Genomic DNA, 114,057 nt, shown 5'->3' on the forward strand with positions numbered 1-114,057 from the left:
AACGTCTCGTAGGTGCCCTGAACGATGCCCTGGGTGCCGATGTAGATCCACGACCCGGCGGTCATCTGGCCGTACATGGCCAGGCCCTTCTTATCCAGCTCGTTGAAGTGGTCCCAGGTCGCCCAGTGCGGCACCAGGTTGGAGTTGGCGATCAGCACGCGCGGCGCGTCCTTGTGGGTGCGGAACACGCCGACCGGCTTGCCGGACTGAACGAGCAGCGTTTCGTCCTCGTTGAGGTCCTTCAGCGTCGCGACGATGCTGTCGAAGTCCGCCCAGGTGCGGGCGGCGCGGCCGATGCCGCCATAGACGACCAGTTCGTGCGGGTTTTCCGCGACATCAGGATCGAGGTTGTTCATCAGCATGCGCAGCGGCGCTTCGGTCATCCAGCTCTTGGCGTTGAGTTCGGGGCCCTGGGGCGCGCGGACATCGCGGATGTTGTGGCGTGGGTTGGTCATTGCGGTTCCCTTCGGGTCAGCGTTTCAGGCCAAGCGCGATCTGTTCGATCCGCTCGAGAATGGTCTTGAGATGAGTGCGCAGCCGGTCTGCCTTGGCGGCGTCATAGGCAAAGGGCGGGACTTCGGTGGCAAGATGACTGGACTGCGCCAGTTCCATCTGGATCGCATGCACGCCGGTTTCCGGCTTCCCGTAGTGGCGGGTCGTCCAGCCACCCTTGAAGCGGCCATTGAGGATGCTGACGTAGCCGTCGGCCTTCGCGCAGACCTCGGCTGTCGCCGCCTCGATCGCCGGATCGCAGGTCTTGCCCATGTCCGTGCCGATGTTGAAGTCCGGCAGCTTGCCTTCGAAGAGGAAGGGGATGTGCGAGCGGATCGAATGGCAGTCGTAGAGCACGGCAACGCCGTGGATCGCCTTCACCCGCTCGATCTCGGCGGCAAGCGCCGCATGATAGGGGGCATGAAAATCCCGCAGTCGCGTGGCGATGTCGTCGGCATCAGGGGCTTCGCCGTCCTTCCAGATCGGCGTGCCGTCGAAATCGGTCTCGGGCACGAGACCGGTGGTGTTCTGGCCGGGATAGAGGCTCCCCCCTTCCGGGTCGCGATTGGCGTCGATGACGTAACGGTGGAAAGTTGCCCGTACCGTCGTCACGTTGTCGAGCAGCCCGTCATAGAGCTCGAAGATGTGCCAGTCGGTATCGGCGAGGATGCGGCCGTTGTCGTTCAGCCGCGCCCGGATCGCATCGGGGACGATCGTCCCCGTATGCGGAAAGCCGAGGATGACCGGCGAGGTGCCCTGCCGGACTTCGAAGACGGTCATCGTCAGCCCTCCAGTGCCGGAAGGATGCCGGCGGAAATGGCGGCGTTCAGGGTGCCGGAGGCGACGAGATCGCTGGCGATCTTCAGGTCGTCGGCCATGTAGCGGTCTTCCTCGATCGACGGCGAGACGGCGCGAAGCGTCGCGACCGCCTTCTGCAGTTCCGGGCTGGTCGCCAGCGGGGCGCGGCACTCGACGCCCTGCACCGCGGTCAGCGCCTCGATGCCGATGATCGCAAAAAGGTTGTCGGTCATCTGCAGCAGGCGGCGGGCGCCATGGCAGGCCATCGAGACGTGGTCTTCCTGGTTGGCCGAGGTCGGCGTCGAATCGACCGAGGCCGGATGCGACAGCTGCTTGTTCTCGCTCATCAGCGCGGCGGAAGTGACTTCGGCGATCATCAGGCCGGAGTTGAGGCCCGGCTTCTTGGCGAGGAAGGCAGGCAGGCCGTAGGAAAGGGCCGGGTCGACGAGCAGCGCGATGCGGCGCTGGGCGATGGCGCCGATCTCGCAGATGGCAAGGGCGATCTGGTCGGCGGCGAACGCCACCGGCTCGGCATGAAAGTTGCCGCCGGAGACGACCGAATTGTCGGAGAGCACCAGCGGGTTGTCGGTGACCGCGTTGGCTTCGATCTCGAGCGTGCGGGCAACCGAGCGCAGCAGATCCAGGCAGGCGCCGTCGACCTGCGGCTGGCAGCGGATGCAATAGGGATCCTGCACGCGCTCGTCGCCCTCGATGTGGCTCTGGCGAATGGCCGAGCCTTCGAGCAGGGTGCGGAGTGCTGCGGCGGTGTCGATCTGGCCCTGGTGGCCGCGCAGTGTATGGATGTCCGGATGGAACGGCGCCGAGGAGCCCATCGCCGCGTCCGTCGAAAGGGCGCCGGTGATCAGCGCGGCCTGCGCGGCGCGGTGGGCGCGGAACAGCCCGGCGAGTGCCAGCGCAGTCGAGGTCTGGGTGCCGTTGATCAGCGCCAGGCCTTCCTTTGCGGCGAGCGTCACCGGGGAAAGGCCGGCCTTGTCGAGGGCGCGGGCGCCACTCATGCGCTCGCCGGCGAAGAAGGCTTCGCCATGGCCCATCATTACCGCCGACATGTGGGCGAGCGGTGCCAGGTCGCCGGAGGCGCCGACCGAACCCTTTTCCGGGATGACCGGGATGACGCCCTTTTCGAGCATCGCCTCGATCAGGCGGACGACTTCGATGCGGACACCCGAGGCGCCGCGGCCGAGCGAGACGAGCTTCAGCGCCATGATCAGGCGCACGACATTTTCGGCCAGAGGCGCGCCGACGCCGCAGCAATGCGACAGGATCAGGTTGCGCTGCAGGGTGGCGACGTCGGCGGCGTCGATCTTGATCGAGGCCAGTTTGCCGAAGCCGGTGTTGATGCCGTAGACCGGGGCATTGCCGGCAGCGATCTCGGCGATGCGGGCGGCGGCCTTCTTGATGCCGGTGTCGAACGACGGATCGAGGCGGGCCGGCTCGCCGGTCCAGTAGATGGTCTCAAGGTCCTTGAGGGGAACGGAGCCCGGATGAAGAATGATGGTCATGAGTTTGCCCTCTCTCCCTTGAAGACGCGATGGTGCAATGGGTTGAAGCCGATGCGGTAGACGAGCTCCGCAGGCTGATCGATGTTCCAGATGGCAAGGTCCGCAGACTTGCCGACTTCGAGCGTGCCGGTCTCGCCGATGAGGCCGAGGGCCCGGGCCGCTTCGCGGGTGGCGCCCGCCAGGCACTCCTCGACGGTCAGACCGAAGAGGGTGGCGGACATGTTCATGGTCAACAGCAATGAGGTCAGCGGCGAGGTGCCGGGGTTGCTGTCGGTGGAAATCGCGATCCGCGTGCCTGCCTCGCGCAGCGCGTTGACTGGCGGCAGCTGCTTTTCGCGCAGCGTGTAAAAGGCGCCCGGCAACAGCACGGCGACCGTGCCCGCTTCCGCCATGGCCTTCGCACCGTCGGCATCAAGATATTCGAGATGGTCAGCGGAGATCGCGCCATAGGAGGCTGCCAGCTTGGCGCCACCAAGATCGGAAAGCTGCTCGGCATGCAGCTTCACCGGCAATCCGAGCGCCTTGGCGCGCTCGAAGACGCGGGTGATTTCCGCGGTGGAAAACGCGATGCCCTCGCAGAAGCCGTCGACTGCGTCGACAAGGCCCTTGGCATGGGCGGCGTCGAGGCCCGGCAGGACAACTTCGGTGATGTAGTCGTCGTTGCGGCCCTTGTATTCCAACGGGGTGGCATGGGCGGCAAGATAGCTGGTGAGGATGCGCACCGGGCGCAGCGTTTCAAGCCGGCGGGCCGCTTCCAGCATCTTGATTTCGGCCTCGATGTTCAGACCGTAGCCGGACTTGATCTCGATGGTGGAGACGCCTTCCGACAGCAGCGTGTCGAGGCGGGGCAGGGCGGTGGCGACGAGTTCGTCCACCGTGCAGGCGTTCGTCGCCTTCACCGAGGAAACGATGCCGCCGCCGGCGCGGGCGATCTCTTCATAGCTCGCCCCATCGAGGCGCATCTCGAATTCGCGGGCGCGGTTGCCGCCATAGACGAGATGGGTGTGGCAGTCGACGAGCGCCGGGGTGATCCAGCGGCCTTCACAATCGATGACCTCCGCGCCGGCGAGGTCGGCCGGCAGGCCACCTTCCGGCCCGACATAGACGATGCGCGCGTCGCGTGCGGCGATCGCGCCATCTTCGACGATCCCGAGGCCGCCGAGCGCCTCGTTGAGCGTTGCCAGCCGTGCGTTGCGCCAGAGCGTGATCTGCCCGGCCTTCGCAGCGGTGCCTTCAGAAAAATTGTTCCCGACCATCAGCCTTGCGCCTTTCTTTCGTTGTGATAATGTATATACATAATAATCCGAGTGACAAGTGGAAAAATTTGCAATCCACTGGCGGACCCGAGAGGAGACCTTATGACAGTTATTCACGCAGGCGCGGCGTTGACGCCGGACGGTTGGCAGCGCGACGTGCGGCTGACCCTTTCGGGCGGGCGGGTCGAAAGGATCGAGGCAGGCAGCGCGCCGCAGGCCGGCGACGAGCGTCATCGGGTGGTCGTTGCGGCAATGCCGAACCTGCACAGCCATGCCTTCCAGCGCGCGATGGCGGGCCTCGCCGAAGTGCGCGGTCCGGCCTCCGACAGCTTCTGGAGCTGGCGGACGGTGATGTACAAATTCGCGCTGTCGATGACGCCCGAGCATGTCGAGGCGGTCGCCGCGCAGCTCTATATGGAAATGCTGGAAGCCGGTTTCTGCCGGGTCGGCGAATTCCACTATCTCCACCATGACAAGGACGGCAGCCCCTACGCTAACATCGCCGAAATGGCCGAGCGCATCGGTGCGGCGAGCTCCGAGACCGGCATCGGCCTGACGCTGCTTCCCGTCCTCTACGCCCATTCCGGATTCGGCGGCGCTGCGCCGATCGAGGGCCAGCGGCGCTTCATCAACACGGCCGATCGCTTCGAGGCGCTGATGGCCGGTTGCCGGACCGTGACCGATCGCCTTGACGGCGCAGTCCTTGGGGTCGCGCCGCACAGCCTGCGGGCCGTCACCCCGGAAGAGCTGAAGATCGCCGTGCGGCTGGCCGGCGAGGGACCGATCCACATCCACGTCGCCGAGCAGACCAAGGAAGTCGACGATTGCATCGCCTGGTCAGGCGCGCGTCCGGTGCAATGGCTGCTCGAGAATGCCGGGATCGACGGCCAGTGGTGCCTGATCCATGCCACCCACATGACCGATGACGAGACCCGGCGCATGGCGAAGAGCGGCGCGATCGCCGGCCTCTGCCCGGTGACCGAAGGCAATCTCGGCGACGGCATCTTCCCCGCGCCGGCCTTCCTCGAGGAGGGCGGACGCTTCGGTGTCGGGTCGGATTCGAACATCCTGATCTCTATTCCCGAGGAGCTGCGTCTGCTGGAATATTCGCAGCGGCTCGGCCTTCGCGCCCGCAACGTCATCGCCGAGACCGGCGGCTCGACCGGACGGTCGCTGTTCGACCGGGCGCTCGCCGGCGGCGGCGCGGCCTTGCAGTGCCGTCCGGAACTTGTCGTCGGTGCTGCCGCCGATCTCGTTTCGCTCGATGCGGCGGCCGTGCCCTATCTGGACGGCGACCAATTGCTCGACAGCTGGATCTTCGCCTCCGGCGTCAGCGTCGACTGCGTCTGGGCGCGGGGCAAGAAGGTCGTCGCCGGTGGCCGGCACACGAAGCGCGAGGCGATCGCCACGCGGTTCCGGGCCACCATGCAGGCCCTGCTGGCGAACTGACCATGTCAAAAAGCACGCAGGCCGGAGGGCGCTTCGGCTTGCGGCTCGCAGCCCGGTTCGACGCATCCTCACGAACTCGGCAGGCCCGAAGCAGATCGCGTGAAAAGGGATTCACGCGATCTTTTTCGTTCGTATGCATGCCTTCATGCCGAGGCCGCCCCCTATTGGGAGACAGGCAGTAGATCAGGCTGCCTCCGGCCGCGGGGCGGAAAGCAGTGCCTGCTTCTTCGATATCTGCACCAGCCATTTGTGGAATGCGGATCCGAACGGCTTTTCGAGGGCGGACCGGTCCCAGGCGAGAAAGTAGCTTTCCGGCAGCTTCATGCGGATATCGTAAGGGATGAGCAGGTTGCCCGAGGCGAGTTCGTCAGCGATCATCGACACCTGCGCCAGCACAAAGCCGCGACCGTTTACGGCGGCGTCGATCGCGGTGCTCGACAGCGTGAAGGAGAGGCTGGAAAGCCTTTGACCGCCGCTGGCGTTCACCATTCTTGCCCAGTCGCTCCATTGCGGCGGCGGTAGGTAGCCCGTTTCCCATTCGACGTTGAGCAGCGGGAATTTGAGGATATCGGCCGGACTTTCGAGTGTATGCTGCCACAGGAGACCAGGCGCGCAGACCGGCACCACCCAGTCGGTGAAGAGCTCGGTATAGTGCTCGTGAACTGCCGCCCGGCGACCGTAGGTGATGCGAAAGTCGACCTGGTCGAAGCCGATGCGGGGCTCGTCGTCCTTGCCGATGACGCGGATCGCGGCGTCCGGGTGGAGCGCCTGCCAGTCGAAGATCTTTCGGCTGATCCATTTGTTGATCACCGAGGTCAGGCCGCTCAAGACGATGCCGCTCTGGTTGCGGGCCCGCTCCAGCACCTCGGCGGCGTGGGCGAATTGCCGGAAGCCCTTGGCGATCTCCTCATAGTAGAGTCGGCCCCACGAGGTCAGCTCCACACGGCGGCCCTTGCGCTCGAGCAGGGTCAGGCCGAGGCTCTGCTCGACATTGCGCACCTGCTGGCTGATCGCGCCCGGCGACACGCCGAGGTCGCGTGCGGCAGCGCTGACCGTGCCGCAGCGGCCGATGGCTTCGAAAGCCTGCAGGCCGCGCAAGGTTGGCATCGACATCGGGAAATCTTTCAATCGTCAAGTTGCCCGCTTTTTAGATTATCTAAACAAAAACGCAATACCGGACAGCTTGTCGCAGGGGTTGGCCCGGCCGATACTGCCCCTAACTGCAATGATAATGAGGGTGAAATGTTTCTCAAGAACGCTTGGTATGTCGCCGCCTGGGATCACGAGGTCAGCCGCGAGCTGAAGCCCGTCACCATTCTCGGCGAGAACGTGGTTCTCTACCGCAAGCAGGACGGCACGCCGGCCGCGCTCGAAGATGCCTGTCCGCATCGTAAGCTGCCGCTTTCCATGGGGCGCATCAAGGGCGACGACGTCGAATGCGGTTACCATGGGCTCACCTTCGACTGTTCCGGCACCTGCACCCGGGTTCCCGGTGCAGAGCGCATCCCTCATGTCGCCAGGGTCCGTTCCTACCCGGTCCACGAGCGCTACGGCCTGTTGTGGATCTGGATGGGCGATGCCGCCAAGGCCGACCCCAAGGACATCTTCGAGGTCGAGCACTTCGACAACCCCGCCTGGGGCGTCAATCGCGGCGAATCAATGATGCTGAAGTGCAACTATCAGTACATGACCGACAACCTGCTCGATCCGTCGCACGTCGCCTGGGTGCACCAGTCGTCCTTCGCAAGCTCGGCCTGCGAGGAAACGCCGCTGGAAACGACGGTCAAGGATGATGGCGTCACCGTCTGGCGCTGGATGATCGACTCCGAGCCGGCTCCGTTCTATGCGCCGTTCCTGCAGTTCGAAGGCAACACCGACCGCAAGCAGCACTATGAAGTGCGCTATCCGAGCAACGCCATCATCAAGGCGATCTTCGCACCGGCCCATACCGGCGGCGAAGGCAAGGAGCTGCCGGCCAATACCTTCCTCATGGACAGCTACAACTTCATGACACCGGTCGATGAGAACCACACCAAGTACTACTGGTTCCAGATGCGCAACTTTGCGCCCGACGACGCCGAGGTTTCGGCAAGCTTCGCGAAATCCGTGCGCGGCGCCTTCGAGGAGGACCGCGTGGTTCTCGAAGCGGTTCACCAGGGCATGGCCAACAAACAGACCCCGAACCTCGACCTGAAGATCGACGTCGGACCGATGCGCTTCCGCCGCAGGCTGGCGCAGATGATCGCCGCCGAGGCCGAGGCCGCCGCGGCATCGACGCCGGCTGCTGCCGAATAAGGTTGAGGACAGATGTCGGACGCCCAGGCTTCGCGGTTCCGCCCCTTCGAGGTGGTGGCGAAAGTGCGCGAAAGCGCCACTATCACCTCGTTCCATCTGGCACCGCTCGAACGGCAGCACTGGCGGCCGTTCGAGGCCGGGCAGTTCCTGACAATCCGTGTTCCCGACCGGAACGGCGGCCATGTGCTGCGAAACTACACGGTCTCCTCCTCGCCGCGCGAGGAGGGGGTTTACCGGATCACCGTGAAGCGGGAGGCATCGCCCGCATCCGGAACTCCGGACGGGGTCAGTTCCTGCTGGCTGCATGACGAGATCGAGACCGGCGCGGTCGTCGACATCGACGGCCCGCGCGGCGCCTTCAAGCTCGACAGCGAAAGCAAGCGCCCGGTGGTGCTGCTGTCCGGCGGCGTCGGACTGACGCCGACCGTCTCGATGCTGAAGGTGCTGGCGACCGAAAGCGACCGGCCGGTGTGGTTCATCCACGCCTGCGACAGCGGCGCGGTGCATGCGCTCGAAAAGGAAGTGGAGGCACTGGCTGCCGTCGGGTCCGGCATCAAGGTGCATTACTGCTACCGATTCCCGAGTGACGACGACGTGCGTCAGGCGCGATGCCATTCGACCGGATTCATCTCACGGGAGACCATCCAGAGCCTGCTGCCGCTCGATGATTACGACGTCTACATGTGCGGCCCGCCGCCGTTCATGCAGGCGATGTACAAGCTGCTGCTCGGCCTCGGGGTGAAGAAGGAAAACATCGCCTACGAATTCTTCGGGCCGGCAAGCCTGTTGTCTGACTCCGAACAGCAGGCGGCGAAGGCCGCGGCTGTCGCGGAGGCACCGCCGGTCGCCAACGACGACGGCGACGGCATCCGCATCGTGCTGGAAAAATCCGGCTGCAGCTTTGCCTGGAACGAAGCCAGCGAGTCGATCCTGGCGTTTCTCGAGACGCAGGGCGTCGAGCCGGAGTTTTCGTGCCGGGCGGGGGTCTGCGGCAGCTGCGTGCAGGGCCTGGTGTCGGGCGAGGTCGACTATACCGAGGAGCCGCTCGACGAGGTGCCGGCAAATCGCGTGCTGCTCTGCTGCTCGAAGCCGAAATCGTCCGTCGTGCTCGACCTCTGACCACAGCATTCTTGAATATCAATGCCCGAGGAGGGGCTCGTGAACGAAATGACCAATGCCGGTATCCGGCTCAATCCGCATGTCGCCGCCCTTCCGCCCTATAATGCCGGAATGAACATCGCAGTTGCCCGCAAGCTGAGCGGCCGCGACGAGATCGCAGCCCTTGCCAGCAACGAGAATCCGCATGGCTGTTCGCCGAAGGTGAGGGCGGCGCTCGCCGGGCTCGATCCGTCGCGCTACGCCGACCCGGCCTGTGTCGCGCTGCGCGCAGCGCTTGGCGCCAAGCTCGACGTTGCGCCCGAGCGCATCGTCGTCGGCAATGGCTCGGAGGAGATGATCGCCGCGATCTGCCGCGCCGTGCTGCAGCCGGGGGCGACGGTCGTCACCGTCTCGCCTGGCTTCGGACTGCACGAGATCGAGGCGCTCGCCAATGGCGCAAGCGTCGTCAAGGTCGCAATGGCCGAGGATCTCGGCTTCGATATCGACGCGATCGTCGCGGCGATGGCCGAGAAGCCGGCGATCGTCTTCCTGTCGTCGCCCTCCAACCCGGTCGGCCCGGCGCTCGATCATGCGGGGCTGTCCCGCATGCTGGCAGCCGTGCCCAAGGAAACGCTGTTCGTCCTCGACGAAGCCTATTTCGAGTTCACCGACGGCGACACCCCGGACGGCCTCAAGGTGTTACGCGACACGGCGCTCGCGCATGTGGTGCTGCGCACCTTCTCGAAGGCCTATGGCCTTGCGGGGCTGCGTGTCGGCTACGCCGTCGTTTCCGACGAGCGCCTGGCGCGGACGATGACATCGGCCAAAACGCCGTTCAACGTCAATGCAGCGGCCCAGATCGCAGCGGTCGCGGCATTGGAGGACGAAGAGTGGATGCACCGCTCAGTGGCCGCAGTGAAGGCGGAGCGCGAGCGGATGGCGGCGGCGGTCGCGGCCATGGGCCTGTTCGCGCCGAAATCGCAGACGAACTTCCTCTTTCTTGACGTCCGCCGCGACAGCCAGGCGGCGATGGACCACTTCCTGTCGGAAGGGATCATCGTCAAGCCGTGGAAGGAAAAGGGTTTTGAGACCTTCGTCCGGGTCACGGTCGGCAGCTCCGCCGAAAATGACCGGTTCCTGGCCGCGCTCGGACGCTGGCTTACGGCATGAGGCGGATCGTCAAACCCTCGCCTGTGGCGAGAACTGCGCGACCAGCGCATGCCGGTCACCGGGATAGGTCAGCCGCACATGGGTGATCAGCCCGCTGTCGTTCCAGGTGCGCCGCTCGACGACAAGGCAGGCGGTGCCGGAGGCGATATCCAGCGCTTTGGCCTGCTCTTCGTCCGCAGCCACCGCCTTGATCAGGTGTTCGGCCGTGCTCCAGGGAACCTGGTTGATCAGCCAGGGACCCGGCGCGATGCCGGTGAAATCAACGTCGGCGGCCTCCGGTACGGCATCGAGGTTGAGAATGCGGTCCTCCTGGCAGAAGGGCTTGCGGCCGGCGAGGTGGATGCAGTGCAGCTCGAGGATCGAGGCGGACGGCGGCAGCGCCAGCCGCCCGGCGTCGGTGGCTCGGAACTTTCTCTGGACGCGGCGCACGAGCCGGTAGTCGTAGGAGAGATTCAGGCTCCTGACCTCCGACTCGATGTCGTGGATCTCGAGCACCGCCGATTGCGCAACCGGACGCGTGACCACCGTGCCCGATCGCCGGCGCCGCTCGAGCAGGCCCGCCGAGGCCAGCCGGGTCAGCACCTTGTTGACGGTCATGCGCGAGCAGCCGTACTGCGCGGCAAGGTCGACCTCGAAGGGAATGCGATACCCCGGCGGCCAATCGCCGGAAACGATGCGACCTTCGATCTCCTCCTGGATGCGACGGTCGAGCGTTTCGTCTTTCGTCACGTTTTCCCCCCAATGAACAGCCGATGTGAATGTCGTCGCGACGGCAATCGGTCTTTGCTCCATATATGAAATAGATTCTTTTACGACTGCTACCCTAGGTGAAACTTGACTAAATGAAACCTCAATGAGCCTTGAATGGCTGCGCGGTCTGGTTCGCGCATCCCGATCGACTTTCGCCACCTCGGCGGCGCCAACGGTGATGCAGGTTAAATCCTTTAACCGCGCTTTTGAAATCCGGAGCGATTGTTCAGCCCCTTGTGTGATCGATGCTCGACGATAGGCATGATCTGACGCCGCGCCGCGCCGTAGGACCGAAGCTCGGCGTCGCAGTGGGTCTCGCCTGGACGATCTTGCCTCAAACGATCCCACCACCACCGCCGGCGATGGCCGGGCGTTCCGCGGCGACCATCGCGCGGTATCCCGCCGCGCGATAACAGCTGACCGGGTCGATTGCCCCGCCGTTTTCATAGCGCGCCATGGCGAGAACCGGCTCGACATTGGTGCGGAAGGCGGCCTTCAGCGTTTCCGAGGCCATCAATGCGTCGTTGCCTTCCTGATAGCCGGTGAGCGCCGCTCGGTCGACGATCAGGCCCTGCGCATAGGCACGGCAAACTTCGGTGGCACTGCGCATCAGGCTTTCGATCGGGTCGGTGACGTTGTGGCTCTGGTCCAGCATGTGGGCCGGGGCAAAGCCTTCGGCCTTGCGCTCCTCGGCGTTCACCAGTTCGTTGAAGACGAGGAACAGGCGGTAGGGATCGATCGAGCCCGTATCCAGATCGTCGTCGCCATATTTGGAATCGTTGAAATGGAAGCCGCCGAGCTTGCCGAACTGGGTCAGCCGGGCGACGATCATCTCGATATTGACGTTCGGTGCGTGGTGGCCGAGGTCGACGAGGCAATAGGCCTTTTCGCCCAGTTCCTTGGCGACCAGGTAGTTGGTGCCCCAGTCCTGCACGACCGTCGAATAGAAGGCCGGCTCGTACATCTTGTGCTCGGTGAACATGCGCCAGTCGTCCGGCAAGTACCGGTAGATCGCCTTCATCGCCTCGAGATAGCGCTCGAAGCTTCTGGTGAAATCGGCCTGTCCCGGAAAGTTTGTGCCGTCGCCGATCCACACCGTCAGCGCCTTCGAGCCGAGTTTTCGGCCGATCTCGATGCATTCGATATTGTGCTCGACCGCCTGCTGGCGCGTCGCGGCATTGGCGTGCGAAAGCGAGCCGAATTTGTAGGAATGCTCCTGGCCTGGTGTGTCGGAGAAGGTATTGGAGTTCATGGCGTCGAAGCCAAGGCCCAGCGCTTCGCCCTTTTCCTTCAGCGCCCCGAGGTCGGCAACCTTATCCCACGGGATGTGCAGCGAGACGGTTGGCGTCGCGCGCGTCAACTCGTGTATGACGGCGCAGTCCTCCAGCTTGTCGAAGATGTCGCGCGGCTCGCCCTCTCCGGGGAAGCGGGCAAAGCGCGTGCCGCCGGTTCCGACTCCCCAGGAGGGGACGGCGACCGCGTAAGCCGCAACCTTCTTCTTGACGGCGTCGATATCGACGCCGCGGCGGGCAAGCTGTTCTCCGAGATGGGCATAGTCGCTCTTCAGATCGGTTGCGCGCTTCGCGTTCTCGGCCGCGATCACGTCCTTCGAGATCATGTTCATGTTGGTTCCTCCCAAACCCCGGCTTGACCTTATCTCGTGAACGACTGGGCGTTGCCAGCGTCGACGTTGATGATGTTGCCGGTCGATTTCGCCGACATGTCTGAGGCGAGGAAGTAGATCGCTTCGGCAATGTCTTCGGGGAAGACCGAGAGCTTCAGCATGGAACGCTCGCGGTAGTGCGCCTCCAGATCGTCGGTCTTGTAGGTGGCGGCGCGCTGTTCCTTCCACTCGCCCGTCCAGATCTTCGAGCCGCGCAGAACGGCATCCGGGTTCACCACGTTGACGCGGATCTGCTCGGATGCGCCTTCAAGGGCCAGGCAGCGGGCGAGGTGGATCTCGGCGGCCTTCGCCGTGCAATAGGCGGATGCACCTGGAGAGGCAGCAAGACCGTTCTTCGACGCGACGAAGACGACGTTGCCGCCGCACCTCTGCTTCCGGAAGATCTTGAAGGCTTCGCGCGAGACGAGGAAATAGCCGGTCGCGAGAATGTCGATGTTCTTGTTCCACAGCGAGAGCGTCGTCTCCTCGATCGGTGCCGACGAGGCGAGGCCGGCATTGGAAACGAGGATGTCGAGGCCGCCGAATTCGGAGAGCGTGTCGGCGAAACTCTTTTCGACCAGCGTCTCATCGATGACGTTCATCGCGACGGAGCGCACGAAATCCTTGCCGTAGCGGCCGGCAAGTTCGGCCTGTGCCGCAGCCAGCGCTTCCACGTCGATGTCTGCAAGAACGACGCAGGCGCCCTCCGCCATCAGCCGGTTGGCGGTCGCCTTGCCGATGCCGCCGGCGCCGCCGGTGACGAGTGCGATGCGGCCGGCAAGGCTCTTCGGCTTCGGCATGCGCTGCAGCTTCGCTTCCTCCAGCAGCCAGTATTCGATGTCGAAGGCTTCCTGTTCCGGCAGGCCGACATAGGTCGAGACGCCAGACGCGCCGCGCATAACGTTGATGGCGTTGACGTAGAACTCCGCCGAAATGCGTGCCGTCGCCTTGTCCTTGGCAAAGGTGATCATGCCGACGCCGGGAACGAGGTAGACGACCGCATTGGGATCGCGCATCGCCGGGCTGTCGGCGCGCTTGCAGCGCTCGTAATAGGCCGCATAGTCGGCGCGATAGGCGGCGACCGCGTTGCCGAGGCCGGCAAGCGTCGCGTCCACGTCGGGCTTGGCCGGATCGAAGGAAACGACCAGCGGCCGGATCTTGGTGCGCAGGAAATGGTCCGGGCAGCTCGTGCCAAGGGCTGCGAGCGCGTCCAGGTTCTTCGAGGTGACGAAGTCGAGAACCGCCTGGCTGTCGTCGAAATGGCCGACCTTCTTCTCGTCGGTGCTGATCATGCCGCGGATGACCGGCATCAGCTTCCGGGCAACCGCGCGCCGCTCGGCAGCGGCAAGCACCGGCTTCACCGCGCCGCCGAAGGCAGGGGCGGTGTTGTTCGCCTCGAACCAGGCGATCGCCTTGTTGATGATTTCTACGGTCGTCTCGTAGCATTCCCTGGCCGTGTCAGCCCAGGTGAAGAGACCGTGGCTTTCGAGCACGACGCCGCGCGCCGTCGGGTTTTCCTTGCAGAACCTTTCCAGCCACCGGCCCAGTTCGTAGCCGGGGCGCTTCCATGGCAGCCAGCCGATGTCGTCGCCGAAGATCTTCTGCGTCAGTTCGCGGCTGTTCTTCGCAGCGGCGATCGCGATGATCGCATCCGGATGCATGTGGTCGACATGCTTGCGAGGCACGTAGGCGTGCAGCGGCGTGTCGATGGAGGCCGCGCGCGGGTTGAGGTTGAAGGTGCAGTGGGGGAGGTAGCCCACCATCTCGTCCTCATGCTCGACGCCGCGGTAGAGGCCCTTCAGGGCTTCGAGCTTGTCCATATAAAGCGTGGCGAAGCCGTCCATCTTGATTGTGCCGACGTCGCCGCCCGAGCCCTTGACCCACAGGACCTCGACCATCCCGCCGTCGAGCGGGTCCTTCTCAATGACCTTCGCCGAGGTGTTGCCGCCGCCGTAATTGGTGATGCGCTTGTCGGAGCCGAGCAGGTTGGAGCGATAGAGAAGACGCTCGGATTCGCTCATCGAAGCGGCCTTCGCCTCGTCCCAGAGATTGGCAAGGCGCGACCCTTGTTGCTTGTCCAACATCGGCAATTCCTCCCGGTCGTTTGTCGTGCGACCCTGGCGGTCGCCTGTCGAATTTGATGGAGTAAAATTTCACGGATATCGCGACAATGTCAATCATAAACGATCAAATTCAGTCATACTGCGCTGCACAATGAAAAAATATGATTGATCCTGATTGACATTGCCCGGTCGTGATGGAAGCATGAAGGCAATCAGGAGGAGCCATGCACGAGAAGGAACGACATCGGGTCATTCTGTCGGCCGTCCAGGACAAGCCCGTTGTCACGGTGCAGGACCTGGTGGAGATGACGGACAGTTCCGAGGCAACGATCCGGCGCGATATTGCGGCCCTGCACCTGCAGAAGCGCCTTCGACGCGTGCGCGGCGGTGCGGAGGCGATCAATCCGCCGCAGTTTCCCGGGCTCGCCGGTCGCCCCTTCCACGTCAACGAGGTGCTGCATGCCAAGCAGAAGCAGGCGATCGCCAAGGAAGCGGTCGCGCTCTGCGAGGATGGCGAGCCGATCATCATCAATGGCGGCACGACGACGTTCCAAATGGTGCATTTCCTGGCGAACCGCCGCATGCAGGTGTTCACCAACTCGTTTCCGATCGCCGAACACCTTTTGAAGCATTCCAAGAACACGGTGATGCTGTCGGGTGGCACGATCTACCGCGAGCAGAACATCATCCTCAGCCCCTTCGACAACGACGTGACGCGCAACTTCTATGCGCGGCGCATGTTCATGGGGGCGCAGGGCCTTGGGCCACTTGGGCTGATGGAGGCCGATCCGCTGCTCATTCAGGCCGAGCAGAAGCTGATCGACCAGGCGGACGATCTCGTCGTGCTGGTCGACTCCTCGAAATTCCGGAAGCGCTCCAGCCTGATCCTGTGCGGGCTGAAGCGCATTGCCACGGTGATCACGGATTCGGGCATCGAGGACCGGGAAGCCTCGATGCTGGAAAATGCCGGCGTCAACCTGATCGTCGCTGACGTTCGGGCGGCGGTGCAGGTGGAGAATGCTCCCTCGCAGGCATAGGGCCGGCAGGGGAGGGGAACGAACCAGTCAGGGAGGACTTGGACATGAAGATCTGGAAAGCATTGCTGATGGCAGCAGCCGTTTCGACGGCGCTTGCCGGAACCGCCAACGCAGCCGACAAGAAGATCGCCCTCGTCGTCAAGGCACTCGGCATCGGCTTCTTCGAAGCCGCCAACAAGGGTGCGCAGGAAGCCGCCAAGGAACTCGGCGACGTCGAAGTGATCTACACCGGCCCGACGACGACCACCGCCGAGGCGCAGATCGAGGTAATCAACTCGCTGATCGCCCAGAAGGTCGACGCGATCGCTGTTTCCGCCAACGACACCGACGCGCTTGTTCCGGCGCTGAAGAAGGCGATGGATCGCGGCATCAAGGTCATCTCCTGGGATTCCGGCGTGGCCCCCGAAGGCCGCCTGATGCACCTGAACCCGTCGTCCAACGCCTTGATCGGCAACATGTGCGTCAAGATGGCCGCCGACAACCTGCCGGAGGGCAAGGGTGACGTGGCGATCCTGTCGGCTTCCGCCACCGCGACCAACCAGAACACCTGGATCGAGGAGATGAAGAAGGTCCTGCCGAACTATGCGGGCGTGAACATCGTGACGACCGTCTATGGCGATGACCTGGCCGACAAGTCCTATCGCGAGACGCAAGGCCTCATCCAGTCCTACCCGAACCTGAAGGCGATCATCGCGCCGACCTCCGTCGGTATCGTGGCCGCAGCCCAGGCCGTCGAGGACGCGGGCAAGACCGGCCAGATCAACGTCACCGGCCTCGGCCTTCCTTCCGAAATGGCAGGTCACGTGAAGGCCGGCTCGTCCAAGTCGTTCGCAATCTGGAACCCGATCGACCTCGGTTATTCGGCAACCATGATCGCCAACGACCTGATCGGTGGCGCGGAAGCCAAGCCTGGCGCCGAACTGAACATGGGCCGCATGGGCAAGGTCAAGCTCGACGACAAGAACGAAGGCGCAATGGCCGACCCGTTTGTCTACGACGCCTCGAACGTCGAGGAATTCGCCAAGATCTTCTGATCTGGCGACGGCCGCGCCGTAGCAACGCCGCCCGAAGTCGGATGCCCCTCATCCGGCCTGCCGGCCTCTTCTCCCCCGTGAACGGGGAGAAGGAGATACGCGGCGACCTGACCGTCCCCTCTCCCTGCAAGCGGGGAGAGGGCCAGGGTGAGGGGCAAATCTGCGCAGACATGAACCTGCGTTGCGACGATTGATGGCCCCGACGCACAAGAACCAACCTGGCGGATGAAGCTTTGTTGCAGGACACCACCACATCGCGGATGAAGCCGGCGATCGCGCTGGAGGGGATCTCGAAGACCTTCCCCGGCGTACGCGCGCTCTCCGAGGTTTCACTGTCGCTCTATCCTGGTTCCGTCACGGCCTTGGTCGGCGAGAACGGTGCAGGAAAATCGACGCTCGTGAAAATCCTCACCGGCATCTATCAGCCGGACGCCGGCACGATCCGCGTCGACGGCACGGAGAGCCATTTCCCGACCGCAAGCGCCGCCGCGAAGGCCGGTGTCACCGCGATCCACCAGGAAACCGTCCTGTTCGACGAACTCTCCGTCGCCGAAAACATCTTCCTCGGTCATGCGCCGCGCACGCGGCTTGGCCTCATCGACTGGGCGAGGCTGAACGCCGATGCCCGCAAGCTGCTTCAGCGCGTCGGCGCAGATCTCGATCCGACGATCCGCCTGCGCGACCTCGGCATCGCCAGCAAGCATCTGGTGGCGATCGCCCGCGCGCTTTCGATCGATGCACGCGTCGTAATCATGGATGAGCCGACCGCTGCTCTTTCCTACAAGGAGATCCATGAGCTTTACGAACTGATCGACCGCCTGAAGGCAGACGGCAAGGCGATCCTCTTCATCAGCCACAAGTTCGACGAGATCTTTCGCATTGCCGACCGCTACACCGTCTTCCGCGATGGCCGCATGGTCGGCGAGGGGCTGATCGCCGGCACGCGCCAGGATGATCTCGTGCGCATGATGGTCGGCCGCGACGTCGGCCAGGTCTTCCCCAAGCAGGAGGTTCAGATCGGCGAGCCGGTGCTGACCGTCTCCGGCTACCGCCATCCGACCGAATTCGAGGATATCAGTTTCGAACTGCGCCGCGGCGAGATCCTCGGCTTCTACGGCCTCGTCGGGGCCGGGCGCTCCGAGTTCATGCAGTCGCTCATCGGCATCACCCGGCCGTCCGCGGGCGCGGTGCGTCTGGACGGGCAGGTGCTGGTCATCCGCTCGCCGGCCGAAGCGATCGAAGCCGGCATCGTGTATGTGCCGGAGGAGCGCGGCCGGCAGGGCGCCATCATCGGCCTGCCGATCTTCCAGAACGTCACGCTGCCGTCGCTCACCCGCACGTCGCGTTCCGGCTTCCTGCGCATGGCCGAGGAATTCAGGCTGGCGCGCGAATACACCTCCCGGCTCGATCTGCGTGCCGCCGCGCTCGACCAGGATGTCGGCACGCTTTCCGGCGGCAACCAGCAGAAGGTGGTGATTGCCAAGTGGCTGGCGACGAAGCCCAAGGTCATCATTCTCGACGAACCGACCAAAGGGATCGACATCGGCTCCAAGGCCGCCGTGCACGCCTTCATGAGCGAGCTTGCGGCCCAGGGGCTCAGCGTCATCATGGTGTCATCGGAAATCCCCGAGATCATGGGCATGTCCGACCGCGTCATCGTCATGCGCGAGGGGCGGATGGCAGGTGAGTTCAACCGTGCCGAACTCACCGCGGAAAAACTGGTGCGCGCCGCCGCAGGCATTTCGGAGACCGCGCAATGAGCATGCTTCTCAAGAACCGCGAAGCCCTCCTGGTCGTGGCGATCCTGGCGCTGGTCGCGCTGATCGCACTGCGCTTCCCGGGCTTCGTCCAGCCGGGCAATCTCGGCCGCGTCTACAATGACACCTCGATCCTGATCATCCTCGCGCTCGGCCAGATGGCGGTGATCCTCACGCGCTGCATCGACCTGTCGATGGCGGCGAATCTCGCGCTGTGCGGCATGGTCGCCGGCCTGATCAACCTGGCGCATCCCGGCCTGCCGATTCCGCTGATCATTCTCGCGGCCATGGCGCTCGGCGCGCTCCTCGGTTCGATCAACGGCCTCCTGGTCTGGAAGCTCGACATTCCGCCGATCGTCGTGACGCTCGGCACACTGACGATCTATCGCGGCACCATCTTCCTCCTGACCAGCGGCCAGTGGATCAACGCCCACCAGATGAGTGCGGCCTTCAAAGGGCTGCCACGGGCCGACCTCCTCGGCATCCCGACGCTCTCGTGGTTCTCCATCGTCATCATCGCCATCATGCTCGTCGTCATGACCCGGACAGCGCTCGGCCGCGCCTTCTATGCGGTTGGCGGCAATCCGCATGCGGCGATCTATACCGGCATCGATGTCGGCCGCACCCGCTTTCTTGCCTATTGCCTGTCCGGTACGCTGGCGGGACTTGCCGGCTATCTCTGGGTGTCGCGCTATGCGGTCGCCTATGTGGACATCGCACTCGGCTTCGAACTCGACATCATCGCCGCCTGCGTGATTGGCGGCATTTCGATCGCCGGCGGCATCGGTTCGGTACCCGGCGCCGTCCTCGGAGCCCTGTTTCTCGGCGTCATCAAGAATGCGCTTCCGGTCATCAACATCTCGCCCTTCGCCCAGATGGCGATTTCCGGCACGGTCATCATCATCGCGGTTGCCGTCAACGCCCGCGCCGAGCGCCGCAAGGGCAGGGTCATTCTGAAGAAGGCGGAGGCGCACTGATGTCCGAGGCGAATATCCAGACGCGCCACATTCCCGACCGACTGCAGGGCCGCGGCGCCCGCTTCCTGAAGAGCTGGGAAAGCCTGCTCGTGGTCGTGGCGATCCTGATCTTCATCGCCAATTCGCTGGCGTCCCCCTACTTCCTCGATCCGTGGAACCTGTCCGACGCGACATTCAACTTCACCGAAAAGGCGATGATCGCCTTTGCCATGGCGCTGGTCATCATTGCCGGCGAGATCGACCTGTCGGTCGCGGCGGTGGTCGCACTGACCTCAACGGCCATGGGCTACGCGGCGACACAGGGCTTCGATACGCCGGCGCTTGTCGTGGTCGGACTTGCAGTCGGGCTTGCCTGCGGCGCGATCAATGGTCTTCTCGTCACCCGCCTCGGCCTGCCCTCGATCGTCGTCACCATCGGCACGATGAGCCTCTTTCGCGGCACCGCCTTCATCATTCTCGGCGACAAGGCGTTTACCGAGTATCCGGCGAGCTTCTCCTTCTTCGGGCAAGGCTATGTCTGGTGGGTGTTCTCCTTCGAGTTCTGCCTGTTCCTGGGTTTTGCGGTCTTGTACGCGGTGCTGTTGCACATGACGAACCTCGGCCGTGCCGTGTATGCGATCGGCAACAACCAGACGGCGGCGCTCTTCTCCGGTGTCCGGGTGGCGCGGGTCAAGTTCGCACTCTTCCTGCTGACCGGTCTGATGTCGGCCATCGCCTCGATCTGCCTGACCTCGCGCCTGGGTTCGACTCGGCCCTCCATCGCGCTCGGCTGGGAGCTCGAGATCGTGACGATGGTGGTTCTCGGTGGCGTCAGCATTCTCGGCGGATCGGGCACGATCGGCGGCGTGGTGCTGGCGGCGCTGATCATGGGCATGGTCACCTTCGGCTTCGGCCTGCTGAACGTGCCGGGCATCGTCATGTCAATCTTCATCGGCCTGCTTCTGATCTCTGTCATCGCGCTGCCCATCCTGTACGGCCGCTTCAAGCGTCGCTTCAGCCACTGAGGACCGGTATGGAAAAATATGCCTTCCGCATGCGTCTGAACCCTGGCATGGCCGAGGAATACAAGGCGCGCCACGACGCGATCTGGCCGGAGCTATCCGAATTGCTGAAAGAGGCCGGCGTCTCAGACTACTCGATCCACCTCGACGAGGAGACGAACCTTCTGTTCGGCGTCCTGTGGCGGCGCGACGACCACGCCATGGACCGGCTGCCGCAACATCCGGTGATGAAACGCTGGTGGGCTCACATGGCCGACATCATGGAAACGAAACCGGACAACGAACCGGTCGCCGTTCCGCTCCGCACCGTCTTCCAGATGGAATGAGCCGGAGAATGGCAAGGACGATCGCTGTCATCGATATCGGCAAGACGAATGCCAAGGTGGTGCTCGTCGACGGGGAGACTCTTGGCGAGGTCGCCGTGCGCACGACGCCTAACGGCGTCGTCGATGCGCTGCCCTATCCGCATTTCGACACGGAACGGCTCTGGACCTTCATTCTGGAGAGCCTGAAGGAACTCAATGCCGAACGGCGGATCGACCGCATCTCGGTCACGACACACGGGGCGACCGCCGTGCTGGTCGATGCGGACGGCGATTTGTCCCTGCCGGTGCTCGATTACGAATATGCCGGGCCGCAGGATCTGCGCGACGAATATGAGGCGGTTCGGCCTGCTTTTTCCGAAACCGGCACACCAAAGCTTCCGGTCGGGCTCAATGCCGGGATGCAGCTCTACTGGCAGCAGCGCCGCTTTTCCGAGGCATTCGCAAACGCTGCTGCCATTCTCATGTATGCCCAGTATTGGTCCCTGCGGCTGACGGGCGTTGCAAGCAGCGAAGTGACGTCGCTAGGTTGCCATGCCGATCTGTGGGAACCCGAGAACCGCCGCTTTTCGACACTGGTCGAAAGGCAAGGTTGGACCCGCCTCATGCCGCCGCTGCACAAGGCGTCCGACATACTCGGCCCCATCAAGCGGGAGGTCGCGGCGGCGACCGGCCTTGCCGCCGACACGCCCGTCCATTGCGGCATTCACGATTCCAATGCCTCGCTGCTTCCCTACGTCCTGACGATGCCCTCGCCCTATGCGGTCGTCTCGACCGGTACCTGGGTCGTGTCGATGGCGATGGGAGCAAAGCCGAAAGCGCTCAACGAGCAGCGCGACACGCTGGTCAACGTCAATGCGCTCGGTGATCCGGTGCCTTCGGCCCGCTTCATGGGGGGCCGGGCGTTCTCACTGCTCGGCGGGACGAACGCTCCGGTCGGCGCGGCAGCGATTGCATCGGTTCTCGCGCGCCGGGCAATGTTGCTCCCATCCATCCCCGGCGATTCCGGCCCCTATCCCGGGCGCGAGGCAAGATGGACCGTCGATCGCGGCGCATTGAGCGACGACGAGCTCCAGGTCGTGATCGCCTTCCATCTGGCCCTGATGACTGCCACGTGCCTGTCGCTGATTGGCGCGGACGGACCCGTCATCGTCGAAGGACCCTTCGCGGCGAATGGTCCTTACCTTGCGATGCTGAAGACGGCAACCGGCCGCGATGTGCTGGTCGGCGAAAGCGCGACCGGCACCAGCGTCGGTGCGGCGTGCCTCGCAGTTGAAAGGGTCATGAAGCCGCGGTTGCGACGGGTCGTGACGTCGCTCCCGAAGGCAGCGGCGGTCTATGTCGCAGAATGGCGCAGCCTCGCAGGCGATTGAAGCCGGCAACGAAGGACTTCAATCGTTGGCTGACGAATGCTCGATCAAAAAATGGCAAGAGCCTGTCGCAAGCTTTTCAGGGCGCGCGACAACCCTATAAAGGCGGCTGCATGTTCTCGGAATGAGGGGAACTCTCCGCGCCGTAAGCCGCGAAAATCGTGGTTGTGAGCTAGCTTTTCTCACCGCTGGTCTGCAGTTCGATTCCGTTCAAGGCGAGCGGATCGACGAACCCTTGCCCATTTCAAAAAGTTCGCTATAAACGAATAAAGTTCATTTATAGGCGAGGGCGACCCTTTTGCAAACTGCACGGTTCCAAGACATAATAAGCGATCCGTATTGGTGGCAGGTCCGCGAGTCCAGCCCTCCAACCGATATGGAACCCGTCCCAGGCGCCTGTGACGTTGCCATCATAGGATCCGGCTACACAGGGCTTTCTGCTGCCCATCGACTGGCGTCGGGTGGCCTCTCCGTTGTTGTCATCGACGCGGACGACCTCGGCTTCGGCGCCAGCACCCGCAATGGCGGCATGGTGTCCGGCACGCTGAAGTTGTCGCACAAGGAGCTTTGCGCTGCTTATGACCGCGACACGGCCAACGCGCTGTTTCAGGAGGCGCAGGATTCCGTCCTGTTCCTCGAGCAGTCGATCGCAGAAAAGGGCATCGCCTGCGACTACGAGCGCATGGGGATGTATTTTGCCGCCTATGCGCCCAAGCACTACGACGGATTGGCGCGCGAGGCCGAGGAATTGGCGGCCCTGGGTGTAGAGACGAAGATGGTGCCGGCGACCGAGCAACACAGAGAACTTGCCTCCGGCATCTATTATGGCGGACGCACGACGACGATGGCGGGCGGGCTGCATCCCGCCAAGTATCACGCAGGGCTCGTGGCTGCGTGCCGCGCTGCGGGCGTTTCTTTCCGCAGCCGCTGCCGTGTGCGGCGGACATATCGGCAAGGTGCCGGCTACACGGTCGATACCGATCGCGGCAGTGTGCAGGCCGGGCAGGTGGTGGTGGCGACGAACGCTTATACCGATCCGGGCATGCCTTGGTTCCGGCGCCGGGTGATCCCGATCGGCAGCTACATCATCGCCACCGAACAGATGGATCCGGCCGAACTGCGCGCCCTGATCCCGGCCGCGCGGATGATCCAGGATACCAAGCGCAACCTGTTCTATTACCGCCTGTCGCCGGACGGCACGCGCATGATCTTCGGCGGACGCACCAGCTTCCGTCCGATCAGCACGAACGAAAGCGCGGCACGCCTGCATGCGGCGATGTCCACGGTGTTCCCCTCGCTGGCCAAGGCGCGGGTGGCGCACAGCTGGACCGGAAGCGTGGCCTTCACCTTCCAGAAGGTGCCGCATGTCGGCCAGCATGAAGGCATTCATTTCGCGCTCGGTTGCTGCGGCCAGGGCGTCGCGCTGATGAGCTATTTCGGCGACCGTATCGGCCGGCGCATCCTCGGGCAGGGCGGCGATACCGCCTTTGCCCGCACCCGCTTCACCACCATACCCGGATACCAGGGCCATCCCTGGTTCCTGCCGGTCGTCGGCGAGTTCTATCGCCTGCTGGACTGGCTGGAGCGACCCAAATCCTGAACCGCACGAAAGGAAAATGAACCTATGGCAGATTTTCGCAATCCCGCTGGCGTGCCCGTGCCGCCGAGCCGCTATTCGCAGTCGGTGCGCGTCGAGCGCAATGCCGAGTACCTCTTCCTGTCCGGTCAGGTGGGTCTCGAGGCCGACGGCAGCATTCCCGCCGATTTTGACCGCCAGGCCGAACTGACCTGGGACTACATCGAGCGGCTGCTCGCCGACCACGGCATGACGATGGCCAATCTTGTTAAGGTGCAAGGCTTCCTCACGAGCGCCGAACATGTCGGCGGCTACAAGAAATGGCGTGATCTGCGCATGCCGGAACCGCCGCCTGCCTCGACCGTCGTCATTGTCTCGGGGTTTGTCGCTCCCGGCCTGCTGATCGAGATCGATGCGGTCGCCGCCCGCGAACCCTGATGCCGTCGGCTTGGGGTCGCCACAGGCGGCCCCAAGCCCCAGTGCCTTTACCGGGGTCTTGGCGTCATGACAAAGATCGCGGCGGTCGGCTCGGTCTCGGAAGGGTTGTAGAAGGTATGCGGGCGTCGAGGGTCGAAGGTCATGGCGTCGCCTTCGCGCAGGATGAACGTCTCGTCTTCCAGCTTCAGGGCCAGCTCTCCTGACAGGACGATGATGAACTCCTCTTCCGCCCGCAGCGCATAGAGCTGCTCGCCGCCGGTGCCTTTCGGTTCGATCTCACTCCAGATCGCCTGCAGCCGCATGCTCCCGCTGGGGGTCAGCAGATGGTCGGAGACGCCAGTCCCGCCAAACTTGATGGGTGTTCGTTCTTCGGCCTTCACGACAGCCGACTCGGGGGAATTGAACAGATCGCCGACCGGCAGGCCCAGCACTTCGCAAAGCTTCACCAGCGATGCGACCGACGGCGATGTCTTGTCGCGCTCGATGTCGCTCAGAAAGCCCTTTGTCAGGGATGTGGCTTCGGCCACGGCCTCGAGCGTCATGTCCAACTGGCGCCGTCTTTCGCGCAAGACATGACCGATGCGCGGCGGCGGCTTTGCGCCGGCTTTGGAGGTTGGGGTGTCTGCCATGGAACTACCTTAAATGAGTCTCTTCCGACTGCGAAGATACCAGCGAACCCCAAGCCAGCGCAATAGAAGTTCGCCAATAAAGAACTTAGTTGACATATAGCGTACTTTATGAGAGCCCTATATCCAACCCGAACAGGTCGGGCTTTACGACTTTGCCAAAGGGGAGGAAACCAGTGGCTCACGCAACCAAAATTTCGTGCATCGCGCTTGCGGCATTGGCCGCGTCGGCGGCCGTATCGTTGGCAGCCGAAGAAATCCGTCCGAGCTTCATCGACAAGGGTGAATTTGTCGTCTGCACGGATGCGACTTTCCCGCCGATGGAATTCTTCGAGGCGGCCGGCGATCAGAAGCCGGTCGGTTACGACATTGATGTGGCGGAGGCGCTGGCTGCGCACTGGGGCGTCGAGCCGCGGATCGTCGTGTCGGAGTTCACCGGCCTTCTTCCAGGCCTCGAGGCGCAGCGCTGCAACGCCGTCATCAGCGGCATCCTCGTCACCGAGGAGCGCACCAAGACCTACGACGCTGCGTCCTACCTCGGAACCGCCCTCGTCGCCTTCACGTCTGCCAAGAGCGATCTGGCCATCGCCGATCCGGCTGACCTTGCCGGCAAGGTCGTCGCCGTGCAGTCGGGAACGCACTATGTCGAGGAGCTTGAGAAGGTCAGCGCCAAGCTGAAGGCCGACGGCAAGGCGGAAATCAGCATCCAGACCTATCCGAAGCAGACGGACGTCATCCAGCAGGTTCTGGTGGGCCGTGCCGCCGCCGCCGTTTCGCAGGACACCGAGCTTGCCTATCGCGAGCTGCAGCAACCCGGGCAGCTGAAGATTGTCTATACGTTCCCGGGTCAGGACCGGTTCGGCGTCTACCTGCGTCGCAACGGCGACGACAAGCAGGCCGTCGAGGCAGCGCTCGCCGCTCTTGCGGAGAACGGGACGCTGAAGACGATCACCGAGAAATGGCAGCTGTCGCCGGAGGCGATCGCCGTCGCCAAGTAGATTTCGGCGTAGTTGCGCGCGGGATGGCTCCAGCCGTCTTCGCGCCTTTCATGGCCGGCCCGCGCAGTGCGCGGGCCGTGTCCTGGTTCCGCATCGGTCCCGAGAAAACCAAGGCCAGTTCACATGACTTTCGATTTTTCAGCCTTTTGGGGTGCGCTCACGTCGGAGGCGTTCTTCCGCGGCGCTTGCATCACCGTCATCCTGTCGGTCCTGTCGCATGGCGTCGGCATCCTGATCTCGATTCCTGTGGCGGTGACCATCAACCGCGGGGGCGGCTTTCTGCCGAAAACGTTGAAGGGACTGGTGGGCGTTCTGCGCGGTGCGCCGACGCTGCTGCAACTGCTGTTCGTCTGGAACGCGCTGCCGCAGTTCTTCCCTATTTTCCGCGAGCCGTGGTTCACGCCGTTTCTCGCGGCCTGGATCGCACTGAGCCTGAACGAGGCGGCCTATCAGGTCGAGATCAACCGGGCGGCGCTGAAGGCGGTCGATCCGGGTCAGGAAGATGCCGGCAAGGCGCTGGGCCTCAGCCGCTTCCAGATATTCCGTTATGTGACGCTGCCCCAGGCCATGCGGGTGGCGATCCCGCCGACCGCCAACGAGTTCATCACATTGCTGAAGATCACATCGCTCGCCTCGGTGATCTCGCTGCAGGAACTGATGAGCGCCGCTTCGCGCGCGGTTTCCACCACGTTCCAGTTTTCTGAGTATTACGCTGCAGCGCTCGTCTACTACCTGATCATGGTCTACACGCTGGTCTTCCTGCAGGGCAAGCTCGAGCGCAAATACAGCTGGGATCGCTCCCGAGTCGAGGCCGCCGGCGACGCCGGCGCCGTTCAGAAAGCCATGGCGCTGATGCGCCGCGCCTGAGGCCATAGGAACAAGGAGACATTCATGAGCGAGATCATTCGGCTGACCAATGTCGGCAAGAACTACGGTGCTTTCCAGGTCCTCCAGGGGATCAACCTGTCGGTGAGCAAGGGCGAGAAAATTGTCATATGCGGGCCGTCCGGTTCCGGCAAATCCACCCTTATCCGTTGCATCAACCATCTGTCGCCGCATGATGTCGGCACGATCCACGTCAACAATGTCGAACTCGACGGCAACACCAAGAATGTCGGCACGATCCGTTGCGAGGTCGGCATGGTGTTTCAGGGCTTCAATCTTTTCCCGCATCTATCGGTGCTGGAGAATTGCGTTCTCGCGCCAATGAAAGTGCGCGGCAAGTCGCGCGCCGAAGCCGAGGAGACCGCGATCCGGTTGCTGGGGCGGGTCCATATCGCCAACCAGGCCCACAAGATGCCGAGCCAGCTTTCCGGCGGCCAACAGCAGCGCGTGGCGATCGCCCGCGCTCTCTGCATGGAGCCGGAAGTCATGTTGTTCGACGAGCCGACCTCGGCGCTCGATCCGGAGATGGTGGGGGAAGTGCTGGACGTGATGGTCGAGCTGGCAGGCGGCGGCATGACGATGCTGTGCGTCACCCACGAGATGGGATTTGCTCGCAAGGTGGCAGATCGGATCATCTTCATGGACGCCGGGCAGGTGGTCGAGGTGGCGCCGCCTGACGAGTTCTTCGACGCCCCGAAGTCGGATCGGGCACGCAATTTCCTCTCGCAGCTGCTGCACTGACAGCAATCACTGCATCCCCGAAAAATTGAAGGACGAGGCCATGCCGACTTGTGCAGGGATGACCATCCGTTTGCTGGAGGCCTATGGGGTCGAGGTGATCTTCGGCATTCCCGGGGTTCACAATGTGGAGCTCTATCGCGGCCTGGCGGGCTCGACGATCCGCCATATTACGCCCCGCCATGAACAAGGGGCAGGGTTCATGGCGGACGGATATGCACGCGCCACCGGCAAGGTCGGCGCCTGCTTCACTGTGAGCGGGCCGGGCTTGACGAACATCCTCACGGCCATGGGGCAGGCCTACGCGGATTCGGTGCCGATGCTGGTCATATCGACGGTCTGTCCGCGCGACCAGCTCGGATCGCCGGTCGGCGCGTTGCACGAGCTGCGGGCGCAACGCAACCTCGCAGCCGAGGTTTCCGCCTTCAGCCAGACCATCCTCACCCCGGCACAGCTTCCCGAGGCAATGGCGCGGGCCATGGCAGTGTTTTCCGGCAGTCGTCCCCGGCCGGTCTACCTGGAAATCCCGGTCGACGTGCTGGCGGCATCGATCGACGACGGCCCGCTTGCCGTTTCGCCGTTGCCGGCCCGACCAGCGCCGGCACCGGCTGCGCTCGATGCGGCGGCCGAGATGTTGCGACGGGCGCGCACGCCGCTGGTCGTCCTCGGGGGTGGCGCAGTGGCGGCAGCGGCCGAGGCGCGCCGGCTGGTCGAGGTTCTCGACGCGCCGACAATCCTGACGGTCAACGGTCGCGGCATCCTGCCGCCGGGCCATCCGCTGCTGGCGGGGGAAAATCTGGGGGCATCGCCGATGCTCGAGGCCCTGCGGTGCGCGGACGTCGTACTTGCCGTCGGCACGGAACTCGGCGAGACCGAGATGTATCCGCTTCCGGTCGAGCCGGTTGTTTCCGGCCAGCTGATCCGGATCGACATCGATTCCGAGCAATTGACGCGCCGGCCCTTTGCTGACCTGCCTCTCCTCGGAGACGCGGCTGCCGCACTCCAAGGCCTGGCGGATCGTGCAACGCCACGTGAACAGGGCGAGGGTGTGCGGCGCGCCTCCGCGCTCCGCGCCGCGGGCGCCGAAGCGCTTCCTCCGGGCATCGAGCCCCATCGCCGCCTGATGGAGGCCGTCGACGCAGCGCTGCCCGATGCCGTTTACGCCGGTGACTCCACCCAGACCGTCTATGCCGCAAACCAGTTCTTCCGCCCAGGCCGGCCAAGGTCGTTCTTCAACGCGAGCACCGGTTACGGGACGCTCGGATATGGTCTTCCGGCCGCCATCGGCGCTTCGATTGGCGTCGGCGGCAGCCGTCCCGTCATTGCGCTGGTGGGCGACGGCGGCGTGCTCTTTTCGATCGGTGAACTCGCGGCCGCAGTCGAGGCGCAGCAGCCCGTCATCGTGCTGCTATGGAACAACGACGGCTACGGCGAAATTCGTAACTGCATGGCCGCCGATGGAATAGCGCCACTGGGAGTAGACCTTGTCGTTCCCGACTTTGTGACGATCGCACGCGGTTTCGGATGCCACGGCGCGCACATCGAGAGTTTCGATCAGTTGCGGGCAGAGCTGGCCGCAGCCGCAACCCGTATCGTGCCGAGCGTGCTGGAGATCCGGGAAGGTGCCGCCTTCCTGACCGGAAAGCCCTAGTCAAACGCGAAGCGCAATCAATTTCACACCGGCGGAACCGGCGGGAAAAACAGGAGAAGGAGTAGACGATGTCCGAGTACGATGTTGAAACGGCGAAGAAGGAGATGGAGCGCTGGTATTGGTGGGGCATCCCGACCTTCTACCGCTGCCCATGGCAGGAAGATCCGGCAGAGAGCGATATCGCGCTGATCGGTGTGCCGCACAGTTCCGGCAACGGCTCGACCGAACGCGACCAGCACCTCGGACCCCGCGCGGTCCGGAACGTGTCGGCGCTGTATCGTCGCGGCCATGGCCGTTTCAACTTCATTCCGTGGGATGTCTGCCGCATCAACGATGCCGGCGACGTGCCGTTGCCGGAGGCGATGGTCAACGACATCTGCGTCGAACACATCGAGGCCTTTGCCAAGCGCTTCGACAAGGTGGGCACCCGTCTGGTGTCGATGGGCGGTGACCATGCGATCACCGGGCCGCTGGTCAAGGCGGTTGCGGGCAAGCATTCCCGGCTGACCAAGGGCGAAAAGGTGGCGCTCGTCCACTTCGATTCGCACACCGACAGCTACAACCACCTGCCGCACTGGCTTGGCAACCGTCGCTCCGCCGCACACTGGGCGAGCTATCTCGTCGAGGAGGGCCACGTCGACGCCCATCGCTCGACCCAGGTCGGCATCCGCCCCAATGTCGGCACGCCCGGCTCGCGCAACACCAGCGAGGAACTCGGCTACCGGATCGTCGGCATGGACGAATTCGAGGAGATCGGCCCCCGCGGCGTGATCGATATCCTGCGCGAGCGCATCGGCGACGCGCCGGTCTACGTCACCTTCGATCTCGATTCCCTTGACCCTGCCGACGCCCCCGGCGTGTCGAACATCGAGCCGGGCTATCCCGGCATCCGCATCGGCGAGGCCGTGCGCATGCTGCAGGGCTTGCGCGGTCTCAACATCGTGGGCGCCGACGTCGTCTGCCTGATGCCGACCAAGGACAGCCCGAACCAGATCACGGCCATGAATGCGATGGTGGTGATGTTCGAATTGATGTCGCTGATGGCGGACTATATCGCCACCAATGGCAAATAGGCATCGCACCGTACTGGAAGCGCGGTCGCAACTGCGCTTCCAGTCCCGCGGAAGCGGGCGCAAAGCTGCTAGCCGTGCTTCTGATGAAGGTTCAATCGCTCCTGCGCGTTGACCAGGTGATGGCGAGCGGCGCGTCTTGCTTCCTCCGCGTCGCCAGCGGCAATCGCCTCGAATATCCTGACGTGCTCATCGAGTACCTTTTCCGCCAACCCGGAATGGCGCGCTGAGTTGCCGCGTGCGACCTTGATCGCCTCCCCCAACATCGCAGCGAGGAATTCCTGGAACCGCAGAATGGCCGAGTTTTTTGACAATTGCGCGATTAAGCGATGGAACGTGATGTCGGCATCGACGCCACCGTCGAAATTCTTGGCGGATGCGAGAGCCTTCAACGCCCTTTCCAGCAATGTGAGATCCGTTTTCGTGCGCCGTACCGCCGCCAGCGCGGCCGCTTCGCTTTCCACCCCGATGCGCAGTTCGTAGATTTCACGGATCGATGTCTTCTGTTCGCTGTCTTCCACACCGAGCCGAAACGAGCGGGCGACCTCGGTTGGATCTGCGACGTAGATGCCGGATCCCTGCTTGGCGAGCACCAGCCCATCGGTCTGCAGGCGCGATATCGCCTCTCGGATGACCGTTCGGCTGACGTTGAAACTTTCAGTAAGCTCCTTTTCGGTGGGCAGGCGCGAGCCCGGAGCGCTGCGGCCAGACTCAATGTCATTGCGCAGCGACTCAATAACCTGGTCGGATAGGCGTACCGGGCGAACGATCGGCCGCGCTCGAATCTTCACAGCCGCAGCGCGTCTGCTTAACGTGCGAGGCTTAGCACTTTTCCTGGGTTCATCATCCATGTGGGATCAATTGCATCCTTGATGGTTCGCATTAGTTCCAGCTCGACAGGCGCGCGATACTTCTCAAGCGATTCTACCCGTAGCTGGCCGATTCCATGCTCCGCGCTGAATGTGCCGCCGGCTTCTATGGCAGCTTGTTCGACATAGGCCGTAACACGCTTCCCTTGAGAGTAGAAACTAGAAAGCGAAGTGCCGGCGGGCGGTGCAATATTTACGTGAAGATTCCCGTCGCCGAGATGGCCGAAAACATTGAGCTTGCATGATGGGAGAATGCCATGCAGCCATTGCGAAATTTTGTCAATTACATCAGGAATTCCTGAAATGGGTACGGCGATGTCATGCTTGATTGCGCCGCCGGCAGCCCTCTCGGCTTCGGAAATTCCCTCCCTCAGCTTCCAGAGCGCCAGGCGCTGCACTTCGCTCTGGGCAACAACCATGTCGGCAATCGTTCCTGTTTCCAGCAGTTCGGCCAGAACGGGCTCTAGGCGGCCAAAGAAATCCGTAGAACTGTCGAGCGATGTGACCTCAAGCAGAACATAGGCTGGATGCCTTTCCCGAAATGGCGCCGTGCTATCGGGCAAGTGATCTAGCACCATTTCAAGTCCACCGGCGGTGAAATACTCGCAGGACGTCAAGTCGGCACCGCAGAGGTTTTGTATTTTGGTGAATGCCTTCAATGCTTGCCCGGCCGAATCGATTGCCGCAAGCATCGTCAAAGCGCTCTTCGGACGCGGCAGCAGGCGGACGGTCGCGGCGGTTATGATCCCGAACATGCCTTCCGAGCCGATGAAGAGCTGCTTTAGATCCAGACCGGTATTGTCCTTGCGCAGACCGCGAAGTCCGTTCCAAATTTGACCGTCGGGCAGGACAACCTCAAGACCCAGCACTTGTTGGCGCATGGAGCCATAGGACAAAACCTGTATTCCGCCGGCATTCGTGGCGATCGTTCCGCCGATGTGACAGGAGCCCTCCGAGGCAAGGCTCAACGGAAACAGCCGGTCGATGGCCGCCGCAGCTTCCTGTGCGACTTGTAGAATCACGCCACCGTCGATCTCCATCGTGTTGTTGATCGGATCGATGCTGCGGATCTTATTCATTCTTTGCGTGCTGACAATAACCTGCGGTACCGCGCCGACTGGCACGGCGCCTGCCACCAGGCCGGTACGTCCTCCCTGCGGAACGATGGCTATCCCAAACTCACGGCAGAGCTTCACCATGGCAGCGACTTCGGCCGTGGATGCGGGCAGAAGAACCGCTACCGCGGGGCGGTCGACGAGGCCGCGCCAATCAGCTTCGTAAGGCCGTCGCTCCTGCCCCTCGATGACGTAGGTCGCAGACGGGAACGTCTGAACGAGCACATCAATAAATTTTTCAGTCCGATCCATCGTAGGCGCTTCCATCTGAAATACCTGCATTTTCGTTATGCAAGTTGTATGATGAATTACATATTATGATCTTGACAAGATTAGAAGAGCATAACTAGGATCGAGCATCAAATAATTTTTCTACCCGGGGGTGCATGACATTATGAGCAAGGGAATCAGGTTGACGGCAGGGCAGGCGGTTGCCCGTTTTCTTGCGGCTCAGTGGACGGAGCGCGACGGTATCGAGCGACCACTGATCGGTGGGGCTTGCGGAATTTTCGGGCACGGCAATCTTTCCGGCCTCGGGCAGGGCTTTGCAGAGTGCGGTGGCAGCATTCCCTTCTATCAGCCGTTCCACGAGCAGAGCATGCTGCACACCGCGATCGCCTATGCCCGTGTTCAGCGTCGTCTTTCGACGTACGCCTGCACCGCCTCGATCGGTCCTGGTACGGCGAACATGTACACCGGCGCGGCAAGCGCTACGGTTCAGCGCGTGCCGGTGCTGGTTCTGGCATCGGATCACTATGCGAACCGCCGCCAGGGCATCGTCCTCCAGCAGCTCGAAAGCCCGCAATATGATCTGTCGGTTGCGGATGGTCTGCGCGCGGTCAGCGTATTCTTTGATAAGATCACTCGTCCGGAACAGCTCATTCCGTCGCTGATGGAGGCTGCGCGCGTATTGACCTCGCCCTCGGAGGCCGGCGCCGTGACGCTTTCTATCTGTCAGGATGTGCAGGGCGAGGCCGGCTATTTCCCGGAAGAGCTGTTTGAAAAGCGGGTCTGGCATGTCGAGCGCCGCCCGGCGGAGGCAGGTCAGGTCGCTCGCGTCGCCGAGCTTCTCAAAGCTTCGCGCAAGCCGCTGATCATCAGTGGCGGCGGCGTCTACTACTCCGAAGCCGAACGTGAGTTGCAGGCCTTCGCCGAGCAATTCGGTATCCCTGTGGTCGAGACCGTTGCCGGTCGCAGCACCATGCGTGGCGAATCCGACTTCGCACTGGGGGCCGTTGGCATAGCCGGCAATCTCGCCGCCAATGAACTTGCGACCAAGGCTGACCTGGTGCTCGCAATCGGAACGCGCCTCACCGACGTCGTGACCTGCTCGCAGACGTTGTTCCAGAACCCCGACGTCAAGTTCGCGAGCATCAACATCACCGGCCGAGACACCACCAAGCTCGGTGCGGAACCGATCGTTGCGGATGCTCGCCAGGGACTGTCGGCGCTCGCGCGTGCCGCGACCGAGGCAGGGGTCGGCCAGCAGGCGGAATGGCGCGGCGAAATGAGAAAGGCCATCGAAAGCTGGACGTCGCTTGCCGCACCCACCCTCGTAGCCAAGCCGAAGGAGGTCATGAGCCAGGCGCAGGCGCTCGCGATCGTCAACCGTGCCGTGCGGCCTGATTCCTATGTCATCGGTGCAGCAGGAAGTTTGCCGGGCGATGTCGCCAAGCTGTGGGATACCCGGGACAACAAACGAATCCATCTCGAATTCGGCTTTTCCTGCATGACCTACGAGATTCCGGCCGGCATCGGCCTCGTTCTCGGCGGCGAGAAGAACGTGTACGTCGTAATTGGTGACGGCACCTATCTGATGAATCCCAGCGATCTTCTGGTGGCTGCGCGTGAGCGTCTCAAGCTGACGGTGTGCGTCTTCGTCAACCACGGCTACCAGATCATCCGCGACCTCCAGGTCCTGACGACCGGGTCGAGCTTCTCGACCGAGTTTCGCGGGCGGGACAACGCCGGAAAGCTCAACGGCGCATACCTCGACATCGATATCGCGAAGAACGCTGCCAGCCTCGGCGCGCGCGTCCACAGCGCAGCGACACCGGAGGATCTGGAGGCGGCCCTTGCTGCCGCCGATGCGGATCCCGGGCTCAACGTGGTCGTGATCGAAGTCGATCCCCACAAGATGTCAGTCGGCACCAAGCACAGCTTCTGGGATATCGCCCCGCCGGAAGTGGCCCAGGATGCCACGGCCCGCGAGCTTAGAAGCAAGTACGAAGGTCGTCGCGACGAATTGCAGCGGCACTACCTCTGACATCCATTCCCCTAATCATCGAAGATTTGAACGAGAACATCCATGTCTGAAGTTACCGACAACCCCGTCACCAAATCGCCGACCGTTTCATCGGTCATCAAGCCAATGGGCCACTACGACCTGCGTATCGTTCGCGGTCAAGGCGTGCGCTTCTGGGATGAGGAGGGGACAGAGTATCTCGATGCGGTGTCCGGGGAATGGGTGGTGAACCTTGGCTATCGCCACCCGAAGGTCATCGAGGCGATCAAGTCCCAGTTGGACCAGATCGAGTATGTGACGCCGGTCTTTGAAAACGAACAACGCTCGAAGCTTGCCGCGAAGGTGCTTTCGCACGCGCCGAAGAACATGCGCAGCGTACTCTTTGCGCTGAGCGGCGCTGATGCCGTGGAGGGCGCCATGCATCTCGCGATGCGCGCCACCGGTGGATCCGAATTCGTTTCGCTCTACAGCGCGTTCCACGGAACAACCTTCAGCACGCTGGCGCTGAGCTACTCCTATCCGAAGATGCTGGAGGGATCCAAGGAGGGGCTGGACCGCTACCTTACGCGGCAGATCCGGGTCCCCAACTACAACTGCTACCGCTGCCCCTTCGGCCTCAAGCCCGGCTCTTGCGACCTGTTGTGCGCGCGGTTTATGGAAACGGCGATCAAGCACCAGCCGGATGCCAAGGTGGCCGGCGTGATCATTGAGCTGTTCCAGTCGAACGGCGGCATGATCCCCATGCCGGAAGGCTACATCGAAACGGTGCGTGAGATCTGCACGCGCAACGGCGTGGCGCTGATTGCCGATGAAGTGCAGACGGCATTCTGCCGTTGCGGCGACGTGTTCGCCTCCAATGTCCTCGGCGTCGAACCTGACCTCATCATCATGGGCAAGGCCTTCGGAGCCGGGCTGCCGCTGTCGGGCGTGGTTGCCGGTGAAGGCTTCACTTCGCTGCGTGGCTGGGAGGCCGGTTTCACGCTGATGGCAACGCCCGCCGTCTGCGCCGGCAGCATCGCGATGCTGGAAGTCATGGAAGACGAAGAACTCGGTCGCAACTCGGCCGAAATCGGAGCCCATTTCATGGACCGCCTCAACCAGATGAAAGATTGCTATTCGATTATCGGTGACGTTCGCGGCCTGGGTCTGATGATCGGCGTCGAACTCGTTCTCGATCGCGAGTCCAAGGAGCCGGCCGACGAACTGACGGGCTTCGTCTGGAAGCATGCGCTCGATGTCGAGCGGCTGCTGATCGGCAAGAGCGGTCCGGTCTTTGGCGATTTCGGGAACGTCCTCAAGCTCAAGCCAGCGGTCAACACCACGCGCGACGAAGCCGATGAAATGCTTGACCGCTTCGAGCGCTGCATCGCCGCTGCGCAGGTCCGTTTGGAGACCATGCACTAATGGGCGCGCAAGGCAGTGATTTCAGGCGTTGGGGCTTTCTTGCCTGCCTAGACTATGAGAGCTGGCCGGCGGAGAAGGTGGCCGAAACCCTGGCCGAACAGGGGTACGGTGCCGTCGAGTGGACGCTGGCGCATTTTGATCCGCGTCGGATGAGCGATGACGACCTTGCGGGCGTCATTTCCATGAGCCGTGGGAAGGGGCTCGAGGTGTCCGAGATTGCTGTTCAACAGGATCTCGTGTGCCTGGATGCAGATGAGCTGAAGGCGCGCATCGATCTGACGGTACGCACCGCGACGGCCGCGGCCGCATCAGGCGTCAAGCTCATCAACGTCCTGACCGGGCCGAACCGCTGGGAAGCGGGGCATGTGGATGTCGGTTCCGCCCTCAGTGAGGGGAGGGCATGGAGCATCATGCTCGACGCCTACGAGCGGATGCTCGATGGTGTTGCCGCTGCAGGCGCCCAGGCGGCACTCGAACCCTGCTGGGGCACGCTGGCACATGACTTCCACAGCACCGGCGTGTTGTTGCGCCGGTTTGCGAACCATCCCGCATTCGCCATCAATTTCGACCCGAGCCATTTCGCGCTGGCACGTGACGACATGGGCTGGATCATCGGCGAACTGGCGCCTTTCATCCGCCATGTCCACATCAAGGATGTCGCCGGGATGCCTGGGCGCGAGGGACGGGAGTTCATCTTCCCGCTCATCGGCGAGGGGCGGGTCGACTGGAGCGAGATGTTCGACGCCCTCGACAGGGCCGGATATCGCGGTTTCATGTCCGTCGAGTTCGAAGCCTATCAGTACTACCGCACAATCTTGAAGGGCGACCCGAAACGCGCGTCCGAACTCAGCATGCAGCAGTTGCGTGCCATCGAAGAATTCATGCCGGAAGGTCTGCGTAAATGACGAGGGAATTGAAAGTTGGCGTCATCGGTCTCGGCGAGGTCGGCCGCCACCAGGTAAATGGTGTACTGGCGGCGAGCGGCGCAAAGCTGTTCGCAGTAGCGGATTTCAATGCCGAACTCGTCAAGGCCACTGTCGAACAGACGGATGCGCGCGGCTACGGCACGGCCGAAGAGCTGATCGCCGATCCCGATGTGGAGGCGGTTGTCGTCTGCGTGCCGCATAAGTTCCATGCCGGCCTTTGCCTGAAGGCGCTCGAGGCAGGCAAGCATGTGTTCGTCGAAAAGCCAGCCACGGTTACGGCGGCCGAATGCGACATCCTCATCGCGGCAGCCGACAAGGCGGGGAAGCTCTTCGGAGCGAGCCACAACCAGCTCTTCTATCCACCGCATCGTTGGCTTCGCGATGAGATTGCCGCTGGTCGCCTTTCCCGACCAACGATCCTCAGGCTTCGACTGTCCATCGGTGGCAAGCTTGGCGGCTGGCGGGCGGACCCGGACCTGACAGGCGGCGGCATACTGTTCGATGCGGGTTTCCACCGCCTCTACGTCGCCCGCTCGATCATGGGGGAGGTCAGCGCGGTCAGCGCTTCGCTCGACACCGACAACCCGCGCGGGGTCGGCGAAGACGTGGGCATCGTCACGCTCGAGTTCCGCGATGGTGGTCGTGCGGTCATCGAAGCCGGTTATCACGCGCCGAAGGGCGTTTTTGACGATCAGATCGAGGCGGTCACCCGCGACGCGCTCATCCGTGTTCCGGGGCTGGAAGCACATTTCGAGAAGTTCAGCGACGAGCCGCACCTGCTGAAATGGTCAGAGGGTGGGTGGCATAGCATCGAGATTGCCAAAGCGGAGTGGCCGGACACCGTGGGCATTGCGGTCGCCAACTTCATCGATGCCGTCAACGGCAAGTCTTCACTCGCTGTCGACGGGCGTGAGGCTCGCCGGATCGTTGAAATCGCCGAGGCAATTTACCGCTCAGCAGTCGAAGGGCGCCGCATCGAACTTTAACTCCAAGCCAAAAATGAAAAGGGGATCACATGAAAGTATTGAAGCTTACCGCAGCCTTGGTGATCGGCACCCTGGCCGCTTTTACGGCTGAAGCCGCTGATCGTCCGAAGATCGGCATGCCAATGACGACGCTGAACGATGCGTTCTGGGTGGACTACGTCAACTTTGCCAAGAGCGCAGCGGAGGCCTACGGCTACGAGCTTGTGGTGACCGACGCCCAGTCCCGCGAAGACAAGCAGCTTTCCGACATCGAGACACTCATCAACGCGGGCGTGAAAGGCGTCATCCTGACGCCGCTGAGCGAGCCGCTCGGCATCCAAGCCATCGATCTGCTCGACAAGGCCGGGGTTCCGGTCGTTGTGACAGATACCTATCCCGGTGTCGAAGTGGGTGCCAAGCCGAACTACCTCTCCTTCATCAAGCTCGACGACGAAACAGCCGGCTACAATGTCGCCAAGCACCTGATCGAAAAGGATGGCGTCAAGAATCTCGTGTCGATCGGCGGCGTGCCGGGGATCTCGACCTCCGAAGCGCGTAACGACGGCATGAAAAAGGCAGTCGCCGAACACACCGACGTCAAGCTTCTCGACGTGCAGTATACCGACTGGACGCTCGCCAAGGGTCAGACCGTGATGGAGGATTTCCTCACCCGTTTTGACAACATCGATGGTGTCTGGGGCGCCGGGTCCGATCCGCTGCTGGGTGCAATCGTTTCGATCGAGAACGCGGGGCGGTCGGGGACAATGAAGCTCGCCGGCATAGACATTACCGCGGCCGCGCTTGATGCCCTCGACGAGGGCAAGCTCTCGATGCTGGCCGGTGGCCATTGGGTGATGGGCGGTTACGGCGTCACGATCATTCATGACCACCTGAACGGCCATCCCACAGACAAGCCCGTCTACGAGATGAGCCTCTACTACCTCACCAAGGACGGCATTGGCGACTACCGCTCCAAAATCATCGAGCCGCTTGCCGAAGGCAAGGCCTTGGTCGACTGGGCTTCTATCAGCAAGACCACGAATCCATCCGTCAATCATGCGGATGTTTTCAAGGTCATCACTCCCTGACAGATATGGAATTGCCAACACATGTTAGTCGACACAGCGACATCAAGCAGGGTCGATGGCGGCTTCTCCCCTCTGCAGCCAGTTCTTCTGGCTGCAGAGGGTTTGCGGAAGAGCTATGGTCCCGTCCAGGCGGTCAAGGAACTCAACCTATATCTTCGTGCCGGTGAAGCACTTGCGCTTTGCGGCGAAAACGGCGCGGGCAAGTCGACGATATTCAAGATTTTGGCAGGTGAAGTCGTGCCGGACGCCGGCAGGATGACTGTTGCCGGCGGCGAATACCGGCCGGTATCGGCTTCCTCCGCCGTCGCAAGCGGCGTGTCGATGGTACATCAGGAGTTCAATATCCTGCCGCACGTTTCCGTGGCCGAGAACGTGTTTCTCGGGCGCATGCAGGAATTCAGCCGGTTCGGCAAGATCGACTGGACCCGGCTTTACAGCGCCGCCGAAACACTGCTCAAGCGGCTCGGGATCAACGCCGATCCCCGTTCGGAGATGCGCCGGCTATCTCCGTCGACCCAGAAGATGATCGAGCTGGCACGCGCGCTGTCCACCAATCCAAGGGTACTCCTGCTTGACGAGATCACCGCATCGCTCGACCATGACGATGCCGAAACTCTGCATCGCCTGATGGATGAGCTGCGCGCCCAGGGCGTCGGCATCATCTATGTCTCTCACCGCTTGCAGGAGATCTTTCGCAGCTGCACCACCGTCGAAGTCATGAAGGATGGGGCCTACGTTACGACCCGTCCGGCCGCCGAACTCGACGAGGATCAACTATCGGCACTCATGGTCGGCCGTGATCTCGCCGATTGGAAGCGCCCGGAACGGGTCGTACCGACATCGCCGATGCTCGAGGTGAGGGGGCTCTGCGGGCCGGGCTTCAACGATGTTTCGTTGTCCGTGCGCAAAGGCCAGATCGTGGCACTTGCGGGCCTTGCTGGTTCCGGCGCCGATGAAATTATCGAGGCATTGTTCGGCGCACGGGCGGTGACATCAGGCGAAATCCTTCTCGAAGGAAAGGCATTTTCAGGCGCTTCCATAGCCGACGCCATTGCCGCTGGCATCGCGATGGTGCCGAAGGAACGTGCCGTCGAAGGCCTGATCGATACCCAGTCGATCCGCTTCAATATCGCGCTTGCGTGTCTGCCCAAAAATGCCCGCGGACCGTTTGTCGACGGTGGCTGCGAGGCCGAGCAGGCCAAACTTGGCATGGACATGTTCCGCATCAAGGCGCGCAGTTCGGCCGACCTGGTTCGTTCGCTCAGTGGCGGCAACAAACAAAAGGTGCTGCTGGCCAAGTGGTTCCTGACCGATCCCCGGCTCATGCTGCTCAACAACCCGACCCGCGGCGTCGATATCGGGGTCAAGTTCGAGATTTACGATCTGATGCTGAAGCTGAGCGGCGAGAAGAACCTCGCCATCCTGATGGCATCCGAAGACATGGCCGAAGTCATCCGCCTGAGCGATACCGTGGTGACCATCCGCCACGGGCGCGTTTCGGGCGTGTTCGAAGGCGACGCCATCACCGAAACCAATCTGATTAATGCGATGCTTTGAAGGACGGCGCCATGAGCCAAAATACCACCACATCCGGAGCCACGCCCGCGGCACTGTCCATTGAGAGCCTGCGGACCTATTTCCCCCTGCTGGTTCTTGTCATCGTCTGCATCGGGTTTGCCATATTCTCGGACCAGTTCTTCTCGATTCGTAACCTCGAAACGGTCTTGCGCCAGACGGCGGTGCTTTCGATCGCGGCGATGGGCGCCACATTCGTCATTCTCATGGCGTCGATCGATCTTTCCGTCGGCGCCGTAGTCGGTCTCTCGGCCGTCATCGTCGCCTATTTCATGCAAAGCATCGGCATTGTCGCTGTCCCGTCCGGGCTACTGGTCGGTGCGGTGCTGGGTACTGTGGTCGGCACGGTCTATGCAAAGCTTAAAGTCCCTTCGTTCATCGCGACACTCGGCCTCATGGTTGCCGGTCACGGGCTCATGCTGCACATCACGCAGGGTCGGCCGATCATGATCCGCGACGAAACGATGCGATGGATCGGATCCGGCACGATCGCGGGCATCCCGGCGATCGTGCTCATTGCACTCGTTGCCTTCGCCATCGCCTACTTTGTCCAGCATCACACCGTTCTCGGCCGCAGCATCGTCGCTGTTGGTGGCGGCGAGGTTGTCGCCCAGCGTTCCGGAATCAAGGTCGAGCGGATCAAGATCACCACATTTGCTCTTGCCGGTCTGTACTCCGGCCTCGGGGGCATCGTCCTGGCCTCACGAATGGGAGCCGGTAGTCCAACGGCGGGCTCGGGGCTCGAACTGGATGTCATCGCGGCAGTCGTGATTGGCGGCACGCCACTCACTGGCGGGATGGGAGGTGTGGCCGGAACGATGATCGGTGCCCTGATTATCGCGATCCTGTCCAATGGTCTCAACCTCGCAGGCGTCTCTTCCTATTCGCAGTTGATCATCAAGGGTCTTGTATTGATCGCGGCGGTGATCATTTCGATTGATCGCAAGAAGATCGGCATCATCAAATGACCAGTTTTCCGACCGACGCGCTTGTTTGTGAAGAGGCGCTCAAAGCGGCCGAGGACTACGTCCTCGGCGTCGCGACGCAGGACCGCGAGCGACTAACCACCCTCTTCGCCGAGACTGCCCATATTGTCGGGGTCGATGAAGGCAAGGCGATCAGCATACCGCGTGACCGCTGGATCAACGCGATGTGCGCCCCCGAGCGGGCTGGTCAGGGCTCCAGGAAATATCAGGTCGTGGCCGTCCATTTGGCAGGGGATGTAGGAGTGATCATCGTTCACACGTCCAATGGCCGCTTCGACTACTGCGACGTGCTGGCGCTGCTGAAATATGATGGAACGACAAGGATCACTCAAAAGAGCTTCCACCAATGCGAGCGGCAGGCCTGACCGGCCGTTGCGGCTGATTGAACCACACCCTTCACTACTTCAAACCTGTCGTCATGGTCGTGCCAACATATCGCGACGCTTGCGACGCGCAGGTCGCTGCTGGGGGATATCTGCGCGACCTGGGGCGAAACGCGGCGCGCGGTGAATTTTCGCTCGGGCGGGAATCCGCCGGAAGCGCCAGCCTTCCCAAGCGATGCGGCCCCGTTGCCGGTCGCGACGGCAACAGCAGCGAATACGGCGGCCTCATGCCGAACCATACTTCGGGCCGCGTCAGACCTTGCATCCCCACCGCAGCCGGTTCAGCGGGCAATGCCCAGTGGCAGGGTGAAGGCCCAGCTCGACCTTCCGGCCTGCGGCGGGATCGGCGGGAAGGGGGCCGCCCGCCGCACCACGGCAAGGGCAGCCTCGTCCAGTTCCGGCGAGCCGGAACCGCGGATGATGCTGATACCGCCGACGCCCCCGTTGGCATCGACGACGAACGACACCCGCACGTCGTTGCGTGCCTTGGCCCGCGCCAGGCTCGAAATACCACGCACCGCACGCCGCAGCCGGGCGGCCACCTTGCCGGGATAGTTGGAGACCGCGGCGTTGCCGGCGGCCGATGCTGCCCCGCCTTTCGATGCGCTGACGGTCGTGCCGGCGGCCTCGCCCTGGGCGGCGCCGCGCCGCGCGTCGGCCTCGCTGTTGCCGCCGGAACCGGCTTTTGGCCTTTGCGAAGTTGCCTTCGCCCCCGCCGTTTCGGCTTTTCTGTCGGGCTTTTTGGCGGGTTTCTTGCGGGACTGTTCCGCCTTTGCCACCGTCTTTTTCTCGACCGGTATCGGCCTGTCCGCTTCAGCCACGACGCGCTCGCTAGTCGCAGCCTCCTTGGTCTCCACGTTTTCATCCGGCCCTGCTGTGCCGGGCGACTTCGGCTGCTCCGCGACCTGCCTGGCAGGTTCGGGTGCCGCGGTCTTGTCCTCATCAGGCTGGAGCGTGGTCAGGATTTCGGGGGCGGGATTGGCAACGGCCGCAGACGGCGTCGCGGCGGGCTCGGTCGTTGCCTGCTCGACCACTGGCGTGGACTGTTCCGGCTCGGCCGCGACCACTTCCGCGGTCGGCGCGAGCGGCGTTTCCGCGGTCGTCGCTTCCGCCACCTCCGTCTCGACCGGCTCCGCCGCCTCCGCCACCGGCACCGCAGCGGCGGCGACCGTCTGGACCGGCTTGGGCTCCAGCATGGTCACCAGCGTAACCTGGGCGGCCGGCAATTCTGAGGGCGTGCCCGCCGCGCTCTGGTCCTCCGGGGCGTTTCCGAGCAGCATCACGCCGGACTCCTCGGCGCCCGCGATCATCACCGCCTCGTGGTTCTCCGCCAGCAGGAAGGCGGCGGTGGCAAGATGCAGCAGGCAGGAGGCGGCCATTGCCGCCTTCCACTTGCGCCGGCGCACCGTCGGCCGGGTGGCGTCGAGCGGCTCGCCCGGAGCGACGCGAAGCTCGGCGTTCGCCGGCGCCAGCCGCGTGCGTTCGGGCAAGTCGCCGCTGCTCCATGGCCGCGTCGCGGCGCGAATGAGAATGCCGGCATCGTCCGGTTCCGCTGGCATGGCGCGGAACCTGTCCAGCGACCAGGCCGGGCCTTGTGTGGAAAAGGCGGGGTCCAGAGATGCCATGATGCCCCGTGCCCCCGCTCAGACGCCGAAAGAGATGCCGGTCTTGCTGCTGGTCTTAAGCTTGCGCATGCAGGCCGAAGGCTCCACGCCGGAACCGGTGCATTCGGTCGCGCTGTTGACCAGCACGCGGCTGGTCTTGCCGCAATCCGCGCCGGCAAGGTCGAAGCGCACGACCTTGGTCTTGCCCGCCGGCAGGTCCTTGAAGTCGAGCACGGTCAGCCGGTCGACCACGCTGGTCTCGTTGAACAGGGCGATCTCGAATGCCGCCTTGGACAGGTCGGCGCCGAGGTCGTTCTTCACCACGAAGGTGAGGCGGCAGCCCTTGTCGGAAGGCTGCGCGCCGTTGAGTTCGAGGATCAGGGCGGAGGCGTCGTTTGTCGACGCCTCCTGTGCGGTTGCACCCCCGGGAATTGCTGTCGCCACGGCTGCCGTAAGAAGAAGGGTTGCCGTCCTCATGCTGCATCAGCCTCCAAATCGCATGGTCGCCGCCAGCTTCACGGTCATGCCCGGCTCGAAGACCGTGGTCGTGGCCGTGGCGTTCAGCGGATTGACGTAATTGACGTCGAAGAGGTTATCGATGCGGAAGTCGAGCTTCAGGTTGTCGCTGGCCTGGTAGCTGGCGAAGGTGTTGACGAGCGTGAAGTCCTCGGCGATCGGGTTGCCCTTCGGCTTGCCGTTGTACTGCACCTCGCCGCCGACCGTCAGCCGGTCGTCGAGGAACCGGAAGCCGAGCTGGGCCGTGACCTGCGAGGAGGGAATGGTCGCCAGGTCCGCGCGCACGCCAGCAAAGGAGACGGTGTAGCCCTCGATGAGCGAGGCCGACAGGCCGGCAAAGCCCCAGCCGGCATCGTAGACGCTCTCGAATTCGAAGCCGCGGATCTTCGCATTGGCGAAGTTCTGGTACTGGAAGCAGGCGGGGACGTAAAAGCCGCCGGGCACGAAGACCGGTGGCAGGCCCGGCAGGAACGGGCATCCCGGCTGGCCGGCGCTGAGCGTGGCGCCGTCGATGTAGTCGTCGACGTCGTTGTTGAAGTAGGCGGCCTTGAGGCGCAGCGCATCGTCGTCCGCAATTACGCCGTCGGCCTTGTAGTTGACGCCGAATTCCCAGGTCTTGCCCGTTTCCGGCCGCAGAGCCGGATTGGGCAGGAAGGGGAACACCACGCCCGCCGGATGCAGGCCGCTGATCAGCGTCTCGCTCAGCGAGGGCGAGCGATAGCCTTCCGCATAGGTGCTGTAGAACTGCAGCCCTTCCAGGGCGGGGCCTTGGAACGGCGAGACGCCGAGGCTGATGCGCGGCGACAGCCGGTCGCCCGAGGTATTGGTGTCGTCGCCCCTAAGGCTGTAGCTGTCGTAGCGCAGCCCGGCGATGACCTCCAGCCACTCCCAGGAGAGCTTGTCCTGGATGTAGGCTCCAGAAACACGACGCTTGCCCGACGGCGTGTAGAAGTTGTCGCCGCCCGCCGCGCCGGTGGTGTCGACGTCGTCGCTCACCCAGTCGCCGCCATAGGTCAGCTCGTGCGCGACCTGGCCGGTGTCGAAGCGCGACGTGTTCCAGATGTCGAATCCGCTGGTGCCGACGTCGTAATTGGCTTTCGTACCGATCGGCAGCACCACCGGAAGCCCGGTCGCCGGATCGAAGCGGCCGCCGACCGGCACGAGGCTGGTCTGCTCGAGCCTGGTGCCGTTGAACGATCCGTTGATGTGCAGGTCGAGCCAGCTGCGGTCGTCGTCGGTGATGTTGTAGCGGGCGGTGAAGGTGTTCTGCTCCAGATTGATGTCGTAAGCCGGGCTGCCGCCGCTGAACTGGTTCCACTGGTCGTTGGCGCCGACCCAGCCGAGCTTCAGTTCGCTGTTGTCGGTCGGCAGGATGGTGGTCTTGAGCAGGCCGCCCAGCACCTCGAAGCCGCTGCCATCGACCCGGTTGCCGTCGCCATCCTTGTACGCGCCGTAGTCGCGGTAGACGATGTTGCCCAGCGCATCGACGCTGTCGTTGAAGCGGTAGGCGCCGGTGGCGCTGGTGGTCCAGCCGTGGCCGTTGCTCTCGTAGCCCTGGGTCAGTGAACCGGCCCAGGTCTCGTCAGGCTTGAGGAAGTCGGCTGCGTCCTTGGTCTCGAAGAAGACGACACCGCCGATGGCGCCGGAGCCGTAGGTGTTGGCGACCGGGCCGCGGATCACGTCCACCGACTTCACCAACTCGGGATCGAGGTAGAACGACGACTGGGTGCCATGGCCGGAGCGCTGGAAATCCTGACGAGCGCCGTCGACGATCACGGCTACACGGCCGAAATCCTGCAGGCCGCGGATATTGGCGGAGGAGGCCGCCCGCTGGGAATCGGCCTGGATCGTCACGCCCGGAACGCCGAACAGCATCTCGTTCGGGGTGGCTGCCATGCGCCGGTCGAGCTGCTCCTGGTCGACGTGGCTGGAGGACGAAAGGCTCTCGATCGCCGTTTCGCCGGTGCGGCTGGCCAGCATCATCTTGTCGAGCAGCGTGGCGCCGGATTCCGTCTTGCGCGCTTCGGCCTGCCCGACCTGTTCGTCTTGTTGCTCGCCGGGCTGTACCGCCTGCTGCGCGTGCGCCGATGCCGCTATCAATGCGGTCGCCGCCACGCCTGCCAGTAGCGCGGCCAGCCCGCTCGCCGCCCTACGGCTCTCCGGCCCGGATGCACCGGCCCGTCCCCAATTCGCCAACCCCATTGCAGTCCAACTCCAAAATCGTCGTTGCATGCTGGCTGGCCATGGCTTGCTCGCATTCTTGATTAAATCCGGTAACTTAAATCTTGACTCAGTTAGTCCGGTATTGCAGTGACTAGTAAACATGATTATTGAAGTCAACAAATGATTTGGATTTTCGCGGGCACCTTTCCACAGCCCGCTTCATCCACGCAGGAGCCCGATCCGAATGGACACGCACGATCCAGACGATTCCCGCCCCCGGGATAGTCGCTTCGAAACACACGCGCCGATGCGCGCCGAACGCATCCCGCTTTCGGTCAGGACCCTGTCGTCGGACACCCTTTTCCAGGGCGAGCATGAGATCGGCATCGAGCACCATGGCGCCCTCTACCGGCTCAAGATCACCCGACAGGGCAAGCTCATTCTCAACAAGTAAGGTGTAGACATGGACCAGCGCGCAAAACCGGCCCCCGACGCAATCAGGCGGGCACGGACAGAAAATCCGAAGATGCGCGAGCGCGATCTCGCAACCCAGCTCGGCATCACCGAGGCAGAGCTGCTTGCAGCTCATTGCGGCGACGGCGTCGTCCGCCTGGAAGCGCGCGCCAACGACCTGCTGACCGGCCTGGAAGCCGTCGGCGAAGTCATGGCGCTGACCCGCAACGACAGTGCCGTGCATGAGAAGATCGGCATCTACGACAAGGTGGTCACCGGCGAGCATGCCGCGCTGGCGCTTGGCGAGAACATCGACCTGCGCATCTTTCCAAAGATATGGCAGCACGGCTTTGCGGTGGAGAAGCGCGACGGCGACGACATCCGGCGCAGCCTGCAGTTCTTCGATGTGGCGGGCGATGCCGTGCACAAGGTGCATCTGCGCCCGTCTTCCGATCTCTCCGCCTACCAGACGCTGGTTGCCAGCCTGCAATCCGTTGACCAGTTACCGGCGATCGCCGTGGAGCCGCCGCCGGCCGACATCGACGCCGAGGTCGCCGACACGCCGACCGATGCCACGGCGCTGCGCGAGGGCTGGAGCAAGCTCACCGACGTGCACCAGTTCTTCGGCATGCTGCGCAAGATGAAGCTCGGCCGCCGGCAAGCGGTGCGCATGGTCGGGGCTGAGTATGCCTCGCAGCTCGAAGCCGGCGTTGCCTCGATGATGTTCGAGCAGGTCGTGGCGGCCGAATTGCCGATCATGTGCTTCGTCGGCAACCGCGGTTGCATCCAGATCCATTCCGGTCCGGTCAGGAACGTCAAGCCGATGGGGCCGTGGCTTAACGTGATGGATGAGACCTTCCACCTGCACTTGCGCACCGACCACATCGCCGAAACATGGCTGGTGCGCAAGCCGACCAAGGATGGCCACGTGACATCGCTCGAACTCTATGACGCGAGCGGGCGGATGATCATCCAGTTCTTCGGTCAGCGCCATGAAGGCGAGGGCGAGCGGGCGGACTGGCGTGCCCTGGCCGAGAGCCTGCCGCGCCTTGCCGCGCCGGTTGCGGCATAGGAGATTTGCGATGAAAACTCTGCATGGGCTGGCGCTGGCGGGCGCCCTCGGCATTTCCGCCCTCGCGGCGGGCGGCGCCCGGGCCGCCGATGATGCGCCGCGGTTCGCCGACACCGCGCGCATCGCTGCGATCGGCGGCTCCGTCACCGAGATCGTCTTCGCGCTGGGCGAGGAGAGCCATCTCGTCGCCCGGGATGCGACCAGCCTCTATCCGGAGGCGGCGCTCAAGCTGCCCGATCTCGGGTACATGCGCCAGCTTTCGCCCGAAGGCGTGCTTTCGGTGAACCCGACCGGCATCCTGGCCCTGCAGGGCAGCGGCCCGCCGCGGGCCATCGAAGTGCTGAAGACGGCGAGCGTGCCCTACGTCGAGGTGCCCGAGACCTTCGACCATGAAGGCATCCTCACGCGCATCCGCGTCGTCGGCAAGGCGCTCGGCGTCGAGGCCAAGGCCGAGACGCTCGCAGCCGAGGTGGACGCCAAGCTGAAGGCCGCCGAAAGCCGCACCGCCGACATCAAGGAGCGCAAGCGGGTGCTGTTCGTGCTGTCGCTGGCCGGCGGCAAGGTGCTGGCGTCAGGGGCCGGCACGGCCGCGGACGGCATGATCCGGCTGGCCGGCGGCGTCAATGCCGTCGAGGGCTACGACGGCTACAAGCAGCTTTCCGATGAGGCGATCGTCACTACCCGGCCGGACCTGGTGCTGGTGGTCGATCATGCCGGGCCCGGCATCGCCGATGCCGACCTTTACGCCCATCCCGCCATCGCCCAGACGCCGGCCGGCGCCGCCCGCAGGCTGGTGCGCATGGACGGCAGCTATCTGCTGGGCTTCGGCCCGCGCACGGCCGATGCCGTCAACGACCTGGCCGCCGCGCTCTACGGCGACCAAGTCAATCGTTGAGCGCGCGGGCAAGATGGCAAACCCGTCCCTCGCCGGCCCGGCCGGCATGATCACACGCCCGGCCGGCGACCGTTCCGGCCGCGCCCTTCTGGCGCTTACAGCACTGGCAGCAGGGCTCGTCGTGGTCGCACTTTTCAGCCTCACGTCCGGCGCCTCCGATGCTTCACCGCTCGGCGTGCTGCGGCACTGGCTCGCGGGCGCGCCCACGGATGCGCTGAGCGGCCGCGACCGCCTCATCATCCACGACATCCGCCTGCCGCGCGTCATCATGGGTATGCTGGTCGGCGCGGCGCTGGCCGTCTCGGGCGCGGTCATGCAGGGCCTGTTCCGCAACCCGCTGGCCGACCCCGGCCTTGTCGGTGTCTCCGCCGGCGCCGGGCTCGGCGCGGTGTCGGTGATCGTGCTCGGCACCACGTCGCTCGCCCCGCTCACGGCCCTGCTCGGTCCGGCGGCGCTGCCGCTGGCCGCCTTCTGCGGCGGCCTTGCCGCCACCTTGATCCTCTACCGCGTCGCCACCCGCCAGGGGCGCACCTCGGTTGCCACCATGCTGCTGGCCGGCATTGCGCTGGCCGCACTCGCCATGGCGCTGACCGGGCTGCTGGTGTTTATCGCCGATGACCGGCAGTTGCGCGACCTGACCTTCTGGCAACTCGGCTCGCTGGCCGGCGCCACCTGGCAGAAGCTGGCGGCGGCCGCCGCCGTCATCCTGCCGGCGCTGGCGGCCATGCCCTTCCTGGCCCGCGGCCTCAACGCCCTGGCACTGGGCGAGGCGACCGCCGCCCATCTCGGCGTGCCGGTGCAGCGGCTGAAGTATGCCGCCATCGTCACCGTCTCCGCCGCCGTTGGGGCGGCCGTGGCGGTCAGCGGCGGCATCGGCTTCGTCGGCATCGTCGTGCCGCATGTGCTGCGCCTCGCCATCGGCCCGGACAACCGCTACCTGCTGCCCGGTTCGGCGCTCTTGGGCGCTGCCCTGTTGCTGCTCGCCGATGCGTTCTCGCGCACGGTGGTGGCGCCGGCCGAACTGCCGATCGGCATCGTCACGGCGGCGATCGGCGGGCCGTTCTTCCTGTGGATCCTGCTGCGCCGGCGCGGCATCATCGACCTATGAGGAGCCCGCGATGATCGAGCTGCATGATGTATCGGTGGCGATCGGCGCCAGGCGCATCGTTTGCGGCGTCAATCTGCAAGCGCGGCCGGGCGAGGTGGCGGCCATCGTCGGGCCGAACGGGTCGGGCAAGTCGACGCTGCTGAAGGCGCTCTCGGGCGACCTTGCCTGTGGCGGCCGTATTGCCATCAACGGCGGCGACGTGGCGTCCATGAAACCGGCCGAAGCCGCAAGCCTTCGGGCCGTGCTGCCGCAGGCCGCGACGCTCGCCTTTCCGTTCACAGTGCACGAGGTGGTCAGACTCGGGCTCGCCAGCGGCCGGTCCGGCGCGCCTGCCAGTGAGGCGGGGCGGCTGCCGGAACAGGCGCTGGCCCGGGTCGACCTCGCCGGCTATGCCGGCCGCTTCTACCAGGAACTGTCCGGCGGCGAGCAGCAGCGCGTGCAGCTTGCCCGCGTGCTGTGCCAGGTCTGGGCGCCGATGCTGGACGGCCGGCCGCGCTACCTGCTGCTGGACGAGCCGGTCTCCAGCCTCGACATCCGCCACCAGCTGATGGTGATGGACGTGGCGAGCGACTTCGCGGCCAGCGGCGGCGGCGTCGTCGCCATCCTGCACGACCTGAACCTTGCCGCCATGTATGCCGACCGCATCCACGTCATGCACGACGGCCGGCTGGCCGCCGCGGGCACGCCCGCCGAGGTGCTGAACGACGGGCTGATCGAGACGGTCTTCGGTTGCCGTCTCAAGGTGGGCGCCGTGCCGGCCAGCGGCACGCCCTTCGTGCTGCCGCAATCGATCGCATTGCGCTGACACAGCGGAGGGCAGGGTGGGCAGATCCATAGGGATCGGCTTCGGGAGCCTGACCAGCGTCCTGGCTGGACGCGATGATGGAATACTTCGAGGGCAACCGCGATCTGTTCGATGCCGGTGTCTACGCCTTGCCGGGCGTCTCCTTGATGCGGCTCGACGGCACCTATCTGGAAAGCGGCGCCCGGCGAGTTTTCGCATCGGGCCGATGCTGATGGCCTTGCTGCGGTTGAACTGAAAGCCGGTGCAGAGTACGGGCTGATCGGCGGCAGTTTGCTTGGTTGGCACTCGGGGTAGGCGAGGAGAGAATGACGGGAATGACGGCTCAGTTTGACATGTTTGCGGATGATGCGCCGATCGTGGTCAGGCGAACAGGTCCGGATGGACGCGCGACGCCGCCCATGAACGAGGACGACATGGTCCGGCATCTGCAGGCTACGGGCCGCTATCGGATCCTGTCAAAGCTCCAGCCTCGACCGGTTGTCCGGTTGCCAGATTCGGCCTTTCCGTTGCGCGGCGTCATCATCGACACCGAGACGACCGGTCTCAGTTCGCGCAAGGACGAGATCATCGAGATCGGCGCTGTTGCCTTCAGCTTCGATGAGACCGGCACGATCGGTGCGGTGACCGCCGTCTACGGCGGACTGCGGCAACCGAGCGGCCCCATCCCCGCTGACATCACCCGGCTCACCGGCATTACCGACGCGATGGTCGCGGGACAAATGATCGACCTCGATCGGCTGGAGGCGCTGATAAAGCCGGCCGACCTGATCATTGCCCATAATGCCGGCTTCGATCGGCCGTTCTGCGAGGCGCTGTCACCGGTCTTTACCGACAAGCCCTGGGCCTGCTCGGTGTCGGAGGTGGATTGGCGGGCGCGTGGCTTTGAGGGAACGAAGCTTGGCTATCTGGTCGGCCAGGCCGGCTATTTTCATGACGGGCATCGGGCTGTCGACGATTGCTTTGCGCTTCTGGAAGTCCTCGATGGCAATGGCGAATGCCACGCCGGATCTGCGTTCGCCGAGCTGTACGAACGAAGTCAGCGTTCGCGTGTCCGGATCTTTGCGGAAAATTCTCCCTTCGACCTCAAGGATCATCTGAAGGGGAGGGGGTATCGCTGGTCCGACGGCAGCGACGGTCGCCCCAAGGCCTGGTGGACCGAGGTTTCCGACGCTGATCTCGACGACGAGCTTTGCTGGCTGCGAACCGAAATCTACCGCTACGATGCCAGCCCGCCGATGAAGCGGCTGACGGCGTTCGATCGCTTCAAGGGCTGAGACCGACGGAAGGTGAGGCCTCCAGCGAGCGCGCGTCGCAAGTTGGTACGCGAGAGGCGTCTGCTGCCGAGTTTTTGGCGATCCGCAACGTCAGCGAAACGCTCACGGATTGATGATGGTCATGTCGGGTTCCGCGAAATCGGCGACATTGCAGGTCGCCAGCGCGCAGACCGCAGGCGGTGGTTCGATTACGCGAAAACCCGAAAAGCAAGCGCGCCAGAGTGAAAGTGGAACCATCGATCCCGCCAAACATCGGAGGAGGGTTTCTAGAAATTGATAAAAGATAAGTAATCGTATCCTCGTTTCCGAGGAAGATGGCCCAGAATTCTTCGATATCGTTGCTGCCACAGATATCCGGGAATTGGGAAGCACGGGAAATGGACCCGCACAACAGAGCCATTGATCCAATCGAACTGCGGCGGGCCTTCGGCACATTCGTCACCGGCGTGACGATAGTCACGACGCGTGACGAAGACGGCAATCCGCGGGGGATGACGGCAAATTCGTTTACCTCGGTGTCACTCGATCCACCGCTGCTCCTGGTTTGCATCGGCAAGTCCGCGTCGAGCTTTCCGGTTTTCGTGGCGACGGATTCCTTCGCCGTCAACCTGCTTCACGAGGATCAGGTCGAGGTTTCCGCGATCTTCGCCTCCAAATCCCCCGATAAGTTCAATGCTGTCAATGTCGACAGCGTGCACACCGGCGCACCGGTCCTGACGGACAGCCTGACCTGGTTCGACTGTACGGTTCATGACCGGGTGGATGCCGGCGACCATATCATCCTCATCGGGCATGTCCGGGCGTTCGGCACCAGTCCGGCAACGCCGCTCGGCTTTTGCCGGGGACGCTATGTCAGCGTCAATGATCCCCTACCAACCGATTGGTCGGCCTCGCAGAGCATGGTCGTCGGCTATCTGATCGAGGGCGCCGACAGCATCCTGTTGCGATGCGACGGCAAGGGGGATTTGTCGCTGCCCACCGCAAAGACGCGCCGGGCAGACAGCGAGGTTGTGCTGGCGAGCGGCCAGGCCGTGTCCGTCGAGCCTGAAAGGACCTTCCTCTATTCGGTGTTCGACGTGGCCGACAGCGCCCCTGGCTACCTCATCTACCGGGCCTCGCTTGCCGCCGATGCGGCGCGGGACCTGCCGGAGAGTCTCCAGTTCTTCGCCATCGACGACCTGCCCTACGAGCGGGTGCCGAGCCGCGAAATGAAGGCGGTGCTCAGGCGGTATGTGCGCGAGCGCAAGGGGCAGCGTTTCGGGATCTACATGGACAGCCGCAATGGCGGCCGCGTCGCAATGATCGAAAGCGAAGGCCTTTACGGCGCCTGATTTGAAATATTCGCGAGGATAGCATGAAAACGACTGTAACGACGCTCGAGGGTTCCCGTCAGAAACTGCTGATCGCCGGTCGACCGGTCGAGCCGAAGAGCGGCAACTACCTGAAGAGCTTTGACCCGACGACCGGGGAACCCTGGTACGAATTCGCCGATGCGGGCGCGGAGGACGTGGACGCGGCCGTGGTGGCGGCAAGGCAGGCATTCGTCGATCCGGCGTGGCGTCGCATGACCCAGACCAACCGGGGCAAGCTGGTTCGCAGACTTGCCGAACTCATGCTGGAGCATGCCGACCAGCTTGCGGAAATCGAGACGCGCGACAACGGCAAGCTCATCAAGGAGATGCGTGCGCAGATGCGCGCCCTGCCGGACTCGTACACCTACTTCGCCGGCATGGCCGACAAGCTCCAAGGCGATACCATCCCCGTCAACAAGCTCGACATGATCAATTTCACCATGCGGGAGCCGATCGGCGTCGTCGGCATGATCACGCCGTGGAACTCGCCCTTGATGCTGCTGACGGGTACGCTGGCGCCTTGCCTGGCGATCGGCAATACCGTCGTCATCAAGCCGTCGGAGCATGCAACGGCCTCGACGCTGGCGCTGATGGAGCTGATCGAGGCCGCCGGCTTCCCGCCGGGTGTCGTCAATGTCGTGACCGGAGCAGGACGCACGGCGGGCGATGCGCTCGCCAATCATCCCGGCCTGGCAAAGATCGTCTTCACCGGCAGCACCCAGACCGGGCGCACGATCGCCCAAAATGCAGCCGGCAATCTCATCCCCTGCCAGATGGAACTGGGCGGCAAGTCGCCACATGTCGTCTTCGGCGACGTCGATATCGAGCGCACGGTCAACGGGGTTGTCGCCGGCGTTTTCGCAGCGGCCGGGCAGACCTGCGTCGCCGGCTCCCGCTGCTTTGTCGAAGCCAGCATCTATGACCGGTTCGTCGAAGCGCTGATCGAGCGCACCGGCAGGATCACCGTCGGCCATCCGATGCTGGAAACGTCCGACATCGGCCCACTCGCCCTTCTCGATCAGGTGACGAAGGTCGAGGCCTATGTGGCGTCCGGCGTTCGGGAGGGGGCTAGGGTCGCCGCCGGCGGCAAGCGGCCGCAACGCGAGGATCTGGCGAAGGGCTGGTACTACGAGCCGACGGTCATGCTCGATGCGCGCAACGACATGGGCTTCATGCGCGACGAGCTCTTCGGCCCGGTCGTCGGCGTGATGCCGTTTTCCAGCGAGGCTGAGATGATCGCGCTGGCCAACGACACGCGCTACGGACTGGCATCCGGCATCTGGACCAAGGACATCGACCGGGCGATGCGCTTTACGACGCAGGTCGATGCCGGAACCGTCTGGATCAATACTTATCGCTCTGCAGCCTACATGTCGTCGATGGGCGGTTTCAAGGAGAGCGGCTACGGCCGGCGTGGCGGGTTCGACGTGATGCGTGAATTCTCGCGCGTCAAGAATGTCGTGCTCGACTACTCCGGCGCCATGCAGGACCCCTTCGTCATCCGTCTGCGATGACCACCCATTCCCGTCATTTTTGAAAGTCACAACCCCGAAAGGGAACACCATGAAGTTCGCACTTTCCCTCCATCTGGAACGCTCGTCCCCGGACACGCCGATGACCGAGGTCAACCGGAACATGCTGGAACTGGCACAGATCGCCGACCGCGGCGGTTTCGAGACGCTGTGGACGGCAGAACACCACACCATCGAGTTCACGATCGCTCCCAATCCATTTTTGGTGCTGACATGGCTGGCCCAGCACACCGACCGCATCCGGCTCGGCACGGCGACGGTCGTGGCGCCCTATTGGAGCCCGATTCGACTGGCCGGAGAGGCCGCGCTCTGTGATCACCTCACCGGCGGCCGACTGGAGTTCGGCATTGCCCGCGGCGCCTACCAGTACGAATTCGACCGCATGGCCGGCGGCATACCGCAGCAGCAGGGCGTCGCCTACATGAAGGAAATCGTGCCCGCGGTGAAGAATCTGTGGGAAGGCGACTATGCCCATGACGGCGAAATCTGGAAGTTTCCGACGGCGACCTCCGTTCCGAAGCCATTGCAGAAGCCGCATCCGCGTATCTGGGTCGCGGCGCGCGATCCGGGCAGCTTCGACTGGGCGGTCGGGATGGGCGCAAGCATCATGTCCACGCCGCTTTCCCAGCCCATGGCGGAGGTCGCGAACCTTGCCTCGAAGTTCAACAAGGCCGTCGCCGACCACCCGGAGGTCCCGCGGCCGCTGTTCATGATGCAACGCCGCGCCGGCGTGTTCGACAAGGCCAGCGACTGGGAGAAATTCGTCAGATACAGCATGGATTATGGTCGCTATTTCGAGAACCTCTTCCAGAATATCGGTACCGTGACGAACGGATTCCCCGAGGCGGTCTCCTACGAAGCGGTGGCGGGCCGCGAAAACTACAATCCGGAGAACATCCGCGCCAACATGCTGTTCGGAACGCCGGACGAAGTGATCGAAAAGCTGGAAGCCTACGAGGCGGCAGGCGTCGACCAGCTCTGCCTCGGCTTGAACTATAACCTGCCGTTCGACCTGCAGAAGCGCACGCTCGAACTTTTCGCGGAAGAGATCATCCCGGTCTTCGCCAAGCGGGAGCACGCCGGCAAGGCGCTTGAGGCCGCGCAATGAACCGTGATCGCCTGTTCACGGTTGGCGATGTTACCCTCACCTACCGCCTGACGGGTAGCGGGCCGGAGCCGCTCGTCTGCGTCCACGGGGTGGGCGCGTCGCTGGAGGCCTGGGAGGGCATCGCCAAGCGGCTCGATCGCGATTACACGATACTGACCTTCGACCTTCGGGGGCACGGCAAGTCCTCCAAGATTAACGGCCGCTACGAGATCGACGATTTCGTCGGCGATACGCTTGCGCTGGTGGAGGAGGTGGGCTTCGATACATTCCACCTGGCCGGTTTCTCGCTCGGCGGGCTGATTGCCCAGCGTATCGCCCTCACGCATCTCCATCGCCTGCGCCGCCTCGTTCTCCTGTCCACCGTGGCGGGACGAACGGATGAGGAGCGCCAGCGCGTGCTTTCCCGGCTGGAGGCCCTGCGCAGCGGCGAGCGCGGATCCCATTACGACGCCTCCGTGTCGCGCTGGTTTTCCGAAACTTTCCAGGCGGAAAATCCAGGCCTCATGGCGGAACTTCGACGCAGGAACGCCGAGAACGATCCGGATTGCTATGCGTCCGCCTATCGCGTCCTTGCGGAAACGGACTTCGGCGGGTTGCTCGACCGGATCCGCTGCCCGACGCTGATTGCGACGGGCGAGGACGATATCGGCTCCAATCCACGCATGGCGCGCTTCATGCATGAGAACATCCCCGGCTCCAAGCTGAAAATCCTGCCGGGCCTTCGCCATTCGATCCTGCAAGAGGCGCCCGACCAGGTCGCCAAGATGATCGACGATTTTCTGGCGCAGAAGGAGAAAGCGGATGGATAGAGATCTTCAGCAGGCCGGCGAGAGGATTCGCCGCCGCGTGCTCGGCAATGATTATGTCGATCGGGCGATAAGCAATGCCGACGCGTTCGGTGCACCGTTCCAGGCGATGCTCAATGAATATTGCTGGGGCGCCTGCTGGTCGGACGAGGCGCTGGATCTCAAGCAGCGCAGCCTTCTCAATCTGGGGATGCTGGCTGCGCTCGGTCGCATGCACGAATTCGCCATTCATTTTCGCGGTGCGATCCGCAACGGTCTGAGCGAAGCCGAGTTGCAGGCGGCGCTGGTGCAGATCGCCGTTTATTGCGGCGTTCCGGCAGGTGTCGAAGCGTTCCGCGTTGCGAAGCAGGTCCGCGACGAGATGGCACAAGGCGAGGACAAGCCATGATTGTCGAGGAGCGTATCTATCGGATCCGTTCGGGCCGGCTGAAAGAGTATCTGGCGTTGGTGCGCGAGGAAGGGCTGGCGATCCAGCAGCCCATTCTCGGCAACCTGATCGCCTATTTCGTCAGCGAGATCGGGCCTCTGAACCATGTGGTGCACATGTGGGGCTACGAGGACTTTGCCGATCGCACGCGGCGACGGCAGGAACTGGCCGAGGATTCGCGATGGCAGGCTTTCACGCCGCGGCTGTCGGCCTGTATCGAGACGATGGAAAACCGGATTCTCCTGCCAACCGACTTTTCGCCGTTGAAATAGGCGAGACGGACCGCGGGAATGTGAACATGAACGTGAGGGCGTACGGTCTTGAGCGAACGGCTTAAAGTTGAAGGACTATACAAGATCTTTGGCGAAGCGCCGCAAAAGGCGGTGGCCATGCTGGAAGGCGGTGCGGACAAGGACCGCGTGCTGAGCGAACTCGGCATGGTCGTGGGTCTCAGCGATGTGTCGCTTTCGGTTCCCTCGGGCGCGATCTACATGATCATGGGCCTGTCGGGATCGGGAAAGTCCACCCTGGCGCGCTGCATCAATCGCCTCAACGAGCCCAGCGCCGGACGCATCCTGCTCGATGGCCGCGACCTCGTGCCGCTTGGCGAAGCTGAACTGCGCGAGGTTCGCCGCACGCGCATTTCCATGGTGTTCCAGCATTTCGCGCTGCTGCCCAACAAGAGCGTGATCGCCAATGTGGAATTCGGCCTGAAGCTGCGCGGCGTGCCGGCTGCCGAGCGTCGCAGGCGCGCCGAGGAGGTGCTGGCCGTGGTCGGATTGGCGCGCTGGGCCTATCACCAGCCACACGAGCTGAGCGGCGGCATGCGCCAGCGCGTCGGGCTGGCGCGCGCGCTGGCGACGGATGCCGACGTTCTGATCATGGACGAGGCCTTCAGCGCGCTTGATCCGCTGATCCGGTCGGAGATGCAGGATGAGCTCCTGCGCCTGCAAAGCACTTTGCAGAAGACGATCCTGTTCATCACCCACGATTTCCAGGAGGCGCTGAAGCTCGGCAACCGCATCGCCATCATGGCTGATGGCAAGGTGGTGCGCGAGGGCGCACCGGAGGAAATCGTGCTCGACCCTGGCAGCGACTACGTCGCCTCGTTCACCCGCGAAGTGGACCGGGCCCGGCTTTTCGATGCGCGCATGGCCATGACGGCGGCGGAAGAGGTCGTCGAGATCGGCCAACTGCGCCTGGTGCCGGACGCGAGGACGGCGGATCTGATCGTCGTCGATGCGCAGATGCAGGTGCTGGGCGCGATCCGGGCCGGGGACGTGGAACGGATTCGCGCCGGCGCCGCGCCGGAGGACCTCGTCTCCGCCGATGTGGTTTCCGTGTCGGCGGATACCAAGCTCATCGATGCGGCCCGTCTCTATCGCAGCGGTCGACCGTTGGTCGTCGTCGATGAAGGACGGCGTCTGGTCGGGCGTCTCACTCCCGAACGGATGCTTGCGGAGATCGCCGCGCTTTCTTCCCAACCTCATGCGAATTCCACGGGAGCGCCCCATGCTTGACGCCGATGATCTGAACGTTTTCCCGGTCGACGCGTGGATCCAGGACGGTGTCGAGTGGCTGGCCTATAATTTCCGGCCGCTGTTCGTCGCGATCAAATGGCCGGTCGAAAGCCTGTTGAGATTCAATGAAACCGTGTTGCAGGCAACGCCCTTCCCGCTGTTCGTGGTGTTGGTCTTTCTGCTCGCCTATCGGTTGGCGAGCCTTTCGGTCGCCTGCTTCAGTGCCGTTGCGCTGATCGTGGTTGCCGCGCTCGGCGTCTGGGCCGATGCGATGACGACGTTGTCGCTCATCACCACGGCGATCCTGATCTGCACCGTGATTGGCATTCCGATCGGTGTCTGGTCGGCCCGCAACGATCGTGTCTGGGGCGTCGTTCGGCCCATTCTCGACATCATGCAGACGACGCCGACCTTCGTCTATCTGGTGCCGGTCGTCATGCTTTTCGGGGTGGGAACGGTTCCGGGTGGCGTGGCTGTCATTGTCGCGGCCGCGCCGCCACTGATCCGCTTCACCAATCTCGGCATCCGCATGGTGGACAAGGAACTGGTCGAAGCCGGCCACGCCTTCGGTGCGGACCGGCGCCAGCTTCTGTGGGAAATCCAGCTTCCGCTCGCCGTGCCGACCATTCTCGGCGGACTCAACCAGACGGTCCTGACCGCGATGGTCATGTCGGTGGTTGTCGCCATGATCGGAGCGGAAGGCCTCGGCCTCGTCGTTTTGCAGGGGCTGGGAAGGCTCGACGTCGGCCGTGCCGCCGTCGGCGGCATCGCCATCGTGCTCCTGGCCATGGTGCTCGATCGCATCACGCAGGCGCTCGCTTCGCGTAAACCAAATGCCAAGCGCAAGGCACCCTTTGCCTCGCGCTTCATGCGCACGCTGTTCTTCTCGCGGGATCGGGAGGAGATCAAGTCGGAGGAACCCGCCGCCCGGTCGGTCTGACCGGGATTGCGGATAATGGGACGTCATTCAACTGGGAGCATGACAATGAAACTGACGGGAAAGCATAAAATTTTCGCGGCCGCTGCCATTTTCGCGATGGCCGGCCAGCCGGTGCTGGCGCAGGACATGCCGGGCGAGGGCAAGACACTCAGGTTCGCCCGCAGCGACAGCCTCGGAGCCAACTATGTTCAGGACGTGATCCTGATCGAAGGGCTGAAGAAGCTCGGATATGACGTCCAGATGAGTACGCTCGGTTCGACCGCTTCTATGCTGGCCGCCTCGCAGGGCGATATGGATTTCGTCTCCGACATCAACATGCCGCAGCAGGAAGCCTCCTTCGTCAAGGTGAAGGACAAGCTGGATCTCATCGGCGAGGGCTCGATCATCGGCGGCGGTACCAATGGCTACTACGTCGACAAGAAGACCGCCGAGGCCCATAACATCACCAATATCGAGCAGCTCAAGGATCCGAAGATCGCGGCGCTGTTCGACACCAATGGCGACGGAAAGGCCGACATGGTCAATTGCGATCCCGGCTGGCGCTGCGGCGACGTCGTCGACTATCAGGTCGAGAAATTCGGGTTGAATGATACGGTGCAGACCGTGCGCGCCAAATATGAGGTGCTTCTGGCCGAGACCTTCGCCCGCTTCAAGCGCGGCGAGCCGGTGCTGCTCTACACCTGGACGCCTTCCTGGGTCACCGATACGCTGAAGCCGGGCGTCGATGCCGTTTGGCTGCCCATCCCCTTCGATGCGCTGCCGGAAAACGTCACTTCCGCCAATGGCCATCTGGTGGAGGGCATCGTCGGCTGCGCCGGGGGACAGGATCCTTGCCGGATGACGACGGGCTCCTGGAACTGGATGATGGCGGTCAACAAGGACTTCATCAACGCCAACCCCGCCGTCAAGAAATTCGTCGAGGTGATGCGCTGGCCGACCGCCACCTGGGCGCAGTGGGAAACGGAACTGAACAAGGACAGTTCGGACCGCTCCCTGCGCAAGCTCGGCGAAGCATGGATTGCCGAGAACCAGGCGACTTTCGACGGCTGGGTTGTCGAGGCTGCCAAGGCGGTCTCGCAGTAAGGCGCGCCGATATCCGCCAATGAGCGAGGGGCCGGTGTCGCGCAAGCGGCCGGCCCCGTTTTCATGCCATCCAAGGGAGCCCAAGACCCATGCTTGAAAATCTGAAGCGGCCGGCGCTTCTCGTTATCGACATGCAGAACGATTTCGTTCGCCGCGATGCGCCGCTCGAAGTGCCGTCGGCGCGGGATACGATCCCGGTCATCCGCGACCTGATCGGGAAATTTCGTCGAGCGAGCCTGCCGGTCGTCTATACGCGCTATGTCGCCGACGACCTGTACAAGCCCCTGGCGGCGCGTTTCGGCTGGATCGACCGCTTGCAACCGCCAATCAATGCCTGCGTTCCCGGTTTTCGCCGCCATTTTGCCGATCTTGGCGACGAGCGCGGCGTCATCGATGTCATCGACGAACTTCTGCCGCAGCCGGGCGAGGATGTGGTCGACAAAATCTATTACAGCGCCTTCCACCGCACCGATCTGGAGGAGAGGCTGCGCGCGCATGGGGTGGACGGCGTGGCAATTGTTGGCACGATCACCGAAATGTGCGTCGAGGACACCGCGCGACATGCCGTGCACTACGGCTATCCGACCATCCTCGTGGCCGACGGCCTGTCCTCCAATACGCCGCAGCAGCACGAGGCGACGCTCGCCGCCTTCGAACGCAACTACGGCTGGGTGTTGCCCGCGGACGAACTCGGCGCAGTGCTGAAACTGACCTGAGAGCCGCGCGCGAAAAAAAAGCGGCGGCGCATGGGCTGCGCCGCCGTGGATCTGCATTGCATCAGGGGCGATCAGGGCTGGCGGATGCCCATGTCCTCCATGTCCTGGAAGCGGTCGCCGATGCGGGCATGCGGCCGCCCGCCGTCGGACGCGCCGATGGCGATCAGGATCTCGTCGGCGCGGGGCGCATCTGCGATCTGGAAATTGAGCGTGATAAAATGGGAGCGGGTGCCGGTCGTCGTCTTGTGCGTCATCGGCAGCGACAACAGACTCCCGGCGGAGTTGCGGGTGTTGGTGAAGCTCAGATAGGCGGTCCCGCCTGCGGCCTCGCGAAACAGGTTTCCGAACCGCAAGGTGTGGATCAGGGCAGAGCCGTGCTCGATCTCGCCGTCAAGGCCGACGGCGGCGCATTTTCCATAGGCCTCGATGCGTTCCGGCTGCATCAGGCCCGTCAGCCGATCGGTCATTATCTTGCCGAGGACGGGCGCGTATTCGTTGATGATCGGCCGCAGGTCGTCGGTGAAGCCGCGACCCGCCCAGGGGTTCGTCAGGACGGCCGCGACCGCCACGGCGGTGACCGGGCGATCCGCCGGCTTGCTGCCCTCTACGAGCACTTCTTCGATGACGGTGAAGATCTTTCGGATTGTAAGTGTCATTGGCTGGTCGTGTCCTCCAGGGTTTTGCAGGCCCACAAAATCCTATTGACAGACGTCAAATTCATCCCTGTTTTATAGGATGAAACTCGGGTTTTATTCTTTGTTTCGAGGATGCGGTAAAATATTCATGGATATCAATTCGCTCATCACCGCGCTCGGCGATGTCGCCGACCTCATCAACAGCGGCAGCGATACGGATGCGACATTGCGGCAATTGGTGGTCGCGGCCTGCCGGCATGGCGACTGGCTGCGCGGCTCTATCATGAGCATAGACCTTGCCAGCGGCTATGGCTATGTCACCGTGCGGCATGACCCGACCTTGCAACTCGAGCGCCCGGAGGACCAATGGGTGCTGGCCACCAGCCCGTCGCTCGTCGCGCTGCGCGGTAACCAGCCGGTATTCATCCCGGACGCACAGGCATCGGACGAGTTTCCGGGGTTTCGCAAGGAGTCCCGCGAGCGAGGCTATTGCAGCGTCCTGGTGATGCCCATGCGCTGCACGGACCTGCTTGGTCGGCCAATGGTGCTGACGGTGAACTCCGAGCGAGTCAAGGATATCGGCCCGACGGACCTTGCCCTGATGAAGCTGATCGTCCAGCTCGGATCGATTGCGGTCGAGAAGCAGAAGGCGATCGCCGAGCAAAAGGACTCCGCCCTGCAGCGCGAGATGGTGTTGTCCACCCATACTCGATTGATGCAGCAAGCGATCTCGGACGATTCGGTCCAGAAGCTTTCCGACGCGATCCATCCGATCCTTCAGAGGCCGGTCCTGATCGTCGATTTGACGACCAATGCCATCCTGGCCGGCGCCTCCCCAAAGCCGAGGCTGTTCGATGACGGGGAATGGCATGAGATCGTCGAAACCCAGTTGCGCCCCCGCATCCGGCGGCTGCCCTTCGACACGATGCGGGAGGACGGCGTCACGCTGATCGAGTTTCCCATCACCCTGGAGCGCCACGGCTTCGGCTTGGCGGCCAGCGTCTACCCGCTGCGCATCGACGGGACGAGCGTCGGTGCTCTGATGGTTCTCGGTGACGACGGGCTGACCGAGTATGATCAGCTTCTGATCGGCAGCATCCGGCTGGCGGTCAGCGTCCAGCTAATGCGCAATCTGATCCGCTTCCAGTTCGAAAGGCGCAGCCTGGATGAGCTGTTCAGCGAAATCATCGACGGCAAATGGAAAAATGAGAACGACCTGGCCCAACGGGCGCTGAAGTTCGGGATCCGGCTCAATCGCCCCCATCGGATGATCGTTGTGTCCTTTGCCGAGAGTGACAACCTGGCAGCCGCGACGCTCGGCAATGTGCAGCAGGGCATCGCGTTGCTCTTCGACCGGGGCGGCTCCACTCCGGTGGTGGTCGGCCATGCGGATTGCATGATCATTCTCGTGCCGGCCACGAACAATCTGACGGACGAATATCTTCGCGAACTGATGATGAAGGTGATGCGCGAGATCCGCCTATACACCCCCATTGAGCCGGTATCGGTGTTGAGCGCTCTTTGTACCAGCCTGCAAGACTATCAGGGGCACTGGAAGAGCTGTCGCAACATTCTCGACATCGCCCAGGTCTTTGGGAAGCGGGGCATCCTTTCGGCCGAAGATTTAGGCCCTCTGCCGATACTGCTTTCAACCGCCAATGCGGATTATGTCCAGGAATTCGTCCGCCGCACCCTGGGAACGGTTCTGGATCACGATGAGGCGAATGAGACCCAGTTTCTTGCCACGTTGAAAGCCTACGTCAACACCGGATGCCGAAATCAGCAGTGCGCGGACGAACTGGGCATCCATGTCACGACGTTACGATATCGGCTTGCCAAATCAGCAGAACTGTTTGGGCTCAACCTCGATTCCCCGGCGAAACGATTCGATTTGGAGTTGGCGATACGCTTGTACGATCTTTGCCAGCAGTGAGTTATCGCGTCGCGGGATGTGACGACGCCCTTTCGGGCGGCGGGCGAAGGAAAATTGACGCAGATTCGGTCGATCGCAAGTTGACGTTTCGCTGCCTCAGCAGCTAGGCAGCGCCTGCACAAGGCGAACGTCAGAAGGCGATCTACACCGTTCCACCCCAGCCTCACAGCAGCATCGTCACCCAGCTGAAGGTGTCCTCGGCGTGGCGGATCATGGCCTCGCGGCCGGCGTTGCCGTTGCCGTGTGAAATCGCCTCGATGATTGGGTCGTGCGTATAGGCTGTCAGGCGTCTGCTGCCGATCGGTTTATCGATCGCGAGGATCACATCGGTCAGAGCGAGCTGGATCTCGGTTTCAGCCCGCAACAGGGCGGCGGAGCCTGATACTTCCGCAATCAGGCTGTGAAAGCGGGCGTCGGCAAACCGCAGATCGGGGAACTGGTGCAGGAGCCGGTCGAAATCCTTGCCGGCTTCTCGAATTTTGGTCAATGCCTCGGGACCAGCCCGTTCCGCTGCGAGAAAACAGGCTTCACCGGAAATGGCTCTGCGCCAGTCGGTGAGGTCGCGTAGCTCCGCTCGGCTTAGCGGCGCCCGCCGCGCCGCTTCCGCCAGGCGCAGGCCAACGTCGGCGGCGACGAAGTTTCCGCCGTTGCGACCGCGGACGGTTGTCAGCAGTCCCATGTCCCGCAATGCGCCAAGGGCAACTCGAACCGTCATGAGTGCGATCCCGAAGCCCTGCGCTAGCTCGATCTCCGGTGGCAGCCGGTCACCCGGTCGCAATTCGCCGGTAGCGATGGCCTCATGCAGGCGCCGCGCGACCAGGTTCGGCGTCGACTTCGAGGCATCACTTAACGAGGAAAGAAATTTCATTTGACCTCTAGAATATAGATGTTAAATGTATAGCAGTTAAATACCTGGAAGACCATGCCCAACACAACCTTTTCTGCCAAGCCGTCTCCGCCCGAAAACGAAGTCGTACACATCCTCGTCGTGGGCTCGCTGACGCCCCCCGATGTCAGCGACTATCTGAAAGGCGTTTTGCGCGAATTCTCCGACAGCGCGCTCTCGTCGCTTCGCCGCGGCAGCGGCGAGGTTCATTTCGTCGAGGCGTCGGCGCCGGACCGCGCGGCGGATGTGGCGCTCGACGGAATGGATGCGTTGCTGGTTCTCGGTGGTGCTGATGCGGATCCAGCCTGTTACGGCCAGCCGCGGGAGGCCGATACGATGTACGGTATCAACGCCGACGCTGACCGCTTCGAGCTTGCCTTGCTTCGTGATGCAGCAGCGCGTGACGTTCCTGCGCTCGGCATCTGCCGCGGTATGCAGCTCATCAATATCCTGCACGGTGGCGATCTTGTTCAGGAGATCGGTCCTGGCACCGTTCATAACGGCACGGCCGACAACTCGATCATGGTTTCGCATCCCGTCACGCTGGAACCCGGCTCGCGGCTCGATGCTATCTATGGTGGACGCGCGCTGTCGGTCCGGTCAGGCCATCATCAGGCGGTCGCGCGCGTGGGTGAGGGGCTTGCGGTCACCGCCCGCGCCGAGGACGGAATCGTCGAGGCTGTCGAGGCCGAGGGGTCGCACTGGATGGTGGGTGTGCAATGGCACCCCGAAGATCCCAAGGCACCGTCCGCCGATCTCGACCTGCTGATGACCGGCTTCATCGATGCGGCGCGGCAGCGCAAGCGCGCCCACATGAAACCGAACTTGTTTTTCGGCGCACTGGCGCTTGCCGCACTTCTGGCAGGGCCGGCACTGGCTGACGGCGTTGCGCCGAACTATGGCAATTGCGCACCCACTGGCGAAGCAGGCTCGATTAGCCTGAGCACCGTCGAACCCGATACGCTGATCGTCGCCACCGTTCTCCCCAATCCGGGTTGGTACAACGGCGTTTCTCCGGTGGCTGTCCAGGATGGCTACGAATACTGCATGGCGGCCCAGATCGCCCATCGCGCCGGTTTGGCCAATCTCAAGCTGATGAACCTGGCCTGGGATCAGTACATCTCCGGCACGGCCAAGGGATACGACATCGCCATCGCCTCGACCACGATTACCGATGCGCGCAAGCAGGTTTTTGATTTCAGCCGTCCCTATTTTGGCTCGAATCTCGGTGTTGCGGTCAAGGCCGGCACGGAATTGAGCGCGCAGACGCTGCGCAGCAAGCGCATCGGCGTTCTGCAGGGGAACATGGGGTCGGACTGGGTGGTCAACACCCTGAAGCCCGAGACCCAGCCAGCCCTCTACCAGTCGCAGCCCGACATGGTCACGGCGCTGATGGCCGGCCAGGTGGACGCGATCATTTCCGACACCACGCTCGTTCTTTCCGCCACCTCGGGCACCAATGGTGCGATCAAGGTGATCGGCCAGTTCGAGCTGAACCACGGCTACGGTGTAATCACGCCGAAAGGTTCGGAAAACAGCACGGTCGTCGATGCCGCAGTAGGAGCGATGATCGAGGACGGAACGCTGGCGGATCTTTCGAGCCGTTATCTTACGCCGATGTTCGGCGCCGATCCCAATAGCATTCCGGTCTGGCAACAGCCCTGATTTGGATCGGTGAAGGAGAGCGCATGACAATGCTGAGCCCCGCTCCGCGCAGTATGGGCCTTGCCGTGACCGCGACGGTCACGGCAGTTCTGCTGCTGTTTTTCATTGGCGTCCTGGGCGGGACGGTGCGAAGCGGCATCACCTCTGCCGGCTTGAGCACCTTTAGCCTGGGCACCATCGTGGCGGGGCTTGTCGCCGGAACATTGGCGCTGATGGCGGCACTTTCGGCGTTGCGGCTCTCACTTCGTGCTGCCGGGAGAACCGCCGCCGGCAAGGTGCTGGAAGCCCGCGCGGCGGCGGCGCAATCCCGGCAAAGCGCCTTTGTTACCTTCGGCCTCGCGCTGGCGGTCATGGTGGGTTTCGCCCTCATCCAGCTTCTGCTGATGAACGACGGAAACATCCAGCGAACCTTCCTGCAATGGGAACTGATGCAGGCCAGCGCCTGGGATGTGGCCATGGCCTTCCTGGTCAATATCAAGCTGGCGCTGATCTCGCAGGCGATCGTTCTCGCCTTCGGGCTGGTCCTGGCGGTGGCGCGGATGGCACCTGGCAGAGCCGGCGCGCCTTTGCGCGTCATGGCGGTGGCCTATATCGACCTGATGCGCGCCGTTCCCGCGATCATCGTGCTCTACCTGATCGGCTTCGGTCTGCCGCTGACCAATCTACCAGTAATTTCACGGCTATCGCCCGACTGGTTCGCGGTCATGGCGCTTTCGTTGACTTACAGCGCCTATGTTGCCGAGATCTATCGCTCGGGCATCGCCTCGATCCATCCCTCGCAATGGTCGGCAAGCCGGTCGCTCGGCTTCAGTTATCTCCAGACGTTGCGCTATTTTATCCTGCCGCAGGCGATCCGACTGGTGATCCCGCCGCTGCTCAGCACCTTTATCGCTCTGCAGAAGGATACCTCCCTGGTTAATGTCATCGGCACGCTCGATGCCTTCAACCAGGCCAAATTCTACGCCTCGTCCAGTTTCAATCTCTCCTCGGTGACGGTTGTGGCGATCCTGTTCGTGGTCATCACCATTCCGCAGACGCGCTATGTCGACTGGATGCTGGCGCGAGCGACCAAGCGCATGAGAGGTTGACCCCATGGCATTCATCGAAATCGACGGCCTGCGGAAAAACTACCATCTGCATGAGGTGCTGAAGGGCATCAATCTGCAGGTGGACCGCCATCAGGTGGTGACGCTGATCGGCGCCTCCGGTTCCGGCAAGTCGACGCTGCTGCGTTGCCTGAATGCGCTGGAAAGCATAGACGGCGGCACGATCCGGGTGGCCGGGGACGTGGTCTCCGGCCCCGGCGTCGACCTGAACCGGCTGCGCCGCAAGGTGGGCATGGTGTTCCAGTCCTTCAACCTGTTCCCACACATGACGGTGGAAGAGAACATCGCCATCGGCCCGGTCAAGCTGCTGACGAAAGCCGTGGCGCGGCACTAAAGCGCGCCCGCGACCTGCTGGAGCGCGTCAATCTCGGACACCGGGCGCAATACTACCCCGATCAGCTTTCCGGCGGCCAGCAGCAGCGTGTCGCCATCGTCCGCGCCATTGCCATGCAGCCTGAGGCGCTGCTTCTCGATGAAATCACCTCTGCACTTGACCCGGAGCTGGTGGCCGAAGTGTTGAACATCGTGCGCGACCTGGCGCGGGATGGAATGACGATGATCCTTGCCACCCACGAAATGCAGTTTGCTCGCGAGGTCTCGGATCTGGTTGTGTTTCTCGAGCAGGGAAAACTGCTGGAGGCGGGACCGCCGTCGCAGATATTCGGCAACCCGAAAGAAGAACGCACGCGTGAGTTCCTCCGGCAAATCATTGAGGCGGGGCGGTTGTGATGCGGAACTGGTCGGTGCTGCCATGTTTGGCAGCCCGCTCGGAACGCGCGCCGGTCGCCCACGCCGAGTAGGCCTCCGGCAAGGCGCCCGGCCAACTTGGGGCTCCGGCAGCGTCCATCGTCGTCGCCGATCGTGGGCGCAACGGCTGGCGGCACCTGATCGACTTGGTTCGACAGCGCGGCAGCGCGGTTTACGTCCCGACCCAATCTGAAATGACCGCGACGAACGACACTGCGATCTTACCGAAACCTATATGTGATAGGTCTCGGTGTGTCCGTCGATCGCTATGGCTTGCCCGCTGATCATACTTGCAGCAGGCGAGGATAAGAACAGGCACAAGTCCGCTATTTCTTTCGGCTCGACAAATCGCTTGATGGATTGGCCGCTGGTGTATTCGCGCCTGATTTCTTCCGGCGATGTCGATCGCATGGAGGCTTCGGCGGCGATGACGCGGTTCATGCGATCACCGGAGACAGATCCTGGGCAGATTGCGTTGACGCGGATGTTCCAGTCGCCGAGTTCGATGGCCATCGATTTGGTGAGGCCAACGACGGCCCATTTTGCCGCTGCGTAGGGCGTTCGCAGTCCATAGCCGAATAGCCCGGCCGTGGAAGACAGGTTGATGATGCTGCCGCTCCGTTTCTCCTTCATCAGCGGAATGGCGCAGCGGCTCGTCAGGAATTGGCTGTTCAGGCACACGTCGATGCAGTTGTGCCAGCTTTCAACCCCAATGTTCTCAAGCCTCTCCGTTGGGCCGGCAATCCCGGCATTGTTGATGAGAATATCGACGCCGCCTGCCTCGGCCTTCACCTTGGCAAACCACGCTTCGATTTCCGTCGACGAGGTAACGTCGACCCGGCTTGCCACGATCTCTGGGCTCCTTGCCGACATCTCGTCGATTGCCTTGGCATCGGTATCGGAGACGAAGACACGATGGCCTGCGGCCGCAAATGCTTCGGCGACCGTCCGGCCGATTCCCGACGCCGCCGCGGTTATCATAACGATCAACGGAACGGTCATCGCGCTCCTACCTCCAAAATCAAGCAAACTGACATGTCATGATGTGATTGCTGCGAGCGGCGTCATCCTCAGCCGCTCGCGCAACGAACCGGATGTTACGTGTTCGTCAGCCAACATTTGACCGGCGCCAGCGCGTTCATCAGCGGGGCGTTCGGATCATCGGTCCAGCCGCCGACATTCTGACCCACGGCGTCGATGAAATTGCTGAACATCGGCACGATAGTCCCGCCTTCGTCCCGAACCATCAGAGCGAGCTTGCCGTAAAGGGCGGCGCGCTTCTCGGCGTCGAGCTCGCCGCGGGCGAGAACGACCGTGCGGTCGAATTCGGGGTTTGAATAGGCCGATTCATTCCACGCGGCCCCTGTCGTATAGATCGTCGAATAGACCATGTCCTGGGTTGGCCGCCCGTTCCAGTAGGAGGCGCAGAACGGCTTCTTGTTCCACACGTCCGACCAGTAACCGTCGCCCGGGATGCGCTTGATCTCGAGGGGTATTCCTGCCGCTGCGGCGCTCTGCTGAAAGAGCTGGCAGGCGTCGACAGCGCCGGGGAAGGCCACTTCGGACGTCTCGATCACGACAGGACCCTGGTGACCCGATTTTTTGAAATGAAAGCTCGCCTTATCGGGATCGTAGACGCGCTGCTCCAGATCATTAGCGAAGAACGAATAGAGGTTGTTGATCGGAACGTCGTTGCCCAGTGTGCCGTGGCCCAGCAGTACCTTATCCAGCAGAGACTGGCGGTCGACCGCATATTTCAAGGCAAGGCGCAGGTCGTTGTTGTCGAAAGGCTGCGCGTTGGTCCGCATGACCAGAACGTAGTGGCCGCGGCTCGGTACCGATTTGACGGCGACGGTTTTCATGCCCGCCAAAAGTGCCGCGACCTTCGGCGCAACGCGATTGATCATGTCCACCTGACCCGCTTGAACGGCGGCGACGCGGGCGGTGTCGTCATTGATGATCGTCACATCCAGCGTGTTGGCGTGACCTCGGGAGTCATCCCAGTAGTCGGCATACTTCTCGAAAACGTACCGCACGCCAGGCTGTTGGCTAACGACTTTATACGGTCCCGCGGCGATCCCGTCGGCCGGGTTCGCGCGGCCGCCCTCTGGCTGGATGACCAGATGGTAATCCGCCATTATGTAGGGGAAGTCGGCGTTCGGATCCTGCAGCTCGGCAATGAACTCGTTACCGGAGGCGGTCATCTTGGTGATGCCTGCCATGAGGCCAAGGGCGGCCGAATTGCTCTTGCTGTCGGCGTGGCGCTTCATCGTCTCGACGACGTCGTTGGCGGTCACGGGCTTGCCATTGTGGAAGGTCACGCCTTCGCGGATCTTGAACGTCCAGGTCTTGGCGTCCTTCGAGGAGCCGAACTCCGTAGCCAGACGCGGCACGATATCTCCCTTTGCGTCGACTTCGAACAGCTTCTCGCCGAATTGCGCGATGAGGGTATTCGGCCCTTCTGCGGACGCCAGTGCCGGATCGAGTGTGTCCGTCGACTGGCCGCCGCCGAGGCCTACGCGCATCGTGCCACCCTTGACCGGACCCTCGGCGCGGGCTGCATGTGCAAGAAGGCCGGGTGCCAATGCGGCTGCGCCCAGCATGGCCGCGCGCCCCAAGAAGGACCGCCTGTCCATTTTTCCACGGGCGACCAAAGCCGCCAGGTACTTCAACTCGTCAGTCATTAGAACCTCCTCCCAACTTGGTTCTGGACATCATCTGCCAACCACCATTTGCCGTTGGCACCCTGGTGGTTCACACCAAGCCAGCTTCAAAGGCTCGCACGTTTGCGGCTGGCTATATGACTATTTCGGACAGTAATTTGAGATTTTTGGACATCGGGACGCCGCGCCGGGGACATGCTGACAGGCCATCGTTTTACCGCCATGCAACGGGTCCGCACTCGTTGCTGGTCGGCAAATTTGCGAGCGTTTGTATGGCTTTCAGATTGAATGGCCGCTGCGTCCGGTGAGGGTCTCGAACGGCAGGGTGATCTACCTCATATAGCTTGGATCAACACCATCGAGCAGCGCTTTCAGCTCTGAAAAGTGAGCCACGTGGAAGTCGCCGATATCCTCCCATTGTCGTGCCGTCTTCTCTGCAACCTCGTGATCGAGAATGCTCAACTGACGTTGCGTGGAGTACGCAAGCACAAGAGTTTTGCAGGCCTTCTCAAAGTAGTAGAGACGATCGAAAGCCTCCGAGATCGACGATCCTATTACCATCACTCCGTGATTGCCCATGATCATTGCTTTATGGTCGCCGAGAACGGTCGCAATTCGATCTGCTTCTTCTGTCGCATCGGCAAAGCCTCCATAGGCTCGGTCGATGGCAACTCGCTGATAGAACCGGCAGGTGTTCTGATCGATGGGCTTGATCTCGGGGTCCTCGAGGCAGGCCAGTGCCGTGGCGTAATCCGAGTGGACGTGCAAGATGACGCGGGCTGAGGGGTTTACCGCGTGAAGGCGGCTATGGATCGCCCAAGCCGTTTCGTCCGGTGCATCTGGTCGGGACATCGTCTCGCTGTCGGTCGCGTCGAGCAGGAGGAGTTCGGAGGCGCGGATCCGTGAGAAATGTCGCCACTTCGGATTGATAAGGAACTTCGAGCCGTCGTCGGAAACCGTAACGCTGAAGTGATTGGCGACGCTCTCATGCCAATTGAACATTGCTGCCAGGCGAAATGAGGCGGCAAGATCCTGGCGAAGGCCGATGTTGTCGACATTGGATCCAAATGAAAATGCGTCTGTCGCTGTCATGGTCATGTTCGTTCTCCTCCACCCTTGGAGCGAGCATAGGAACGAAGATTCAAGTCGGGAAATGACGTCTTGTTGTAACTCTCATGACAAACTATCATGACGCATGCCGTCACAGATACCTGACATCCGTCAATTGCAGGCCTTCCTGGCCGTTGCGTCCGAACTAAGCTTTACCGGTGCCGGTGCAAAGCTCAATCAGACACAATCGGCGATCAGCCATCAGATCCGCAAGCTGGAGTCACAGCTGGGAACTGCGCTGTTCAATCGGAATACGAACCAGGTCGAAATTACGGAAGCCGGCGCGGCGCTCCACCTGAAGCTCAGGCCTATAATTAAGCAACTTGATGTTCTCTTTGATACGAGGGTCGCTCCGAACGACCGTACTGTTCTGGAGATTGAACTGGAAACAGGGTTTGCCACGTTCTGGCTTACCCCACGACTGGCGGACTTTACCGAGCGCTTTCCTGAAATCGATATCACCATAAATGTTTCCCATCGTCGGCTTGAATTTGTCGGCAACACCGAACTTGCCATCAAATGGGGCGACGAAGATTGGCGCGGGTTTTCTTCTGAGCGCCTCATGGAACTTCGACTTACTCCAATGTGTGCTCCCGCTTTGGCGCGCAAACTCAAGAAGCCGGAAGACATTCTCGGGCAAGTGCTGTTGCACGAAAAAGACTACGCTCTGTGGAGCCAGTGGTCGTCCGTAGCAGGGCTTGCCGGGACTTCTGTGGAATCGGGACACGTATTCCAGGACACCGCGATGCTACATCACGCAGCCGTTCGCGGCCACGGAGTGGCGTTATTCGCGGTTGAACTAGCCGCGGAGGCGACAGCGAAAATGGAGTTGGTCGCGCCATTTTCCGATATGGTTTTGTCGACGACCCATGCCTACTATCTGGTCACGCGAACGAGACGCCTTACCGCAGCGGGAAAAAGCTTCGCGCAATGGGTCAAGGGTCAGGTCGCAATGGATATGGCGTTGAATTACGCTGGTTAAGTGATGTACGGCACGAGCTTACGGCTGATCGCCAAAGTATAGATTTATACCTATCTGGACCATGACGAACATAGACCGCCCCCCTGTTCAAATACTCATCCTGGTCACGCCGAACTTCAATCTGGCTGCGACAACATCGTTCATCGACCCGTTTCGGGCAGCAAACTATCTGGAAGGGGACACCAGATTCCGCTGGGTTCTGGCATCTGCACCTGGTGGCCGGTGCCAGGCAAGTAACGGTCTCGTAGTCGAGACGGAGAAGCTCGCCGAGTTCCAGAACGAGGCGTTCGACATCGTCGTCATGTCAGCGAGCTGGACGCCGGAGGCCGGAAGAACGCCACAGCTTCTCGCCTCCTTGCGGAAATGGGCGCGGGCGGGAAGCATCATCGGCGCCCTCGATACGGGCGCCTTCATCGTGGCGGACGCCGGTTTGCTGCGTGGCCATCGGGCGACCGTGCACTATGAGCATATCGATGCCTTCAAGGAACTGCACGGTGACGTTGACGTGTCCGAAGACATCTTCGTTCGCGACGGAAAGCGTTTCACCTGCTCGGGTGGTATCGCCTCGTCGGACATCGCGCTCCAAATCATTCGAGCAAGCTCCGGGGATGCGCTCGCCAATGCATCGGCCCGCTACGTCTTCCACCCGTCGCTGCGACCGGCGGGCACGTCGCAGAACCCGGCGAATGCCGAGCCAATCGGAACGTATATCCCCGGCATGATCCGACAAGCTATCGTCGTCATGGAGCAGCATCTCGAAAACGCCCTCTCTATTCCCGAAATCGCGGACCGGGTTAAAATCTCCCATCGGCAACTCAATCGGCTATTCATGCGATACGTGGGGAAGTCGCCTGCCACCTATTATCGCGATATCCGGCTCGACCGTGCGAGAGGGCTGGTCACGCAAACCGACATGCCGATGTCCGAAATCGCCATCGCATCGGGGTTTGCCAGCCAGGTGCACTTCAGCAGGGCCTATCGCGAGCGGTTCGGCCTATCGCCGCGGACGGATCGTGTCGAGGGCAGGGTTCCCTTCGAGTTCCGGGCCTGGCCGATGCATCGCAAGTCCGGCGTCAGGTCCTAAGCGAGCAAGACTGCGACGAAAAAAGATAAACCAGCGGCGTACGGCGCACAGAAAGAGCATTCGACTGGCGGGAAGTTAGAACGTCCGCGACGATATCGCAAATTCTAGTGAACTGTCTGGCGAGCGACGAAGCCAAGCACGCGACCTGACAACGATGGGTTCTGGGTGGCGGCCTTTCGGCCCAAGTTCAACAAATGAGGCTCTGACGTGTCGAAATCCGTTATCATTACCTGCGCGCCGACCGGCGGCATCCACACGCCCACCATGTCGGAGCATCTTCCAATCACGCCCTCGCAGATCGCTGAGGCGAGCATCGAAGCGGCGGAAGCGGGGGCCGCGATCATCCACCTCCACGCCCGCAACCCCGATAACGGCAGGCCGGATCCGAACCCTGACCTGTTCATGGAATTCCTCCCGCGCATCAAGCAGTCGTGCAACGCGGTTCTCAACGTCTCCACGGGCGGCGGACTCGGCATGACGCGCGAGGAGCGTCTGCGCGCCGCAACCCGGGCGAGCCCGGAAATGGCATCCCTGAACGTCGGCTCGATGAACTTCGGCATCTTCCCGATGCTCCAGAAGTATTCCAACTGGAAGCACTCCTGGGAACCCGAATTTCTGGAGATGACGCGGGACTTCATATTCCGGAACACCTTCGGCGACATCGAATACACGGTGAAGGAACTCGGCGATGGCCACGGGACAAAATTCGAGTTTGAATGCTACGATCTCGGCCATCTCTACAACCTTGCTTGGATCATCGATCAGGGCTGGGTGAAGCCGCCGTTCTTCGTGCAGATGGTGTTCGGAATCCTCGGGGGTGTTGGGCCGGACCTCGACAACCTCATGCACATGCACACAATTGCTAACAAGCTGTTCGGCAACGATTACGAATGGTCGGTGCTGGCCGCCGGTCGTCATCAGATGCCGTTCACAACGCAGTCTTCACTCCTCGGCGGCAACGTTCGCGTGGGCATGGAGGACAGTCTCTATATCGGTCCCGGTGAAAAGGCGATCTCGAGCGCCCAGCAAGTGCGCAAGATCCGGACCATCGTCGAAAATCTCGGCCTCAGGGTCGCGACGGCCGAGGAGGCGCGCGCGCGGCTCGGCCTCAAGGGCGCCGACAAGGTGGCGTTCTGATGCGAGGCAGCCTTGGGCAGGTGGACGCCGCGGTTAGGGATTTGGACGCCACCGCGCTCGCAAGCGACCCCAGAAAGTCTGGAGCGGTTCTATCGTCCGCGATCCGGCCCAACGGTTCCGAAAACCGGAGGACGCGGCGAACTCCGTGTTTGGCAGATTTCGCCGCGAAGTCCCGTTCGCGACCGGCCATTGTGGTCGCTGGCGGGCTGACCGCCCCATCCCCCTTTAACCTGGATTATTTTGATGAGCGAATTCAAGCAAACTGCAGTACTGGGCGCTGGTGTTATCGGTGCGAGTTGGACGGCTCTCTTCCTCGCTTCCGGACGGGACGTGGCGGTTCACGACATTTCTCCAACAACCGAGAAGACCGTCAGAGACTATGTAAGTCGCGCCTGGCCTACCCTTGAAGATCTCGGTTTGGTGAAGGGCGGCAGCCCCGACCGCGTTCGCTTCTGCAAATCGGCCGCTGAAGCCGTCGAGGGTGCGTCGTTCATTCAGGAGAATGTCCCGGAGCGCATCGAGATCAAGCGCGCGCTCTATGCAGAAATCGAATCTTTACTCAGCGCCGATGCCATCGTGGCCACTTCCGCCTCCGGGCTCACGCTGAGCGAGATGCAGACAGGCTGGAAGGACCCCGGCAGGTTTGTGCTGGGCCATCCCTTCAACCCGCCGCACCTAATCCCGCTGGTCGAAGTTATGGGGAACGAGCGAACTGCGGATGGGGTCGTGGAGGCGGCCGAGCGCTTCTACGATGCGGTGGGCAAGGTTACGATCCGCGTCAACCGCGAGGTGCCCGGCCACGTGGCAAACCGTCTCCAGGCGGCAGTTTGGCGCGAAGCCATCCATCTCGTGAAATCCGGCGTCGCCAGCGTCGAGGACGTCGATAAGGCGATGTGGGCCGGACCGGGCTTGCGCTGGGCCGCGATGGGGCCGACCATGCTTTTCCACCTCGGTGCGGGCGAGGGCGGCCTTGCCGCTTTCTGCGAGCGCTATACGGACAGTTTCAATCGCTGGTGGGACGATCTCGGCGTCCTTCATCTCGACGCTGCGATTGCAGAGACGCTCGTTGCCGGCGTGACCCAGGAAGCCAACGGCCAGTCGCCGGCGGACCTTTCCGCGCAGCGGGATGCACTGATCGCGAGCATCCAGAAGGCGATGGCTCCGCTTCGCGCGAACTAAAAGCGGGATCACATCAAGCGGCCAACCGCTGCCGCTGTCACTTGAGGAGGCCGAGTGCCCGCTGGTGCCGGAATAGAAGGAGGCCGTCGCGCTTTGCGAACGCATGGCCCATTCGAACGCCGATCAGTCGCTCACCGTTCTGGGCGCCTATGTTTTCTATGATCGCGCGCTGACTCTCTTCCTGCTTCCGCCCGCGGAACAATGCCGAGGAAACGCGCATCTGTCGTTGCAGGCGACCCTGCGTCAGCGCCGCAGGAACGCGTTCCGCGGTGTGCTCGACCCCTCGGGCCGGGCGAGCGAAGTCCTGTTCGGGGCGCGATTCGGCCGTTCGCATCCCCCGATGAAATTCCTGAACGCCGTCCGTCCGCTTCGCTGACGCAGCCACGTTCGGAACGCGCCGCCAAGCCAGTCCCAGACGCCGTCGTCGAGGTTGAGCTTAAAGCGGACATCGTATTGGCGGGAGTTTCGTCGCCTTCGCGCCAACATCGGTCATTGCCAGGCACCTCACCTATAGCCCACGGCACGACGGCCAGCTTGCGTGCGCAATTCCGCATCACTTTGATGCGGTAGCGCCGACACACGTCGGTTTCAAAGCACATTTTCGTTGCGCTGCCCGTTTCCAGCTTGTTTTCATCGCCCACCAAGGCTCGACTGCTGCGCATTGGCGACAAGCGGCATCGGGGCATCAACGCCGCAGGGATGGAAATGAAGACACCACCACTGACCACCACTGGTTCCGATGGCCTGATGATCGACTGGATCGATGAGGAAGGCCGTGTCTATGCCGTCAGCCCCCATGAAGCCAGAGAACTTGAAGTCGACGTCGAGAAGGGCGGGACGATCGCGCTCGAGCGCATCTACAGCAGCACGTCCGCGCAGATGCTCAAGGCGATAGCCAGGGGCGAAACGCCCCCCGATCCCTCATTTCCCGTCTGGGTGAACTCGCCCTCCTACAGCGAAATCCCGATGGTGGCGACCGTTGTTCGCAACCCGGGCCAGGGTATCGCCGTGGTGAAGCAGGCGCTGTCCGCCTCCTTGCTGGGCATCGGAATCGAGCTTTCGGAACGGATGGAGATCCTTTCCCAGATGATCGGGGCTGCGACCGACGCATGCTGGTGCATCGAATTCCTGGAGCCCGTGGACATATCGCTATCGGAAGAGGAGATCGTCGACAGCATTTTCAAGAAACAGAGCCGGTGGCGGGCCTGCAACGATGCGATGGCTCGGCTCTACAGGGTGCCACCGGAACTGGACTTCAACATGCAGCCCGTGGCTCGCTATTTTCCGGACACCGAAGTCAACCGCGAAATGGTGAGAGAACTGGTCAGGGCGAACTATCGGCTAGACCGAGCCGCTGCCATCGACCGACGGCACGACGGCAGCGAAATGTTCGTCGAAAACGACTTCCGCGCCGCCATCCGGGACGGCCTTCTGATCCGCCTTTGGGGCACGACGCGCGACATCAGCCCTTTCAAGGAGCGGGAGCAGCGGTTGAACGACCGAGCGGACACGATGCAGGACATCCTGAGCGCAACGCCCGATCCGATTCTCGTGATCTCGGAAGAGGGAACAATCCTTGCTGCAAATCCCGCGACACAGACCGCCTGGGCGCACGAGGCGGAGGACATTCTCGGGCGTCCCATTCAGCGTTTCGTGGAGACCAGGAACGCAGCAGAGAAACTTCGTTCGGCGGCCTCAGAGAACGAAGACGGCGAATGCGATCTCGCGGTCATCTCGGCGGACCGCACCAAGGACATCTGGAGGTTTCATGCCTCCCGCCTGGAGGGCGAAGTGCGCAGGTATGTCGTGACCGCGCGCCGCAAGACCAAACGCCGCCCGCGTGTCCTCACCGAGGAGGCGTTCTGATGAAGTTCTATTCCAACGACATAACCAACCTTTCGTCCCGCCGGCTCCGCCCCGGATTCATCGACGATCCCCAATTCGCATCTTTCCTCGAGGCGCTCCCGGACGGGGCCGCACTTCTCGACACCGACGGGCGCATCAAGCTGGTCAATGCCAAGATCGAAATGCTGTTGAACCTGGGACGACGCGACCTGGTTGGCACGGACCTGGCAAAGCATGCGAAGACCGCAGGTCCAGTGGTGGCAAAGCTCTGGACCGGCCTCCAGCAATTGAAGCGAACAGAGGTCACCGGTGCTCTCAATTCGCAGCGCCAGGTGGTGGCCGCCATTACAATCCTCAGGACGCAGGATGGGGGCGCTTATGGGGCGCTCTTGACCATGCGCGAGGCCAACCGGGCCTCCCGACCGGTCGATGGGTCGGAGAACTTCCGGTTCGACGAGACGTCAACCCGGACGAAGACCTCGTTCCTCTCAACCCCGCATTCCGTGGCCTTGTCGACACGTGCGGAAGCGGCCCTGGCACGTGGCGCGAGCGTCCTGCTCACAGGCGAAACGGGAACCGGAAAGACGGAGATGGCCCGGCTCATCGGAAGGGCAAACGATGCAGGCGCGCCGCCATTCGTCCATGTCCGCTGCGGATTGATTTCCGATGGGCAGTTCGAGGCCGAGATGTTCGGCATCGAGCCGGGCTCGCGGCTCGACACCTCGACGCGTGGGAAACTCGGCTACGTGGAAGCTGCCGACGGCGGCATCCTCTTTCTCGACCAGATCACCGACCTCGGCCCGTCCGCGCAGGCAATGCTCGTGGCCTTCCTCGAGACGCAGACATTCAGCCGGGTCGGGTCGGCGCAACGACGTCACGCGAAACTGCAGATCATAGCGGCAACGAACGCCGACATGGACGAGCTGATGGGAGAAGGCTTGTTCAGAAGAGACCTCTATTACCGCGTGGCGGTAATGACCTTCGACCTCCCCCCTCTCCGCGGCGACACGGCGGTCATCGACACGCTTCTTGACCACCACCTCGCCGCACTCAACGTGGGCAGGAAGCCAGTCTTGCGGCTCTCCAGTGAGTTCCGTGAGCTGGCGCACGCCCATCAGTACCCCGGCAACATCCGGGAGCTGATCAATATCCTGGAGCGCGCCGGGGCGTCGGCGAGCGAGCTTGCGTCAGCGGAACACTTCATCGGACCGAGTGCGGGGTCCGCCCGGCCAGCGTCGCCGGTCAATCAGGCTCCGCCCCACCCAATCGGCAGCCGCGCAGGAAACTTCAAGGACCTGGTCCAGGAGTTCGAGACGTGGGTGCTGGAAAAGTCCATCGCAGAGAATGGAAGCAAACGAAGCGCCGCCAAGGCGCTCGGCATCGATATTGCGACGCTCGTCCGAAAGACGAAGCGGAGATCATAGACGTCAATCAAAAAAGGGGAATGACAATGAGCAATTTGAGGAGAATTCTGGTCGCGACCGTTGCCGCGATTTCCGCGTTCGGACAGACGGCTGCGGCGACGGCTGCGGAGCTGAACATCCTGACCTGGGAGGGCTATACCGCCGAAAAGTTCATCTCCAAGTTCGAAGCTGAATCCGGCTGCAAGGTGACGGCTTCCTTCGTCGGCTCCAACGACGACTTCGCCGCAAAGCTGGCCGCCGGCGGCGGCGTGTACGACATCATAACTCCCTCCCTCGACACCGTGCCGATGATGAGGCTCGCCGAGTTCGTGTCTCCGATCGACACCGCCAAGGTGACCGGGCATGACGGTATCTACCCCGAATTCGCGAAGCATTCCGACATTGCCGTAGACGCGGAAACCTGGGCCGTCCCGCTGATCTGGGGCTCTGTCTCGTTGATCTACCGTCCCGACAAGTTCGCCAGCACGCCCGACTCGATCGGCGTCCTGTTCGATCCTGCAAACAAGGGCAAGATCGCCATGTGGGACGACAAGTCGGCAATCTACTGGACCGCTCGCTACCTCGGCTACATGGATGCCTTCGATCTCACCGACGAACAACTGGAAGCCGTGAAGGCGAAGCTGATCGAACAGAAGCCGCTGGTGCGCAAGTACTGGACCTCGGCCGGAGAGCTGACAGAGCTGATGGCGAACCAGGAGGTCTTCGTTTCCAACGCCTGGACCGGTCTGACCTCGAAGGACGTCAACAACCTCAAGAAGGGGTTTGAAGTCACGGAATTCACGCCCAAGGAAAAGGCCGAGGGCTGGATGGATTCGATGATGCTGGTCAAGGACACCCCGAACGAAGAGTGCGCCTACAAGTTTATGTCCTTCATGCAGTCGGCCGAAGGTCAGTGCGGCCTCGCGGAGTCCACCGGGTACTTCCCAGTCAATCCGGTCGCCGTAGGCGGCTGCATGGACGACGAGATGAAGAAAGACCGCCAGGTCGGCAACATCGAGTTCGTGAAGAGCCTAGTGATGTGGGAGCAGCCCAAGCGGCTCGACAAGTACCTCGAGATTTGGAACGCAGTAAAAGCTGCGCCATAATCCCTTTCCGCGGGTGGAGGCGATCCGCCTAAGCCCGCGGAATACAAAACCTAAAAAATACTCGGGGAACACATGATTTCGAAACCGATCGTGTCGCTTGAAGGCGTCACGAAGACCTATGGCAATTTCACCGCGTTGCACGCCACCGACCTGTCGGTGGGCGAAGGCGAGTTCGTCACCCTCCTCGGCCCGTCGGGCTGCGGCAAAACGACGACGTTGCGGCTCGTCGGTGGCTTCGAAAGGGCGAGTGCGGGCCGCGTCGTCATATCCGGCGAGGACGTGACATCGAGGCCGCCCTACCTGCGCCCTGTCAACACCGTGTTCCAGGACTACGCCCTCTTCCCCCACATGAGCGTTTCCCAGAACATCGCCTATGGCCTATCCGTAAAGTCCAACAATGTGCCCAGAGCCGAGCAGGCGGCACGCGTGGCCGAAGCCTTGGAACTGGTCGGTCTCGAAGGAATGGCTGACCGCCGGCCGGAAGAACTGTCCGGCGGCCAGCGTCAGCGCGTCGCCATGGCGCGCGCCGTCGTACGGCGTCCTCGCGTCCTCTTGCTCGACGAGCCGCTATCGGCGCTCGATGTGAAGCTTCGCGAAGGCATGCAGGTCGAGCTCAAGCGCCTCCACCGGGAACTCGGGATCACCTTCATCATGGTCACCCACGACCAGACGGAGGCACTCGCGCTGTCGGATCGCATCGTGGTGATGAACAAGGGGCGCATCGCCCAGATCGGCTCGCCGACGGAACTTTACGACAATCCTTCCACGCCTTACGTCGCCGACTTCATCGGCGCAGCCAACCTGCTCGATGCGGCACCGGCCGGGCCGGACGGCGGTTTCACCATGTATCGCCTGGGCGACACCCTCATTCGCTCGGCCCAAAAGCCGTCGTTGGCACTCGCGAGCGGGGCGATGCTGGGCATCCGGCCAGAACGGCTGCTCGTATCCGGGTCGGAAGTCGCCAACCGGCTATCCTTCACGATCAAGGAAGTGCTGTTTCATGGTGACCGGCTGAAACTGGAACTCATGATGCGAGGGGTCGACAAGCCGATCTTTGCCGAGTTGGCTCGGACCGTCCTCGCCTCAAGTCAGACGGAAACCGGCAGCCACCTTGATCTCTATGTCGAGCCTTCGGACATCCTCGTCTTTACCGGAGGGCATGCTGGATGACGGTAGACAGACGCTCCCTTCCTGGTTTCGCCGCGCTCTTTTCCCTGCCGCTAGCCTGGGTAATCCTGCTCCTGATCGTGCCCTACGGCATCATGATCTCGGTCAGCTTCTGGACCCGGCAGTTTCCGCTCTTCTATCCGGACTTCCAGTTCGGCAACTTCGCCCAGCTCTTCTCGGACCCCCAATATACGACCGTCATCCTGAGGACGCTGAAGATCGCGGCTCTCGTGACCGCAGGCTCGCTGCTCCTCGGCTATCCACTGGCCTATTTTCTCGCCTTTACGGTCAGGCCCGGATCGCTCAGGAACCTGCTCTACATGTCCGTCATCGTTCCGCTCTGGGTGTCCTATCTGCTCCGCGCCTACACCTGGAAGATCATCCTCGGGACCGACGGGGCACTGAACTCGCTTCTCGTGTCGCTCGGCATCATCCACGCGCCCCTCGACATCTTCCTCTACAACCAGACCGCCATGGTCATCACGCTCGTCTATATCTTCGTGCCGTTCATGGTGATGCCGCTTTACACGGTGCTCGACAACATTCCGAAACGGCTGATTGAAGCCTCGGAAGACCTTGGCGTCGGGCCGTTCATGACATTCATCCAGGTCATTTTGCCGCTCTCGCTTGGTGGCGTCATCGCAGGATCGACCATGACCTTCTGTCTGGCTTTCGGCGATTTCGTCGCCCCGGTCTTGGTCGGAGGTCCCGATGGCACCATGGTCGCCAACCTGCTGCAGACGCAGTTCGGCGCGGCGCTCAACTGGCCGCTCGGTTCGGCGCTCGCCACGCTGGTACTGATCCTGGTTCTCGTTCTCCTGCAGATTTCCAGCCGCCTCGACCGGGCAGGCCGGATCAACATGACCTGAGGAGCCTGAGATGCAGTCCTTGAGATGGTGGCAGAAGGGATTGGTGGGCGTCAGCCTCGGCGTGCTCGCGTTCCTCTACCTGCCAATCGCTATGCTCATCCTGTTCTCGTTCAACGACAGCAAGGTGACGTCCTTTCCGCTTTCCGGCTTCACGCTCCACTGGTACGAGGCATTCCTTGCCAATGAGGGCATGCTGCGAGCGCTGTGGAACAGTCTTGTGGTGGCGGTCTGCGCAACGCTCGTCAGCCTCGTCGTCGGCGTGACCGCGGCCCTCGCCCTCGATCGCTACGACTTCCCCGGAAAGAGGCTGTTCCAGAATGCGATCCTGCTTCCGCTGAGCCTGCCCGGCCTCGTCACCGGCATTGCGATGCTGAACTTCTACAAGCAGATCGGCATTCCGCAGAGCCTGACAGCCGTCGTCATCGGTCACGCGACCGCGTTGCTCGGCGTCGTCGTTTCGCAGGTCATGGCTCGGCTTGCCAAACTCAACCGTCGCCAGCTCGAAGCCTCCGCGGACCTTGGGGCAACGCCGGTCGAGACCTTCCGGCGGGTCACCCTGCCGTCAATCCGCAGCTCCGTCATCGGCTCGGCATTGCTCTGCTTCACGCTGTCCTTCGACGAAATCCCGGTGACCTATTTCCTGACGGGCCGCGAGGTGACCCTGCCGATCTACATCTATTCCACCTTGAGACGGGGCATCACGCCCGAGATCAACGCGGTCGGCTCACTTATCGTCGCCGCCTCCTTCATCCTCATCATCCTCTCGGTCACGCTTCTGCGTGACCGCCGTTAGCCGCAGACCAACAGGGAGAACACCATGGACGCCTCAACCTATACCCACGACTTCTGGCGCTCGAAGGCGTCGTCATTGAAGTTCCGCACGCAGCACTTTATTGATGGCCAGTACGTCGCCTCGGCCGACGGCCGCACCTTCCCCTCGATCAATCCCGCCACGGGCAGCACGATCACCGAAGTGGCGCGCGGCGGGCAGGCCGAAATCAACCGGGCTGTGGCCGTCGCCCGCAAGGCGTTCAAGTCCGGCTCCTGGTCGCGGATGGACCCGCGCTCACGCATGGCCGTCCTCGAAAAATTCTCGGCGCTCGTGGAAAGCAATGCCGAGGAATTCGCGGTGCTCGATAGCCTCGACATGGGCAAGCCCGTCATGGACATGATGAACATCGATATCCCCGGCTCGGTGATGTCGCTGAAGTTCTTCGCCGAGACGATCGACAAGATCGAGGGAGCCGTGACCTCCACTGCGTCCAGCGCGCTGCACTATATCTTGCGGCAGCCTCTTGGCGTCGTCGGCCTGATCGTCCCGTGGAACTACCCGTTGATGATGGCCGCCTGGAAGCTGGGACCTGCGCTCGCAACCGGAAACTCGGTCGTTCTCAAGCCCGCCGAGCAATCCCCGCTCTCGGCCAACCTCCTTGCGGAGCTCTTCATCGAGGCGGGTGGCCCTCCCGGTGTCTTCAATGTCGTGCATGGCCTCGGCGAGGAGGCCGGCAAGGCGCTCGCGCTCCACAATGACGTCGACAAGATCGGCTTCACCGGCTCGACCGAGGTCGGCAAGCTGCTGATGATCTACGCCGGACAGTCGAACATGAAGCGCGTATCGACCGAGTGCGGCGGCAAGACGCCCCAGATCATTCTCGAGGACTACGACGATCTCGACACCGCCGTGACCTATGCGGTCAACGGCATCTACGGCAACCAGGGCGAGGTCTGCAACGCCGGCTCGCGCATTCTCGTCCAGAAGAGCATCCACGACGATTTCGTCGATCGTTTCGTTGCCCGGACGCAGCAGAATTTCGTACTCGGCGACCCGCTCGATCCGTCGACGACGATCGGGCCGCTGGTGACCTCCTCGCACCAGAAGCGAGTGCTGAACTATATCGACATCGGCCGCAAGGAAGGCGCGTCGCTCAAGTTCGGCGGCGGCACTTTCGCCGGCGCACCATCGGGAGCCTATGTCGAGCCGACCCTGTTCACGGGGGTCAACAACACGATGCAGATCGCGCGCGAGGAAATCTTCGGGCCGGTTGCCGCCGTCATCCCCGTTGATGGCGTCGACCAGGCAATCGAGATCGCCAATGACTCGATTTACGGCCTCGCCGCTTCGATCTGGACCCGTGACATCGCCAAGGCTCACAACTTCGCCCGCGACATCGAAGCGGGCGTCGTCTGGGTCAACTGCTTCGACCACGGCGACATGACGTCCATCTGGGGCGGCTTCAAGCAAACCGGCAACGGCCGCGACAAATGCCTCGAGGCGTTGACGCAATACACCCAGACAAAATCTGTCTGGGTAAACCTGGCCTGAGAATGACGGCCCGACGGTCGAACGGCACTGTCGGGCCACCCTTCGGGGCCTATTTGCCAAGTCCGCAATGCTTCGAACTCAGACCTCGTCGGTGAGAACTGCGATGTCCGCTTTCCCTCTTGTGCGTCGTGGCGGCGGACGGTCAGCAATCGGCCCCCAACGTCTGTGAACCCATCGCGTACGCGTTTTCCTTGAGGCCAATGGTGGCCGGAGGAGAAAGCAAATGGGTATTGCACAATATGTTTCCTGCCGCGTTGGGCCGACATCGCCAACGCTTACTCGGACGGCGAGGCCATTGCGACCGTGTCGATGTGACAGGACGAGTTCCAACCATCGCCCTAAGCCGACACGAGCGGTCGCCAATATGGGTGACAGCAAGTCCTTGACGACGCATGTCAGGTGGGCATATCTGAGCGTGACGGTTCCCCAACGATGACTCTGAGGGGATTAATAGGGAACACGGTAAGGACGACCCAAGAGGGACCAAGACCGTGGCTGCCCCCGCAACTGTAGGCGGATTGCCGGTAATCCTCGGGCCATTTGGCCATGCCACTGCGACGTTTCGCGGGAAGGCAGATCACCGACAAACATCCGTGAGCCAGGAGACCTGCCGTCAATCACGATCCAATCAGCCGGGCGGGGATGCTCGGAAAGGAGCAGATATGATTGACCTGAAGCTTCGTCGTTTTCCGACTTTCATCCGCCTTGATTGGGCCTTCCGCCGCTAGCGTCTGCGTACCTGTGTCTTCATCCGCTCGCGAGTTGCGCGGCGATGGAGTTGCTAGCTGTTTTTCCTCCTGATCGAGATATTTCATGCGCCAGTTTCTCACCAGTATGACGTTCGCATTCGGCCTGCTAGGCCTTGCCGCACCGAGCCTCGCTGCGACCCAATATCCATTGACCGTCAACAACTGCGGCCGGCCGGTGACGTTCGAAAAAGCGCCCGCAAAGATCGTCTCCATCGGCCAAGGCATGACCGAAATCCTCTATTCGCTTGGCCTCGCCGACAAGATCGCCGGGACGGCTGTCTGGGTTGGTCCCGTGTTGCCGCAATACGCCGAGGTCAACGCCAAGATCAAACGTCTGTCGGATAACGACCCGAGCTTCGAGTCGGTCGTCGGCGAGGAGCCGGACATGGTTGCAGCCGAATTCGAGTGGCATGTCGGCGCGCAGGGCTCTGTGGGCAGCCGCGACCAGTTCGCCGAACTCGGGATCAACACCTATATCGCGCCCGCGGATTGCGTTGCCAAGGTCAACACCGACGGTGGTGATGGTGTTCGCAAGGAACTGTTCACGATGGACCTGATCTATCAGGAAATCGCGGAGCTCTCGGAGATTTTCAACGTGAAAGAGCGCGGTGACGCGCTTGTCGCCGACCTCAAACAGCGTGAAGCCGCCGCCGTCGCTTCCGTTGCCGGAGCATCGGCAAAGGCGCTGCCGGTCGTCTTCTGGTTCTCCAGCAAGGAGGTGAGCGGAGACGCCTTCATCGCCGGCAAGAACAGCGCACCGGCCTACATCCTGAAGTCACTTGGGGCACAGAACGTCGTGACGACAGCGGAGGAATGGCCGCTCGTCGGCTGGGAGACGATTGCTGACGCGAATCCCGTCGTCATCGTCATCGCCACCATGGATCGGCGGCGCTACGCGGCCGATGACCCGAAGGTCAAGCTCGAGTTCCTGGAAAATGACGCGGTCACCGGTCAGCTGGACGCGGTGAAGAACAAGCGTTTCGTGATGATGGACGCGCAGTCGATGAATCCGACGATCCGGACGATCGAGGGGATCGAGACATTGGCGAACGGCATCAAGTCCTTCGGTCTGACGCAGTGAGGGGTGCATCTGCATTGTCGCAAAAGGGGTGGGCGCTCTCGGCGCTCACCGCCAGCGCGATCGTGCTCTTGGGCCTGATAATCAGCCTTGCCGTTTCGATCGGGGAAATATCCATCCCGATCGAAACGGCGGCGAAAGCCGTGTCGAACCGCGTCTTTGGTACAGGCTTCGAGCTTAGCCGCATCCACCAGGGCGTGGTCTGGGATTATCGACTGAGCCGTGCGCTCGTTGCAGCAAGTGCTGGCGCATCGCTTGCACTCTGCGGCGCAATCCTCCAGGCCTTGCTCCGCAATCCGCTGGCTGAACCCTATGTTCTGGGTATCTCCGCCGGAGCCTCGACCGGAGCGGTATGCGTCATGATCCTTGGCTTCGGCTACGGCGTCCTCAGCCTTTCCAGCGGTGCCTTCATCGGCGCGGTCGTGGCATTCCTGCTCGTCGGGGTGCTTGCTGCCGGTGCCGGCGGCACCAGCGAACGTATCATTCTGTGCGGTGTTGCCGGGTCGCAGCTTTTCAATGCGCTGACGTCGTACATCGTGACGACGTCGGCGAATGCGGAGCAGGCAAGAGGCGTGTTGTTCTGGCTTCTCGGCTCTCTCAGTGGTGTCCGCTGGCCGGACGTCTATCTTTCGGTTCCGGTGGCAATCGCCGGTTTCGTCTTGTGCATGGCCCACGCCCGGTCGTTGGACGCATTTGCGTTCGGTACGGATTCAGCCGCTTCGCTGGGCATTGCTGTCAGGCGGGTGCAGATCGTTCTCCTCGGAGCGACCGCTGTAATGACGGCGACGGTCGTCAGCATGGTCGGGTCGGTCGGCTTCGTCGGTCTGGTCATACCGCACGCGGCGCGCTTTCTGGTCGGTCCGGCGCATCATCGACTGCTTCCCGCGTCCGCTCTCGGCGGGGCGATCTTCATGGTCGCCGCGGATATCGTTTCCAGGATCATCATACCCCAACAGATTCTCCCCATCGGCGTGGTCACGGCCCTATTTGGTGCGCCAGCCTTTGCGGTCATTCTCTATCGCGCTCGGAGGAGTGCATGAGCATCAGCATCGACAAGGTCAATTATGCCGCCGGCGAGGCAGTTATCATCGACGGCGTCACCCTCACGATTGAAAAGGGAAAGGTCCTCGGCTTGCTCGGGCCGAACGGCTCCGGCAAGTCCAGTCTTCTGCGGCTGATTGCCCGGCTGAGAAAGGTCCAGAGCGGCGTCATCCGGCTCGGCAATGACGACGTTTCAACGATTTCAAGACATGAACTCGCGCGCCGCGTCGCCTTCGTAGAGCAGCAGTCGACAACCGAAACCCAGTTGACGGTGAGGGACGTCGTCCGCCTCGGAAGGACACCCCATCTCAGTGCGTGGTCGTCCTGGAACGTCCAAGATGACGCAGCCGTCCAACGGGCGCTTTCCAGCGTCGGAATGCAGGACCGGGCGGGGCAACTTTGGCAGACGCTTTCCGGTGGCGAGCGTCAGCGCGCTCATATCGCCAGGGCTCTGGCGCAATCGCCGAGCGAGCTTCTACTCGATGAGCCGACCAACCACCTCGATATCCAGCACCAACTGGAAATACTGTCCCTCGTCTCCAAGCTCGATCTGACCTGCGTCGTTGCGCTTCACGATCTCAATCTGGCGGCCATGTTCTGTGACAGTCTGGCCGTGCTTCAACACGGGAAGGTCGTGGCAAGCGGTGCACCCGAAGACGTTTTGACCGAGGAACTGGTCGGTAAGGTGTTCGGCGTCCGTGCTCATGTCGCTAAATCCGCGGTCCATGACCGTTTTCATATCCAGTACCTTGTGAGGTAGGCATGGATGGTAGCAACTTCGATCTCAAGGAAGAGATCAGGGACTATTGGTCCAAACGATCGGAAACGTTTGACCTTGCCTTTGGTCACCGGATTGCGCCGGGGCCGGAAGCGAAGGCCTGGCAGCAACCGATCCGGTCTGTACTCGGTGATGAGCCGCTTCGGGTGCTGGAGCTTGCCTGCGGCACCGGCGAGGTGACCCGGTTGATCCATGAACTCGGCCACGATGTCACCGCGCTTGATTTCTCCGAGGCGATGCTTGCCGTCGCCCGTCGGAAGCATGCGGGAAAGTCTCGGCTCCGTTTCGTACTGGCGGATGCAGAAAACACAATGGAGCCAAAAGAAACCTACGACGCCATCGTGTGCCGACACCTGGTGTGGACATTGACCCGGCCGGAGCAGGCGATCCAGGAGTGGTTCCGTGTGCTGCGACCCGGCGGCCACCTGTTGGTGTTCGATGGCGATTGGGCCGTGCCGAAGCCTGCTGGGCGTGTCGCTTCCCTGGCCATCGAGTTAATTGACCGGCTCGTGGGCGCTGACCGGAACTATGATGGCGCGCTCAGTGATCGCCATGGGCGTATCATGAAGGCCCTTCCGTTCGGGCAGGGCTTGCAACCGGATATGCTGGTTCCGATCCTGGCAGCCGCAGGGTTTGCTAACATCGAACTGCAGTCTCATGCTCCCATAGCTCGCGCTCAACGACGGAATGCAAACTTCAGAAACAAGCTCCGCACTGTCGTGTATCGTCGCTTCATCTTGAGTTGCGTGCGACCGTGATGGCGCGTGGCGGCGAACTGATCCTACGACCCGTCCAACCTATTCCCCGAGGAAGTTTGCGATAGAGCATGTTCCAACGAAGGTCACAGTGATAAATAAGCTGCGATTGGAGCAATCGATGTTGCAGCATCTGCGGACTGAAAGGGGCATCTGGCTGGCGCTAGTCGCGGCGTGCATCCTTGTTCTGCAGTTTGCCGCAGGAGCCAATGCGGCATTCAGCCAACTCCCATTGGATGCTTTCGGCAATCCCTTGTGCGTGTCTGGTTCTGACCACGGCGCGAAAGAGACCGCTCCCCCCAGCCATCACTCGGGAAAGCCAGAATGCTGCACACTTGCTTGTGGCGCGTCGGCAACCGCCGCTCTCACAGGCAAACTGATCTATGCCGTTGACCGACCATTTCCTGTTCTTGGAGAACAGGTCAATGCGGAGTGTGATGTTGCCCGTCGCCAACTGCTCGACGAGTTCCAGGGAAGCCCGAGAGCGCCTCCGTACTGAGCTAAGTCCATTCGCGACTGCTCGACGATCCCCACTACCCATCCGGAATGCACGCCTGGCCCGTATCGGGCGGAGATGCCGGGATTCTATCAGGCCTTGCGCCAACAATTCATCGCCGCGCAACTAGCAGGCGAGATGGAGAAACAAATGTTCAAGAAGCTTATCGCCACCGCAACCATCCTGGCGCTCGGAACCAGCGCGGCCCTGGCCCACGTCACCTTGCAGGTCAAGGAAGCACCCGTCGGCTCGACCTACAAGGCAATCCTGCAAGTGCCGCACGGTTGCGAAGGCCAGCCGACGACGACGGTCCGCATTCAGATTCCGGATGGCGCAATTGCCATCAAGCCGCAACCGAAACACGGCTGGAAACTGGAGAAGGTAAAGGGTTCCTATGGCAAGACCTACGACTACTATGGCACCCCGACGAGCGAAGGGGTGAAGGAAGTGATCTGGAGTGGCGGGAGCCTTGCCGACGACGAATACGACGAGTTCGCGTTTCGGGTGTTTCTGACGCCCGATCTAAAAGCAGGGGAAACACTGTATTTTCCCGTCGTGCAGGAGTGCCCGGATGGTATGGCCGAGCGTTGGATTGAGATACCTGCGGCCGGTCAGTCTTCCGATGACCTCGAACTGCCCGCTCCGGGGCTGAAGCTGCAAGAGAAGGTCTCCGGACATTGAACCGATAGCCGGCGCTTTGCGCCGGCTCTTCCTCCTTCAGATCGGAACCAGCAGTGAGCAAGGTCAGCATCATCACATCTGCTCTCATCGGTCGAGCAGCCATGGCTGTTTTGACCTTGCTCTTCCTGGTGACCACGGCCTTGGCCCACGCCTCGCTGACGGCAACAGAACCGCCCGACGGTGCCGTCGTCGATGTCGCTCCGGCAAAACTTGCGCTGTCGTTCAGCGAGCCGGTTTCGCCGCTGACATTGAGGCTGATCCAGCCGGACGGTTCCCCAATAGAGCTCACGCGGTTCGTCCTTCGGGACCGGACCGTAGAGATCGCAACACCACCTGGTCTGCCTTCAGGGACGCACGTGCTTTCCTGGCGCGTCGTATCCGAAGACGGTCATCCGGTAGGCGGCTCTATCATCTTCTCGATTGGGTCGCCGAGCTTGTCCGCGCCGGTCGCAGAAACGAACGATTGGCGGGTTCGTGCCGCGATCTGGTCCGGCCGCATCGCCATGTACGTCGGCCTGTTCTTTGGCATTGGCGGCGTCTTTGCCGTCAACTGGCTGCTCCGGAGCGCATTGGTGGCGCGCCGGTTCAACGCGGTAATGCTGGCAATAGGTTTCTTGGGGGTCGGGCTGTCTGCCGGATTGCAAGGCTTGGACGCGCTTGGCAGACCGCTGTCAGCCTTCTTGGAGCCTCTGGTTTGGTCAACCGGTCTGGCAACAAGCTTCGGCAGGACCGTGCTTGCAATGGCTGCAGCATTGGTCTTTGGCGCGCTCGCACTTCATCCACGCCTCAAACGGGTGGGATCCCTCATCGCCCTCGTTACCGGATCGCTGGCCCTGTCGCTCAGCGGTCACGCCAGTGCCGCCGAACCGCAATGGCTTATGCGGCCGACTGTTTTCCTGCATGCCTTGACCGTTGCGCTTTGGGTGGGAGCATTGTTGCCGCTTGCAAAGGTGCTTAAAGGCGATCCTGTGAACGGTATACAGGCCCTGCACCGATTTTCCGTGCTTGCCCCCTTCGTCGTTGCCGTCCTCGTCGGAACCGGCATGGCGCTCGCAGTCGTTCAGCTTGAGAGCCCTTCAGCGCTGGTAGACACGGCTTACGGCAACGTGTTTGTTGTCAAGCTCGCGCTCGTCTCGCTTCTTTTCGCCCTGGCGGCGTTCAACCGATGGATGCTCACCGCTCGCACTGAGGCAGGTGACAAACGCGCGGCCAGAACTCTGGTACGGACAGTTGTTATTGAAGCGCTGGTAGTCCTGACGATATTCAGCGTTGCAGCCGTGTGGCGATTTACCCCGCCTCCACGAACCTTGGCCGTTGCAGCCGCACAGCCAGCTTCAGTCCATCTCCACGGAAAAAAGGTAATGGCGGAAGTAACGATTGCCCCCGGCAAAGTCGGGGCTGTCGACGCTTCGGCCTTCATCATGGATGCCGACTTTTCCCCGCTGGATGCGAAGGAAGTGACGTTCGTTCTTGCCAATCCTTCAGCCGGCGTGGAGCAAATCAAGCGCAAGGCAGGCAAGCAGACAGATGGAACGTGGCGGGTTTCGGACCTTGTGCTACCACTCCCCGGCGTCTGGAAAGTTCGCCTGGATGTGTTCATCAGCGATTTTGAGATCGAGCGGATCGCAGGGGAAATTCAGATCAAGCCGTAGGCCTACCATCGTCCGCTTTGGGGCGCGGTCACGACCTCTTCAGTTGGGCAGGCCATGAATCAGGCAATGGTTGCCTGCTCACGCATATGCCCTGCCCGAAAGTCGACATCGAGCGCGCAACGAAGGTCAGGCCCTACAAAAAACGTCGTAAGTGAACTCACTTCGCATCGCCAGGCGTCTTGTTGAAAAGGCCGAGCAGGTCGATCGGCAGCGGAAACACCACCGTCGACGAGCGTTCTCCGGAGATGTCGTGCAGCGCCTCGAAATAGCGCAACTGCATCGCCTGCGGCTCCTTGGCCAGCATCTTGCCGGCCTCGACCAGCTTTTGCGCCGCCTGCTGTTCGCCGTCGGCATTGATCACCTTGGCGCGGCGCAGACGCTCGGCCTCGGCCTGCTTGGCAATCGCCCGGATCATGCTCTCGTTGAGGTCGACATGTTTGATCTCGACATTGGTCACCTTGATCCCCCAGGCGTCGGTCTGCTGGTCGAGAATCTCTTGGATGGCCGCGTTGAGCCTGTCGCGTTCGGCCAGCATCTCGTCGAGTTCATGCTTGCCGAGCACCGAACGCACCGTCGTCTGCGCCAGCTGGCTGGTCGCGGCCATGTAGTCCTCGACCCGGATGATCGCCCGTTCGGGATCGACGATGCGGAAATAGAGCACCGCATTGACCTTCACCGACACGTTGTCGCGCGAAATCACATCCTGCGGCGGCACGTCCTGCACCACCACGCGGAGATCGACCCTTACCATCTGCTGGACAAAGGGAATGAGGATGACGAGGCCCGGCCCTTTAATCCCGGTGAAGCGGCCGAGTGTGAAAACGACGCCACGCTCGTATTCCCTCAGGATGCGAATGGCGGCGGAGAGAAACAGGACGATGGCGACCGCGAGTATAAGATATGTGATATAGCCGATGATCATTGCCGTTCTCCATCGTTTGGCTTCTCTGCTTTTCGCCGCCGAACAGTCAGCACCAGGTCCTTGATCCCGGTCACCTCGGCGCTGTCGCCAATTGCGAGTGGCTCATCGGCCCGTGCTCGCCAGCGCTCGCCCTGGGCAAAGACGTGGCCTTCGTTTCCCGACCAGTCGATGATCTCGACCGGCAGGCCGTTCATCGCCTTTGCACCGACGCGTGAGGGCCTGTGGCGCGCCGCCCAAACATAGCTGCCGGTCAAGAGCGCCAGACCAAGCGTCAATGCGGCCGCAGTGCCGATCAGCATCCACGATATTTCGAAGCCGGGACCCTGCACCTTGAGCAGCATCGCCGATCCCAGAAGAAAGGCGACAACGCCTGCCAGCCCGAGCACCACTGTGGGATTGAAAGCTTCCATGACGAGGAAGGCGATGCCGAGCAGCATCAGCGCCAGGCCGGTGTAGTTTATCGGCAGAAGATCGAGTGCATAAAGCCCAAGCAGCAATGCCGTGGTACCGATGACGCCCGGTGCTACCAGGCCGGGGCTCGAGAACTCGAAGACAAGGCCGTAGACGCCGACCAGTATCAAGATCACGGCGAGGTTGGGATTGGTGATGATGGACAAGAGCCGGATCAGCCAGCCGGGCTCTACCGTTTCGACCGGCAGGTCCTTGGTTGCCAGCACCTCCTTCTTGCCAGCCACATCGACGGTGCGGCCATTGGCCTGCTGCAGCAGGTCGGCCGTGTCGCGTGCGACGAGATCGATGACATGCTCCTGCAATGCGGCGTTGGCCGACAGGCTGGCTGCCTCGCGCACCGCCTTTTCGCCCCAGTCGGCGTTGCGCCCGCGCAATTCGGCGAGCGAGCGGATCAGGGCAACCGCGTCGTTGGTCACCTTGGCCATCATCGGGTCGGCCGCAGCTTTCTGGTCTTTTTTGTCGCCGCCATCGGGCAAGGTCGGCATCCCGCCAATTTCGACGGGCGTTGCCGCACCCAGATTGGTGCCGGGCGCCATTGCCGCCACATGGGTTGCATAGAGGATGTAGGTGCCGGCACTTGCCGCATGGCCGCCCGATGGCGCGACATAACCGATGACAGGAATGGGCGACGCCAAGATATCGGCGATCATCTCGCGCATCGATGTGACCAGCCCGCCTGGCGTGTTCATCTGCAAGATCACAACTTCGGCGTTGCGTGCGACCGCAGTCTCAAGGCCTTCCTTGAGCTGCCGTGCACTGGCCGGGCCGATGGCGCCATCGATATCGATGGTCAACGCCACCGTCGCCCGGCCGCTCTGCTCGCCGATCGAGGAAGAGAGAGTAAGGGCCGCAGCGGCCACCAGAACCGCAGCGAAAATGGACAAACGTGCGAGTTTCACGCTCAGAGCTCCATATACAAGATGTGGGCATGATTTTGCCGAATTCCATCACAGCGGCCTCTCAAATACCCTCATTCGAGTTTTGACAGCGAAGATCCGTAAGATGGAATCGAGGAACGCCTCACCGTCGGCTCCCCGGATAGGAGATGATGCGCCGATCGACACTCGGCGCCACGAGGAGTTCTAGGTTGAGACCGCATGGGGGCCGAGAGCTACCGGTCCGCTAATGGTCTTCGGTATATCAGTGGCTGCCATTTCGCTGTCGGCCCCCTGAATACTCAAGGTCACGCAGGACGATCCGGTTGAGATCGAGTTCAGGGCCATATCAAATCATACAGAAGTGTTCGATCCGAACCGGAACTCTGCGCCGTCGGCCCACATCGACGGTTTGCCTAGCCGCGCTTCGGACACGCTGATTAAGCTCGAGAAAGGTTTGACTTCCTTGCGGTCGACCTATGCCGCACTGCATCAATCTCGACGGTTGAAGTGCATGTTGGCTCGCCGCCGGAATGCTGGAAAGTGATCGAGGGGCTATTTTTCGAGCTATGCAACGGCTGGTTTAGACAATACTCTCGTGGGCGTTGCTGACTGGCAACCTAGTGAATTGATGACATATTTGCCGCAAGGGAGTGACGTAATGCCCCCATTTGCAGTTGCAGTTTATTCAATCCACAACGAATGACGATCAATCTCAGGACAATTGCACTGGCTGGAACGGTTCTCGTCTCCAGTCTTGTGAGCCAAGGCACTAGCGCCGCCGCGCAGGATGCCGCAAAGCCCAACATCCTCGTCATCTTTGGTGATGACATCGGGCAGACCAACATCAGCGCCTACTCTATGGGTGTGATGGGAATCGAAACGCCCAACATTGACCGCATCGCCAAGGAAGGGGTGACCTTCACCGACTATTATGCGGAGAACTCGTGCACGGCGGGACGGTCCTCCTTCATCACCGGGCAAACGCCCAAGAGAACCGGCCTCTCCAAGGTCGGCGTGCCGGGCGCGACTGTTGGCCTCCAGGACCGTGATATTACCATCGCACAGGCGCTGAAGCCTTTGGGCTATGCCACCGGGCAGTTCGGCAAGAACCATCTTGGCGACCGGGACGAATATCTTCCGACCAACCATGGCTTCGATGAGTTCTTCGGCAACCTCTACCACCTGAACGCAGAGGAAGAACCCGAGAATCCAACCTGGCCGAAGGACGACGAGGCCTTCACGAAGATGAACTCGCCACGCGGCGTGTTGAAAGCCTCCGCAGACGGCAAGATCGAGGACACCGGCGCGCTAACGAAGAAGCGCATGGAAACCATCGACGACGAGACCACGGACGCCGCCATCGACTTCATGAAGAGGCAGGTGCAGCAGGGCAAGCCATTCTTCACGTGGATGAACACCACGCGCATGCATCTCTTCACCCACGTGCGGCCCGAGATGCTCGGACAAAGTGGGATGCCTGGAAACTACTACGCCGACGGCATGATCGAACACGACGGCGATGTCGGGAAACTGCTGAAGACCCTCGACGATCTGGGCGTCACCGATAACACGATCGTCGTGTACACGACGGACAATGGGCCAAACCGCTTTACTTGGCCTGATGCCGCCACATCTCCGTTCCGAAACGAAAAGGACTCGAACTTCGAGGGCGCATTCCGCGTTCCGGCGATGGTCCGCTGGCCGGGAAAAATCAAACCCGGACAGATATCCCGACAGATGGTCTCCGGCCTTGACTGGTTCCCGACCCTTCTCGCGGCCGCAGGCGACGCCGACATAAAGGATCGCCTATTGAAGGGTACTGACGTCGGCGGCAAGAACTACAAGGTTCATCTCGACGGGTATAACCAGCTTCCTTACCTGACCGGGCAGGAGACAAAGGGCCCCCGAAACGACTTTGCCTACTTCAACGACGATGGCGTCCTTGTCGCCTACCGATTGGGTGACTGGAAGGCGGTCTTCGTCGAGATGAAGTATCCAGGCGGATTCCAAGTCTGGCAGGAACCCTTCACACCCCTACGCGTGCCCAAACTGTACCACCTGAGAATGGACCCGTTCGAACGGGCCGACATCGTGTCCGATCAGTACTTCGACTGGCTCGTCCGCAACGACTTCAAAATCGCGCAGATAACGATGCACGCCGCCGGCTTCCTGCAGACGTTCATCGAGTATCCGCCGAGCCAAGAGCCTGCGAGCTTCTCGATCGACCAGATCGCTCGAGACGTCGAAGCGAAGATCAAGGAGAACGAGGCCAAATCCAAGGCCCAGTAACAAAGGCGACGAGGCGCGCCATGCCGCGCGCCTCGTCTCGCGCATCTTTGTCACAAAAAAGGGTCGAGGATGTTCCGAACCACCCGACGGGCGTTCCTGGTCGCCATATGCCTGTTCGCGCAGTCGGACAGTTTGCCTGCATGGAATGATGCGCCGAGCAAAGAAGCCCTTGTGTTCGTTTTGAAGACGACCGCCGAAGGTTCGGCGGATGGAACTTCTCCCTGATCTGCGCTTCCCCGGCTTCGCTCGCACACCGGAAACAAAGCTCTTTGCGCAATCGGTTTTTGTAGAAGGAAATTGCAATGGGCAATCGAGATGACATTCAAGCGCTTGGCAAGAAGATCGGCCAATCGATCATCGGTCAGGAAGGGATGATCGAGCGTCTGCTGCTCGGCCTGCTGGCCAATGGCCATCTGCTCGTCGAGGGGTTGCCCGGGCTGGCAAAGACGCGCGCTATCAAGAGCCTGGCGAAGAACCTTGAAGCGGACCTGTCACGCATCCAGTTCACACCCGATTTGCTACCATCCGATATCACCGGTTCTGAAATCTATTACACTCAGGACGGCAAGGGACAGTTCAAGTTCCAGCAGGGGCCGATTTTCGCCAATCTCATTCTTGCGGACGAAGTCAACCGCGCTCCGGCAAAGGTGCAATCGGCTTTGCTTGAAGCGATGGAAGAGCGGCAAGTGACGGTTGGTGGCCAGAGCCATCCGCTGCCCGATCTCTTCCTCGTCATGGCGACGCAGAACCCGATCGAGCAGGAAGGTACCTATCCGTTGCCCGAGGCCCAGCTCGACCGGTTCCTCATGCACATTCGCGTCGACTATCCTGACGCCAAGTCGGAAGTGGCGATCATGGAACTCGTCCGCTCCGAAGAAAAGGAGACGCACGGCAAGAGCGCGGGGTTGGAAAAACTTGCGGTCGAAGTCGTACTCGCATCGCGACGGGAAATCTCCAACATCACCGTCTCCAGCGCTGTCGAGGACTACATCGTCGCGCTCGTCATGGCGACACGCTATCCTGACAAGATCGATGCGGATTTGGCGAAGTGGGTGCAGGTCGGCGTCAGCCCTCGCGGGGTGATCGGCCTCGACAAGGTTTCACGCGCACATGCGTGGATGAATGGCCGGGATTTTGTAACGCCGGATGACGTGCAGGCTATCGTCCACGACGTGTTCCGCCACAGGCTTGTGCTCTCCTACGAGGCCCATGCTGGCGGGATCACCGCCGACCAGGCCGTCGACATGATCGTTGAGAAGGTCGCGACCGCCTGACCGGGAGGGTCTTGCAATGGCAATTTCTCTACCCGCCCTCGGAAGATCGAAAGGGATCGCCCGGCGGGCTGTGCGCAGTTCGGACGGTGCATACGTCACCATCGACGATCTCGCAGCCCTGGAACCGATCGCTTGCGACCTGACGTTCCTGCGCAAGGCACCGGTACGTCGATTGCTCGCCGGCCGCCATGAATCGCGGATGCGCGGTCGGGGGCTGAGTTTCGAGGAACTGCGGACCTACATGCCCGGTGACGACGTCCGCACCATCGACTGGCGCGTCACTGCCCGCACCGGGCAGCCCTTCGTTCGGGTTTATGACGAGGAAAAGGATCGTCCTGGCCTGATCATCGTCGACCAACGTGTCAACATGTTCTTCGGCAGTCGGCGCACGATGAAATCAGTCGCCGCGGCGGAAGTAGCGGCCTTGTGTGCATGGCGCGTGATGGCACTCGGAGACCGTGTCGGCGGAATGGTATTCAACGACGCGGGGCAGGGGGCGGTGCGTCCCCACCGCAGCCGCGAAGCGGTGATGCGTTTCGCCAATGCGATCGCGGTCAAGAACAACGAGCTGAGCGCAATGTCCAACGCGACGCGAACGCCTGGCCAACTGGATACGGTCCTCAACAAGGTCGCGGCCGTCGCGCGGCACGATCATCTGATCATCGTCGTCAGCGATTTCGACGGTCACGGCCCGACGACACGGGATCTTCTCATGAAGATGTCGGTCGCAAACGACGTCATCGCCATCCTGATCTATGATCCCTTCCTGCTCGAGCTGCCGCGCCAGGGCGACATGGTCGTAAGCAGTGGGACGCTACAAGCGGAACTGCAGTTCGGCCGTAGCAACGTCCGGGACGCGGTCGACAGCTTCGCCCGCAGCCGCGGGCGCGATCTGCTTTCATGGCAAAAAGAGATGGGACTGCCAATGCTGCCCATATCCGCGGCCGAAGAGGTGGCTCCGCAATTGCGCACGCTCCTCGGGCAACTGGCTTGGCGGCAAAGGAGGCGATAGATGGAGCCGACCACGCCCGCCCACGATCCGATGCTCGACGCCACCCTTCGGGAAATGGCGGACATCGCGCTGCCTCCCGCTGTGTCGATGATGCCTGCCACCGTGGGATGGGCCGTGGTAGCCATGGTCATCTTGCTCGCCTTGGCCTTTGCGCTCTGGCGCTGGCTCGTCCATCGAGCCCAGAACCGCTACCGTCGCGATGCGCTGGCGGAACTTACCGCACTGGAGGCGGAGATCGGGCAGCCAGACGGTCGGCAACGCGCACTTGCAAGCCTGCCTGCGCTTCTCAAGCGGACCGCGCTTGCCGTATGGCCACGCGATGCAGTCGCGGCCCTCAACGGCCAGGAGTGGGCGGAATTCCTAAAGTCCCATGCTGGCAAAGCACGATTGGACGATGCAGCCTATCGCTTTTTTTCCGAGACCGAATACCGCCTGCCGATCGCCGCGAGCGACGACGCGGCCGTCCGGCGAACGATCTCGGCCGCTCGCCAATGGATAGAGGGGCACGATGTACACCCTTGAACATCCATGGCTGCTCCTGCTTTTGCCTGCGCCACTTCTCATCTGGTGGCTGCTTCCGCCATACCGGGAACAGACCCCCGCGGTCCGCATTCCCTTCTTCGACGACATCACGAAAGCAGCCGGGATTGGCCCGACGGAAGGATCCGTCGTTCCCCACTCCAACCTTCTGCAGAAGATCATCGGCCCGCTTTGCTGGTTGCTGGTCCTGTTGGCGCTGGCCAGACCGCAATATGTCGAGCCGCCGATCGAGAAGACAGAGCCGCAACGCGATCTGATGCTGGCGCTCGACCTGTCGCAGTCGATGGACACACGTGATTTCCGCGATCCACAAGGCAACCTAGAGGCGCGCGTCGATGCCGTGAAGGCGGTTGTCGCGGATTTCATCGTACGCCGTTCCAACGATCGTCTTGGACTGATCGCCTTTGGCGACGCACCCTACCCAATCGTTCCCTTCACGATGGATCATGGAACCGTCCGCGCCATGCTCGAGGACACCGTTCCGGGAATGGCCGGGCCTCGAACGGCGGTGGGCGACGCTATCGGGCTTGCCATCAAGCTGTTCCAGCAAAGCAAAGCGCCAGACAAGGTCTTGGTCCTTCTCACCGACGGCAACGATACCGCAAGCAAAATGCCACCGGACAAGGCGGCCGAGATCGCAAAGGAGAACCACATCCGCATCCACACCGTCGGGATTGGCGATCCGGCTGCGCAAGGCGAACAGAAGCTCGACACGGCAACGCTGGAAAAGATCGCGACCACGACCGGCGGGCGCTACTTCTTCGGCCAGGATCATAAAGCCTTGGCCGGCATCTATGACCTGCTCGACCAGATCACCCCGGCCAACCAGAAAACACTGAGTTGGCGTCCGCGCATAGAGCTGTTCCACTACCCGCTCGGTGCTGGCATTGTCCTTGCCTTCCTCTATCACGCCTTGGCGTGGCTGCTTTCGATCCGCACCGCCGATCGGGCGGAAGGCGAGGCGCAAGCATGATCACCGAGTTCCATTTCCTTCGTCCTTGGTGGTTGCTTGCCGTTCTCGGAGCCATCCTGCTTGTCTGGCTGTTTGGCCGGCAATCGGACATGCGCTCGCGCTGGAAGAACCTGATCGCCCCGAAACTGCTCGACCACCTCCTGATTGACCGCGGCCGGACCCGCGGGCTTCGTCCCGTGCATCTCGTAGCCGGACTGCTGGCCTTGTCCGGCATTGCCGTCGCCGGCCCGACGTGGGAGCGGGAGCGCCCGCCGTTCGTGGAAGACACCGCACCGCTTGCGATTGCGATCGACCTCGGGCCGACGATGAATGCCACGGACGTTTCACCGACCCGCCTCGAACGAGCGAAGCTGAAGGTGCGGGACATCATGGCACGGCGGCGGGGCGCGCGCACGGCGCTGTTCGCCTACGCGGGCTCCGCCCACATGGTGCTGCCCTTGACCGACGACGCCTCGTTGATCGCCACCTATCTCGCAGCCCTTTCGCCGGCGCTGATGCCCGTTCCGGGCAAAGATACAGCCAAGGCTCTGGATGTCATCGGGGCCGCGCTGGCCGACGAGACGGCACCCGGCACGATCCTGCTCCTCACCGACGGGGTCGAGCGTAGCGCCTTTTCGGCTTTCGCCGATTACAAGGGGCACAACGATCTGATGGTTCTCGGCATAGGGACGCCCGAAGGCGGCCCGGTCAGACTTGGAAACGGCGAATACCTTACCGACAGCTCCGGCGCGCGCGTCCAGGCGCGACTCGATGTCGATGCCTTGAAGGATCTGCAATCGTCCTCGCGTGCGCAGGTGGCAACCGTCACCCTTGACGACGGCGACGTCGACTGGATCGTCCGGCGCATCCAGACTGTTTTTGCGCAGAAGTCGGAGGAAGGCCTGACACGGTGGCGCGATTTCGGCTGGTATCTCACAATCCCCATCGCGTTCCTGGCCGCGTTGACGTTCCGCCGCGGCCACACGCTGCACTGGCTCGGCTCAGCAATGTTGATCTTGTCGCTGGGTTCGCCTTTTCCGGCACAAGCCGCCGACCAAAACGAACCCTGGGCCGCCCTCTGGTGGACGCCGGACCAGCAGGGACAACGTGCATTCCGGGCCGGAGACTTTGCCGCTGCCGCCGACCACTTTTCCGACCCGGCCTGGCGCGGCGTTTCGCTCTACCGGGCAGGCCGATACCAGGACGCCATCGACGCGTTTGCCCGATCGAACACAGCGGAAAGCTACTACAATCAGGGCAATGCCCTGATGCATCTCGACAGGCCGGAGGCGGCCATTTCGGCCTATCAACAAGCATTGAAGCAACGACCCGATTGGGCCCAGGCAAAATCCAACCTTGCTCTGGCGGAACGCAGAAAGAAACAGAAGGACAAGGAAGAAGAGGAGCAGCAGCAGGAGCAGGCCGGGCTCGATCCCGACCAGGTTCAATTCGACGACAAGGGCAAGCGCGGCAAGGAGGGCGAGGTAAAGGGAGGACCCCAGACGGAGGAAATGTGGATGCGCAACATTCAGGTCTCCCCGGCCGCCCTGCTGGGCCGCAAGTTCGCCATCGAAGCAGCGGGAGCGGCAAAACAGTGAGCATCCACCGTCTGTCTCTCGTATCGCTGCTGGCTATGCTGTTGGGATGTTTTGCAACCACAGTCGTCGCGCAGGCAGCCGACCCGGTTGCACGCGCGAGGTTGCAGTCCCAGGGGACCCTGTATGTCGGACAGGAAGTCCTGGTCGATGTGGACGTACTGGTGCCGAACTATTTTCTGCAACCGCCACAGTTCCCGGCAATCAACCTACCCGGTGCCATCGTCACGCTCCAGGATGGACGGGCGCTGAACCTCAACGAAACAATCGACGGGGCAGAGTACTCCGGCATTCGCCGAACCTACGTGATCACCCCCCAGCAATCGGGGGACTTTTCCCTGCCGCCTGCCGAGATCACCTTCGGATACGCAGCGGTGGCCGGGCAGACGACACAGGGCAAGGTTACCCTCCCATCACTCCGGTTCACGGTGCAGGTTCCTCCCGGTTCCACTCAGCGCGGTAGCGATGTTGTGGCTGCGAAAATTGCCGTTGAGCAGGTTTTTGACCGGGACCCTGCAACATTGAAGGCCGGCGATATTTTGGTGCGGACGATCACGGTCCATGCCGAGGGCCTGCGCGCGATGATGATTCCCGAGCCGGACCTCTCCGCTCCGCAAGGCGTGCGCTTGTACCGACAGGCCCCCTCACTGTCGGAAGAGACCGATCGAAGCGGTGTGGCAGTTGCAGGCGTGCGCAAGGACGTGGCGAGCTATCTCTTCGCCGATCCCGGCACCTATATCCTTCCTGCCGTCGACCTGAGCTGGTTCGACCCCAGCACGGCGACCACCCGATCAGCGAGTGCGCCGGAGGTGACGGTGACGGTGGCGGCCGCGTCCGCCTTGTCGAACGCGATTGCTCTACCCTCTGCAAACTCTGAAGCGAACCGCTTCAACTGGATCATTGGCGGCTTTGTCGCCGGAGCCGTTGCGGCCGGGCTTGTCATCGGCTCGCTTGCATTAGGTTTGTCGCGGTTCGAAGTGTGGTGGGAAGGGCGCAGGTCGCGGCAGCAGGAATCCGAAGCCATGTACTTTCGACATGTGGAGGATGCAGCCCACGGTGGCTCCACTGCCGAGTTGGCGCAAGCGCTCGACGCGTGGGCACGCAAGGCTGGTTTGACACCACTACGCTCCTGGCTCGCCCGTCATGCTGACGCAGACACGATCAAGGCATATGATAGCTATGGGCAAGTGCGGTACGGGGATTCGAATCAGAGACTGCCGCGCGAGGTGAGAGTTGCCCTTTTGGAGGGGCTGATCTCATGTCGCAGGCGATGGATTCTTGCCGCCCGCATATGGCCCATCGGAAAGCCAGGAACCGCACTGCCACCACTCAACCCATAGCGAAAAGCAGCCGGGGGCGGGGACACGTGACAGTCATTTCGGACGTCCCGGATCACTCCTCATCTCTCCTTGATTGGCTAAAAGTTCAAGGTTAGCCAAACAGTCCCCACCGCCAGGACGGCTCCTCGCCTCGAATTCTTAGGACCCTTGAGGTTCACATGGCCGGCTGCATGTTCACGTCGAACTTGCATCCGACAAACGTCGTTCACATCGGTTCCATCATTCCATCGCCTTGCAAAAAGTACATTCGAACGATGCCTCGCGAGTCGCCTTATCGCTCGAACACGAGGTAGTTTTCCCACGCCCGCATCCTCAGCAGGACTTTACGGATGAGGGCGAATTCGGTGCGATGCTCCGAGTAAATAGCGACTTCCGCGGTGGCGCTCGCTTTTGGCCGTCAGCGGACTTCAGCACCCGTCTACTTTGCGCCGACAACTGACGTTTCCACACCCTCTCACCATGCGTGCCGATCGATGCTAAGAGTTCTCGAAATCGTATCTTGGAGGCCATTTCGTGAGCAACAACTGGAACAAGGGTGTGACTTTGGCGCTGGAAGCGCCGGGCAAATTCACGACCATAAGCAACCTACAACAAGCCTCATGGGCTCTCATTGAAGATTGGCCGCTTGACGATGGCGAAGCGCTGAACCGGGCTCTGCTTGTCATCGAGGCGGCGATCAAGGGCAAGAAGACGGCTGAGCAGGCAAGATTTGCATTCATTGCCGCGGCCCATGAAGCCCAGATTGAAATCAGGGATTAAGGCCATGCTGTTGGCGACCGCGGTCAAGGTCGGCGCTCGTCACCTTTGCGCGATTAGCGGCCATCGCACGGCTGCGGAAAAGCGTGTTCCCGAGGGTGTCAAACCGATGCATGACATGGACGGATAGGCCAGATGCAGTTTGAGGAATTCACGGGCCAAGCCCAGGATGCCGGCACCGCGCTCTCTGATATCTTCAAAGGTGGGCCAAAAGCCACCATCGGCTCTCGTCCGCGTGGCACCAACAGCGGACATCGTGCGTCGTCCGGGATGGCGCGAGTGCCCCGCGGGACCTGCGATCTTTCTGGCGCAAAACGTTGGCGGACGGGGCTTCGCAGTGGATGTCGGATCGGAAATGGGCAGCTGACGCGGCAACTCGCGAACCCCTTCAATAGTGTGATCGGGGCGCCGCGACCCACGTCACAGGACTTCGGTTCAATGATTAAGCCCTGTCTCCAGCCAGCCCTGCGAGGCCGCCGAGAGCGAAGCATACCAGCCGGTCCACCAACTCGTCATCGCTCGTCACCTCACGACCAATCGAAGGAATGATCTCCGATAGTCGTTTCTCCGCGACCATCATCATGAAGCAAGGAGACATGACTGAGAAGACCGCTTGCCCCACTAGGGCATCATCCCGCTCAATTCCCATAATCTCCGCTACGACACCTGTCAGTAGAGCCTTTTTGGGCTCCAATTCTTCGCGGCGCAGCCGCTCTATATGAGCCGTTGGCGCTATCAGTTCCCTGACGATGATCTTGATGGGCCATGCGTCCTTCACATCTGCACGAATGACCTTGACGACGAGGCTCAACAGGCGGCGAAGCTTCTCCTTAGGGTCACTGCTTGCAGCGAGCGCCTGCGCGAGGTCATTGTAGTTCACAATTCGCCGATGGGCTTCCACGAGTACCTCCTCATAGAGGCCCTGGATGCCACCAAAGTGATAGTTCACGGCTGCCGCATTCGTTTCGGCACGACTGGCAATTTCCTTTGCCGTCGCCCGATCGAACCCGAGTTCGGCGAATACGCCCCCAGCAGCATTCAGAAGGTTCGTCCGGGTGCTTGCTCCGTCCTGGCGTTCCTTGACGCGTGCTTGTCGGTTTGCGTGTCCCACTGATGCAGCCCTTGACCATTGATAGTTTAAATTATAATTTGAAATTACGATTTGACAAGTGCCCCGCTCGGCGCCATTGCGCCATGCCTGCTCATTGGAGTGCATTCCGGCCATGAAACGCCTCGTTGCCATTCTCATGCTCTTGGCCGCAGTCGGCGGCGGGGCAATTTGGTGGTATCTCTACCGCCATGGCGGTTCTGACGAACTCGTTCTCTATGGCAACGTCGATTTCCGGCAGGTCAGTCTGGCCTTCAACGGGAGCGAGCGGGTCGCCGAGGTCCTTGCTGAAGAAGGCGACCGCGTCAAAAAGGATCAGCTTCTCGGCAGGCTCGACACCAGCAGGCTTCGGCCACAAGTTGCTCAGGCAGAGGCGCAGGCCGCCAGCCAACGCGCCAATCTCGCTCGCCTGAAGAGTGGCAGCAGACCGGAGGAGATCGCCCAGGCGCGCGCCAATCTCGATTCCGCCAAGGCCGATGCAGCGAATGCAAGGATACAATATGAGCGTCAAAGTGACCTGGCATTGCGATCCGTCGCCAGCCAGCGGTCCCTTGAAATCACGGAAGCGACCTCAAGAATGGCCGATGCCAAGGTTGCAGCAAATCAGGAAGCGCTGGATTTGCTTGTGGCCGGCCCGCGGATCGAAGACATCCAACAAGGAGAGGCGGAGCTTCATGCGGCCGAAGCTAACGTGATGTTGTTGCATCAACAGCTTGCCGACGCCGAGCTGAAGTCTCCGGTCGATGCCGTCGTCAGGTCGAGGCTGATCGAGCCAGGCGAGATGGCATCGCCCACACGCGCGGCGTTCTCGTTGGCGACAATCAGTCCGAAATGGGCACGTGCATACGTTTCCGAAACCCAACTCGGGCGGATCAGGCCCGGCATGAAGGCTTCTGTGTCCGTGGATTCTGCGCCCGGACGCCCGTTTCAGGGCTGGATCGGCTTCATCTCGCCGGTCGCCGAGTTTACGCCCAAAACGGTGCAGACCGAGGAACTGCGCAGCAGCCTCGTCTACGAGGTGCGAGTCTTTGTCGATGATCCCGACAACCTCCTCAGGCTGGGAATGCCCGCGACGGTCAGGCCGATCCTCGATAACGGCGAGACCTCCACCGCCCGGCAATAGGATCACCCACGATGAGTGCCAATGAAGCAGCCCTTGTCGCGAAGGATGTCCGAAAGACCTTCATCCGGAACACCGGCGAGGCTGTCGAAGCTCTTACGGGTATCTCGCTGAAGGTGGAACGCGGCGCACTGACAGCGCTGGTCGGACCAGACGGAGCAGGCAAGACGACGCTGTTGCGTTTAGCCTCCGGACTCGTCGTCCCAGACAGCGGAAATCTTCACGTCATCGGCATCGACGTCACCCGCTCCCCGCAGCAAGTTCAGGACCAGATCAGCTACATGCCGCAGCGCTTCGGTCTCTACGAAGACCTCAGCGTCCAGGAGAACCTCGATCTGTATGCCGATTTGCATGGCGTGACGGCGGAACAGAGAGCGGACGTTTATCCGCGCCTGTTCGAGATGACCCAGCTCGGACGGTTCAGGGCAAGGCCAGCGGGCAAACTGTCAGGAGGCATGAAACAAAAGCTCGGACTTGCGTGCACCCTCGTCCGGTCTCCACAACTCCTCCTTCTCGACGAACCGACCGTTGGGGTTGATCCTCTCTCCCGGCGCGAGCTCCGGGAGATTGTGTTCAAGCTTGTCAAAGATGGCCTGTCCGTCATCGTCTCGACATCCTATCTGGAGGAGGCCGAGCGATGCGAACACGCCGTGCTCATGCATGCCGGTCGGGTTCTGGCGGAAGGTCGCCCGGACGAGATTACCGCCAAAGCCGAGGGATGCTGCTTTCTGGTCAGCGCCCCGGATGGGGTGCGCGCGCGGTCTCTCCAGGCGCGCCTGTTCGGATTGCCGGGCATTGCCGATGCGGTTCCTGAAGCAGGCCGCGTCCGTGTCGTCAGGAAGTCCACCGCAGATCCACAGTCACTGGAACTCGACGGAAGAACGCTTGAGACGGAAGCAGTGGAACCGCGTTTTGAGGATGCGTTCATGTTGCTCTTTGACGCGATCGCAGGTGATCAACGGCGAAAGAGCAATATCGGCGTCGCTACCCAGGCCTCCGGACCCGGTGAGACGGTCGTTGAGGTCGACGATCTCGTCAGAACCTTCGGCGACTTCACAGCCGTCGACCACGTGAGCTTCAAAGTCCGACAAGGCGAGGTGTACGGCCTGCTTGGTCCGAACGGAGCCGGCAAGAGCACGACGTTCAAGATGCTTTGCGGCATTTTACCCGCCACGAGCGGCACACTTCAAGTGGCAGGTGCAAACCTCCTGACCGCTGGTGCGAAGGCTCGGCAGAAGCTCGGGTATGTGGCGCAGAAGTTCTCGCTCTACCGGCAACTCACGGTCGACGAGAACCTCGAATTCTTTGCCAGTGCCTACGGTCTGAGGGGGAGTGGCAAGAGGGAGAGGATCAAAGTTCTGAAGGAGCAGTTCGAGCTCGATCAGTTTTCCGAGTTGCCAAGTGGCCAGTTGCCCGGTGGTTTCAAGCAGCGCCTGGCGCTGGCAGCGGCGCTGCTCCACGAGCCCGAGATCCTGTTCCTCGACGAGGCCACCAGCGGTGCCGATCCGCTCGCCAGACGCCAGTTCTGGGGCAGGATCACTGCACTCTCCGAGCGTGGGGTAACAATTATCGTCACGACCCATTTCATGGAGGAGGCCGAGTATTGCGATCGGATCATCATCCTGGACGCGGGCAAGAACCTGGCGGAAGGCACACCCCTTGATATCAGGGCACGTGCAGAGACCGATCAGGGCAAAGCACCGACCATGGAGCAGGCATTCATTGCCATTGTGGAAGAGGAGCGGCGCAAGGACAAAGAGGGCACAACATGAGCGCCCACGACGCTAACAGGATGCTCGCCGCCCTCCGGCGGATAAGCGCGCTCATCAGGAAGGAAAGCTGGCAGCTCCTTCGCGATCCGAGCAGCATCGCGATTGGCATCGTGATGCCCATCGCGCTGCTCGTCCTCTTTGGCTACGGCATCAACCTTGACGTCAAGAACGTTCCGGTGGCGATCGTCATGGAAGACAATTCGGCCGAAGCGCGCGGCGTCGCCTCTGTCTTCGAACTGTCTGACTACTTTTCCGCCATGCCGGTCAAGACGATGGCGGAGGCACGGGAGATGCTGATGTCGTCCCGAGCCAATGCCATCGTCAGAATTCCCGCGGATTTTGCTCGCACCCTCAAACTCGGGAACGCCGAGGTCCAGGTGATCGTGAACGGAGCGGACTCCAACACCGCTCGGATATCGCTCGGATACGCTCAGGGCGCAGTCGCAGTTTGGGCCGCCAAGGAAGCGGCCCGAACCGGAAATCCTGGCGGCCTAATCAACATTGAGTCTCGCCTTTGGTTTAACGAGGCGAACGACAGCACCTATTTTCTGGTTCCAGGACTTATCGTTCTGGTGATGACACTGATCGGCGCAATGCTGACTGCACTCGTCATGGCGCGCGAATGGGAACGTGGCACGTTCGAGGCGCTCTTCGTCACACCCGTAAACTCCTTTGAGATACTGTTGGGGAAAACAGTTCCCTATTTCCTGCTAGGCCTTGCAGGACTTGCGCTCTGTGTCGCTGGCAGCACGCTGCTGTTCGGCGTCCCGCTTCGCGGCTCGCTCGTCATTCTAACTGTCGTGTCCATGCTTTACCTGCTGGTTGCCCTCGGTCTCGGGCTTGTGATCTCGTCTGCGACCAAAAATCAGTTCATCGCAAGCCAAGTAACAATGTTCGTGACGTTCCTGCCGGCCATGATGCTCTCCGGCTTCATGTTCGACCCGCGGAGCATGCCGGTCGCGGTGCAGATGATCACCTACATCTTTCCCGCGCGCTATTTCGTGACGTTGCTGCAGACCCTTTTCCTCGCCGGAAACATCTGGAACGTCATTCTGCCCAATGCGGCCGTTCTCGCCGGAATGGCGACCGCACTGCTTGCCCTGTCGGTGAAGCTGACCCGAAAAAGGATCGCGTGATGCTGGCCTCCCTGCTTCGTATCGTCACCCTGATCCGCAAGGAACTTCTGGTCATTCTCAAGGACCCGAAGAGCCGAGCAAGCCTTGTCCTTCCGCCGATCCTTCAGTGCCTAATCTTTGGCTACGCGGCCACCTACGACCTGAACACGGTTCCCTACGCGCTCATCGACCTGGATCGGAGCGCGACATCCAGGGAACTCATATCGAAGCTTGAGGGTTCCGGAATATTTCAGCGGCAGGCGACGCTGGCACAGACAGGCCAGGCAGTCACGTTGCTGGACACTAAGAAGGTTATCCTTGTCATCGTCGTCGAGCGCGATTTCGAGCGCCAGCTCGCAAGCGGTAGTTCGTCGGCAGTGCAAGTCATTGCGGACGGGCGCAACTCCAATACCAGCGGCGTCGCGCAAGGCTACGCCAATACGATCATCGCGGACTTCGCAGCCGACTGGCGTTCGCGGAAGGGAATATCCGGCCCTGCCGTTCAGGTCACGACTCGCGCCTGGTTCAACCCGCAACTCGAGACGCGCTGGACCATGATTCCTTCGTTGATCGGGACCATAACCATGATGATGACGATGATGCTGACGGCGATGTCTGTGGCACGCGAACGCGAGGAAGGAACGTTCGAGCAACTGCTCGTCGCGCCATTCACGCCCACCGAGATCATGGTCGGCAAGGCGGTCCCTTCGATGATCGTCGGCATCGCCCAGTCGTCCGCCATTCTCATGGTGGCGTTGTTCTGGTTCCAGATACCCTTCGCGGGCTCGTTACTGACGCTCTATCTCGGGCTGGCGCTCTTCCTGGCGGCTGCGATCGGCTTCGGCCTGTTCCTGTCGTCGCTCGCCGCGAACATGCAGCAGGCGATGATCCTGTGTTTCATGTTTCTGATGCCGTTCATGCTGCTCTCGGGGCTTATGTCGCCGACAGACAACATGCCCGAGGTGCTCCAATACGTCACGATGATCAATCCACTGAAATACGCAATCTCGATCACCCGTCGCGTCTATCTCGAGGGCGCACACCTCACTGAACTGCTTCCTGACATGTTGGCGTTGGTCGTCATCGCCGCGGTCACGATGCCAATATCCGCCTGGATGTTCCGGCATCGATTGAACTAGGAGCGGGCTCCCGCGAGCACGGGGTCATGTCCGCAACGGGCTGAAAGAGGTATCGGTCATCGTCCGCATGGACGAGAGCTTCAGACCGTCAAGACTCAACTTCGCAGTGACAAGGTGAGTTGCAAGCGCTTGGCACCGCTTGGACAAGCATCGGTTCCGATCAAGGCTGAAAGCCCCAGGGGGCTTTTAAAAAAGCGACGTGCTTTACGCGCGCGCAAGGGGCACCTGCTGGGAGAGGCCAGGATAGAACCTACTCACCCTATGACATCCTTCCAGACCAGGACCATGACCGCCCAGTGGCCATCTCACAGGCCTGGAAATTTCGTAAAAAGAAAAAAGCTTCTCAACAATTTTACGTATTGACAAAAAAATAGCCTCTACTATTTTTCAATAAAGGAGATTTTGAATGTTGGACGATGACGAAAAAGGCATAGTCAGGCTACTGCAAGAAGACGGACGAATGTCGACCGTCGAATTGGCGCGCCGGCTTCAGGTTAGTGAGCCGACGGCCCGAAAGAAGCTGAATCGCATTCTGAACGACGGAATTGTAAAAGTCCGTGCCGTCGCCAGTCCCGTGGACCTTGGATACACCACGCCAGTCTATATTGGGCTTGTTGTCGAGCGCGCAAAGCTCAATGAAGTCGCCGAGGCGGTTGCGAGGTACGACTTTGTGGAAAGCGTCACGATTTCTACTGGCCCTTATGATGTGACAATTAAGGCTGGTTTTGTATCGGCGTCCGACGTCTACAAATTTCTATTCGAAGAACTGATTAAGCACGACGGTATCCGGGATTCGGATACGACGTTTATCTTCCGTGACATAAAGCAGCACGGGCTTGTCGGTGTGGTTGGAGTGGATTCGCCTCCGAGTGCGGAAGCGTAATTCGTCGCGTAGTTTGTAATAAGGGAGACGACATGAACGCCATGAGAAACAAATACGCACTCAAGCTGGCGGCTGCTGCTGTTGTATTGCTGAGCGTAGCTTCTATGAGCACAACCACTTGGGCGGCTGGATTGTTGGAGGAGGGCAAACTTAAAGCCGGTTCTGATCTGATTTATCCGCCTTATAACTACCTTGAAGACAGTGTCGCCAAAGGATTTGATGCTGACATTCTGGCGCTCATTGCGCCGAAAATGAACGTTGAAGTCGAGTTTCTTGATACGCGTTTTGCAAGTCTCATCCCCGGCCTGCGCGCCAAGAAGTATGACATGATCGCGTCGGCGCTTTATGTGACCGCTGAGCGCGCAAAGGTTATTGACTATGTGCCTTACGCCCTGTCGGGCGCGTCGCTTGTCGTGCGTTCGGACAGCCAGGCGGCACCAAAAGTTCCGGAAGACCTCTGCGGCAGCCGCGTCGGCTCCCAGCAGGGCGCGGCCTGGATTCCGGCCATGAAGGCGCTGTCCGAAGAAAAATGTGGTGGCAACGCGATCATCATCCAGGAATTTGGTACATCGGCTGAAGCCGGGCAGGCCCTGTTTTCAAACGGTGTGGACGTTCAAATTGTTGATGCCGGCGTTGGTAAAGCGGCGGTTGATGCATCGAATGGTCGTTTGAAGGTTTCGAGCGAAACCATGCTGTATCCGATCGTGATCGGCTTTGGTGTGGCCAAGGGAAATACGGAGCTAGCGAAGGCTATAGAGTCCGGCTTGGCTGACATTAAGGCCAGCGGCGAATATCAAGAGCTGCTGACCCAATACAATCTGGCCGAGCCAAATGAAGCAGAAATTAAAGATTCGCTCGGAATAGAGTAGCGGCGCCAGAGCTATGGCCTGAACCCATAAATCTTTCAAATTAAACCTAGCAGCGTCCGCCTTCTGTTTTTAGGCGGGCGCGCAGATTTTGCACGCGCGGAGGAGGTTGCGACGATGGAATTTGATTGGAATTATACAGTCAGCCTGCTCGCAAGTAAAGATTTTTGGAATGCTACCCTGCTTGTAGCTGAGCTTAGCCTCGCTGCAGGGATCCTAAGCATATTCTTTGGATTTCTGGTTGCATTGTGCAGACTCTCAGCAAAGACATATCTTCGTATACCGTCGCTGTTTTACGTGTGGTTCTTTAGAAGTCTGCCAACGCTGGTTCTGATCATTTTTGTCTACAATATGCCTCAGGTGTTTCCTTCTACCGGATACCTGCTGTCCACGCCGTTCATTACCGGGCTTGTGGCGCTGGTCTTGTCGGAAACAGCTTATATGTCTGAAATTCATCGAGGCGCGCTGCAGTCGATCAACAAGGGACAGCGCGAGGCGGGCAGAACGCTTGGAATCGGCGCCTATGGCATTCAGCGCCTAATCATTATCCCGCAGGCATTGCGCATTGCGCTGCCTTCGCTCGGGAACCAAATGGTAACGATCGTCAAGCTGACCTCGCTGGTTTCCGCCATTTCGTTGACTGAAATCCTGCTTGTCGGTCAGCGCCTATATACCCAGAATTTTATGGTTCTGGAAACAATGTTGGCGGTAGCAGCCTTTTATATCTTCATCGTGACTATATTCGATCTCTCGCTGAAATTCTTGGAACGGCGGCTTGATCTAACAAAGCGTTCTGCGAAACTTTACTGCGGCAAAGCGCCTGTGCTTATGGCCGAGAACGGCAAATACAGAAACGATGCTAAAGCGACGATTGCGCTTGAGCTCAAGGATGGCGTCAAGACGTTCGGCAATCATACCGTACTCGACAGTATCGATCTAAAGGTCATGCAAGGCGAGGTCATATCGATCATCGGTCCGTCCGGCTCGGGAAAGACTACGCTGATCCGTTGCTTAAATGGACTAGAAATCCTTGATAAAGGCTTTGTTTTCTTGAATAATAAGCCGTTTCTGAGCGGCGCAAAAGAAAGTTCGAAGCATCCCAAGCCTTCGATTGAGCAGATCGTCGATGTTGGAATGGTGTTCCAGAACTTCAACCTGTTCCCTCATCTAACGGCGATTGATAATGTTCTGCTCGCTCCTTCCTATCATGCAAGAAATACGAAAGCAGAACGCGAGGCCTTTGCCAGTTCACTTTTGCAAAGTGTCGGGATGCTTTCCCACAAAAACAAGTATCCACACCAGCTTTCTGGCGGTCAGCAGCAGCGCGTTGCTATAGCTCGGTCGCTGGCCCTGGAGCCATCGGTTCTATTGTTTGATGAGCCTACATCGGCCCTCGATCCGGAGACCGTCGGCGAGGTTCTGAAAATCATGGAAGACCTCGCAAAGAGCGGCAGGACCATGATCATCGTCACGCATGAAATGAACTTTGCGATGAAAGTCTCGAGCCGTCTTATCTTTATGAATGGCGGTAAGATTGCCTTTGACGGCGATCCGAAATCCCTCGATCGTTCACGTCCTGAATATGAGCGCGTGCTGAATTTCATGACCGCGAACGCGTGAACAAAATAGACGTAAGACCATAGATTTAATTCCATCCAGAAGCAGCGAACACGACATGAACCGCAACAGCACCGTTTTTCACGACACCGTAAAGATCGTAGTCGGCGAAGGAGAGCTACTGGAAGCTCTACCATTCCCCGATGAGGAGTACGAAGCCCGACTTCAAGCGGTCAGAGCAAAAATGGCAGTGTCTGAAATCGATGTGGTCGTGGCCTTCGCGCCTGAGAACATCAATTATCTGACTGGCCACGACACACCGGCCTATCAATATCTTCAGGCCTGCGTGATTGCACAGGAGGGGATGCCCGTTAATCTTCTGCGTTCGATCGATGCGAGTAATACGCTCTATCGCTCATGGAACCGTGCTGCT

General features: G+C 61.8%; 103 protein-coding genes, 3 pseudogenes and 1 riboswitch (1 of these 107 only partly in view). Of the genes and pseudogenes, 81 read left to right on the forward strand and 25 right to left on the reverse strand.

The annotated features are described in order from the left end of the window. The 4 genes and pseudogenes from J2Y48_RS21615 to hutI all read right to left on the reverse strand — a co-directional run. Window positions 1-455, reverse strand: a pseudogene (locus J2Y48_RS21615) (urocanate hydratase); the annotation flags it as partial. 16 nt (window positions 456-471) lie between these two features. Beyond that, window positions 472-1,272 carry an N-formylglutamate deformylase gene (hutG, locus tag J2Y48_RS21620; RefSeq protein ID WP_310422382.1) on the reverse strand — a complete coding sequence of 267 codons (801 nt, stop codon included), beginning with the start codon at window positions 1,270-1,272 and terminating at the stop codon, window positions 472-474. Window positions 1,273-1,274: 2 nt separating this feature from the next. Next, on the reverse strand, window positions 1,275-2,810 hold the full coding sequence (hutH, locus tag J2Y48_RS21625; RefSeq protein ID WP_310422385.1) for a histidine ammonia-lyase: 1,536 nt from the start codon (window positions 2,808-2,810) through the stop codon (window positions 1,275-1,277). Then, window positions 2,807-4,066 (reverse strand): imidazolonepropionase, encoded by a 1,260-nt coding sequence (hutI, locus tag J2Y48_RS21630; RefSeq protein ID WP_310422387.1) that lies wholly within the window; start codon window positions 4,064-4,066, stop codon window positions 2,807-2,809. Before hutI ends, hutH begins: the two co-directional genes overlap by 4 nt. A 102-nt stretch (window positions 4,067-4,168) precedes the next feature. On the opposite strand from hutI, the gene J2Y48_RS21635 reads away from it, so the two are divergent. Further along, entirely contained in the window at window positions 4,169-5,515 is a 1,347-nt protein-coding gene (locus J2Y48_RS21635; protein WP_310422390.1) for a formimidoylglutamate deiminase, read from the forward strand. A 183-nt stretch (window positions 5,516-5,698) separates the two neighbouring features. Here the strand turns inward: J2Y48_RS21635 and J2Y48_RS21640 are convergent, their stop codons facing one another. Further along, the gene (locus J2Y48_RS21640; protein ID WP_310422394.1) at window positions 5,699-6,628 is read right to left on the reverse strand and encodes a LysR family transcriptional regulator; all 930 of its coding nucleotides are present in this window, start codon (window positions 6,626-6,628) and stop codon (window positions 5,699-5,701) included. A 129-nt stretch (window positions 6,629-6,757) separates the two neighbouring features. Here J2Y48_RS21640 and J2Y48_RS21645 point away from each other — a divergent pair, with 129 nt between their 5' ends. From J2Y48_RS21645 to hisC, 3 genes are read left to right on the forward strand one after another with little or no spacing between them, the layout of a single operon-like run. Then, on the forward strand, window positions 6,758-7,810 hold the full coding sequence (locus J2Y48_RS21645; protein WP_310422396.1) for an aromatic ring-hydroxylating dioxygenase subunit alpha: 1,053 nt from the start codon (window positions 6,758-6,760) through the stop codon (window positions 7,808-7,810). A 12-nt stretch (window positions 7,811-7,822) separates the two neighbouring features. Then, entirely contained in the window at window positions 7,823-8,929 is a 1,107-nt protein-coding gene (locus J2Y48_RS21650; RefSeq protein ID WP_310422399.1) for an FAD-binding oxidoreductase, read from the forward strand. Window positions 8,930-8,977: 48 nt separating this feature from the next. Beyond that, window positions 8,978-10,078: a histidinol-phosphate transaminase gene (gene hisC / locus J2Y48_RS21655; protein ID WP_310422760.1), complete on the forward strand. Its 1,101-nt coding sequence runs from the start codon at window positions 8,978-8,980 to the stop codon at window positions 10,076-10,078. 9 nt (window positions 10,079-10,087) lie between these two features. Here the strand turns inward: hisC and hutC are convergent, their stop codons facing one another. From hutC to J2Y48_RS21675, 4 genes and pseudogenes are all read right to left on the reverse strand, one after another. Continuing rightward, window positions 10,088-10,870 carry a histidine utilization repressor gene (gene hutC / locus J2Y48_RS21660; protein ID WP_310422402.1) on the reverse strand — a complete coding sequence of 261 codons (783 nt, stop codon included), beginning with the start codon at window positions 10,868-10,870 and terminating at the stop codon, window positions 10,088-10,090. 173 nt (window positions 10,871-11,043) lie between these two features. Next, window positions 11,044-11,127, reverse strand: a pseudogene (locus J2Y48_RS21665) (IS6 family transposase); the annotation flags it as partial. Window positions 11,128-11,162: 35 nt separating this feature from the next. Continuing rightward, entirely contained in the window at window positions 11,163-12,452 is a 1,290-nt protein-coding gene (gene rhaI / locus J2Y48_RS21670; RefSeq protein WP_310422406.1) for an L-rhamnose catabolism isomerase, read from the reverse strand. A gap of 29 nt (window positions 12,453-12,481) precedes the next feature. Continuing rightward, window positions 12,482-14,575: a bifunctional rhamnulose-1-phosphate aldolase/short-chain dehydrogenase gene (locus J2Y48_RS21675; protein ID WP_310422412.1), complete on the reverse strand. Its 2,094-nt coding sequence runs from the start codon at window positions 14,573-14,575 to the stop codon at window positions 12,482-12,484. Window positions 14,576-14,778: 203 nt separating this feature from the next. Between J2Y48_RS21675 and J2Y48_RS21680 the strand changes: the two genes are divergently transcribed. The 9 genes from J2Y48_RS21680 (at window position 14,779) to J2Y48_RS21720 (ending at window position 24,067) form a co-directional block, all read left to right on the forward strand. Beyond that, entirely contained in the window at window positions 14,779-15,591 is an 813-nt protein-coding gene (locus tag J2Y48_RS21680) for a DeoR/GlpR family DNA-binding transcription regulator (RefSeq protein WP_310422414.1), read from the forward strand. A 44-nt stretch (window positions 15,592-15,635) separates the two neighbouring features. Then, complete coding sequence (gene rhaS, locus J2Y48_RS21685; protein ID WP_310422417.1) at window positions 15,636-16,625, forward strand: rhamnose ABC transporter substrate-binding protein; 990 nt, start codon at window positions 15,636-15,638, stop codon at window positions 16,623-16,625. A gap of 260 nt (window positions 16,626-16,885) precedes the next feature. Beyond that, entirely contained in the window at window positions 16,886-18,385 is a 1,500-nt protein-coding gene (locus tag J2Y48_RS21690; protein WP_310422762.1) for a sugar ABC transporter ATP-binding protein, read from the forward strand. After that, window positions 18,382-19,359: an ABC transporter permease gene (locus J2Y48_RS21695; RefSeq protein ID WP_310422421.1), complete on the forward strand. Its 978-nt coding sequence runs from the start codon at window positions 18,382-18,384 to the stop codon at window positions 19,357-19,359. The genes J2Y48_RS21690 and J2Y48_RS21695 overlap by 4 nt, the downstream gene beginning before the upstream one ends. Further along, window positions 19,359-20,363, forward strand: a complete 1,005-nt coding sequence (locus J2Y48_RS21700) for an ABC transporter permease (protein WP_310422424.1) — start codon at window positions 19,359-19,361, stop codon at window positions 20,361-20,363. The genes J2Y48_RS21695 and J2Y48_RS21700 overlap by 1 nt, the downstream gene beginning before the upstream one ends. A gap of 8 nt (window positions 20,364-20,371) precedes the next feature. Next, window positions 20,372-20,686 carry an L-rhamnose mutarotase gene (gene rhaM / locus J2Y48_RS21705; protein WP_310422427.1) on the forward strand — a complete coding sequence of 105 codons (315 nt, stop codon included), beginning with the start codon at window positions 20,372-20,374 and terminating at the stop codon, window positions 20,684-20,686. Between the two features lie 8 nt (window positions 20,687-20,694). Further along, window positions 20,695-22,056: an FGGY-family carbohydrate kinase gene (locus tag J2Y48_RS21710; protein ID WP_310422430.1), complete on the forward strand. Its 1,362-nt coding sequence runs from the start codon at window positions 20,695-20,697 to the stop codon at window positions 22,054-22,056. Between the two features lie 373 nt (window positions 22,057-22,429). Further along, complete coding sequence (locus J2Y48_RS21715; protein ID WP_310422434.1) at window positions 22,430-23,653, forward strand: FAD-dependent oxidoreductase; 1,224 nt, start codon at window positions 22,430-22,432, stop codon at window positions 23,651-23,653. Window positions 23,654-23,677: 24 nt separating this feature from the next. Further along, complete coding sequence (locus tag J2Y48_RS21720) at window positions 23,678-24,067, forward strand: RidA family protein (RefSeq protein WP_310422436.1); 390 nt, start codon at window positions 23,678-23,680, stop codon at window positions 24,065-24,067. A gap of 47 nt (window positions 24,068-24,114) precedes the next feature. Here the strand turns inward: J2Y48_RS21720 and J2Y48_RS21725 are convergent, their stop codons facing one another. Then, complete coding sequence (locus J2Y48_RS21725) at window positions 24,115-24,696, reverse strand: cupin domain-containing protein (protein WP_310422439.1); 582 nt, start codon at window positions 24,694-24,696, stop codon at window positions 24,115-24,117. Window positions 24,697-24,869: 173 nt separating this feature from the next. Here J2Y48_RS21725 and J2Y48_RS21730 point away from each other — a divergent pair, with 173 nt between their 5' ends. From J2Y48_RS21730 to J2Y48_RS21750, 5 genes are all read left to right on the forward strand, one after another. Further along, window positions 24,870-25,691 (forward strand): transporter substrate-binding domain-containing protein, encoded by an 822-nt coding sequence (locus J2Y48_RS21730; RefSeq protein WP_310422442.1) that lies wholly within the window; start codon window positions 24,870-24,872, stop codon window positions 25,689-25,691. 123 nt (window positions 25,692-25,814) lie between these two features. Next, complete coding sequence (locus tag J2Y48_RS21735; protein WP_310422445.1) at window positions 25,815-26,558, forward strand: amino acid ABC transporter permease; 744 nt, start codon at window positions 25,815-25,817, stop codon at window positions 26,556-26,558. Between the two features lie 24 nt (window positions 26,559-26,582). Beyond that, window positions 26,583-27,317, forward strand: coding sequence for an amino acid ABC transporter ATP-binding protein (locus J2Y48_RS21740; RefSeq protein WP_310422448.1), 735 nt, complete (start codon window positions 26,583-26,585; stop codon window positions 27,315-27,317). Between the two features lie 40 nt (window positions 27,318-27,357). Continuing rightward, window positions 27,358-28,965 carry a 5-guanidino-2-oxopentanoate decarboxylase gene (locus tag J2Y48_RS21745; protein ID WP_310422451.1) on the forward strand — a complete coding sequence of 536 codons (1,608 nt, stop codon included), beginning with the start codon at window positions 27,358-27,360 and terminating at the stop codon, window positions 28,963-28,965. 68 nt (window positions 28,966-29,033) lie between these two features. Beyond that, window positions 29,034-30,038, forward strand: coding sequence for an arginase family protein (locus tag J2Y48_RS21750; protein WP_310422454.1), 1,005 nt, complete (start codon window positions 29,034-29,036; stop codon window positions 30,036-30,038). Between the two features lie 68 nt (window positions 30,039-30,106). Here J2Y48_RS21750 and J2Y48_RS21755 read toward each other — a convergent pair whose 3' ends face one another. Together J2Y48_RS21755 and J2Y48_RS21760 are read right to left on the reverse strand one after the other, a co-directional pair. Beyond that, entirely contained in the window at window positions 30,107-30,886 is a 780-nt protein-coding gene (locus tag J2Y48_RS21755) for a FadR/GntR family transcriptional regulator (RefSeq protein WP_310422457.1), read from the reverse strand. Next, window positions 30,844-32,271, reverse strand: a complete 1,428-nt coding sequence (locus J2Y48_RS21760) for an FAD-binding oxidoreductase (protein ID WP_310422459.1) — start codon at window positions 32,269-32,271, stop codon at window positions 30,844-30,846. Before J2Y48_RS21760 ends, J2Y48_RS21755 begins: the two co-directional genes overlap by 43 nt. Window positions 32,272-32,413: 142 nt before the next feature. Between J2Y48_RS21760 and J2Y48_RS21765 the strand changes: the two genes are divergently transcribed. The 8 genes from J2Y48_RS21765 to J2Y48_RS21800 are packed head-to-tail and all read left to right on the forward strand — an operon-like array spanning window position 32,414 to window position 41,573. Beyond that, entirely contained in the window at window positions 32,414-34,285 is a 1,872-nt protein-coding gene (locus J2Y48_RS21765) for a thiamine pyrophosphate-dependent enzyme (RefSeq protein ID WP_310422462.1), read from the forward strand. A 42-nt stretch (window positions 34,286-34,327) separates the two neighbouring features. After that, entirely contained in the window at window positions 34,328-35,668 is a 1,341-nt protein-coding gene (locus J2Y48_RS21770) for an aspartate aminotransferase family protein (protein WP_310422465.1), read from the forward strand. Then, entirely contained in the window at window positions 35,668-36,573 is a 906-nt protein-coding gene (locus tag J2Y48_RS21775; protein ID WP_310422468.1) for a TIM barrel protein, read from the forward strand. Before J2Y48_RS21770 ends, J2Y48_RS21775 begins: the two co-directional genes overlap by 1 nt. Beyond that, window positions 36,570-37,580: a Gfo/Idh/MocA family oxidoreductase gene (locus J2Y48_RS21780; RefSeq protein WP_310422472.1), complete on the forward strand. Its 1,011-nt coding sequence runs from the start codon at window positions 36,570-36,572 to the stop codon at window positions 37,578-37,580. The genes J2Y48_RS21775 and J2Y48_RS21780 overlap by 4 nt, the downstream gene beginning before the upstream one ends. A gap of 29 nt (window positions 37,581-37,609) precedes the next feature. Further along, entirely contained in the window at window positions 37,610-38,647 is a 1,038-nt protein-coding gene (locus J2Y48_RS21785) for a sugar ABC transporter substrate-binding protein (RefSeq protein WP_310422475.1), read from the forward strand. A 21-nt stretch (window positions 38,648-38,668) separates the two neighbouring features. Beyond that, window positions 38,669-40,204 carry a sugar ABC transporter ATP-binding protein gene (locus J2Y48_RS21790; RefSeq protein WP_310422478.1) on the forward strand — a complete coding sequence of 512 codons (1,536 nt, stop codon included), beginning with the start codon at window positions 38,669-38,671 and terminating at the stop codon, window positions 40,202-40,204. Between the two features lie 11 nt (window positions 40,205-40,215). Beyond that, on the forward strand, window positions 40,216-41,190 hold the full coding sequence (locus J2Y48_RS21795) for an ABC transporter permease (RefSeq protein ID WP_310422481.1): 975 nt from the start codon (window positions 40,216-40,218) through the stop codon (window positions 41,188-41,190). After that, a complete protein-coding gene (locus tag J2Y48_RS21800; protein ID WP_310422484.1) occupies window positions 41,187-41,573 on the forward strand; it encodes a nuclear transport factor 2 family protein in 387 nt (128 codons plus the stop codon). Before J2Y48_RS21795 ends, J2Y48_RS21800 begins: the two co-directional genes overlap by 4 nt. A 299-nt stretch (window positions 41,574-41,872) precedes the next feature. On the opposite strand, the gene J2Y48_RS21805 is transcribed toward J2Y48_RS21800, so the two are convergent. From J2Y48_RS21805 to J2Y48_RS21815, 3 genes are read right to left on the reverse strand one after another with little or no spacing between them, the layout of a single operon-like run. After that, window positions 41,873-43,216 carry a TonB family protein gene (locus J2Y48_RS21805; protein ID WP_310422486.1) on the reverse strand — a complete coding sequence of 448 codons (1,344 nt, stop codon included), beginning with the start codon at window positions 43,214-43,216 and terminating at the stop codon, window positions 41,873-41,875. Between the two features lie 18 nt (window positions 43,217-43,234). Continuing rightward, a complete protein-coding gene (locus J2Y48_RS21810) occupies window positions 43,235-43,672 on the reverse strand; it encodes a hypothetical protein (RefSeq protein WP_310422489.1) in 438 nt (145 codons plus the stop codon). 6 nt (window positions 43,673-43,678) lie between these two features. Next, complete coding sequence (locus tag J2Y48_RS21815) at window positions 43,679-45,913, reverse strand: TonB-dependent hemoglobin/transferrin/lactoferrin family receptor (protein ID WP_310422492.1); 2,235 nt, start codon at window positions 45,911-45,913, stop codon at window positions 43,679-43,681. 205 nt (window positions 45,914-46,118) lie between these two features. Between J2Y48_RS21815 and hemP the strand changes: the two genes are divergently transcribed. From hemP to J2Y48_RS21900, 17 genes are all read left to right on the forward strand, one after another. Further along, on the forward strand, window positions 46,119-46,328 hold the full coding sequence (gene hemP / locus J2Y48_RS21820) for a hemin uptake protein HemP (RefSeq protein ID WP_310422495.1): 210 nt from the start codon (window positions 46,119-46,121) through the stop codon (window positions 46,326-46,328). A gap of 9 nt (window positions 46,329-46,337) precedes the next feature. Then, entirely contained in the window at window positions 46,338-47,399 is a 1,062-nt protein-coding gene (locus J2Y48_RS21825; protein WP_310422498.1) for a ChuX/HutX family heme-like substrate-binding protein, read from the forward strand. A 10-nt stretch (window positions 47,400-47,409) separates the two neighbouring features. After that, window positions 47,410-48,294 carry an ABC transporter substrate-binding protein gene (locus J2Y48_RS21830; RefSeq protein WP_310422501.1) on the forward strand — a complete coding sequence of 295 codons (885 nt, stop codon included), beginning with the start codon at window positions 47,410-47,412 and terminating at the stop codon, window positions 48,292-48,294. A gap of 13 nt (window positions 48,295-48,307) precedes the next feature. Next, a complete protein-coding gene (locus tag J2Y48_RS21835) occupies window positions 48,308-49,402 on the forward strand; it encodes an iron ABC transporter permease (RefSeq protein ID WP_310422504.1) in 1,095 nt (364 codons plus the stop codon). A 10-nt stretch (window positions 49,403-49,412) separates the two neighbouring features. Continuing rightward, window positions 49,413-50,207, forward strand: a complete 795-nt coding sequence (locus tag J2Y48_RS21840) for a heme ABC transporter ATP-binding protein (protein ID WP_310422508.1) — start codon at window positions 49,413-49,415, stop codon at window positions 50,205-50,207. Window positions 50,208-50,284: 77 nt separating this feature from the next. Continuing rightward, window positions 50,285-50,419: a hypothetical protein gene (locus J2Y48_RS21845; RefSeq protein WP_310422511.1), complete on the forward strand. Its 135-nt coding sequence runs from the start codon at window positions 50,285-50,287 to the stop codon at window positions 50,417-50,419. A 102-nt stretch (window positions 50,420-50,521) separates the two neighbouring features. Next, the gene (locus J2Y48_RS21850) at window positions 50,522-51,481 is read left to right on the forward strand and encodes a 3'-5' exonuclease (RefSeq protein ID WP_310422514.1); all 960 of its coding nucleotides are present in this window, start codon (window positions 50,522-50,524) and stop codon (window positions 51,479-51,481) included. Window positions 51,482-51,858: 377 nt separating this feature from the next. Further along, window positions 51,859-52,812: a flavin reductase family protein gene (locus J2Y48_RS21855; protein WP_310422516.1), complete on the forward strand. Its 954-nt coding sequence runs from the start codon at window positions 51,859-51,861 to the stop codon at window positions 52,810-52,812. Between the two features lie 23 nt (window positions 52,813-52,835). Further along, the gene (locus tag J2Y48_RS21860) at window positions 52,836-54,347 is read left to right on the forward strand and encodes an aldehyde dehydrogenase (RefSeq protein ID WP_310422518.1); all 1,512 of its coding nucleotides are present in this window, start codon (window positions 52,836-52,838) and stop codon (window positions 54,345-54,347) included. Window positions 54,348-54,396: 49 nt separating this feature from the next. Then, window positions 54,397-55,473 carry an LLM class flavin-dependent oxidoreductase gene (locus J2Y48_RS21865; protein ID WP_310422522.1) on the forward strand — a complete coding sequence of 359 codons (1,077 nt, stop codon included), beginning with the start codon at window positions 54,397-54,399 and terminating at the stop codon, window positions 55,471-55,473. Continuing rightward, window positions 55,470-56,282: an alpha/beta fold hydrolase gene (locus J2Y48_RS21870; RefSeq protein ID WP_310422525.1), complete on the forward strand. Its 813-nt coding sequence runs from the start codon at window positions 55,470-55,472 to the stop codon at window positions 56,280-56,282. The genes J2Y48_RS21865 and J2Y48_RS21870 overlap by 4 nt, the downstream gene beginning before the upstream one ends. After that, window positions 56,275-56,667, forward strand: coding sequence for a carboxymuconolactone decarboxylase family protein (locus tag J2Y48_RS21875; RefSeq protein ID WP_310422528.1), 393 nt, complete (start codon window positions 56,275-56,277; stop codon window positions 56,665-56,667). Before J2Y48_RS21870 ends, J2Y48_RS21875 begins: the two co-directional genes overlap by 8 nt. Further along, the gene (locus tag J2Y48_RS21880; RefSeq protein ID WP_310422532.1) at window positions 56,664-56,978 is read left to right on the forward strand and encodes an NIPSNAP family protein; all 315 of its coding nucleotides are present in this window, start codon (window positions 56,664-56,666) and stop codon (window positions 56,976-56,978) included. Before J2Y48_RS21875 ends, J2Y48_RS21880 begins: the two co-directional genes overlap by 4 nt. A 48-nt stretch (window positions 56,979-57,026) precedes the next feature. Beyond that, window positions 57,027-58,226: a betaine/proline/choline family ABC transporter ATP-binding protein gene (locus tag J2Y48_RS21885; protein WP_310422534.1), complete on the forward strand. Its 1,200-nt coding sequence runs from the start codon at window positions 57,027-57,029 to the stop codon at window positions 58,224-58,226. Continuing rightward, a complete protein-coding gene (locus J2Y48_RS21890; protein WP_310422537.1) occupies window positions 58,219-59,166 on the forward strand; it encodes a proline/glycine betaine ABC transporter permease in 948 nt (315 codons plus the stop codon). The genes J2Y48_RS21885 and J2Y48_RS21890 overlap by 8 nt, the downstream gene beginning before the upstream one ends. A gap of 45 nt (window positions 59,167-59,211) precedes the next feature. After that, the gene (gene proX, locus J2Y48_RS21895) at window positions 59,212-60,249 is read left to right on the forward strand and encodes a glycine betaine/L-proline ABC transporter substrate-binding protein ProX (protein ID WP_310422540.1); all 1,038 of its coding nucleotides are present in this window, start codon (window positions 59,212-59,214) and stop codon (window positions 60,247-60,249) included. A gap of 89 nt (window positions 60,250-60,338) precedes the next feature. Next, window positions 60,339-60,965, forward strand: a complete 627-nt coding sequence (locus J2Y48_RS21900) for an isochorismatase family cysteine hydrolase (protein ID WP_310422543.1) — start codon at window positions 60,339-60,341, stop codon at window positions 60,963-60,965. 71 nt (window positions 60,966-61,036) lie between these two features. Here J2Y48_RS21900 and J2Y48_RS21905 read toward each other — a convergent pair whose 3' ends face one another. Further along, complete coding sequence (locus J2Y48_RS21905) at window positions 61,037-61,621, reverse strand: amino acid synthesis family protein (RefSeq protein WP_310422546.1); 585 nt, start codon at window positions 61,619-61,621, stop codon at window positions 61,037-61,039. A gap of 217 nt (window positions 61,622-61,838) precedes the next feature. On the opposite strand from J2Y48_RS21905, the gene J2Y48_RS21910 reads away from it, so the two are divergent. After that, a complete protein-coding gene (locus J2Y48_RS21910) occupies window positions 61,839-63,533 on the forward strand; it encodes a helix-turn-helix domain-containing protein (RefSeq protein ID WP_310422765.1) in 1,695 nt (564 codons plus the stop codon). Between the two features lie 163 nt (window positions 63,534-63,696). Here J2Y48_RS21910 and J2Y48_RS21915 read toward each other — a convergent pair whose 3' ends face one another. Continuing rightward, window positions 63,697-64,401, reverse strand: coding sequence for an FCD domain-containing protein (locus tag J2Y48_RS21915; RefSeq protein WP_310422549.1), 705 nt, complete (start codon window positions 64,399-64,401; stop codon window positions 63,697-63,699). Between the two features lie 54 nt (window positions 64,402-64,455). Between J2Y48_RS21915 and J2Y48_RS21920 the strand changes: the two genes are divergently transcribed. The 3 genes and pseudogenes from J2Y48_RS21920 to J2Y48_RS21930 all read left to right on the forward strand — a co-directional run bounded on the left by J2Y48_RS21920 (window position 64,456) and on the right by J2Y48_RS21930 (window position 67,919). Further along, entirely contained in the window at window positions 64,456-66,084 is a 1,629-nt protein-coding gene (locus J2Y48_RS21920) for a gamma-glutamyl-gamma-aminobutyrate hydrolase family protein (protein ID WP_310422552.1), read from the forward strand. Window positions 66,085-66,107: 23 nt separating this feature from the next. Continuing rightward, a complete protein-coding gene (locus J2Y48_RS21925) occupies window positions 66,108-67,172 on the forward strand; it encodes an amino acid ABC transporter permease (RefSeq protein ID WP_310422555.1) in 1,065 nt (354 codons plus the stop codon). Window positions 67,173-67,176: 4 nt separating this feature from the next. Beyond that, window positions 67,177-67,919, forward strand: a pseudogene (locus tag J2Y48_RS21930) (amino acid ABC transporter ATP-binding protein). Window positions 67,920-68,168: 249 nt separating this feature from the next. On the opposite strand, the gene J2Y48_RS21935 reads toward J2Y48_RS21930, so the two are convergent. The 3 genes from J2Y48_RS21935 to J2Y48_RS21945 all read right to left on the reverse strand — a co-directional run bounded on the left by J2Y48_RS21935 (window position 68,169) and on the right by J2Y48_RS21945 (window position 71,698). Next, window positions 68,169-68,939, reverse strand: a complete 771-nt coding sequence (locus J2Y48_RS21935; RefSeq protein WP_310422559.1) for an SDR family oxidoreductase — start codon at window positions 68,937-68,939, stop codon at window positions 68,169-68,171. A 95-nt stretch (window positions 68,940-69,034) separates the two neighbouring features. Beyond that, complete coding sequence (locus tag J2Y48_RS21940; RefSeq protein ID WP_310422563.1) at window positions 69,035-70,621, reverse strand: ABC transporter substrate-binding protein; 1,587 nt, start codon at window positions 70,619-70,621, stop codon at window positions 69,035-69,037. Window positions 70,622-70,930: 309 nt separating this feature from the next. Beyond that, window positions 70,931-71,698 carry a class II aldolase/adducin family protein gene (locus J2Y48_RS21945; RefSeq protein WP_310422566.1) on the reverse strand — a complete coding sequence of 256 codons (768 nt, stop codon included), beginning with the start codon at window positions 71,696-71,698 and terminating at the stop codon, window positions 70,931-70,933. A gap of 97 nt (window positions 71,699-71,795) precedes the next feature. Between J2Y48_RS21945 and J2Y48_RS21950 the strand changes: the two genes are divergently transcribed. From J2Y48_RS21950 to J2Y48_RS21965, 4 genes are all read left to right on the forward strand, one after another. Beyond that, window positions 71,796-72,692, forward strand: coding sequence for a LysR substrate-binding domain-containing protein (locus tag J2Y48_RS21950; RefSeq protein WP_310422569.1), 897 nt, complete (start codon window positions 71,796-71,798; stop codon window positions 72,690-72,692). Between the two features lie 61 nt (window positions 72,693-72,753). After that, window positions 72,754-73,776 carry a GlxA family transcriptional regulator gene (locus J2Y48_RS21955; protein ID WP_310422573.1) on the forward strand — a complete coding sequence of 341 codons (1,023 nt, stop codon included), beginning with the start codon at window positions 72,754-72,756 and terminating at the stop codon, window positions 73,774-73,776. 207 nt (window positions 73,777-73,983) lie between these two features. Then, the gene (locus J2Y48_RS21960; RefSeq protein ID WP_310422576.1) at window positions 73,984-74,913 is read left to right on the forward strand and encodes a 3-keto-5-aminohexanoate cleavage protein; all 930 of its coding nucleotides are present in this window, start codon (window positions 73,984-73,986) and stop codon (window positions 74,911-74,913) included. Between the two features lie 243 nt (window positions 74,914-75,156). Then, window positions 75,157-76,092, forward strand: coding sequence for a 3-hydroxyacyl-CoA dehydrogenase NAD-binding domain-containing protein (locus J2Y48_RS21965; RefSeq protein ID WP_310422578.1), 936 nt, complete (start codon window positions 75,157-75,159; stop codon window positions 76,090-76,092). 37 nt (window positions 76,093-76,129) lie between these two features. Here the strand turns inward: J2Y48_RS21965 and J2Y48_RS21970 are convergent, their stop codons facing one another. After that, entirely contained in the window at window positions 76,130-76,426 is a 297-nt protein-coding gene (locus J2Y48_RS21970; protein ID WP_310422581.1) for a hypothetical protein, read from the reverse strand. 371 nt (window positions 76,427-76,797) lie between these two features. Between J2Y48_RS21970 and J2Y48_RS21975 the strand changes: the two genes are divergently transcribed. The 7 genes from J2Y48_RS21975 to J2Y48_RS22005 all read left to right on the forward strand — a co-directional run bounded on the left by J2Y48_RS21975 (window position 76,798) and on the right by J2Y48_RS22005 (window position 84,805). After that, window positions 76,798-77,958, forward strand: coding sequence for a PAS domain-containing protein (locus J2Y48_RS21975; protein WP_310422584.1), 1,161 nt, complete (start codon window positions 76,798-76,800; stop codon window positions 77,956-77,958). Next, window positions 77,958-79,361: a sigma 54-interacting transcriptional regulator gene (locus tag J2Y48_RS21980; protein WP_310422587.1), complete on the forward strand. Its 1,404-nt coding sequence runs from the start codon at window positions 77,958-77,960 to the stop codon at window positions 79,359-79,361. The genes J2Y48_RS21975 and J2Y48_RS21980 overlap by 1 nt, the downstream gene beginning before the upstream one ends. Window positions 79,362-79,387: 26 nt before the next feature. Then, the gene (locus J2Y48_RS21985; protein WP_310422590.1) at window positions 79,388-80,446 is read left to right on the forward strand and encodes an extracellular solute-binding protein; all 1,059 of its coding nucleotides are present in this window, start codon (window positions 79,388-79,390) and stop codon (window positions 80,444-80,446) included. A gap of 72 nt (window positions 80,447-80,518) precedes the next feature. After that, window positions 80,519-81,616 (forward strand): ABC transporter ATP-binding protein, encoded by a 1,098-nt coding sequence (locus tag J2Y48_RS21990; RefSeq protein WP_310422592.1) that lies wholly within the window; start codon window positions 80,519-80,521, stop codon window positions 81,614-81,616. Next, window positions 81,613-82,482, forward strand: a complete 870-nt coding sequence (locus J2Y48_RS21995) for an ABC transporter permease (RefSeq protein ID WP_310422596.1) — start codon at window positions 81,613-81,615, stop codon at window positions 82,480-82,482. Before J2Y48_RS21990 ends, J2Y48_RS21995 begins: the two co-directional genes overlap by 4 nt. Before the next feature lie 10 nt (window positions 82,483-82,492). Beyond that, a complete protein-coding gene (locus J2Y48_RS22000) occupies window positions 82,493-83,275 on the forward strand; it encodes an ABC transporter permease (protein ID WP_310422599.1) in 783 nt (260 codons plus the stop codon). Between the two features lie 24 nt (window positions 83,276-83,299). Beyond that, the gene (locus J2Y48_RS22005; RefSeq protein ID WP_310422603.1) at window positions 83,300-84,805 is read left to right on the forward strand and encodes an aldehyde dehydrogenase; all 1,506 of its coding nucleotides are present in this window, start codon (window positions 83,300-83,302) and stop codon (window positions 84,803-84,805) included. 402 nt (window positions 84,806-85,207) lie between these two features. Continuing rightward, window positions 85,208-85,435, forward strand: a riboswitch (cobalamin riboswitch). Here the strand turns inward: J2Y48_RS22005 and J2Y48_RS22010 are convergent. After that, window positions 85,423-85,620 carry a hypothetical protein gene (locus J2Y48_RS22010; protein ID WP_310422606.1) on the reverse strand — a complete coding sequence of 66 codons (198 nt, stop codon included), beginning with the start codon at window positions 85,618-85,620 and terminating at the stop codon, window positions 85,423-85,425. Its footprint overlaps the riboswitch before it by 13 nt. On the opposite strand from J2Y48_RS22010, the gene J2Y48_RS22015 reads away from it, so the two are divergent. From J2Y48_RS22015 to J2Y48_RS22045, 7 genes are all read left to right on the forward strand, one after another. Next, window positions 85,619-86,635, forward strand: coding sequence for an ABC transporter substrate-binding protein (locus J2Y48_RS22015; RefSeq protein ID WP_310422609.1), 1,017 nt, complete (start codon window positions 85,619-85,621; stop codon window positions 86,633-86,635). The genes J2Y48_RS22010 and J2Y48_RS22015 overlap by 2 nt on opposite strands. 14 nt (window positions 86,636-86,649) lie before the next feature. After that, window positions 86,650-87,672, forward strand: coding sequence for an iron ABC transporter permease (locus tag J2Y48_RS22020; RefSeq protein ID WP_310422614.1), 1,023 nt, complete (start codon window positions 86,650-86,652; stop codon window positions 87,670-87,672). Further along, window positions 87,669-88,433, forward strand: coding sequence for an ABC transporter ATP-binding protein (locus tag J2Y48_RS22025; protein WP_310422618.1), 765 nt, complete (start codon window positions 87,669-87,671; stop codon window positions 88,431-88,433). The genes J2Y48_RS22020 and J2Y48_RS22025 overlap by 4 nt, the downstream gene beginning before the upstream one ends. Window positions 88,434-88,435: 2 nt before the next feature. Next, window positions 88,436-89,209: a class I SAM-dependent methyltransferase gene (locus tag J2Y48_RS22030; RefSeq protein WP_310422620.1), complete on the forward strand. Its 774-nt coding sequence runs from the start codon at window positions 88,436-88,438 to the stop codon at window positions 89,207-89,209. Window positions 89,210-89,327: 118 nt separating this feature from the next. Beyond that, complete coding sequence (locus tag J2Y48_RS22035) at window positions 89,328-89,705, forward strand: hypothetical protein (RefSeq protein WP_310422623.1); 378 nt, start codon at window positions 89,328-89,330, stop codon at window positions 89,703-89,705. Window positions 89,706-89,852: 147 nt separating this feature from the next. After that, window positions 89,853-90,383: a YcnI family protein gene (locus J2Y48_RS22040; protein WP_310422768.1), complete on the forward strand. Its 531-nt coding sequence runs from the start codon at window positions 89,853-89,855 to the stop codon at window positions 90,381-90,383. 53 nt (window positions 90,384-90,436) lie between these two features. Next, on the forward strand, window positions 90,437-92,035 hold the full coding sequence (locus tag J2Y48_RS22045; protein WP_310422625.1) for a copper resistance CopC/CopD family protein: 1,599 nt from the start codon (window positions 90,437-90,439) through the stop codon (window positions 92,033-92,035). Window positions 92,036-92,192: 157 nt separating this feature from the next. Here J2Y48_RS22045 and J2Y48_RS22050 read toward each other — a convergent pair whose 3' ends face one another. Further along, window positions 92,193-92,957, reverse strand: a complete 765-nt coding sequence (locus J2Y48_RS22050; RefSeq protein WP_310422629.1) for a slipin family protein — start codon at window positions 92,955-92,957, stop codon at window positions 92,193-92,195. Then, a complete protein-coding gene (locus tag J2Y48_RS22055; RefSeq protein ID WP_310422633.1) occupies window positions 92,954-94,327 on the reverse strand; it encodes a nodulation protein NfeD in 1,374 nt (457 codons plus the stop codon). The genes J2Y48_RS22050 and J2Y48_RS22055 overlap by 4 nt, the downstream gene beginning before the upstream one ends. Before the next feature lie 678 nt (window positions 94,328-95,005). Here J2Y48_RS22055 and J2Y48_RS22060 point away from each other — a divergent pair. The 8 genes from J2Y48_RS22060 (at window position 95,006) to J2Y48_RS22095 (ending at window position 104,067) form a co-directional block, all read left to right on the forward strand. After that, window positions 95,006-96,595 (forward strand): arylsulfatase, encoded by a 1,590-nt coding sequence (locus J2Y48_RS22060; RefSeq protein WP_310422636.1) that lies wholly within the window; start codon window positions 95,006-95,008, stop codon window positions 96,593-96,595. Window positions 96,596-96,897: 302 nt separating this feature from the next. Further along, window positions 96,898-97,869 (forward strand): MoxR family ATPase, encoded by a 972-nt coding sequence (locus J2Y48_RS22065; RefSeq protein WP_310422639.1) that lies wholly within the window; start codon window positions 96,898-96,900, stop codon window positions 97,867-97,869. A gap of 16 nt (window positions 97,870-97,885) precedes the next feature. After that, on the forward strand, window positions 97,886-98,881 hold the full coding sequence (locus tag J2Y48_RS22070) for a DUF58 domain-containing protein (protein WP_310422641.1): 996 nt from the start codon (window positions 97,886-97,888) through the stop codon (window positions 98,879-98,881). Beyond that, window positions 98,882-99,403 carry a DUF4381 domain-containing protein gene (locus tag J2Y48_RS22075; RefSeq protein ID WP_310422644.1) on the forward strand — a complete coding sequence of 174 codons (522 nt, stop codon included), beginning with the start codon at window positions 98,882-98,884 and terminating at the stop codon, window positions 99,401-99,403. Continuing rightward, window positions 99,390-100,394, forward strand: coding sequence for a VWA domain-containing protein (locus tag J2Y48_RS22080; protein WP_310422647.1), 1,005 nt, complete (start codon window positions 99,390-99,392; stop codon window positions 100,392-100,394). Before J2Y48_RS22075 ends, J2Y48_RS22080 begins: the two co-directional genes overlap by 14 nt. Continuing rightward, window positions 100,391-101,971, forward strand: a complete 1,581-nt coding sequence (locus J2Y48_RS22085; RefSeq protein WP_310422650.1) for a VWA domain-containing protein — start codon at window positions 100,391-100,393, stop codon at window positions 101,969-101,971. Before J2Y48_RS22080 ends, J2Y48_RS22085 begins: the two co-directional genes overlap by 4 nt. Continuing rightward, the gene (locus tag J2Y48_RS22090) at window positions 101,968-103,308 is read left to right on the forward strand and encodes a BatD family protein (RefSeq protein ID WP_310422653.1); all 1,341 of its coding nucleotides are present in this window, start codon (window positions 101,968-101,970) and stop codon (window positions 103,306-103,308) included. The genes J2Y48_RS22085 and J2Y48_RS22090 overlap by 4 nt, the downstream gene beginning before the upstream one ends. A 513-nt stretch (window positions 103,309-103,821) precedes the next feature. After that, the gene (locus J2Y48_RS22095; RefSeq protein WP_310422656.1) at window positions 103,822-104,067 is read left to right on the forward strand and encodes a DUF982 domain-containing protein; all 246 of its coding nucleotides are present in this window, start codon (window positions 103,822-103,824) and stop codon (window positions 104,065-104,067) included. A 439-nt stretch (window positions 104,068-104,506) separates the two neighbouring features. Here J2Y48_RS22095 and J2Y48_RS22100 read toward each other — a convergent pair whose 3' ends face one another. Beyond that, window positions 104,507-105,289, reverse strand: coding sequence for a CerR family C-terminal domain-containing protein (locus J2Y48_RS22100; RefSeq protein WP_310422659.1), 783 nt, complete (start codon window positions 105,287-105,289; stop codon window positions 104,507-104,509). Window positions 105,290-105,311: 22 nt separating this feature from the next. Between J2Y48_RS22100 and J2Y48_RS22105 the strand changes: the two genes are divergently transcribed. The 8 genes from J2Y48_RS22105 to J2Y48_RS22140 form a co-directional block, all read left to right on the forward strand. Then, on the forward strand, window positions 105,312-106,295 hold the full coding sequence (locus J2Y48_RS22105; protein WP_310422771.1) for an efflux RND transporter periplasmic adaptor subunit: 984 nt from the start codon (window positions 105,312-105,314) through the stop codon (window positions 106,293-106,295). 11 nt (window positions 106,296-106,306) lie between these two features. Further along, window positions 106,307-108,064, forward strand: a complete 1,758-nt coding sequence (locus J2Y48_RS22110; protein WP_310422662.1) for an ATP-binding cassette domain-containing protein — start codon at window positions 106,307-106,309, stop codon at window positions 108,062-108,064. Next, window positions 108,061-109,200: an ABC transporter permease gene (locus tag J2Y48_RS22115; protein WP_310422665.1), complete on the forward strand. Its 1,140-nt coding sequence runs from the start codon at window positions 108,061-108,063 to the stop codon at window positions 109,198-109,200. Before J2Y48_RS22110 ends, J2Y48_RS22115 begins: the two co-directional genes overlap by 4 nt. Continuing rightward, the gene (locus J2Y48_RS22120; RefSeq protein WP_310422668.1) at window positions 109,200-110,318 is read left to right on the forward strand and encodes an ABC transporter permease; all 1,119 of its coding nucleotides are present in this window, start codon (window positions 109,200-109,202) and stop codon (window positions 110,316-110,318) included. Before J2Y48_RS22115 ends, J2Y48_RS22120 begins: the two co-directional genes overlap by 1 nt. 406 nt (window positions 110,319-110,724) lie before the next feature. Next, on the forward strand, window positions 110,725-111,201 hold the full coding sequence (locus J2Y48_RS22125; RefSeq protein WP_310422672.1) for an Lrp/AsnC family transcriptional regulator: 477 nt from the start codon (window positions 110,725-110,727) through the stop codon (window positions 111,199-111,201). A 32-nt stretch (window positions 111,202-111,233) separates the two neighbouring features. Continuing rightward, a complete protein-coding gene (locus J2Y48_RS22130; protein ID WP_310422674.1) occupies window positions 111,234-112,070 on the forward strand; it encodes a transporter substrate-binding domain-containing protein in 837 nt (278 codons plus the stop codon). Window positions 112,071-112,184: 114 nt separating this feature from the next. Next, window positions 112,185-113,687, forward strand: coding sequence for an amino acid ABC transporter permease/ATP-binding protein (locus J2Y48_RS22135; RefSeq protein ID WP_310422677.1), 1,503 nt, complete (start codon window positions 112,185-112,187; stop codon window positions 113,685-113,687). A gap of 55 nt (window positions 113,688-113,742) precedes the next feature. Beyond that, window positions 113,743-114,057 carry the beginning of a Xaa-Pro peptidase family protein gene (locus J2Y48_RS22140; protein WP_310422679.1) on the forward strand. It continues 894 nt past the right edge of the window, so the window shows 315 of its 1,209 coding nt (coding positions 1-315); it begins with the start codon at window positions 113,743-113,745; the stop codon falls past the right edge of the window.

Origin of the sequence: Mycoplana sp. BE70, from assembly GCF_031455855.1 — a bacterium.
In the GTDB taxonomy this organism is placed as follows: Bacteria; Pseudomonadota; Alphaproteobacteria; order Rhizobiales; family Rhizobiaceae; genus Mycoplana.

Bases quoted from the DNA above. Each gene is read 5' to 3' on its own strand.
- hutG (WP_310422382.1), bottom strand. From the start codon at position 1,272: ATGACCGTCTTCGAAGTCCGGCAGGGCACCTCGCCGGTCATCCTCGGC.
- hutH (WP_310422385.1), bottom strand. From the start codon at position 2,810: ATGACCATCATTCTTCATCCGGGCTCCGTTCCCCTCAAGGACCTTGAG.
- hutI (WP_310422387.1), bottom strand. From the start codon at position 4,066: ATGGTCGGGAACAATTTTTCTGAAGGCACCGCTGCGAAGGCCGGGCAG.
- J2Y48_RS21635 (WP_310422390.1), top strand. From the start codon at position 4,169: ATGACAGTTATTCACGCAGGCGCGGCGTTGACGCCGGACGGTTGGCAG.
- J2Y48_RS21640 (WP_310422394.1), bottom strand. From the start codon at position 6,628: ATGTCGATGCCAACCTTGCGCGGCCTGCAGGCTTTCGAAGCCATCGGC.
- J2Y48_RS21645 (WP_310422396.1), top strand. From the start codon at position 6,758: ATGTTTCTCAAGAACGCTTGGTATGTCGCCGCCTGGGATCACGAGGTC.
- J2Y48_RS21650 (WP_310422399.1), top strand. From the start codon at position 7,823: ATGTCGGACGCCCAGGCTTCGCGGTTCCGCCCCTTCGAGGTGGTGGCG.
- hisC (WP_310422760.1), top strand. From the start codon at position 8,978: ATGACCAATGCCGGTATCCGGCTCAATCCGCATGTCGCCGCCCTTCCG.
- hutC (WP_310422402.1), bottom strand. From the start codon at position 10,870: ATGGAGCAAAGACCGATTGCCGTCGCGACGACATTCACATCGGCTGTT.
- rhaI (WP_310422406.1), bottom strand. From the start codon at position 12,452: ATGAACATGATCTCGAAGGACGTGATCGCGGCCGAGAACGCGAAGCGC.
- J2Y48_RS21675 (WP_310422412.1), bottom strand. From the start codon at position 14,575: ATGTTGGACAAGCAACAAGGGTCGCGCCTTGCCAATCTCTGGGACGAG.
- J2Y48_RS21680 (WP_310422414.1), top strand. From the start codon at position 14,779: ATGCACGAGAAGGAACGACATCGGGTCATTCTGTCGGCCGTCCAGGAC.
- rhaS (WP_310422417.1), top strand. From the start codon at position 15,636: ATGAAGATCTGGAAAGCATTGCTGATGGCAGCAGCCGTTTCGACGGCG.
- J2Y48_RS21690 (WP_310422762.1), top strand. From the start codon at position 16,886: ATGAAGCCGGCGATCGCGCTGGAGGGGATCTCGAAGACCTTCCCCGGC.
- J2Y48_RS21695 (WP_310422421.1), top strand. From the start codon at position 18,382: ATGAGCATGCTTCTCAAGAACCGCGAAGCCCTCCTGGTCGTGGCGATC.
- J2Y48_RS21700 (WP_310422424.1), top strand. From the start codon at position 19,359: ATGTCCGAGGCGAATATCCAGACGCGCCACATTCCCGACCGACTGCAG.
- rhaM (WP_310422427.1), top strand. From the start codon at position 20,372: ATGGAAAAATATGCCTTCCGCATGCGTCTGAACCCTGGCATGGCCGAG.
- J2Y48_RS21710 (WP_310422430.1), top strand. From the start codon at position 20,695: ATGGCAAGGACGATCGCTGTCATCGATATCGGCAAGACGAATGCCAAG.
- J2Y48_RS21715 (WP_310422434.1), top strand. From the start codon at position 22,430: ATGGAACCCGTCCCAGGCGCCTGTGACGTTGCCATCATAGGATCCGGC.
- J2Y48_RS21720 (WP_310422436.1), top strand. From the start codon at position 23,678: ATGGCAGATTTTCGCAATCCCGCTGGCGTGCCCGTGCCGCCGAGCCGC.
- J2Y48_RS21725 (WP_310422439.1), bottom strand. From the start codon at position 24,696: ATGGCAGACACCCCAACCTCCAAAGCCGGCGCAAAGCCGCCGCCGCGC.
- J2Y48_RS21735 (WP_310422445.1), top strand. From the start codon at position 25,815: ATGACTTTCGATTTTTCAGCCTTTTGGGGTGCGCTCACGTCGGAGGCG.
- J2Y48_RS21740 (WP_310422448.1), top strand. From the start codon at position 26,583: ATGAGCGAGATCATTCGGCTGACCAATGTCGGCAAGAACTACGGTGCT.
- J2Y48_RS21745 (WP_310422451.1), top strand. From the start codon at position 27,358: ATGCCGACTTGTGCAGGGATGACCATCCGTTTGCTGGAGGCCTATGGG.
- J2Y48_RS21750 (WP_310422454.1), top strand. From the start codon at position 29,034: ATGTCCGAGTACGATGTTGAAACGGCGAAGAAGGAGATGGAGCGCTGG.
- J2Y48_RS21755 (WP_310422457.1), bottom strand. From the start codon at position 30,886: ATGGATGATGAACCCAGGAAAAGTGCTAAGCCTCGCACGTTAAGCAGA.
- J2Y48_RS21760 (WP_310422459.1), bottom strand. From the start codon at position 32,271: ATGGATCGGACTGAAAAATTTATTGATGTGCTCGTTCAGACGTTCCCG.
- J2Y48_RS21765 (WP_310422462.1), top strand. From the start codon at position 32,414: ATGAGCAAGGGAATCAGGTTGACGGCAGGGCAGGCGGTTGCCCGTTTT.
- J2Y48_RS21770 (WP_310422465.1), top strand. From the start codon at position 34,328: ATGTCTGAAGTTACCGACAACCCCGTCACCAAATCGCCGACCGTTTCA.
- J2Y48_RS21775 (WP_310422468.1), top strand. From the start codon at position 35,668: ATGGGCGCGCAAGGCAGTGATTTCAGGCGTTGGGGCTTTCTTGCCTGC.
- J2Y48_RS21780 (WP_310422472.1), top strand. From the start codon at position 36,570: ATGACGAGGGAATTGAAAGTTGGCGTCATCGGTCTCGGCGAGGTCGGC.
- J2Y48_RS21785 (WP_310422475.1), top strand. From the start codon at position 37,610: ATGAAAGTATTGAAGCTTACCGCAGCCTTGGTGATCGGCACCCTGGCC.
- J2Y48_RS21790 (WP_310422478.1), top strand. From the start codon at position 38,669: ATGTTAGTCGACACAGCGACATCAAGCAGGGTCGATGGCGGCTTCTCC.
- J2Y48_RS21795 (WP_310422481.1), top strand. From the start codon at position 40,216: ATGAGCCAAAATACCACCACATCCGGAGCCACGCCCGCGGCACTGTCC.
- J2Y48_RS21800 (WP_310422484.1), top strand. From the start codon at position 41,187: ATGACCAGTTTTCCGACCGACGCGCTTGTTTGTGAAGAGGCGCTCAAA.
- J2Y48_RS21805 (WP_310422486.1), bottom strand. From the start codon at position 43,216: ATGGCATCTCTGGACCCCGCCTTTTCCACACAAGGCCCGGCCTGGTCG.
- J2Y48_RS21810 (WP_310422489.1), bottom strand. From the start codon at position 43,672: ATGAGGACGGCAACCCTTCTTCTTACGGCAGCCGTGGCGACAGCAATT.
- J2Y48_RS21815 (WP_310422492.1), bottom strand. From the start codon at position 45,913: ATGGGGTTGGCGAATTGGGGACGGGCCGGTGCATCCGGGCCGGAGAGC.
- hemP (WP_310422495.1), top strand. From the start codon at position 46,119: ATGGACACGCACGATCCAGACGATTCCCGCCCCCGGGATAGTCGCTTC.
- J2Y48_RS21825 (WP_310422498.1), top strand. From the start codon at position 46,338: ATGGACCAGCGCGCAAAACCGGCCCCCGACGCAATCAGGCGGGCACGG.
- J2Y48_RS21830 (WP_310422501.1), top strand. From the start codon at position 47,410: ATGAAAACTCTGCATGGGCTGGCGCTGGCGGGCGCCCTCGGCATTTCC.
- J2Y48_RS21835 (WP_310422504.1), top strand. From the start codon at position 48,308: ATGGCAAACCCGTCCCTCGCCGGCCCGGCCGGCATGATCACACGCCCG.
- J2Y48_RS21840 (WP_310422508.1), top strand. From the start codon at position 49,413: ATGATCGAGCTGCATGATGTATCGGTGGCGATCGGCGCCAGGCGCATC.
- J2Y48_RS21845 (WP_310422511.1), top strand. From the start codon at position 50,285: ATGGAATACTTCGAGGGCAACCGCGATCTGTTCGATGCCGGTGTCTAC.
- J2Y48_RS21850 (WP_310422514.1), top strand. From the start codon at position 50,522: ATGACGGCTCAGTTTGACATGTTTGCGGATGATGCGCCGATCGTGGTC.
- J2Y48_RS21855 (WP_310422516.1), top strand. From the start codon at position 51,859: ATGGACCCGCACAACAGAGCCATTGATCCAATCGAACTGCGGCGGGCC.
- J2Y48_RS21860 (WP_310422518.1), top strand. From the start codon at position 52,836: ATGAAAACGACTGTAACGACGCTCGAGGGTTCCCGTCAGAAACTGCTG.
- J2Y48_RS21865 (WP_310422522.1), top strand. From the start codon at position 54,397: ATGAAGTTCGCACTTTCCCTCCATCTGGAACGCTCGTCCCCGGACACG.
- J2Y48_RS21870 (WP_310422525.1), top strand. From the start codon at position 55,470: ATGAACCGTGATCGCCTGTTCACGGTTGGCGATGTTACCCTCACCTAC.
- J2Y48_RS21875 (WP_310422528.1), top strand. From the start codon at position 56,275: ATGGATAGAGATCTTCAGCAGGCCGGCGAGAGGATTCGCCGCCGCGTG.
- J2Y48_RS21880 (WP_310422532.1), top strand. From the start codon at position 56,664: ATGATTGTCGAGGAGCGTATCTATCGGATCCGTTCGGGCCGGCTGAAA.
- J2Y48_RS21890 (WP_310422537.1), top strand. From the start codon at position 58,219: ATGCTTGACGCCGATGATCTGAACGTTTTCCCGGTCGACGCGTGGATC.
- proX (WP_310422540.1), top strand. From the start codon at position 59,212: ATGAAACTGACGGGAAAGCATAAAATTTTCGCGGCCGCTGCCATTTTC.
- J2Y48_RS21900 (WP_310422543.1), top strand. From the start codon at position 60,339: ATGCTTGAAAATCTGAAGCGGCCGGCGCTTCTCGTTATCGACATGCAG.
- J2Y48_RS21905 (WP_310422546.1), bottom strand. From the start codon at position 61,621: ATGACACTTACAATCCGAAAGATCTTCACCGTCATCGAAGAAGTGCTC.
- J2Y48_RS21915 (WP_310422549.1), bottom strand. From the start codon at position 64,401: ATGAAATTTCTTTCCTCGTTAAGTGATGCCTCGAAGTCGACGCCGAAC.
- J2Y48_RS21920 (WP_310422552.1), top strand. From the start codon at position 64,456: ATGCCCAACACAACCTTTTCTGCCAAGCCGTCTCCGCCCGAAAACGAA.
- J2Y48_RS21925 (WP_310422555.1), top strand. From the start codon at position 66,108: ATGACAATGCTGAGCCCCGCTCCGCGCAGTATGGGCCTTGCCGTGACC.
- J2Y48_RS21935 (WP_310422559.1), bottom strand. From the start codon at position 68,939: ATGACCGTTCCGTTGATCGTTATGATAACCGCGGCGGCGTCGGGAATC.
- J2Y48_RS21940 (WP_310422563.1), bottom strand. From the start codon at position 70,621: ATGACTGACGAGTTGAAGTACCTGGCGGCTTTGGTCGCCCGTGGAAAA.
- J2Y48_RS21945 (WP_310422566.1), bottom strand. From the start codon at position 71,698: ATGACCATGACAGCGACAGACGCATTTTCATTTGGATCCAATGTCGAC.
- J2Y48_RS21950 (WP_310422569.1), top strand. From the start codon at position 71,796: ATGCCGTCACAGATACCTGACATCCGTCAATTGCAGGCCTTCCTGGCC.
- J2Y48_RS21955 (WP_310422573.1), top strand. From the start codon at position 72,754: ATGACGAACATAGACCGCCCCCCTGTTCAAATACTCATCCTGGTCACG.
- J2Y48_RS21965 (WP_310422578.1), top strand. From the start codon at position 75,157: ATGAGCGAATTCAAGCAAACTGCAGTACTGGGCGCTGGTGTTATCGGT.
- J2Y48_RS21970 (WP_310422581.1), bottom strand. From the start codon at position 76,426: ATGCGAACGGCCGAATCGCGCCCCGAACAGGACTTCGCTCGCCCGGCC.
- J2Y48_RS21975 (WP_310422584.1), top strand. From the start codon at position 76,798: ATGAAGACACCACCACTGACCACCACTGGTTCCGATGGCCTGATGATC.
- J2Y48_RS21980 (WP_310422587.1), top strand. From the start codon at position 77,958: ATGAAGTTCTATTCCAACGACATAACCAACCTTTCGTCCCGCCGGCTC.
- J2Y48_RS21985 (WP_310422590.1), top strand. From the start codon at position 79,388: ATGAGCAATTTGAGGAGAATTCTGGTCGCGACCGTTGCCGCGATTTCC.
- J2Y48_RS21990 (WP_310422592.1), top strand. From the start codon at position 80,519: ATGATTTCGAAACCGATCGTGTCGCTTGAAGGCGTCACGAAGACCTAT.
- J2Y48_RS21995 (WP_310422596.1), top strand. From the start codon at position 81,613: ATGACGGTAGACAGACGCTCCCTTCCTGGTTTCGCCGCGCTCTTTTCC.
- J2Y48_RS22000 (WP_310422599.1), top strand. From the start codon at position 82,493: ATGCAGTCCTTGAGATGGTGGCAGAAGGGATTGGTGGGCGTCAGCCTC.
- J2Y48_RS22005 (WP_310422603.1), top strand. From the start codon at position 83,300: ATGGACGCCTCAACCTATACCCACGACTTCTGGCGCTCGAAGGCGTCG.
- J2Y48_RS22015 (WP_310422609.1), top strand. From the start codon at position 85,619: ATGCGCCAGTTTCTCACCAGTATGACGTTCGCATTCGGCCTGCTAGGC.
- J2Y48_RS22010 (WP_310422606.1), bottom strand. From the start codon at position 85,620: ATGAAATATCTCGATCAGGAGGAAAAACAGCTAGCAACTCCATCGCCG.
- J2Y48_RS22025 (WP_310422618.1), top strand. From the start codon at position 87,669: ATGAGCATCAGCATCGACAAGGTCAATTATGCCGCCGGCGAGGCAGTT.
- J2Y48_RS22030 (WP_310422620.1), top strand. From the start codon at position 88,436: ATGGATGGTAGCAACTTCGATCTCAAGGAAGAGATCAGGGACTATTGG.
- J2Y48_RS22035 (WP_310422623.1), top strand. From the start codon at position 89,328: ATGTTGCAGCATCTGCGGACTGAAAGGGGCATCTGGCTGGCGCTAGTC.
- J2Y48_RS22040 (WP_310422768.1), top strand. From the start codon at position 89,853: ATGTTCAAGAAGCTTATCGCCACCGCAACCATCCTGGCGCTCGGAACC.
- J2Y48_RS22050 (WP_310422629.1), bottom strand. From the start codon at position 92,957: ATGATCATCGGCTATATCACATATCTTATACTCGCGGTCGCCATCGTC.
- J2Y48_RS22060 (WP_310422636.1), top strand. From the start codon at position 95,006: ATGACGATCAATCTCAGGACAATTGCACTGGCTGGAACGGTTCTCGTC.
- J2Y48_RS22065 (WP_310422639.1), top strand. From the start codon at position 96,898: ATGGGCAATCGAGATGACATTCAAGCGCTTGGCAAGAAGATCGGCCAA.
- J2Y48_RS22070 (WP_310422641.1), top strand. From the start codon at position 97,886: ATGGCAATTTCTCTACCCGCCCTCGGAAGATCGAAAGGGATCGCCCGG.
- J2Y48_RS22075 (WP_310422644.1), top strand. From the start codon at position 98,882: ATGGAGCCGACCACGCCCGCCCACGATCCGATGCTCGACGCCACCCTT.
- J2Y48_RS22080 (WP_310422647.1), top strand. From the start codon at position 99,390: ATGTACACCCTTGAACATCCATGGCTGCTCCTGCTTTTGCCTGCGCCA.
- J2Y48_RS22085 (WP_310422650.1), top strand. From the start codon at position 100,391: ATGATCACCGAGTTCCATTTCCTTCGTCCTTGGTGGTTGCTTGCCGTT.
- J2Y48_RS22100 (WP_310422659.1), bottom strand. From the start codon at position 105,289: ATGGCCGGAATGCACTCCAATGAGCAGGCATGGCGCAATGGCGCCGAG.
- J2Y48_RS22105 (WP_310422771.1), top strand. From the start codon at position 105,312: ATGCTCTTGGCCGCAGTCGGCGGCGGGGCAATTTGGTGGTATCTCTAC.
- J2Y48_RS22110 (WP_310422662.1), top strand. From the start codon at position 106,307: ATGAGTGCCAATGAAGCAGCCCTTGTCGCGAAGGATGTCCGAAAGACC.
- J2Y48_RS22115 (WP_310422665.1), top strand. From the start codon at position 108,061: ATGAGCGCCCACGACGCTAACAGGATGCTCGCCGCCCTCCGGCGGATA.
- J2Y48_RS22120 (WP_310422668.1), top strand. From the start codon at position 109,200: ATGCTGGCCTCCCTGCTTCGTATCGTCACCCTGATCCGCAAGGAACTT.
- J2Y48_RS22125 (WP_310422672.1), top strand. From the start codon at position 110,725: ATGTTGGACGATGACGAAAAAGGCATAGTCAGGCTACTGCAAGAAGAC.
- J2Y48_RS22130 (WP_310422674.1), top strand. From the start codon at position 111,234: ATGAACGCCATGAGAAACAAATACGCACTCAAGCTGGCGGCTGCTGCT.
- J2Y48_RS22135 (WP_310422677.1), top strand. From the start codon at position 112,185: ATGGAATTTGATTGGAATTATACAGTCAGCCTGCTCGCAAGTAAAGAT.